The organism is Allosphingosinicella sp. (assembly GCF_046295735.1).
In the GTDB taxonomy this organism is placed as follows: Bacteria; Pseudomonadota; Alphaproteobacteria; order Sphingomonadales; family Sphingomonadaceae; genus Allosphingosinicella.
This window is the reverse complement of the sequence record NZ_JBKBMQ010000004.1, coordinates 115,344-210,433: the sequence shown is the minus strand read 5'-3', so window position 1 is coordinate 210,433 and position 95,090 is coordinate 115,344. Positions and strand designations below refer to the sequence as shown.

The 95,090-nt window shown below is 70.3% G+C and carries 90 protein-coding genes and 1 pseudogene (1 of these 91 only partly in view); 39 read left to right on the top strand and 52 right to left on the bottom strand.

The features are described from left to right. Window positions 1-754 precede the first annotated feature (754 nt). From ACK4K7_RS05775 to ACK4K7_RS05755, 5 genes are all read right to left on the bottom strand, one after another. Window positions 755-1,009, bottom strand: coding sequence for a DUF2442 domain-containing protein (locus ACK4K7_RS05775; RefSeq protein WP_431864277.1), 255 nt, complete (start codon window positions 1,007-1,009; stop codon window positions 755-757). Next, window positions 993-1,235, bottom strand: coding sequence for a DUF4160 domain-containing protein (locus tag ACK4K7_RS05770; protein WP_431864276.1), 243 nt, complete (start codon window positions 1,233-1,235; stop codon window positions 993-995). The genes ACK4K7_RS05775 and ACK4K7_RS05770 overlap by 17 nt, the downstream gene beginning before the upstream one ends. Then, a complete protein-coding gene (locus ACK4K7_RS05765; RefSeq protein ID WP_431864275.1) occupies window positions 1,235-1,402 on the bottom strand; it encodes a KTSC domain-containing protein in 168 nt (55 codons plus the stop codon). The genes ACK4K7_RS05770 and ACK4K7_RS05765 overlap by 1 nt, the downstream gene beginning before the upstream one ends. 219 nt (window positions 1,403-1,621) lie before the next feature. Further along, entirely contained in the window at window positions 1,622-2,674 is a 1,053-nt protein-coding gene (locus tag ACK4K7_RS05760) for a ribonucleotide-diphosphate reductase subunit beta (RefSeq protein WP_431864274.1), read from the bottom strand. 193 nt (window positions 2,675-2,867) lie between these two features. Then, window positions 2,868-4,772 carry a ribonucleoside-diphosphate reductase subunit alpha gene (locus ACK4K7_RS05755; protein ID WP_431864273.1) on the bottom strand — a complete coding sequence of 635 codons (1,905 nt, stop codon included), beginning with the start codon at window positions 4,770-4,772 and terminating at the stop codon, window positions 2,868-2,870. A gap of 485 nt (window positions 4,773-5,257) precedes the next feature. Between ACK4K7_RS05755 and ACK4K7_RS05750 the strand changes: the two genes are divergently transcribed. From ACK4K7_RS05750 to ACK4K7_RS05720, 7 genes are all read left to right on the top strand, one after another. Then, complete coding sequence (locus ACK4K7_RS05750) at window positions 5,258-7,984, top strand: ATP-dependent DNA helicase (protein ID WP_431864272.1); 2,727 nt, start codon at window positions 5,258-5,260, stop codon at window positions 7,982-7,984. After that, window positions 7,981-8,523: a SixA phosphatase family protein gene (locus tag ACK4K7_RS05745; protein ID WP_431864271.1), complete on the top strand. Its 543-nt coding sequence runs from the start codon at window positions 7,981-7,983 to the stop codon at window positions 8,521-8,523. Before ACK4K7_RS05750 ends, ACK4K7_RS05745 begins: the two co-directional genes overlap by 4 nt. A 148-nt stretch (window positions 8,524-8,671) precedes the next feature. Beyond that, window positions 8,672-9,667 (top strand): adenosine kinase, encoded by a 996-nt coding sequence (locus tag ACK4K7_RS05740; protein ID WP_431864270.1) that lies wholly within the window; start codon window positions 8,672-8,674, stop codon window positions 9,665-9,667. Continuing rightward, a complete protein-coding gene (locus tag ACK4K7_RS05735) occupies window positions 9,664-10,233 on the top strand; it encodes a TIGR00730 family Rossman fold protein (protein WP_431864269.1) in 570 nt (189 codons plus the stop codon). Before ACK4K7_RS05740 ends, ACK4K7_RS05735 begins: the two co-directional genes overlap by 4 nt. Window positions 10,234-10,274: 41 nt before the next feature. Next, complete coding sequence (locus ACK4K7_RS05730; RefSeq protein WP_431864280.1) at window positions 10,275-11,540, top strand: NupC/NupG family nucleoside CNT transporter; 1,266 nt, start codon at window positions 10,275-10,277, stop codon at window positions 11,538-11,540. A gap of 53 nt (window positions 11,541-11,593) precedes the next feature. Then, window positions 11,594-12,544 carry an isopenicillin N synthase family dioxygenase gene (locus ACK4K7_RS05725; protein ID WP_431864268.1) on the top strand — a complete coding sequence of 317 codons (951 nt, stop codon included), beginning with the start codon at window positions 11,594-11,596 and terminating at the stop codon, window positions 12,542-12,544. A gap of 20 nt (window positions 12,545-12,564) precedes the next feature. Then, window positions 12,565-14,328, top strand: coding sequence for a bifunctional metallophosphatase/5'-nucleotidase (locus ACK4K7_RS05720; protein ID WP_431864267.1), 1,764 nt, complete (start codon window positions 12,565-12,567; stop codon window positions 14,326-14,328). Window positions 14,329-14,610: 282 nt separating this feature from the next. Here the strand turns inward: ACK4K7_RS05720 and ACK4K7_RS05715 are convergent, their stop codons facing one another. From ACK4K7_RS05715 to ACK4K7_RS05605, 23 genes are all read right to left on the bottom strand, one after another. Continuing rightward, window positions 14,611-16,092, bottom strand: coding sequence for an AMP nucleosidase (locus ACK4K7_RS05715; protein WP_431864266.1), 1,482 nt, complete (start codon window positions 16,090-16,092; stop codon window positions 14,611-14,613). Continuing rightward, window positions 16,079-16,549 carry a cytidine deaminase gene (locus ACK4K7_RS05710; protein WP_431864265.1) on the bottom strand — a complete coding sequence of 157 codons (471 nt, stop codon included), beginning with the start codon at window positions 16,547-16,549 and terminating at the stop codon, window positions 16,079-16,081. Before ACK4K7_RS05710 ends, ACK4K7_RS05715 begins: the two co-directional genes overlap by 14 nt. A 47-nt stretch (window positions 16,550-16,596) precedes the next feature. Beyond that, a complete protein-coding gene (locus ACK4K7_RS05705) occupies window positions 16,597-17,253 on the bottom strand; it encodes an NAD(P)H-binding protein (RefSeq protein ID WP_431864264.1) in 657 nt (218 codons plus the stop codon). Next, window positions 17,253-18,419 carry a deoxyguanosinetriphosphate triphosphohydrolase gene (locus ACK4K7_RS05700; RefSeq protein ID WP_431864263.1) on the bottom strand — a complete coding sequence of 389 codons (1,167 nt, stop codon included), beginning with the start codon at window positions 18,417-18,419 and terminating at the stop codon, window positions 17,253-17,255. Before ACK4K7_RS05700 ends, ACK4K7_RS05705 begins: the two co-directional genes overlap by 1 nt. Next, window positions 18,416-20,491 carry an SPOR domain-containing protein gene (locus ACK4K7_RS05695; RefSeq protein WP_431864262.1) on the bottom strand — a complete coding sequence of 692 codons (2,076 nt, stop codon included), beginning with the start codon at window positions 20,489-20,491 and terminating at the stop codon, window positions 18,416-18,418. The genes ACK4K7_RS05700 and ACK4K7_RS05695 overlap by 4 nt, the downstream gene beginning before the upstream one ends. A 235-nt stretch (window positions 20,492-20,726) precedes the next feature. Next, window positions 20,727-22,253, bottom strand: a complete 1,527-nt coding sequence (ftsZ, locus tag ACK4K7_RS05690; RefSeq protein WP_431864261.1) for a cell division protein FtsZ — start codon at window positions 22,251-22,253, stop codon at window positions 20,727-20,729. Between the two features lie 116 nt (window positions 22,254-22,369). Further along, window positions 22,370-23,632, bottom strand: coding sequence for a cell division protein FtsA (gene ftsA / locus ACK4K7_RS05685; protein WP_431864260.1), 1,263 nt, complete (start codon window positions 23,630-23,632; stop codon window positions 22,370-22,372). Window positions 23,633-23,640: 8 nt separating this feature from the next. Continuing rightward, window positions 23,641-24,594 carry a cell division protein FtsQ/DivIB gene (locus ACK4K7_RS05680; protein ID WP_431864259.1) on the bottom strand — a complete coding sequence of 318 codons (954 nt, stop codon included), beginning with the start codon at window positions 24,592-24,594 and terminating at the stop codon, window positions 23,641-23,643. Next, window positions 24,591-25,514, bottom strand: coding sequence for a D-alanine--D-alanine ligase (locus ACK4K7_RS05675; RefSeq protein WP_431864258.1), 924 nt, complete (start codon window positions 25,512-25,514; stop codon window positions 24,591-24,593). Before ACK4K7_RS05675 ends, ACK4K7_RS05680 begins: the two co-directional genes overlap by 4 nt. Before the next feature lie 145 nt (window positions 25,515-25,659). After that, the gene (gene murB / locus ACK4K7_RS05670) at window positions 25,660-26,526 is read right to left on the bottom strand and encodes a UDP-N-acetylmuramate dehydrogenase (protein ID WP_431864257.1); all 867 of its coding nucleotides are present in this window, start codon (window positions 26,524-26,526) and stop codon (window positions 25,660-25,662) included. Window positions 26,527-26,675: 149 nt separating this feature from the next. Further along, window positions 26,676-28,088, bottom strand: a complete 1,413-nt coding sequence (gene murC / locus ACK4K7_RS05665) for a UDP-N-acetylmuramate--L-alanine ligase (RefSeq protein WP_431864256.1) — start codon at window positions 28,086-28,088, stop codon at window positions 26,676-26,678. Then, on the bottom strand, window positions 28,085-29,233 hold the full coding sequence (gene murG, locus ACK4K7_RS05660) for an undecaprenyldiphospho-muramoylpentapeptide beta-N-acetylglucosaminyltransferase (protein WP_431864255.1): 1,149 nt from the start codon (window positions 29,231-29,233) through the stop codon (window positions 28,085-28,087). Before murG ends, murC begins: the two co-directional genes overlap by 4 nt. Then, window positions 29,230-30,420, bottom strand: coding sequence for an FtsW/RodA/SpoVE family cell cycle protein (locus tag ACK4K7_RS05655; protein WP_431864254.1), 1,191 nt, complete (start codon window positions 30,418-30,420; stop codon window positions 29,230-29,232). Before ACK4K7_RS05655 ends, murG begins: the two co-directional genes overlap by 4 nt. A gap of 10 nt (window positions 30,421-30,430) precedes the next feature. Beyond that, window positions 30,431-31,837: a UDP-N-acetylmuramoyl-L-alanine--D-glutamate ligase gene (gene murD, locus ACK4K7_RS05650; protein ID WP_431864253.1), complete on the bottom strand. Its 1,407-nt coding sequence runs from the start codon at window positions 31,835-31,837 to the stop codon at window positions 30,431-30,433. Continuing rightward, on the bottom strand, window positions 31,834-32,904 hold the full coding sequence (gene mraY / locus ACK4K7_RS05645) for a phospho-N-acetylmuramoyl-pentapeptide-transferase (RefSeq protein WP_431864252.1): 1,071 nt from the start codon (window positions 32,902-32,904) through the stop codon (window positions 31,834-31,836). Before mraY ends, murD begins: the two co-directional genes overlap by 4 nt. Beyond that, on the bottom strand, window positions 32,904-34,274 hold the full coding sequence (locus ACK4K7_RS05640) for a UDP-N-acetylmuramoyl-tripeptide--D-alanyl-D-alanine ligase (RefSeq protein WP_431864251.1): 1,371 nt from the start codon (window positions 34,272-34,274) through the stop codon (window positions 32,904-32,906). Before ACK4K7_RS05640 ends, mraY begins: the two co-directional genes overlap by 1 nt. A gap of 163 nt (window positions 34,275-34,437) precedes the next feature. Then, the gene (locus tag ACK4K7_RS05635) at window positions 34,438-35,856 is read right to left on the bottom strand and encodes a UDP-N-acetylmuramoyl-L-alanyl-D-glutamate--2,6-diaminopimelate ligase (RefSeq protein WP_431864250.1); all 1,419 of its coding nucleotides are present in this window, start codon (window positions 35,854-35,856) and stop codon (window positions 34,438-34,440) included. Continuing rightward, a complete protein-coding gene (locus ACK4K7_RS05630) occupies window positions 35,856-37,556 on the bottom strand; it encodes a peptidoglycan D,D-transpeptidase FtsI family protein (RefSeq protein ID WP_431864249.1) in 1,701 nt (566 codons plus the stop codon). Before ACK4K7_RS05630 ends, ACK4K7_RS05635 begins: the two co-directional genes overlap by 1 nt. Beyond that, entirely contained in the window at window positions 37,556-38,209 is a 654-nt protein-coding gene (locus ACK4K7_RS05625; RefSeq protein ID WP_431864248.1) for a hypothetical protein, read from the bottom strand. Before ACK4K7_RS05625 ends, ACK4K7_RS05630 begins: the two co-directional genes overlap by 1 nt. Continuing rightward, window positions 38,206-39,159, bottom strand: coding sequence for a 16S rRNA (cytosine(1402)-N(4))-methyltransferase RsmH (gene rsmH / locus ACK4K7_RS05620; protein ID WP_431864247.1), 954 nt, complete (start codon window positions 39,157-39,159; stop codon window positions 38,206-38,208). Before rsmH ends, ACK4K7_RS05625 begins: the two co-directional genes overlap by 4 nt. Beyond that, window positions 39,156-39,641: a division/cell wall cluster transcriptional repressor MraZ gene (locus tag ACK4K7_RS05615; RefSeq protein WP_431864246.1), complete on the bottom strand. Its 486-nt coding sequence runs from the start codon at window positions 39,639-39,641 to the stop codon at window positions 39,156-39,158. Before ACK4K7_RS05615 ends, rsmH begins: the two co-directional genes overlap by 4 nt. A gap of 265 nt (window positions 39,642-39,906) precedes the next feature. Beyond that, the gene (locus ACK4K7_RS05610; protein WP_431864245.1) at window positions 39,907-41,175 is read right to left on the bottom strand and encodes a Gldg family protein; all 1,269 of its coding nucleotides are present in this window, start codon (window positions 41,173-41,175) and stop codon (window positions 39,907-39,909) included. A 16-nt stretch (window positions 41,176-41,191) separates the two neighbouring features. Further along, window positions 41,192-41,464 carry a hypothetical protein gene (locus tag ACK4K7_RS05605; protein ID WP_431864244.1) on the bottom strand — a complete coding sequence of 91 codons (273 nt, stop codon included), beginning with the start codon at window positions 41,462-41,464 and terminating at the stop codon, window positions 41,192-41,194. Between the two features lie 155 nt (window positions 41,465-41,619). Here ACK4K7_RS05605 and ACK4K7_RS05600 point away from each other — a divergent pair, with 155 nt between their 5' ends. Continuing rightward, complete coding sequence (locus ACK4K7_RS05600) at window positions 41,620-42,009, top strand: hypothetical protein (protein WP_431864243.1); 390 nt, start codon at window positions 41,620-41,622, stop codon at window positions 42,007-42,009. A gap of 217 nt (window positions 42,010-42,226) precedes the next feature. On the opposite strand, the gene ACK4K7_RS05595 is transcribed toward ACK4K7_RS05600, so the two are convergent. Next, on the bottom strand, window positions 42,227-42,682 hold the full coding sequence (locus ACK4K7_RS05595; RefSeq protein ID WP_431864242.1) for a VOC family protein: 456 nt from the start codon (window positions 42,680-42,682) through the stop codon (window positions 42,227-42,229). 94 nt (window positions 42,683-42,776) lie between these two features. Here ACK4K7_RS05595 and purL point away from each other — a divergent pair, with 94 nt between their 5' ends. After that, entirely contained in the window at window positions 42,777-44,945 is a 2,169-nt protein-coding gene (gene purL / locus ACK4K7_RS05590) for a phosphoribosylformylglycinamidine synthase subunit PurL (protein WP_431864241.1), read from the top strand. Between the two features lie 176 nt (window positions 44,946-45,121). Here purL and ACK4K7_RS05585 read toward each other — a convergent pair whose 3' ends face one another. Then, window positions 45,122-45,760 carry a hypothetical protein gene (locus ACK4K7_RS05585; RefSeq protein ID WP_431864240.1) on the bottom strand — a complete coding sequence of 213 codons (639 nt, stop codon included), beginning with the start codon at window positions 45,758-45,760 and terminating at the stop codon, window positions 45,122-45,124. Between the two features lie 110 nt (window positions 45,761-45,870). On the opposite strand from ACK4K7_RS05585, the gene ispH reads away from it, so the two are divergent. Then, window positions 45,871-46,821: a 4-hydroxy-3-methylbut-2-enyl diphosphate reductase gene (gene ispH, locus ACK4K7_RS05580; RefSeq protein WP_431864239.1), complete on the top strand. Its 951-nt coding sequence runs from the start codon at window positions 45,871-45,873 to the stop codon at window positions 46,819-46,821. 2 nt (window positions 46,822-46,823) lie between these two features. Continuing rightward, complete coding sequence (gene rnhA / locus ACK4K7_RS05575; RefSeq protein ID WP_431864238.1) at window positions 46,824-47,273, top strand: ribonuclease HI; 450 nt, start codon at window positions 46,824-46,826, stop codon at window positions 47,271-47,273. Here rnhA and ACK4K7_RS05570 read toward each other — a convergent pair. Both ACK4K7_RS05570 and ACK4K7_RS05565 read right to left on the bottom strand, forming a co-directional pair. Beyond that, entirely contained in the window at window positions 47,246-48,364 is a 1,119-nt protein-coding gene (locus ACK4K7_RS05570) for an NAD(P)/FAD-dependent oxidoreductase (RefSeq protein WP_431864237.1), read from the bottom strand. The two genes, rnhA and ACK4K7_RS05570, sit on opposite strands and share 28 nt — an antisense overlap. Next, the gene (locus ACK4K7_RS05565; RefSeq protein WP_431864236.1) at window positions 48,361-49,290 is read right to left on the bottom strand and encodes an alpha/beta hydrolase; all 930 of its coding nucleotides are present in this window, start codon (window positions 49,288-49,290) and stop codon (window positions 48,361-48,363) included. The genes ACK4K7_RS05570 and ACK4K7_RS05565 overlap by 4 nt, the downstream gene beginning before the upstream one ends. 55 nt (window positions 49,291-49,345) lie before the next feature. Here ACK4K7_RS05565 and ACK4K7_RS05560 point away from each other — a divergent pair, with 55 nt between their 5' ends. Genes ACK4K7_RS05560 through ACK4K7_RS05525 form a run of 8 tightly spaced genes read left to right on the top strand, consistent with a single transcriptional unit; the run spans window position 49,346 to window position 56,856 of the window. After that, window positions 49,346-49,816 carry an A24 family peptidase gene (locus ACK4K7_RS05560; RefSeq protein WP_431864235.1) on the top strand — a complete coding sequence of 157 codons (471 nt, stop codon included), beginning with the start codon at window positions 49,346-49,348 and terminating at the stop codon, window positions 49,814-49,816. Between the two features lie 48 nt (window positions 49,817-49,864). Beyond that, entirely contained in the window at window positions 49,865-50,947 is a 1,083-nt protein-coding gene (gene cpaB, locus ACK4K7_RS05555) for a Flp pilus assembly protein CpaB (RefSeq protein WP_431864234.1), read from the top strand. Window position 50,948: 1 nt separating this feature from the next. Next, a complete protein-coding gene (locus ACK4K7_RS05550; RefSeq protein ID WP_431864233.1) occupies window positions 50,949-52,493 on the top strand; it encodes a type II and III secretion system protein family protein in 1,545 nt (514 codons plus the stop codon). A 32-nt stretch (window positions 52,494-52,525) separates the two neighbouring features. After that, window positions 52,526-53,182, top strand: a complete 657-nt coding sequence (locus tag ACK4K7_RS05545; RefSeq protein WP_431864232.1) for a CpaD family pilus assembly protein — start codon at window positions 52,526-52,528, stop codon at window positions 53,180-53,182. Then, a complete protein-coding gene (locus ACK4K7_RS05540; RefSeq protein WP_431864231.1) occupies window positions 53,182-54,474 on the top strand; it encodes a pilus assembly protein CpaE in 1,293 nt (430 codons plus the stop codon). The genes ACK4K7_RS05545 and ACK4K7_RS05540 overlap by 1 nt, the downstream gene beginning before the upstream one ends. A gap of 54 nt (window positions 54,475-54,528) precedes the next feature. Continuing rightward, a complete protein-coding gene (locus ACK4K7_RS05535; RefSeq protein WP_431864230.1) occupies window positions 54,529-55,500 on the top strand; it encodes a type II secretion system F family protein in 972 nt (323 codons plus the stop codon). 18 nt (window positions 55,501-55,518) lie between these two features. After that, window positions 55,519-56,514, top strand: coding sequence for a type II secretion system F family protein (locus tag ACK4K7_RS05530; RefSeq protein ID WP_431864229.1), 996 nt, complete (start codon window positions 55,519-55,521; stop codon window positions 56,512-56,514). Window positions 56,515-56,574: 60 nt separating this feature from the next. Further along, on the top strand, window positions 56,575-56,856 hold the full coding sequence (locus ACK4K7_RS05525; protein ID WP_431864228.1) for a hypothetical protein: 282 nt from the start codon (window positions 56,575-56,577) through the stop codon (window positions 56,854-56,856). Between the two features lie 192 nt (window positions 56,857-57,048). Here ACK4K7_RS05525 and ppdK read toward each other — a convergent pair whose 3' ends face one another. The 3 genes from ppdK to ACK4K7_RS05510 all read right to left on the bottom strand — a co-directional run bounded on the left by ppdK (window position 57,049) and on the right by ACK4K7_RS05510 (window position 63,434). After that, window positions 57,049-59,715, bottom strand: coding sequence for a pyruvate, phosphate dikinase (gene ppdK / locus ACK4K7_RS05520; protein ID WP_431864227.1), 2,667 nt, complete (start codon window positions 59,713-59,715; stop codon window positions 57,049-57,051). 98 nt (window positions 59,716-59,813) lie between these two features. Continuing rightward, window positions 59,814-62,342, bottom strand: coding sequence for a glycine--tRNA ligase subunit beta (locus ACK4K7_RS05515; protein WP_431864226.1), 2,529 nt, complete (start codon window positions 62,340-62,342; stop codon window positions 59,814-59,816). A gap of 228 nt (window positions 62,343-62,570) precedes the next feature. Further along, window positions 62,571-63,434 (bottom strand): glycine--tRNA ligase subunit alpha, encoded by an 864-nt coding sequence (locus ACK4K7_RS05510; RefSeq protein WP_431864225.1) that lies wholly within the window; start codon window positions 63,432-63,434, stop codon window positions 62,571-62,573. 98 nt (window positions 63,435-63,532) lie between these two features. Here ACK4K7_RS05510 and ACK4K7_RS05505 point away from each other — a divergent pair, with 98 nt between their 5' ends. The 3 genes from ACK4K7_RS05505 to pth all read left to right on the top strand — a co-directional run bounded on the left by ACK4K7_RS05505 (window position 63,533) and on the right by pth (window position 66,069). Further along, on the top strand, window positions 63,533-64,456 hold the full coding sequence (locus tag ACK4K7_RS05505; protein WP_431864224.1) for a TraB/GumN family protein: 924 nt from the start codon (window positions 63,533-63,535) through the stop codon (window positions 64,454-64,456). A 245-nt stretch (window positions 64,457-64,701) separates the two neighbouring features. Further along, window positions 64,702-65,385, top strand: a complete 684-nt coding sequence (locus ACK4K7_RS05500; protein ID WP_431864223.1) for a 50S ribosomal protein L25/general stress protein Ctc — start codon at window positions 64,702-64,704, stop codon at window positions 65,383-65,385. Window positions 65,386-65,499: 114 nt separating this feature from the next. Continuing rightward, window positions 65,500-66,069, top strand: coding sequence for an aminoacyl-tRNA hydrolase (gene pth, locus ACK4K7_RS05495; RefSeq protein WP_431864279.1), 570 nt, complete (start codon window positions 65,500-65,502; stop codon window positions 66,067-66,069). Between the two features lie 3 nt (window positions 66,070-66,072). On the opposite strand, the gene ACK4K7_RS05490 is transcribed toward pth, so the two are convergent. Continuing rightward, window positions 66,073-66,351, bottom strand: a complete 279-nt coding sequence (locus ACK4K7_RS05490; protein ID WP_431864222.1) for a hypothetical protein — start codon at window positions 66,349-66,351, stop codon at window positions 66,073-66,075. Between the two features lie 89 nt (window positions 66,352-66,440). Between ACK4K7_RS05490 and ACK4K7_RS05485 the strand changes: the two genes are divergently transcribed. Both ACK4K7_RS05485 and ACK4K7_RS05480 read left to right on the top strand, forming a co-directional pair. Beyond that, complete coding sequence (locus ACK4K7_RS05485; protein WP_431864221.1) at window positions 66,441-67,043, top strand: TIGR02466 family protein; 603 nt, start codon at window positions 66,441-66,443, stop codon at window positions 67,041-67,043. A 25-nt stretch (window positions 67,044-67,068) separates the two neighbouring features. Next, window positions 67,069-68,070 carry an SDR family oxidoreductase gene (locus ACK4K7_RS05480; protein ID WP_431864220.1) on the top strand — a complete coding sequence of 334 codons (1,002 nt, stop codon included), beginning with the start codon at window positions 67,069-67,071 and terminating at the stop codon, window positions 68,068-68,070. 7 nt (window positions 68,071-68,077) lie between these two features. Here ACK4K7_RS05480 and ACK4K7_RS05475 read toward each other — a convergent pair whose 3' ends face one another. Next, a complete protein-coding gene (locus ACK4K7_RS05475) occupies window positions 68,078-68,230 on the bottom strand; it encodes a hypothetical protein (protein WP_431864219.1) in 153 nt (50 codons plus the stop codon). 336 nt (window positions 68,231-68,566) lie between these two features. Between ACK4K7_RS05475 and ACK4K7_RS05470 the strand changes: the two genes are divergently transcribed. The 5 genes from ACK4K7_RS05470 (at window position 68,567) to ACK4K7_RS05450 (ending at window position 74,820) form a co-directional block, all read left to right on the top strand. Next, the gene (locus ACK4K7_RS05470; protein WP_431864218.1) at window positions 68,567-69,355 is read left to right on the top strand and encodes an alpha/beta fold hydrolase; all 789 of its coding nucleotides are present in this window, start codon (window positions 68,567-68,569) and stop codon (window positions 69,353-69,355) included. Between the two features lies 1 nt (window position 69,356). Continuing rightward, on the top strand, window positions 69,357-71,054 hold the full coding sequence (locus tag ACK4K7_RS05465; RefSeq protein ID WP_431864217.1) for an ATP-binding protein: 1,698 nt from the start codon (window positions 69,357-69,359) through the stop codon (window positions 71,052-71,054). Between the two features lie 190 nt (window positions 71,055-71,244). Continuing rightward, window positions 71,245-72,345: a redox-regulated ATPase YchF gene (gene ychF / locus ACK4K7_RS05460; protein ID WP_431864216.1), complete on the top strand. Its 1,101-nt coding sequence runs from the start codon at window positions 71,245-71,247 to the stop codon at window positions 72,343-72,345. A gap of 83 nt (window positions 72,346-72,428) precedes the next feature. Then, window positions 72,429-73,976: an alkaline phosphatase D family protein gene (locus ACK4K7_RS05455; protein ID WP_431864215.1), complete on the top strand. Its 1,548-nt coding sequence runs from the start codon at window positions 72,429-72,431 to the stop codon at window positions 73,974-73,976. A gap of 397 nt (window positions 73,977-74,373) precedes the next feature. Beyond that, window positions 74,374-74,820, top strand: coding sequence for a MaoC family dehydratase (locus ACK4K7_RS05450; RefSeq protein ID WP_431864214.1), 447 nt, complete (start codon window positions 74,374-74,376; stop codon window positions 74,818-74,820). 49 nt (window positions 74,821-74,869) lie between these two features. On the opposite strand, the gene ACK4K7_RS05445 is transcribed toward ACK4K7_RS05450, so the two are convergent. From ACK4K7_RS05445 to trpD, 5 genes are all read right to left on the bottom strand, one after another. Further along, window positions 74,870-75,235: a hypothetical protein gene (locus ACK4K7_RS05445; protein ID WP_431864213.1), complete on the bottom strand. Its 366-nt coding sequence runs from the start codon at window positions 75,233-75,235 to the stop codon at window positions 74,870-74,872. A gap of 144 nt (window positions 75,236-75,379) precedes the next feature. After that, entirely contained in the window at window positions 75,380-76,174 is a 795-nt protein-coding gene (gene trpA / locus ACK4K7_RS05440; protein ID WP_431864212.1) for a tryptophan synthase subunit alpha, read from the bottom strand. Next, entirely contained in the window at window positions 76,171-77,352 is a 1,182-nt protein-coding gene (gene trpB, locus ACK4K7_RS05435; RefSeq protein WP_431864211.1) for a tryptophan synthase subunit beta, read from the bottom strand. Before trpB ends, trpA begins: the two co-directional genes overlap by 4 nt. Then, on the bottom strand, window positions 77,346-78,758 hold the full coding sequence (gene trpCF / locus ACK4K7_RS05430) for a bifunctional indole-3-glycerol-phosphate synthase TrpC/phosphoribosylanthranilate isomerase TrpF (RefSeq protein WP_431864210.1): 1,413 nt from the start codon (window positions 78,756-78,758) through the stop codon (window positions 77,346-77,348). The genes trpB and trpCF overlap by 7 nt, the downstream gene beginning before the upstream one ends. Then, window positions 78,751-79,815, bottom strand: coding sequence for an anthranilate phosphoribosyltransferase (gene trpD, locus ACK4K7_RS05425; protein ID WP_431864209.1), 1,065 nt, complete (start codon window positions 79,813-79,815; stop codon window positions 78,751-78,753). The genes trpCF and trpD overlap by 8 nt, the downstream gene beginning before the upstream one ends. Before the next feature lie 454 nt (window positions 79,816-80,269). On the opposite strand from trpD, the gene ACK4K7_RS05420 reads away from it, so the two are divergent. Next, complete coding sequence (locus ACK4K7_RS05420) at window positions 80,270-80,848, top strand: alpha-ketoglutarate-dependent dioxygenase AlkB (RefSeq protein WP_431864208.1); 579 nt, start codon at window positions 80,270-80,272, stop codon at window positions 80,846-80,848. Here the strand turns inward: ACK4K7_RS05420 and ACK4K7_RS05415 are convergent. Further along, window positions 80,839-81,555, bottom strand: coding sequence for a cell wall hydrolase (locus ACK4K7_RS05415; RefSeq protein ID WP_431864207.1), 717 nt, complete (start codon window positions 81,553-81,555; stop codon window positions 80,839-80,841). The two genes, ACK4K7_RS05420 and ACK4K7_RS05415, sit on opposite strands and share 10 nt — an antisense overlap. A 248-nt stretch (window positions 81,556-81,803) precedes the next feature. Beyond that, complete coding sequence (locus ACK4K7_RS05410) at window positions 81,804-82,331, bottom strand: hypothetical protein (protein ID WP_431864206.1); 528 nt, start codon at window positions 82,329-82,331, stop codon at window positions 81,804-81,806. 52 nt (window positions 82,332-82,383) lie between these two features. Here ACK4K7_RS05410 and ACK4K7_RS05405 point away from each other — a divergent pair, with 52 nt between their 5' ends. Beyond that, on the top strand, window positions 82,384-82,794 hold the full coding sequence (locus tag ACK4K7_RS05405; RefSeq protein ID WP_431864205.1) for an EVE domain-containing protein: 411 nt from the start codon (window positions 82,384-82,386) through the stop codon (window positions 82,792-82,794). Between the two features lie 52 nt (window positions 82,795-82,846). Then, window positions 82,847-83,443, top strand: a complete 597-nt coding sequence (locus ACK4K7_RS05400; RefSeq protein WP_431864204.1) for an SOS response-associated peptidase — start codon at window positions 82,847-82,849, stop codon at window positions 83,441-83,443. A gap of 24 nt (window positions 83,444-83,467) precedes the next feature. Here ACK4K7_RS05400 and ACK4K7_RS05395 read toward each other — a convergent pair whose 3' ends face one another. The 3 genes from ACK4K7_RS05395 to ACK4K7_RS05385 all read right to left on the bottom strand — a co-directional run bounded on the left by ACK4K7_RS05395 (window position 83,468) and on the right by ACK4K7_RS05385 (window position 86,062). Beyond that, window positions 83,468-84,247 carry a class I SAM-dependent methyltransferase gene (locus tag ACK4K7_RS05395; protein WP_431864203.1) on the bottom strand — a complete coding sequence of 260 codons (780 nt, stop codon included), beginning with the start codon at window positions 84,245-84,247 and terminating at the stop codon, window positions 83,468-83,470. A 94-nt stretch (window positions 84,248-84,341) separates the two neighbouring features. Then, complete coding sequence (locus ACK4K7_RS05390) at window positions 84,342-85,082, bottom strand: Crp/Fnr family transcriptional regulator (RefSeq protein WP_431864202.1); 741 nt, start codon at window positions 85,080-85,082, stop codon at window positions 84,342-84,344. 494 nt (window positions 85,083-85,576) lie between these two features. Beyond that, entirely contained in the window at window positions 85,577-86,062 is a 486-nt protein-coding gene (locus ACK4K7_RS05385) for a hypothetical protein (RefSeq protein ID WP_431864201.1), read from the bottom strand. Window positions 86,063-86,183: 121 nt separating this feature from the next. Between ACK4K7_RS05385 and ACK4K7_RS05380 the strand changes: the two genes are divergently transcribed. From ACK4K7_RS05380 to ACK4K7_RS05370, 3 genes are all read left to right on the top strand, one after another. Continuing rightward, entirely contained in the window at window positions 86,184-86,411 is a 228-nt protein-coding gene (locus ACK4K7_RS05380) for a helix-turn-helix domain-containing protein (RefSeq protein WP_431864200.1), read from the top strand. 1,045 nt (window positions 86,412-87,456) lie between these two features. Beyond that, entirely contained in the window at window positions 87,457-87,711 is a 255-nt protein-coding gene (locus tag ACK4K7_RS05375; RefSeq protein WP_431864199.1) for a type II toxin-antitoxin system Phd/YefM family antitoxin, read from the top strand. Next, window positions 87,708-88,091: a type II toxin-antitoxin system VapC family toxin gene (locus ACK4K7_RS05370; RefSeq protein WP_431864198.1), complete on the top strand. Its 384-nt coding sequence runs from the start codon at window positions 87,708-87,710 to the stop codon at window positions 88,089-88,091. The genes ACK4K7_RS05375 and ACK4K7_RS05370 overlap by 4 nt, the downstream gene beginning before the upstream one ends. 307 nt (window positions 88,092-88,398) lie before the next feature. Here the strand turns inward: ACK4K7_RS05370 and typA are convergent, their stop codons facing one another. Continuing rightward, window positions 88,399-90,231 carry a translational GTPase TypA gene (typA, locus tag ACK4K7_RS05365; protein ID WP_431864197.1) on the bottom strand — a complete coding sequence of 611 codons (1,833 nt, stop codon included), beginning with the start codon at window positions 90,229-90,231 and terminating at the stop codon, window positions 88,399-88,401. A 124-nt stretch (window positions 90,232-90,355) separates the two neighbouring features. Here typA and dmeF point away from each other — a divergent pair, with 124 nt between their 5' ends. The 3 genes from dmeF to aat all read left to right on the top strand — a co-directional run bounded on the left by dmeF (window position 90,356) and on the right by aat (window position 92,506). Continuing rightward, window positions 90,356-91,306 carry a CDF family Co(II)/Ni(II) efflux transporter DmeF gene (gene dmeF, locus ACK4K7_RS05360; RefSeq protein WP_431864196.1) on the top strand — a complete coding sequence of 317 codons (951 nt, stop codon included), beginning with the start codon at window positions 90,356-90,358 and terminating at the stop codon, window positions 91,304-91,306. Between the two features lie 68 nt (window positions 91,307-91,374). Then, the gene (gene arsC, locus ACK4K7_RS05355) at window positions 91,375-91,722 is read left to right on the top strand and encodes an arsenate reductase (glutaredoxin) (protein WP_431864195.1); all 348 of its coding nucleotides are present in this window, start codon (window positions 91,375-91,377) and stop codon (window positions 91,720-91,722) included. Window positions 91,723-91,771: 49 nt separating this feature from the next. Beyond that, window positions 91,772-92,506, top strand: a complete 735-nt coding sequence (gene aat / locus ACK4K7_RS05350) for a leucyl/phenylalanyl-tRNA--protein transferase (RefSeq protein ID WP_431864194.1) — start codon at window positions 91,772-91,774, stop codon at window positions 92,504-92,506. 35 nt (window positions 92,507-92,541) lie between these two features. Here the strand turns inward: aat and ACK4K7_RS05345 are convergent. The 3 genes and pseudogenes from ACK4K7_RS05345 to ACK4K7_RS05335 all read right to left on the bottom strand — a co-directional run. Then, window positions 92,542-92,712, bottom strand: a pseudogene (locus tag ACK4K7_RS05345) (DUF2155 domain-containing protein); the annotation flags it as partial. 237 nt (window positions 92,713-92,949) lie between these two features. After that, window positions 92,950-93,330: an NADH:ubiquinone oxidoreductase subunit NDUFA12 gene (locus ACK4K7_RS05340; protein WP_431864193.1), complete on the bottom strand. Its 381-nt coding sequence runs from the start codon at window positions 93,328-93,330 to the stop codon at window positions 92,950-92,952. Window positions 93,331-93,428: 98 nt separating this feature from the next. After that, a complete protein-coding gene (locus ACK4K7_RS05335; RefSeq protein ID WP_431864192.1) occupies window positions 93,429-94,223 on the bottom strand; it encodes a MauE/DoxX family redox-associated membrane protein in 795 nt (264 codons plus the stop codon). 48 nt (window positions 94,224-94,271) lie between these two features. On the opposite strand from ACK4K7_RS05335, the gene ACK4K7_RS05330 reads away from it, so the two are divergent. Beyond that, window positions 94,272-94,757: a MerR family transcriptional regulator gene (locus ACK4K7_RS05330; RefSeq protein WP_431864191.1), complete on the top strand. Its 486-nt coding sequence runs from the start codon at window positions 94,272-94,274 to the stop codon at window positions 94,755-94,757. A gap of 103 nt (window positions 94,758-94,860) precedes the next feature. On the opposite strand, the gene ypfJ is transcribed toward ACK4K7_RS05330, so the two are convergent. Next, a protein-coding gene (ypfJ, locus tag ACK4K7_RS05325; RefSeq protein ID WP_431864190.1) for a KPN_02809 family neutral zinc metallopeptidase crosses the window boundary here: on the bottom strand, window positions 94,861-95,090 show its 3' end. Its footprint extends 688 nt past the window's final position; 230 of the gene's 918 nt are visible here — the last part of the coding sequence; its start codon lies beyond the right edge, outside the window; the stop codon is at window positions 94,861-94,863.

Here is a 95,090-nt window from a genome sequence, read left to right as displayed (position 1 = left end):
ACAAACTCAAGAACTGGCGGCGCATTGCCACCCGCTACGACAAGACGCGAGAGTCATATCTGGGCTTCGTCACCATCGCCTCCGTCAAACTCTGGCTACCCTTTGTCCACGAGGCCTAGCGATCGAACTCGAGGGCTTAAGTCTGACGCTGCAAGCAGGGCATGTTCCATCTTTAGAAAGTGTTCAATGGTCATTTCCCGAGCTTGGATATGTGTGCTTCCGCTTAGGTAGCCGCCTGAAAATCGCTCCAAGCCCAAGCGGTTTAAAAACTCGCGCCAGTGAGTAGAAGACAGCGCTCGGGTCCGACCGTGCCGCGCGCGCCAAGACAGGAAAATCTCGCGGAGTCGGCTGTCTGGCCGTTGATCGCCTTGTGCTAGTTGCTCAACGAAGTAGGCTCCTTCGACGAACTTTCGGGAGGATACAAACGCCTCCAGTAGCTCAAGCAAGAGTCGAGACTCACTATATGAGAGAGGGACATCTCCTTGCCTGAAATTCGCACGTCTCGAGGCGGACTCCCCGACCACCACTCTCGCCAGCAGTCTAAGTAATTCTTGATCTGCTTTCGAAAGGCGAACCTCGGGTGGGAATATGGCCATTCACATGCTCGTTACCTATTTCGCCGCCACGCCCGCTTGGCTGAACATCTCGTCGCTCGCGAAGCCTTTGGCATCGATCGCCGCTTTGGCGACAATTCCTCCGGTCGGCTGCTTCGCCCTCGCATGGCTGCGCTGTCTCAGGCCTCGGTCCAATTCAATCACGCCGCCTTCGTCCGCGCCCGCGTCTGGTCCCCTCTCCCGGCGAGGAGGCCGGCGATCGAGATGTCCTCGTCCAGCTCTTCCCAGTGGAGGCCGGCGCGGCTGAGTTCGACGGCTTCGCGCTGGGCGGGGGTGCCGTGGAGGAGGCGGGGGAACCAGGCGAGGGGAACGCCGAGCGTGCGGCCGTCTTCCAGCTCCACCCAGAAGCTGTACTCGTCGAAGCGGACCGAAACCGGTTCAGGCGAAATGGTCATTCCAGACCCTCTCTATTTCCTCACGATGCTGCTCCACCACGCGGGCGAGCTCACTTTGCTCGCGAGAGGAGAAGCCGCGATTATAGGCGACGGTCACCTCCGGATACAGCCAGAACTTGGCATTGTCCCTGCCCTTGCGGACGTGGATGTGCACCGGCTCGCACGGATCACCCTCGTCCGAGTAGAAGTGGAAGCGATAGCCGTTCCAGCGGAAAACGACGGGCATCAGCCGTAACGGTCCCGGATGTTGTCGTTGAAGTACCTGCCCCTGGAGCCGGCCGCGAGCAGCCCGGCATAGATGTGGGCAGGTACGCCGTAATAGGTGTACCGGCCGGTGCCGTTGAACCAGATGTCCAGTCGGGCCGAACCGGCGTCATATTCGATGCGATGCATTGCGGAAGAACCGACGCTGGGCATCTACCCGGACCTCCCCCACCCCAACCCCTCCCCTGAAGGGGAGGGCTTTTCTAGATTATTCGGCGGCAACCCCCGCCCGCGTGAACATGTCGCCCTCGCCTTCCGGCGCGTCGTTGGCCACCTTCGCCTTCTGCCTGCGGTCGGCTGCGTCGTCCCCCGGACGACTACGCTGTCCCAGACTTCGTTCCAGGTCCCTCATTCGGCCGCCACGCCAGCCTGCGTGAACATGTCCCCCTCGCCCTCGCCTTCCGGCGTGTCGTTGGCCACCTTCGCCTTTTGCCTGCGGTCGAAATTGTCCCACACCTCGTTCCAATTGCCCTTGGTCGCGGCCTTGGAATATTCGGTCGCGCGGGTTTCGAAGAAGTTGGCGTGCTCGACGCCGTTGAGGAGCGGGGCGAGCCAGGGGAGCGGGTGTTCGTCGATCATGTAGATCGGCTGGAAACCGAGCTGGCCCAGGCGCCAGTCGGCGATGTAGCGGATATACTTCTTGATCTCCTTGGGCGTCATGCCGGGGACCGGGCCCATTTCGAAGGCGAGATCGATGAAGGCGTCCTCGAGCCGGACGGTCTTCTGGCAGACGTCCATGATCTCCTCGCGCACCGCCTTCGTCATGCAGTCGCGTTCCTTCACGAAGGCGTGGAACAGGCGGATGATGCCTTCGCAATGCAGGCTCTCGTCGCGCACCGACCAGCTGACGATCTGGCCCATGCCCTTCATCTTGTTGAAGCGCGGGAAGTTCATCAGCATGGCGAAGCTGGCGAAGAGCTGCAGCCCCTCGGTGAAGCCGCCGAACATGGCGAGCGTCTTGGCGATGTCCTCGTCCGTGTCGACGCCGAAGGTGGCGAGATAATCGTGCTTGTCCTTCATCTCCTTATACTGGAGGAAGGCGCTGTACTCGCTCTCGGGCATGCCGATCGTGTCGAGCAGGTGGCTGTAGGCGGCGATGTGGACCGTCTCCATGTTGGAGAAGGCGGTCAGCATCATCTTGATCTCGGTCGGCTTGAACACGCGGCCATATTTGTCGTGGTAGCAATCCTGCACCTCGACGTCGGCCTGGGTGAAGAAGCGGAAGATCTGCGTCAGCAGCGAGCGCTCGTGGTCGGTCAGCTTCTGCGCCCAGTCGCGGCAATCCTCGCCGAGGGGCACTTCCTCGGGCATCCAGTGGATCTGCTGCTGGCGCTTCCAATATTCGAACGCCCAGGGATATTCGAACGGCTTGTACTGCTTGCGGGCTTCGAGAAGGGGCATCAGATTAACTCCAAACCGGAGGTTTGTCCGACCCTCCCTCTCCCCTTGCGGGAGAGGGCAGGGGGAGAGGGGGCAGCGAACGGAGCGGCTCGACGCCGCTGCGGCCGCTCGGCTGAAGGAGGGAGTCTCCTGGCCGGCAGACGCCGGCCGCCCCTCTCTCCAACCTCTCTCCCGCAAGGGGAGAGAGGCTCAATTACTGGCACGCCAGGCATTCGTCGTAATCCGTCGTCGCCGCCAGCTCGATCTGCTTCAGGTCCGGCGTGTTGTCGGCTTCCACGCCGCCGGCGAAGCCGGCGCGCTGGACGGACTTGGAGCGCAGATAATAGAGACTCTTGATGCCGAGCTCCCAGGCGCGGAAGTGGAGCATCAAGAGGTCCCATTTGTCGACGTCGGCCGGGATGAACAGATTGAGCGACTGGGCCTGGTCGATATAGGGCGTGCGGTCGGCGGCGAGCTCGAGCAGCCAGCGCTGGTCGATCTCGAAGCTGGTCTTGAACGTGTCCTTTTCCTCGCTCGTGAGGAAATCGAGATGCTGGACCGAGCCGCCTTTCTCCAGGATCGAATTCCATACCGCGTCCGAATTCTTCGACTTGGCGACGAGCAGCTTTTCGAGATGCGGGTTGCGGATCGAGAAGGAGCCGGACAGCGTCTTGTGGGTGTAGACGTTGGCCGGAATGGGCTCGATGCAGGCGGAGGTGCCGCCGGCGATGATCGAGATGCTGGCGGTCGGCGCGATCGCCATCTTGCAGGAGAAGCGCTCCATCACGCCCTGATCGGCGGCGTCCGGGCAGGGGCCGCGCTCCTTGGCGAGCATCATCGAGGCCTGGTCGACCTGGGCGCGGATGTGGCGGAAGATCTTGAGGTTCCAGCTCTTCGCCATCGCCCCTTCGAAGGCGAGGCCGCGCGCCTGCAGGAAGGAGTGGAAGCCCATGACGCCGAGGCCCACCGAACGCTCGCGCATCGCGCTGTACTTGGCGCGGGCCATCTCGTCCGGCGCGCGGTCGATATAGTCGGTGAGGACGTTGTCGAGGAAGCGCATCACGTCCTCGATGAACATCTTGTCGCCGTTCCATTCGTCCCAGGTCTCGAGATTGAGGCTGGAGAGGCAGCAGACGGCGGTGCGGTCCTGGCCGTGCTGGTCGCGGCCGGTGGGCAGCGTGATTTCCGAGCACAGGTTGGACGTGGTGACCTTGAGGCCGACGTCGCGCTGATGCTTGGGCATCGCCTCGTTCACATGGTCGATGAAGATGATGTAGGGCTCGCCGGTCGCGAGCCGGGTCTCGACCAGCTTCTGGAACAGGGCGCGGGCGTCGACCTTGGCGCGCTCCGACCCGTCCTTGGGGCTGCGCAGCGTCCATTCGCCGCCCTCGCGCACGCATTCCATGAAGGCATCGGTGACGAGCACGCCGTGATGGAGGTTCAAGGCCTTGCGGTTGAAGTCGCCCGAAGGCTTGCGGATCTCGAGGAACTCCTCGATCTCCGGGTGCGAGATGTCGAGATAGCAGGCGGCCGAGCCGCGGCGGAGCGAGCCCTGGCTGATCGCCAGCGTCAGCGAGTCCATGACGCGCACGAACGGGATGATGCCGCTGGTCTTGCCGTTGAGGCCGACCGGCTCGCCGATGCCGCGGACATTGCCCCAATAGGTGCCGATGCCGCCGCCGCGCGCGGCCAGCCACACATTCTCGTTCCAGGTGTTGACGATGCCGTCGAGGCTGTCCGACACCGAGTTGAGGTAGCAGCTGATCGGAAGGCCGCGGCCGGTGCCGCCGTTCGACAGGACCGGCGTCGCCGGCATGAACCACAGCTTGGAGATATAGTCGTAGAGCCGCTGGGCGTGGGCGGCGTCGTCGGCATAGGCCGAGGCGACTCGCACGAACAGGTCCTGATAGCTCTCGCCCGGCAGCAGATAGCGGTCGCGCAGCGTGTCCTTGCCGAATTCGGTGAGCAGCGAATCGCGGCCGTGGTCGACCTCTAGCGTGTAAGCGAGCGGCTTCACCGACTTCGAGTCGGCGTCCGCGCGAGCGGGCTTCGCCTTGGGCGCGTCGGTGAGGGTGGTCACGTCGCCGGCTCCCACTTCGCTGCTGCCTGAGAGGTCCATCTCATATCCCCTGTTCTATGTTCGTTCCAGTGGGCCAATAGCCCATCCTAGGGCATAAGCCAGGGGAGCGGGGCGCTTATTTGGGCTTGTCCCCGATATCCACAGGACAGCAGCGGCCACTCCGCGATCATATGGTGATCGCGGCTGGCGCCTACAAGCTCTAGCGTCACCCCCTTGGCAGCGCCACTATCCATTGTGCCCGAACCGAGTCCGGATGCAAGACCGTAAATCTTCCGTTCATCGATTTTCGGCGGTGCGACGAGTGGTGAAGAGGGGTGGAAGAAGGGTCCCTCGCCGTGCCCTTTCCTTCCCCCCCTCCCCTCCCTGCACGCAGGGAGGGGCCGGGGGTGGGTGCGTCTCCGGAGAAGCCCCGCGGGCGGAGACCCACCCACCCCTAACCCCCCTTCCAGGGAGGGGAACATCCCGGCGCATCCAGATCCCCTTCGGCCGTTGCCGGTTCGTTCCGGTTGGGGCTAGAAGGCGCCATGCGTCCGCCGCCGCCTTTTCCCGCGCTTCACGCCACCCATGGCGGGATCTGGATCGCGCATGGCGACGGGCGGGTGGAGAGCCTGGGCCGGGGCGCGGCGATCGCGCGGGCGGCCGAAACGCCGATGATCATGCTGAACGCGCCGCTCGTCGGCCAGCGACTCGGCTATCCGGACCTGTCGGGGCTCGATCTGCTGGAGCTGTTCGCCTTCGTCCATCCCGCCCGCTTCGCGGTGCCGACGCCCAAGGGGCTGGCGCAGGCGCTGGGCCTCGCCGCGCCGGCGGGCGACGCGGAAGCCGCGCCGTTCCTGCGCGAAGCCGCGGCGGCCCTGCTGGCGACGCTGGAGGAGGACTGGCCGGAACGCGAGGGCGCCTGGGCGTCGGCGCAGGCGCTGTGGCGGCTGCGCTGGCCGTGGGGCGCGACCGTCGGCGAGCGGCTGCGGCGGCCGGAGCGGGACGAACGCTGGCTGTTCTCGCGCCTGCCGGAATGGGAGGAGAGCGGCGGCCGCCCCCCGCCCCGCCCGCTGCGGATCGGCGAGGCGGAGACGGCCGAGCGGCTGGCGCGGCTGGTCGGCGGCGACGCCGAGCTTCGCCAGGGGCAGCGCGATTATGCCCGCGCCGCCGCCGCCGCCTTCGCCCCGCGCAAGGCCGAGGGGCGGCCGAACCTGCTGCTCGCCGAGGCCGGGACCGGGATCGGCAAGACGCTCGGTTATCTCGCCCCCGCCTCGCTGTGGGCGGAGAAAGCGGGCGGGGCCGTCTGGGTGTCCACCTATACCAAGGCGCTGCAGCGCCAGCTCGACCGCGAGGGCATGCGGCTGTTCCCCGACGCGGCCGAGCGCAAGGCCAAGGTGGTCGTGCGCAAGGGCCGGGAAAACTATCTCTGCCTGCTGAACCTGGAAGACGCGCTGCAGGGCGGCTTCGCCGGGCGGGCCGCGATCCTGGCGCAGCTGGTCGCCCGCTGGGCCGCTTATACCAGGGACGGCGACATGGTGGGCGGCGACCTGCCGGGCTGGCTCACCACCCTGTTCCGCCGGGCGGGATCGACCGCGCTCACCGACCGGCGCGGCGAGTGCGTCTATGCCGGCTGCCCGCACTACCGCAAATGCTTCATCGAGCGGTCGACGCGGGCGAGCCAGGAGGCCGACATCGTCATCGCCAACCATGCGCTGGTGATGGTGAACGCCGCCCGCGCCCGCGACGGCGGCCAGCCGCCGGGGCGGATCGTGTTCGACGAGGGCCATCATCTGTTCGACGCGGCCGATTCGACCTTCGCCGCGGCGCTGACCGGCCAGGAGGCGATCGAGCTGCGCCGCTGGCTGATCGGCCCGGAAGGCAAGTCGCGTGGGCGCCGCCGCGGCCTCGCCGCGCGGCTGAGCGACGTCGCCTCCTATGACGAGGCGGGCGCGCTGGCGCTCGACATGGCGGTGCAGGCGGCGCACGCGCTGCCCGGCGACGGCTGGCTGGGCCGGATCGCCGAGGGCCTGCCGTTCGGCCCCGTCGAGAAGCTGCTCGCGGCGGTGCGGGGCACCGTCTACGCCCGCGCCGACGCGCAGGATGCCGGCTACGGCCTCGAGACCGAGCTCGCCGAGCCCGACGGCGCGCTGGTCGACGCCGCCGCGCCGGCGGTGGAGGCGCTGGAGCTGCTCGCCAAGCCGCTGGTCGCGCTCGGCCGCCGGCTCGAGGCGGTGATGGAAGACGCGCCCGACTGGCTCGACGCCCAGGCGCGGGCGCGGATCGAGGGCGCGATCGGCGGCCTCGGCTGGCGCGTGCAGACGCTCCAGTCCTGGACCGCGCTCGCGGCGCGGATCGGCGGCCCGGCCGATCCCGACTTCGTCGACTGGCTGGCGGTGGAGCGGGTCGACGGGCGCGAATATGATATCGGCCTCCACCGCCGCTGGCTGGACCCCACCCGCCCGCTCGCCGAGACGGTGCTGAAGCCGGCGCACGGCGTCGTCGTCACCTCCGCCACTTTGCGCGGGGCCGAGGACTGGGCGGGGGCGGAAGCGCGCACCGGCGCCGCCCATCTCGATGCGCCGGCGCTCCATTTCAGCGCCGACAGCCCGTTCGATTATGCGCGGCGCAGCGAGGTGCTGATCGTCACCGACGTGAAGCGCGGCGACACGGCGCAGCTCGCCGGCGCCTATTCGCGGCTGATCGAGGCGGCCGGCGGCGGCACGCTGGGCCTGTTCACCGCCATCCAGCGGCTGAAGGCGGTCCATGCCCGCATCGCCGACCGGCTCGCCCGCGCCGGCCTTCCGCTCTACGCCCAGCATGTCGATCCGATCGACACCGGCACCCTGGTCGACATCTTCCGCGACAATCCGCGCGCCTCGCTGCTCGGCACCGACGCGCTGCGCGACGGCGTCGACGTGCCCGGCCATTCGCTGCGGCTGGTGGTGATGGAAGGCGTGCCCTGGCCGCGGCCGACCGTGCTCCACGCCGCGCGGCGGGCGGCGCAGGGCGGATCGGCCTATGACGACCGGGTGGTGCGGGCGCGGCTCGCTCAGGCGTTCGGGCGCCTGATCCGCCGCGCGTCCGACCGGGGCATGTTCGTCTTGCTGTCGGCCGCGACGCCGACCCGCCTGCTCGCCGCCTTCCCGCCCGGCGTGCGGGTGTCGCGGGTTCCGCTCGCCGAAGCGACGGCGCGGGTGCGCGAGCGGCTTTCAAGCGCCGACGCTTTCGGGCATGGCGCGCTGGAGGCGCCGGCGATGCAGGACGGGCTATGAAGATTCTGACGCTCTTGAGGCACGCGAAATCGGGCTGGGACGACCCGGTGGAGCGGGACTTCGACCGGCCGCTGAACGGCCGCGGCCGCCGCGCGGCGCGGACGGTGGGCGCGAAGATGCGGGCGCTGGGCCTGCGCTTCGACCAGGTGGTGGCCTCGCCCGCGGTGCGGGTGGTGGAGACGCTGGCGGACCTGTCCGAAGGCTATGGCGCGCCGATCCGGCCGTATTACGACGAACGCGCCTATCTCGCCTCCGCCGCCACGCTGATCGACATCATCCACGAGGCGGACGAGACCGCCGAGCGGCTGCTGATCGTCGGCCACAATCCGGGGCTGGAGACGCTCGCCCTGCTGCTCTCGCGCGAGGGCGGCGAGGCGCGGGCCGAGATCGCCGTCAAATATCCGACCGCCGCGCTGGTCGAGATCGGCCTGCCGGTCGACAGCTGGCGCGACGTCACCGAAGGCACCGGCACCATCGCCCGCCTCCTCCGCCCTCGCGACCTCGACCCCGAACTGGGCCCCGACGAGGACAGTTTCTAGGCCCCCCGGTAGTGCGAGCGCCGCAAGGCGCGCGGCAATCCACGCCTCGGAACCTGCCCCGACCGCCCCAAGGGAACGCCCCGCTTGCGCGGCGGGCGGGCGGCAGCTACCAGCGGCGCGAACTCCCGGAAAAGAAACGAAGCTTCGCGTGACCGACACCCGCCTGGACGTGCTTGCAATCGGCGATGCGGTCGTCGACGTGATCGCGACCGCCGACGACGACTTCCTGGCCGAGGAAGGCCTGCCCAAGGGCTCAATGCGCCTCATCGACGCGACGGAGGCCACGCGCCTCTACGCCCGGATGAACCAGGCGCGCGAGACGAGCGGCGGATCGGCGGCCAACACGATGGCGGGGCTCGCCGCGCTCGGCGGCCGCGCCGGATTCGTCGGCCAGGTCGCCGCCGACCAGCTGGGCGAGATCTTCGCCCACGACATCCGCGCGCTGGGCGTCGAATTCCGGACGCCGCCGTCCGATCCCGAAATCCCCACCGGTCGCTGCCTCATCCTCGTGACGCCCGACGCGCAGCGGACGATGAACACCTTCGCCGGCGCCGCCCACACCTTGTCCGAAGCCGCGCTGGACCCGAAGCAGATCGAGGATGCGGCGATCCTCTATCTCGAAGCCTATCTGTGGCGCCCGGCCGGCCCGCGCGCGGCGATGAAGAAGGCGATCGAGATCGCCCACCGCGCCGGCCGCAAGGTCGCGCTCACCATGTCCGACATCGCCTGCATCGCCAGCAGCCGCGACAGCTTCCTGGAGCTGATCGGCGGCGGCGGCGTCGACATGCTGTTCGCCAACGAGAATGAAGTGAAGGCGCTGACCGGCCGGGACGATTTCGACGCGGCGGTGGCCGATGCCTCCGCCCAGGTGCCGTTGCTGGTCGTCACCTGCGGCGAGCGCGGCGCGATCGCGATCGAACGCGGGCGCCGGGTGGCGGTCTCCGCCGAGCGGGTCGGCCCGGTGGTCGACACGACCGGCGCCGGCGACCTGTTCGCCGCCGGCTTCCTGCGCGGCCATGCCGAAGGCCGGCCGCTCGAGCAGAGCCTGCGCATCGGCGCCGTCGCGGCGGCCGAGATCATTTCCCATTTCGGCGCCCGGCCCGAGGCCGACCTGAAGGCGCTGGTCGCGGAGCATCTGCAATGAAGCGTCTCGCCGTCTATTGCGGCTCCAGCATGGGCGCCGATCCCGCCTTCGCCGACACCGCCCGCGCGCTCGGCGGCGAGATGGCGCGCCGCGGCATCGGCCTCGTCTATGGCGGCGGCCGGCTCGGCCTGATGGGCGTGGTCGCCGACGCGGTGCTGGAAGCGGGCGGCGAGGCGCACGGCGTCATCCCGCAGGCGCTCACCGACCTCGAGGTCGCGCATCGCGGCCTCACCGAGCTGCACGTCGTCACCACCATGCACGAGCGCAAGGCGAAGATGACGGAGCTGACCGACGCCTTCGTCGCCCTGCCGGGCGGCATCGGCACGCTGGACGAGCTGTTCGAGGCCTGGACCTGGAACGCGCTCGGCTATCATGCCAAGCCCTTCTGCCTGCTCAACGTCCACGGCTTCTGGGACCGGATGATCGGCTTCCTCGACGACGTGACGGGATCGGGCTTCATGTCGCCCGCGCGGCGCGGCCAGCTGCTGGTCGCCGACGGGATCGACGCGGCCATCGACATGCTGGACGCCGCCGCCCAAGCGGGCGAAAGAAAGATGGTCTGGTAAGCGGGAGTTTTGGGGTGGGGAGTGATTTCACGAGAATAGCGATGGGGGTGGGCGGCATCCTCCTCATCCTCGCTCTGGCCGTCCTGCTGTCGGCCAACCGGCGGGCGATTCGCCTGCGCATCGTCGCCGCCGCCTTCGCGCTGCAGGCCGGCATCGCCGTCCTGGTCCTCTACACCCCCTGGGGCATAAGGGCGATCGAGGGGCTCGCCTTCGGCGTGTCGAACCTCCTGTCCTACGCCAATCGCGGCACCGAATTCCTGTTCGGCCCGGCCGAGACCAATCCGCTGGCCAACACCTTCGCCATCGCCGCTTTGCCGGTGATCGTCTTCTTCGCGTCGCTGGTCGCGATCCTTTACTACCTCGGCGTCATGCAGCGGGTGGTGCGCTGGGTCGGCGGCGCGATCGCCTGGGTGACGGGGATCAGCCGGGTCGAATCGCTCGCCTCGGCCGCCAACATCTTCGTCGGCCAGAGCGAATCGCCGCTGGTCGTCCGCCCCTATCTCGCCGCGCTCCCGCCCTCGCAGCTCTTCACCATCATGTGCGTCGGCATGGCCGGCGTCGCCGGCACCATCCTCGCCGCTTATGCCGCCTTGCTCGGCTCCGAGGCGCTTCCCTATCTGCTCGCCGCCGCCTTCATGTCGGCGCCCGGCGGCATCCTGATGGCGAAGATCATCATGCCGGACGAGCCGACCGCGCTCGGCACCGGCGAGCTGCCGCTCGACGTGCCCCCGGCCGAGCCGGACGAACGGGTCGACGTCGCCGAGACCTTCGAGGAAGGCGAGCAGCCCGCCAACGTCATCATGGCCGCCGCCCAGGGCGCGCAGACCGGCGTCAAGCTCGCCGTCGCGGTCGGCGCGATGGTGCTCGCCTTCGTGGCGCTGGTCGCCCTGCTCAACGGCCTGCTCGGCGGCCTCGGCGGCTGGTTCGGGATCGAGGATCTGAGCTTCCAGCGCCTGGTCGGCTACGTCTTTCAGCCGATCATGTTCCTGATCGGCATTCCCTGGCACGAAGCCGGGATCGCCGGCGGCCTGTTCGGCACCAAGATGGTGCTGAACGAATTCGTCGCCTTCATCGACTTGGGCGCGATGGCGCCCGGCACGCTCAGCCCGCGCAGCGTCGCCATCGTCACCTTCGCTTTGTGCGGCTTCGCCAATTTCAGCTCGATCGCGATCCAGATGGCGGTGACCGGCGGCCTCGCGCCCAACCAGCGGCCGGTGATCGCCCGGCTCGGCATCAAGGCGCTGATCGCCGGCAGCCTCGCCAATCTGATGAGCGCGGCGCTGGCGGGGCTGCTGATCCCGGCCTGATCGGTTATATCCCTTAGTTCCCGGCCGCGGCCGGCGCGAGTAGAGGCAGTTTCATGAGCAGCATCGATACCCAGGCGCGGACCGTCGCCTCCGTCTCCCTCACCGAATCGGACAGGGACCCCGAAGGCTTCGCGCGCGAGATCGGCGGATCGTTCGAACGCTACGGCTTCGCCATCGTCGCCGATCACGGCATCCCGTCCGACCTCATCCGCCGCGCGGAGGAGAAAGCGAAGGCCTTCTTCGCCCTGCCCGAGGAGGTGAAGCGCCGCTACCATATCGCCGGCGGCGGCGGGGCGCGCGGCTACACGCCGTTCGGGATCGAGACCGCCAAGGGCGCGACCGCCTACGACCTGAAGGAATTCTGGCATGTCGGGCGCGAGCTTCCCGAAGGCCACCCCTTCGCCGAGGTGATGGCGGCCAACGTCTGGCCGGAGGAAGTGGAAAGCTTCCGCGCGACCTTCCTCGAACTGTTCGCCGCCTTCGACACGGCCGGCGCCCGCATCCTGGAGGCGATCGCCCGCCATCTCGGCCTCGCGCCCGATTACTTCGTCGATACGGTGCGCGACGGCAATTCGGTGCTGCGCCTCCTCCATTACCCGCCGACCGACGGCAACGGCCCCAACGTGCGCGCCGGCGCGCATGAGGACATCAACACCATCACCCTGCTGCTCGGCGCCGAGGAAGCCGGCCTGCAGCTGCTCGACCGCGACGGCAACTGGCTGCCGGTCACGCCGAAGGAGGGCGAGCTCGCCGTCAATATCGGCGACATGCTGCAGCGGCTCACCAACAACGTGCTGCGCTCCACCACCCACCGGGTGGTGAACCCGCCGCCCGAACGGCGCGGCCATTCGCGCTATTCGATGCCCTTCTTCCTCCATTTCCGGCCGGATTTCCTGATCGAGACGCTGCCGCAATGCATGGAGGGGCGGCCGAACCTCTATCCGGAGCCGATCACGTCGCACGATTATCTGCTGGAGCGGCTGCGCGAGATCAAGCTGGCCTGATCGGACAGGGGGGAACAGGCATGAACCGGACGTCACTCGCCGCGCTGGCGGCCCTCGCGGCGCTCGGCGCCTGCGCCGCGCCGCGGGCCGACCGCCCCGCTCTCGCCGCCGCCGCCGTGGCGCCGGTCGAGGTCAAGATCATCGCCTTCAACGATTTCCACGGCAATTTGCCGGTGCCGCGCCAGGCAATCCCGGCCCGCCTGCCCGACGGCGGCGAGGTGCGGGTCCCCGCCGGCGGCGCGGCCTATTTCGCCTCCGCCGTCGCGGCCCTGAAGGCCGAGAATCCCAACCATGTCGTGGTGTCGGCGGGCGACATGATCAGCGCCTCGCCCTTCGTGTCGGCCCTGTTCCTCGACGAGCCGACCATCCATGCGATGAACGCGATCGGCATCGATTTCAACGCGCTCGGCAATCACGAATTCGACCGCGGCCGGGCCGAGATCCTGCGCATGCAGAATGGCGGCTGCGAGGTGCACACCAGCCGCACCCCTTGCGCGGTCGAACCCTATGAGGGCGCCCGCTTCGGCTTCCTCGCCGCCAACACCCTCACCGAGGACGGCACCACCCTCTTCCCCGCCTGGGGCATGCGCAGCTTCGGCAGCGGCGCCGGCGAGGTGAAGGTCGCCTTCGTCGGCATGACGCTGAAGGAGACGCCGACCGTCGTGAGCCCGTCGGGGGTGGCCGGTCTCACCTTCGCCGACGAGGCGGACACGGTGAACGCGCTCGTCCCCCGCCTCAAGGCCGAGGGCGCCGACGCGATCGTCGTCCTCATCCACCAGGGCCTCGTCACCAGCGCGCCCTATGTTGACAAGAGCTGCGCCGTCGAAGGCGACCTGAAGCCGATCCTCGACCGGCTCGACCCCGCCGTCGACCTCGTCGTCTCCGGCCACACCCACAACGCTTATGTGTGCGATTATGCGAAGGTCGATCCGGCCCGCGCCTTCCTGGTCACCAGCGCCGGCCAATATGGCACGATGCTGACCGACATCACGTTGTCGATCGATCCGGTCGCCGGCCGCGTCGTCTCGCGCCGCGCCGACAACCGCATCGTCCAGAATGACGGCTACCCCACCTCCGCCGGCGAGGTCGCGCCGCAGCCCGCCTTCGCCCGCTTCGCCGCCGATCCGCAAGTCGCGGCGATCGTCGACCGCTATGCCGAGGCGGCGCGGGAGAGCGAGCGCAAGGTGGTCGGCCGGCTCACCGCCCCCGCCCCGCGCGACCGCGACGCGAACGGCGAGATGGTGCTCGGCATGCTGATCGCCGACGCGCAGCTTCACGCCGCCCGCGAAAGCGGCGCCGAGATCGCCTTCATGAACGCGGGCGGCGTGCGCGCCGAGATCGCCCCCGCCGACGGCCAGGTCACCTTCGGCCATCTGTTCGCCGCCCAGCCGTTCGGCAACGGCCTGGTGGTGAAGGGCTTCACCGGCCGCCAGATTCGCGCGATCCTGGAACAGCAGTTCGCGAGCGGCCTGAACAGCGTCGAGCAGCCCAACGTGCTGCTCGTCTCCGAAGGCTTCAGCTACGGCTACGACCTGTCCCGGCCGGAGGGCCAGCGCATCCTCGACCCGCGGCTCGGCGGCCGCCCGCTCGAGGACGACCGCGTCTACCGGGTGGCGATCAGCAGCTTCCTCGCCAGCGGCGGCGACAATTTCACCCTGTTCCGCGAAGGCCCCGAACAGGGCACCGGCCTCCAGGACCTCGAAGCCCTCGAAGCCTATTTCCGCGCCCGAAACCCCCTGACGCCCCCCACCCCCGGCCGCGTCCGCAACCTCACCCCCCGCTGACGCCCTGCTCCCAAAGCCCTCTCCCCCCGGGAGAGGGTTGGGTGAGGGTCACCCGCCGGTCGCGAAAAGAGCGGGGCGTTTCCGCATACGCCGGAACTCTCACCCCAACCCTCTCCCACAGGGAGAGGGAGTTCGAGGCGGCGCGGGCCAAAAGCCCTCTCCCCCGGGAGAGGGTTGGGTGAGGGTCACCGCCGGTGGCGAACAGGGCGGGGCATCTCCGCTGAAGCCGTCGCCCTCACCCCAACCCTCTCCCATGGGGAGAGGGGGCTACGAGGGAGCACCTCAGCGGAACGGGGGTTCGTCGAAGCTTCGGAGCTTGCGGGAGTGGAGCTTGGCTTCCTGTTCCTTCAGGATCCGCAGCGTTTCGATGCCGATGCGCAGGTGCTGGCTGATCGCGCGTTCGTAGAAGGCGTTGGCTTGCCCCGGCAGCTTGATCTCGCCGTGGAGCGGCTTGTCCGAGACGCAGAGCAGGGTGCCGTAGGGGACGCGGAAGCGGTAGCCCTGGGCGGCGACGGTCGCCGATTCCATGTCGATCGCGACCGCGCGGGACTGGTTGAAGCGCAGCGCCGACAAGGTGTAGCGCAGCTCCCAGTTGCGGTCGTCGGTGGTGACCACCGTGCCGGTGCGCAGCCGCCCCTTCAGCGCCGCCGGCGCCTCGCCCGTCACCTGCGCCGCCGCGTCGAACAGGGCCTGCTGGATCTCGGCGATCGGCGGGATCGGCACTTCGGTCGGCAGCACGTCGTCCAGCACATGGTCGTCGCGCAGATAGGCGTGGGCGAGGACATAGTCGCCGATCGTCTGGCTGGGACGCAGGCCGCCGCAATGGCCGATCATCAGCCAGGCCTCCGGCCGCATCACCGCGAGATGGTCGCAGATCGTCTTCGCGTTGGACGGGCCGACGCCGATATTGACGAGGCTGATCCCCTCCCCGTTCGGCGCGATCAGATGATAGGCCGGCATCTGGTGGCGCCGCCAGCGCCCTTCGGCGATGCGGCTTTCGGCATTGTCGAGATCGGCGACGGTGAAGGTCTCGCCCGGGACCGACAGCGCCTCATAGGGGCTGTCCGGCCGCTTCAGCTCGCCCAAAGCCCAGCGGACGAATTCGTCGACATAGCGGACATAGTTGGTGAACAGCAGGTAGCGCTGGGTGTGCTCGACCGGGGTGCCGGTATAGTGGCGCAGCCGGGCGAGGCTGAAATCGACCCGCGGCCCGTCGAACAGCGACAGCGGGCGGGCGCCGCCGGCATGCTGGCGCCAGGCGCCGTCGGCGATCTCGTCGCCGATATGGGCAAGCTGGGTCATGGGAAACCAGCGGCCGAGCTCCGCCGCGCGGACCTCGTCGAGCCGCAGGTCGTCGGTGCCGTCGAGCACGTAGGGATAGGGGATTTCGCTCGCCGAGCGGGCGACGGTCACCTCCACCCGATAGTCGCGCAGCAGGAAGCCGAGCTGTTCGGTGAGATATTTGCGGAACAGGCGGGGCCGGGCGATGCTGGTCGCATAGTCGCCCGCATCGTTCAGCCGGCCGAAGGCGCGGGCCGGGAAATAAGGCGCCTGATCGGGGCGGTAGGAGACGCGCAGCTCCGGATAGGCGAACAGGCCCGCCGCCCGGTCCGCCGCGGTCGGGGTGGTGCCGGAGCGCAGATAGTCGGCGAGCGCCTTCCTCAGCGCGGCCACCGATCCGTCGTAGATGGCGCAGAGCGCGTCGATGATCTCGGGGATCTGGTCCTCGCGGGTCGCGACCGTCGGTTGATCAGCCATCGGCATCCTTCAGATTGGCGGGGCCGAAGCCCGCGGGAAGCAGTTCGGAGATGCGCCGCCGCTCGACCGCGCGGCCGTCGCCGCTGGCGGAGACGATCTCGATGTCGGCGCCGGCGACATGGGCGGCCTCGAGCAGCGCCTGGCGGCAGCCGCCGCAGGGCGTCACCACCATCTCGCCGGCCAGCTCCCCGTCGGGGCCGAGCCGGCCGCCGGCCACCGCCACCCGCGCCACCCGGCCGAGCCCGAAGGCCTGCGCCGCCGCGCTCAGCGCCGATTGCTCGGCGCAGACGCCCAGCCGGTAGCAGGCATTTTCCATATTGGCGCCGACCGCCACCGTGCCGTCCGCCGCCTCGACCGCGCAGCCGACCGAGAAGCCGGAATAAGGCGCATAGGCGCCGCGCGCCGCCGCGCGCGCCCGCGCCACCAGCGGGTCGGTGCCTGTCTCGCTCGTCTCGTCCATCATCGTCACCCGTCCTGTCGGGCTTCCGGCTAGCCGTTCCTGCCGCCGGATCAAGCGCTTTCGCTCAGCCGCGCGATGCCGGCATTTTCGTGGACGAAGCGGCCGGGCGCCTCCTCCCGCAGCGTCGCGGCGACGGCGGCGGCGACCCGGGCCGCGTCGATCGACGCGTAGCGGGCGAGGCGGCCGCGCAGCAGCCGGTCGGTGAGCGGGCTCGCCAGGATGCCGATCCGCTCCATCGGCCGCCGCTCCGGGCCGCGTTCGCCGCGCAGCAGGCCGGGGCGGAAGATGTCGAGCCGGTCGAAGCCGAGCCCCGCCAGCTCCACCTCCACCTCCCCTTTCAGCCGCAGGTAGAAATTGCGCGCGCCCGGATCGGCGCCGACCGAGGAGACGGCGGCCATGCGCCGCGCGCCGCCGGCGCGGGCGGCGCGGGCGAAGGCGAGCACCATGTCGTGGTCGACGGCGCGGAAGGCGGCCCGCGACCCCGCCTTGCGCATCGTGGTGCCGAGGCAGGAGATCGCGGCATCGGCCGCGAGCGCCTGCGCGATCTCCGGCCAGCGGCCCGGATCGGCGACATGTTCGACCAGACCGCTGCCGGCGCGGCCGGCGGGGCGGCGGAGCAGCGCATGGACCTCGTGCCCCGCCGCGCGCAGGCGGTCGACGAGCAGGCCGCCGACCAGCCCGGTGGCGCCGATCAGCGCCACCCGCATCAGAAAGCCTCCGGCAGCGTCACCTGCCCGACCAGCGCGCGATAGAGCTTCACCGCATAGCGGTCCGTCATGCCGGCGATGAAATCGCCGATCGCGCGGCAGGTCGCGACGTCGTCGCCGCCCTCGGGCCGCCACTCGGCGGGCAGCAGCGACGGATCGGCGCGATAGGCGGCGAACAGGCCGGCGAGCACCGCTTGCGCCTCGCGCCGCACCGCGCGCACCGGTTCGGCTTCGTACATGCGGGCGTAGAGGAACCGCTTCAGCGCCCGTTCCTCCGCCGCCATCTCCTCCGAAAAGCCGGCGAGCTGGCGCCCGGCGGCGCGGACGTCGTCGATCGTCTCCACGCCCGCTTCCGCCACCCGGCGGCGGGTCTCGTCCAGCACGTCGTTCACCATCCGCCCGATCTGGTCGCGGATCAGCTCCGGCATCAGCCGGTCGGGCGCGACGTCGGGAAAGCGCGCCCGCACCGCCCCCCAGCCGCGCGCCACCAGCGGCACCTCCAGCAGCTCGTCCAGCGCGAACAGGCCGGCGCGCAGGCCGTCGTCCACGTCGTGATTGTCGTATGCGATGTCGTCGGCGATCGCCGCGACCTGCGCCTCGAGGCTGGCATGGGTGCGAAGGTCGAGCGGGAATTCGGCGTCCGCCTCGGCCAGCGCCCAGGGCAGGTCGCCGGCGACCGGCCCGTTATGCTTGGCCAGCCCCTCCAGCGTTTCCCAGCTGAGATTGAGGCCGGGATGGCGCGGATAGGGGCTTTCGAGCCGGGTGAGCAGGCGCAGCGTGTGGGCGTTGTGATCGAAGCCCCCCGCCCCGGCCATCGCCTCCTGCAGCGCGTCCTCGCCGGCATGGCCGAACGGCGGATGGCCGATATCGTGGGCGAGGCACAAAGCCTCGGTCAGATCCTCGTTGAGGCCGAGCGCCCGCGCCATGGTGCGGCCGATCTGCGCGACTTCCAGGCTGTGGGTCAGGCGGACGCGAAAATGGTCGCCGTCGGGCGCGACGAACACCTGCGTCTTGTGGCGCAGCCGCCGGAACGGGATCGAATGGATGATGCGGTCGCGGTCGCGCTGGAAGGCGTCGCGGGGCCCGCGCAGTCCGCCGCCGGAACCGCCGTGCAGCCGGCCCCGGGAGTGCGAAGGGTCGGCGGCATGGCTGGCTTTCATCGTCACCGGTTGGGCAGTCGCTCGATTTCCTGCCCCTCGGGGCTCGTCCAGCTAAAGGCGGAAATGTCGGCGCGCGCAAGCTGGTTCACGAATTCCTGCGCGGCGCGGGCGGTGTCGAACGGACCGACCAGCAGCCGGTTGGTGGCGCGCAGCGGAGTCGTATAGGCGGTGCGGTTGCCGAGCAGGGCCGGCGCCTGTTCCTTCAGCCGGTTCCATTCGCGCGGCAGCGTCGCCTTGTTGGCGCCGCCGGCGACCTGCACCCAGTGGCGTTCCGGATGGGCGGGGCGCGCCGGTTCGCGCCGCTGGGCGGCGGCGGCGGGGCGCTGGGCGGCCGGCGCGTTGCGGGCGGCGGCGGGCGCTTCGGCGGTGCGCTGCGCGGTCGCGGGAGCGCGGGCGGGCACCTCGGCCTGGCGCTGCGGCGCCGGCGCGGGGCTTGGCGAAGGGGTCGGCGCGGGCGTGGGCCGCGCGGGTTGCGGCGCCGGCTGGGCGGCGGGCCGGGCCGGTTCGTTTGCGGGGAGCGAGCTCACCAGAGCGGCGACGTCTTCGAAGCCCGGCCGCTCCTCGCGCCGCGGCGGCGCGGCCTGGACCGGCCCCGGCGCGCTGGCCGGCGGCAGCGCGACAGGCTGCACGGCGGCGGTCTGCACCGGCGCGGGCTGCGGCTGGGCTTGCGGCTGAACCGGCGCCGGTTGCGGCTGGGGCTGAGGTTGAGCCTGCGGCGGCTGGGGCTGGGGCGCGGTCGCCTGGAGCTGGAAACCCGGCGCCTGCGGCGCGGCCTCGACCTGGCGCTGGCCGGGGAGCTGCGGCAACGGCTGCGGCTGGCGCTGGGCGAAGGCGGTGTGGACCGGCGGCTGCTGGGCGGGCTGCGGCTGGGGCTGCGGCGCCTGCGAGACCTGCACCGGAGCGGGCTGCGGTTGCGGCGCCTGCGCGACCTGGACCGGCGCCTGCTGCACGGGCTGCGGCTGAGGCTGCGGGGTCTGGGCGACCTGGACCGGCGGCTGCGGCTGGGGCGCGGGCGGGGCCGCTTGCGCCTGCGCCTGCGCCTGGCGACCGCGCTGGGCACGCGGTTCGGCCTCGGCATAAGCGGCGGGGCGACGCGGGCTGCGGGTTGAGGCGATCTCGGCGGCGCGGGTGGCGCGGCGCTGGGCGCGCTCGGCCGAGGCGGACTGGACCGGCTGGGGCTGCGCCTGCGGCTGGGCGGCGGCGCGCGGATCGGGCGCGGAGACCCCGGCCATGGCGAGCGCGCCCGGATAGGGGCTGGTGTCCACCGCCGCCGTGCGCAGCGGCTGGCCGTCGGACGGGAAGTGGCCGAAATGGACCGCCATCGCCTTTTGCTGCGGACTGAGCACCGCGAGCCTGGCGAGGAACGGCGCCATCGCCTGCACCTGCTGCGCCGGCATCGTCGCCTGCGCGGCCTGGCTGGCGCCCGCCGCGTCGCCGGTCAGCGCCAGGATGAAGGCGCGGGTCCGCCAAGCGGTGCGGTCGTGGCGGCGCAGATCGGCGTCGATCAGGTTCATCGCCGCGTTGCGCTCGCCGCTGATCGCCAGCGACAGAGCGAGGCGGTGGCGCGTCTCCGGATCGTCGCCCCGGCGCAGCACCATCGCATAATCCTGCTGCGCCCGGCGCGGATCGCCGACCATGTCGAGCGCGAGGCCGCGGTCCTTGGCGATCTCCACTTCCGGCGCGCCGTAGCTCACCGCCTCGGCGAACAGGCGCAGCGCGTGCTGGGGCTGCTCCATATGGACGAGCGCGGCGGCCATGCCGGCCTTCACCCGCGGGTGGCGCGGCGCGATCTCCTCGGCCCGGCCGAAGAAGGTGAGCGCCGCCTGCGGATCGCCGAGCGTCAGCGCGGCCTGGCCGGCGCCGACCAGAGCCTGGAGGCTGCGCGGATTGTCGGCGAGATCGGAGAGATGGCGGCGGAGCTCGGCCCCGGCCGTATTGTGCGCGGGCAGCGGCTGGACCACCGCGCCCGGCGGAAAATTGGCCTGCTGCGCCAGTGCGCCGGCACCCGGCACCGCCAGCATCGTTCCCGCCGCCAGAAGCGCGATCGCCCGGCGATATCCCCACCCTCGGTAAACCATGCGCGGGTTAGAGCGCGCGGCGCCTGAACCGGCAATGGCCAAGCCCTTGTTTCTGCGGCGGTTCGGTGCGGGGAGGCGGTGAGTTGGTGCGCACCAATCCTCCCCGGAACGGGGAGGGGGACCATGCGCAGCATGGTGGAGGGGGCCCGGAGACCCGCACAGCGAATCTCTCGCCCCCCCTCCACCGCACTTCGTGCGGTCCCCCTCCCCGCCTGGCGGGGGAGGAGTTGGGCCGTTACTGGTTGTTCTGGCGGTTGAGGAAGCGCGGGATGTCGAGCGGGTCGCGGGCGCCGCCGGCGCGGCGGGCGGCCGGGGCCTCCGGCTCCTCTTCGACCTGCGCCTTGGCGGCGCCGCGGGCGATGTTGGACATCCTCTCGAACAGGGTGCCGCCCTCGCGCGCGATCTTCGGCTGCGGCGCGGGCGCCGCCTCCTCGCGCGACAGCCAGGCGCGGGTGCCCTTGGGCGCTTCCGGCTCGCCGCGCACGGCTTCGTCGGTGAAGGTGACGGGCTCGTCGCCGCCGTCGACCATGTTGCCGGAGCCGAGCAGCAGCTCGTCGCCCTCGTCCGCGCCGGTTTCGGCCGCGGCCGGCTGGTCGAGCGTCAGCTCGTCCGTGTCGGGCGCGGGCGTCTCGGCCGGCTCGGGCGCCGCCTCGGCGACCGGCTCGGGCGGGGTCAGGGTGATCTTCGCGGCGGCGGCCGGAGCTTCGGCGGCCTTGGGCGCCTCGGCCTTGCGGGCCGGGGTTGCGCCCGGGAAGGCGAACACCTTGGCCGGCTGCGGCGGCGTCTGGCCGGCCGCTTCGGCGTCGATGCCGGTGGCGACCACGGACACCCGGATCTTGCCTTCCAGATCGTCGTTGAAGGCCGAGCCCCAGATGATGTTGGCGTCCGGATCGACCAGCTCGCGGATATGGTTGGCGGCTTCGTCCACTTCCATCAGGCGCATGTCCTCGCCGCCGGTGATGGAGATGATGACGCCCTTGGCACCCTGCATCGACACGCCGTCGAGCAGAGGATTGGCGATCGCCTGCTCCGCCGCCTCGATCGCGCGGTTGTCGCCGGTCGCCTCGCCGGTGCCCATCATCGCCTTGCCCATCTCGCCCATCACGGAGCGGACATCGGCGAAGTCGAGGTTGATGAGGCCGGGCATGACCATCAGGTCGGTGATGCCGCGCACGCCCTGCTGCAGCACCTCGTCCGCCATCTGGAAGGCTTCGCGGAAGGTGGTGTTGGGATTGGCGATCCGGAACAGATTCTGGTTCGGGATGACGATCAACGTGTCGACATGCTGCTGGAGCTCGGCGATGCCGGCTTCGGCCGAACGGCCGCGGCGCGCGCCTTCGAAGCTGAACGGCTTGGTGACGACGCCGACGGTGAGGATGCCCTTGTCGCGCGCCGCCTTGGCGATGACCGGGGCCGCGCCGGTGCCGGTGCCGCCGCCCATGCCGGCGGCGATGAAGCACATATGGGCGCCTTCCAGCGCGCGCTCGATCTCGGCGATCGCCTCTTCGGCGGCCGCCTTGCCGATTTCGGGGCGCGAGCCGGCGCCGAGGCCCTGGGTGATCTTGAGGCCGAGCTGGATCCGCTGGTCCGCGGCGCTCGCGTTCAGCGCCTGCGCGTCCGTATTGGCGACGATGAAGTCGACGCCCTGAACATCGGAATTGATCATGTTGGCGATGGCGTTGCCGCCCGCCCCGCCCACGCCGATCACGCTGATCCGGGGACGAAGCTCGTCAACGTCCGGACGGATGAAATCGATGCTCATGGCTCTTTCCCCTGTGCTCTGCGCGGACACAATGCGCTTCCTAAGCCCTTTTGCACCATGCGATTCTCGGGTGCGAGCAAAAAGTTAACGCAGGCGCAAAATTCCCGAAAATCCTGTTAGTAACTGCTTCTGAAAACCGAGATCAGACGCTGGAGCACGTTGCCGCTGTTCCCTTTCGGGCCACTTTGCTGCGGTGCGATCGCTTGCCTCAGGTCCAGCTCGTCCGAAGCGGCGAACAAAGCGAGGCCGGCGAGGGTCGTGAAGGCGGGTCCGCTATGCGCGTCCGGCAGGCCCGGCAGGTTCGGCCGGCCGACCCGCACCGCTCGCCCGAGCACGCCCTGCGCGTAATCGGCCATGCCCTTCAGCTCCGATCCGCCGCCGGTCAGCACCACCTGCCGCCCGAACGGGCCGGCGAAGCCCAGTTCCTTCAGCGCCTTGGCGATCTCGCCGGTGAGATGTTCCAACCGCTGGCGGATGACGGCGACCAGCTGCGCGCGGGTGATGCGCGCGGTCTCGATCCCTTCCTGCTGGCCGGCGATCGGCGCGATCTCGATCATCTCGTGATTGTCGCGCGGGCTGGTCATCGCCGATCCGTAGAAGCATTTCATCCGCTCCGCCTCCATCCGCCGGGTGCCGAAGGCGGAGGCGATGTCGTCGGTGATGTCGATGCCGCCGATCGGCAGCGACTTGAGGCCGACCAGCATGCCGCCGGCGAAGACCGAGACGTTGGTCACCCCGGCGCCGAGCTCGACCAGGGCGACGCCGAGCTCGCGCTCCTCGTCCGACAGACAGGCCTTGCCAGCCGCCACCGGCGAGGCGACGATCGCCTCGACGCCCAAATGGGCGGAGCGCACGCACAGATCGAGGTTGCGGACCGGCGCCGGCTCGGCCGCGACGACGTGGATGTCGACCGCCAGCCGCGAGGCGTGGAGCCCGAGCGGCTTCTTCACCCCCTGCAGCCCGTCGAGCGTGTAGAGCGCGGGCAGCGCGTGGAGGATCATCTTGCCCTTGTCGGGATCGATGGAATCCCGGCCGTGGGCGAGCAGCTCGTCGATGTCGCGCTTCTCGATGCGGCGGCCGCCGATCTCCACCTCGACGCTCGCCACCGTGCTGTCGAGGCCGCCCGCCGAAAAGCCGACGAAGGCGCGCTCGACATTGGTGCCCGCGATCCGTTCCGCCTGCTCCACCGCCTCACGGATCGCGATCTCGCTCTTTTCCATGTCGGCGACGAAGCCGCGCTTCACGCCGCGGCTCTCGCGCTGGCCGGTGCCGAGGATCCGGAGCTCGCCGTCCTCGGTCGGCTCGGCGATCAGCGCGCTGACCTTCGACGAGCCGATGTCCAGCGCGGTGACGAGCTTCCTGACCGGAGGTGTCGGCATCTCGGCTCCTAGATGGTTTCGGTAAGGTCTTCCGCCGGCACGGCGGCGGCGGGAGCGGCGGGCTGCGGCGGCGCTTCGGGGGCGAGCGCGGGGACGCTGCCGCCGGGCTCGCGCGAGACGCGGACGATGAACTTGCCGGGCACGCGCATGTCGAAGCGGACGAGGCCGCGGCCGAGCAGCTGCGCCTGCTGGTCCATCCGCGCGAAGCGGACCAGCGCGCGCTGCGCCTCGTCGTCCCCTTCCGGCAGCGACAGCAGCTCGCCCGAATGAAAGCGCAGGTCCCACCTGCGCCCGCCGATCCACGTCGCGCCGGCGAGCAGCGGCCGCAGCTGCGGCGTGCCTTCGAGCAACGTCTCGAGCGCGCCCGCCTGGCCGTTGGCGCCGGGGCCGATGATCAGCGGCAGGTCCTGCGGCAGCGCGTCGAGCCGCACCTGTTCCAGCACCACGCCGTGCCGGTCGATGAGGTGCAGGCGCTGGGCATGCTGCCACACGGCGGCGGGCTCGCGCTCAACGATGTCGATCACCAACGTGTCGGGCAGGCGGCGGTAGACGCGGGCGTCCTCGACCCAGCCGAACTGCAGCAGCCGCTGGCGCACCTCCTCCAGATTGACGAGCGGCATCGCCATCGAATCCTGGTCGAGCGCCACCGAATAGACCGGCAGCTTCTCCATCCGCTCCAGCCCCTTGATCTCGACCCTCTTCACCTCGAAGCCGGCGTCGCCGATCCGCTCGCCGGTCCAGGCGCCGACCATCTGCGGCAGCTGCAGCGCCGAGGCGGTCGCCGCCGCGGCGGCGATCCCCATGCCGAGGAAGATCCAGACGAGGCCGCGGCGCAGCGTCTCGGGCGCGATGCCGATCTGTTCGGCAAGGCTGGGCTTGCGCGCCTTGCGCGATCCGCGCCGCCCGGAATTCACCGTCGGCCGGGAACGGGTCTGCGTTCCCTTCGCGATCCTGGCACTCATAAGGCCGCCTCCACGATCCGCTCCACCAACCCGGCATAGTCGATGCCGCGATATTTCGCCTGTTCGGGGACGAGGCTGAGCGGCGTCATCCCCGGCTGGGTGTTCACTTCCAGCAGATAGAGCCCCTCGACCCCGGCCTCATCGTCCCAGCGGAAATCGGCGCGCGAGCAGCCCTTGCAGCCGAGCAGCCGGTGCGCCTCGAGCGCCATCCGCATCGCTTCGGCCGCGATCTCCTCCGGCACCTCGGCCGGGCAGATGTGGAGCGTCAGGCCGTCCGTATATTTGGCGTCGTAATCGTAGAATCCGCGGCTCGTCTGGAGTTCGGTGACGGCGAGCGCCTCCTCGCCCAGCACCGCGACGGTGAGTTCCCGGCCCTTGATGAAGGGCTCGGCGAGCAGGCGGCTGAAATGGCGCCACGGGCCTTCGGTGTCGCGGCCGATCGGATCGCCGTGATTGCCGCCTTCGGTGACGATGGCGACGCCGACCGACGAGCCTTCGTTCACCGGCTTCAGCACATAGGGTCGCGGCAGCGGATCGCCCTCGAACACGGACTCGCTGGCGACGATCCTGCCCTTGGGCATGCGGATGCCGGCCGGGACGAGCACCATCTTGGTGAGTTCCTTGTCGATCGCGACGACCGAGGTTTCGAGGCCGCTATGGGTATATTTCAGGCCCATCAGGTCCATCAGGCCCTGCACCGTCCCGTCCTCGCCGGGCGTGCCGTGGAGCGCGTTGAAGACGACGTCCGGCTTCGCCTCGGCCAGCCGCTCGGCGACGTCGCGTCCCATGTCGATGCGGGTGACGCGGTGGCCCCGGCTCTCGAGCGCCTTCGCCACGTCCCTGCCCGAGGTCAGCGACACCTCCCGCTCAGCCGACCAGCCGCCCATCAGCACGGCGATGTGGAGGGGGGAGAGGGTCATGGACGCTCCTCCCCGGAACGGAGAGGGGGACCGCCGGAACGGCGGTGGAGGGGGGCGAGCGCAGCGAACATGGAGGCGCGGGCCCCCTCCACCAGCCTGCGGCTGGTCCCCCTCCCCGTACCGGGGAGGATTTTTTCGGCGCCGATCACCCCTTCACCCCCACTCTCTGTATCTCCCATTCCAGCTCGACCCCCGAATGTTCTCGCACGCGGCGGCGGACTTCCTCGCCCAGCGCCTCGATGTCGGCGGACGAAGCATTGCCGAGGTTCAGCAGGAAATTACAGTGCTTTTCAGAGACCTGCGCGCCGCCCAGCGTCAATCCGCGGCAGCCGGCCGCGTCGATCAGGCGCCAGGCCTTGTCGCCGGGCGGGTTCTTGAAGGTGGAGCCGCCGGTTCGGGTGCGGGTGGGCTGGGTCGCCTCGCGGGCGGCGGCGATCCGCTCCATCTCCGCGGCGATGTCGGACGGCGCGCCGGGATGGCCCTGGAACAAGGCCTCGACGACGATCGCGCCCTCGGGCAGCTCGGAATGGCGGTAGGTGTAACCGAAGCGTTCGGCCGGCCAGGTCTCGACAGTGCCGTCGCGCAGGACGAGCGTCGCCTCGACCAGCACGTCCGCCGTCTCGCGGCCATAGGCGCCCGCGTTCATCCGCGCGGCGCCGCCCACGGTTCCCGGAATGCCGGACAGGAAGGACAGGCCGTCGATGCCGGCGTCGCGAGCGGCCGAGGAGACCTTGATCCCGGCCGCGCCGCCGCCGGCGCGGACCCGGTGGCCGGGCTCGACCCGCACATCGGCCATCGCCTTGGGAAGCCGCACGACCACGCCCGGCACGCCGCCGTCGCGGACGATGAGGTTGGAGCCGAGCCCGACCGCCATCACCGGCACGGCGGGATCGAGGCCGGCGAGGAAGGCGGCGAGGCTTTCCACGCTATCGGGCCGCGCCAGCCACTCGGCCGGCCCGCCGGTCTTGAACCAGATGAAGGCGGCGAGCGAACCGTTGGGTTGAATATCCATATCCTCCCCATGCAACGCATGGGGAGGGGGACCGCCCGAAGGGCGGTGGAGGGGTTTTGGCGCGGCTTCGGGCATTACCCCTCCACCATGCTTCGCATGGTCCCCCTCCCCGAGCGAGCTCGGGGAGGAATTGAGGTGGCGCGGACCGTTCACCGCGCGAGCCTCGCCTTGCGGATGCCGTCGGCGAGCGCGGCGGCCCATTTGGTGATGTCGCCGGCGCCGAGGCAGATCACCATGTCGCCGCGGGCGGCGATGTCGCGCAGCTGGCGGCAGGCGTCGTCGACGTCCTCCACCGCCTTCACCGCGCGGTGGCCGCGATCCTTCAGCCCGGCCACGAGGGCATGATGGTCGGCATCCTCGATCGGCTCCTCGCCGGCGCTGTAGACCGGGGCGACATAGACGATGTCGGCGTCGTTGAAAGCGCCCTGGAACTCCTCCATCAGATCGCGGAGGCGCGTGTAGCGGTGCGGCTGGACGACCGCGATCACGCGGCCGCGCGCGCCTTCCCGGGCGGCGGCGAGCACGGCTTTGATCTCGACCGGATGGTGGCCGTAATCGTCGATGATGGTGACGCCTTCGACCTCGCCGACCTTGGTGAAGCGGCGCTTCACCCCGCCGAACTTCTCGAAGCCGCGGGCGATCACCTCGTCCGAAATGCCGAGCTCGGCCGCGACGCCGATCGCGGCGAGGGCGTTCTGGACGTTGTGGCGGCCGGGCATCGGCAGCTCGACCCCGCGCACGGTGCGGACGGCGCCGTGGCGGTCGCGCAGCGTCACGTCGAAGCGGTTGCCGCCCGGGACGGGCGTCACATTCTCGCCCCGCACGTCGGCCTGCGCCGCGAAGCCGTAGGTCACCACCCGCCGGTCGCGCAGGCGCGGGATGATCGACTGCACCTCGGCATGGTCGACGCAGAGCAAGGCCGCGCCGTAGAAAGGCACATTCTCGACGAATTCAACGAAGGCGTCCTTCACCTTGTCGAACGAACCGTAATGATCGAGATGTTCGGGATCGATGTTGGTGACGACCGCGATCGTCCCGTCGAGCCGCAGGAAGCTGCCGTCGCTTTCGTCGGCTTCCACCACCATCCAGTCGGACGAGCCGAGCCGGGCGTTGGAGCCATAGGCGTTGATGATGCCGCCGTTGATGACGGTGGGATCGATGCCGCCGGCGTCGAGCAGAGCGGCGACCATCGAGGTGGTGGTGGTCTTGCCGTGCGTCCCCGCCACCGCGACGGTGGACTTCAGCCGCATCAGCTCCGCCAGCATCTCGGCGCGGCGGACGACCGGGATGCGCCGTTCATAGGCGCACTGCACTTCCGGATTGTCCTTGCGGATCGCGGTCGAGGTCACGACCACCGCCGCGTCGCCGAGATTGTCCGCCTTGTGGCCGATCATCACCGGGATGCCGAGCCCGCGCAGGCCTTCGACGACGTAACCTTCCGAGACGTCGGAACCCTGCACCTTGTAGCCGAGGATGTGCATCACCTCGGCGATGCCGGACATGCCGATGCCGCCGATGCCGATGAAATGGATGGTGCCGATATCGGTGCCGACCGCCTTCATGCGTAGGCGCTCCCGGTTGCCGGTTCCCGCGCCGCCGCCTCGGCCGCGCCGGCACCGGCGCCGACCCGTTCGACGAGATCGGCGAGGTCGCGCGCGGCATCGGGGCGGCCGACCGCCTTGGCGCGCGCCCCCGCATTGGCGAGGGCGTCCGGTTCCAGCGCCAGCTTCTGCATCTGCTTGGCGAGCTCGACCGGCGCGAAGCGGCTCTGCGGGATCATGCGCGCGCCGCCCGCCTTCGCCATTTCGCGGGCGTTGAAGGTCTGATGGTCGTCGGTGGCGCTGGGCAGCGGCACCAGGATGGCCGGCCGGCCGGCGGCGGTCAGCTCCGCGATGGTGGAGGCGCCGGCGCGGGCGATGACGAGATGCGACCAGGCGAGCCGTTCGGGAAGGTCGGGCATATAGGTGGCGAGATCGGCCGGGATGCCGAGCTCGGCATAGCGCGCGCGCACCCGTTCGATATCCTCGGTCCGGCATTGCTGCGTCACCTGGAGCCGGCGGCGGAAATGTTCGGGGAGGAGGGCGAGGCCTTCCGGCACCACTTCGGACAGGATGGCGGCGCCCTGGCTGCCGCCGGTCACCAGCAGCCGGAACACGCCTTCGCCGCTGAGATCGGGATAAGGCTGGTCGCGCAGCGCCAGCACCTCGTCGCGCACCGGATTGCCGACCAGCCGCACCTTGGCGCGGGCCTTGGCCGGCAGCCGCTGCACCGTCTCATAGGCGGTGGCGATCGCGTCGACCCGCCCGGCCATCAGCCGGTTGACGCGGCCGAGCACCGCATTCTGCTCGTGAAGCAAGGTGGGAATGCGGGCCGAGCGCGCCGCCATCAATGCGGGGAGCGCCGGATAGCCGCCGAACCCGATCACCGCGGCCGGCTTGAACGTCTCGTAGAGCCGGCCCGCCATCGCGCGGCCGGTGAGGATGTTGCGGACCGCCCGGGCCCAGCCGATCGGGCCGCCGCCCAGCCGCCCGGCCGGCAGGATGTGGACCTGCGCCTTGTCGAACAGGCCGGGGATGCGGGCGCCGCGATCGTCGGTGACGAGCGCCACCCGGTGCCCGCGCGCGATCAGCTCCTCGGCCAGGGCATGGGCGGGGATCATGTGCCCCCCGGTCCCGCCCGCCGCCAGCACATAGTGGCTGGACATCATCTTCCGCTCCATTTCACCACATAGGGAGAGCGGTGCAGATAGGGATTTCGCCGGGTGAAGGCGAGCAGCAATCCCATGCCGATCGCGAGCGCGATCATCGAGCTGCCGCCATAGGAGATGAAGGGCAGGGTCATGCCCTTCGACGGCGCCAGCTGGACGTTCACGGCCATGTTGATCAGCGCCTGCAGCCCGAACTGGGTGACGAGGCCGGCGGTGGCGAGGACGGTGAACAGATCCTCCTCGTGAAGCAGGCGGATCATCACCCGGGCGACGATCGTCATGTAGAGGATCGCGATGGCGAGGCAGGCGATGATGCCGAATTCCTCGCCGATCACCGAGAAGATATAGTCGGTATGCGGTTCGGGCAGGTGGAACTTGCGGGTGCCCGCGCCCGGCCCGGCGCCGAACAGGCCGCCGGCGGTGAGGGTGCGCAGCGCGCTGTCGGTCTGATAGGTGTCGCCGGCGGCGAACAGGAAGCCGTCGATGCGCGAGGTCGCGACCGGGTAGAAGAGATAGGCGAGCACGATGCCGGCGAGCCCCGCCAGCGCGAGCACGCCCAGGAAGCGCAGCGACACGCCCGACAAGGTGAGCAGCATCACCCAGGCGGCGGCGAAGATGATCGTCTCGCCGAAATTGGGCTGCTTCATCAGCAGCAGGGCGATGAGCGCGGTGATGATGCCGGTGAGCGGCACCACCGGCAGCGTCGGGTCCTTGGCGCGCAGCGACAGGATCCAGGCCATCGACACGATGTAGAGCGGCTTCAGGAATTCGGACGGCTGGAACTGCGAGATGCCGACCCCGATCCAGCGGCGGGCGCCGTTCACCTCCACGCCGAAGAAGGGGACGATGAACAAAAGGCCGGTGAAGAAGACCGCGCCGGCGAGGCACAGCCGGCGGGTCTGCACCTTGGGCAGCATCGACACCGCCACCATCACCGGGATCGCCACCATGATCCACACCAGCTGGCGGTAGAAATAATAAAGCGGGGAATAGGAAAAGGTCTCGCCCGAATAGCGCGAGCCCGCCGCCGGCGAGGCTGCCGCCACGGCGATGAGGCCGATCGAGATCAGCACCGCCACCAGCAGCAGCAGCACCCGGTCGATCTCCCAGAACCAGCGGCCGACGGCGCTGCGGTCCGAACGGCCGAGCCGCGCCGATCCATTCTTCGCCGGCTGAAACATGTTCATCGCCCCACCCTCATCCCAAGGACTCGACCGCCGCGCGGAACGCCGCGCCGCGCGCTTCATAATCGCGGAACTGGTCGAACGAGGCGCAGGCGGGCGAGAGCAGCACCGTCTCCCCCGCCTCGGCCGCGCCGGCCGCGCGGCGCACCGCCGCGTCCAGCGTCCCGCATTCCTCCACCCCGCCGACGCGGCCGCGCAGCAGCCGCGCGAACATCGGCCCCGCCTCGCCGATCGTATAAGCGGCGCGCACCCGATCGAAATAAGGCGCGCAGGCGTCGAGATCGTCCGATTTGGCGAGGCCGCCCAGGATCCAGCGCACCGCCGGAAAGGCGGCGAGCGCGGGCGCGGTCGAGGTCGGGTTGGTCGCCTTGCTGTCGTTCACGAACAGGACGCCGCCGCGCTCCGCCACCCGCTCCATGCGGTGCGGAAGGCCGGGATAGGTGGCGAGGCCGCGGGCGATCGCCGCGTCGTCGACGCCGAGCTCGCGCGCCGCCGCCACCGCCGCCGCGACGTTCTGCGCGTTGTGCGGCCCCTGCAGCGCCGGCCATTGCGACTGGTCCTTCACCTGGGCGGAGGAGACGAGGATGCGCCGCCCCTCGACCTGCCCGGCGATGGCGCGGGTGTAATCGTCCTCGGTCGCGATCACCGCCGCATGGCCGGGCGACTGCATCGCGAACAGCCTCGCCTTGGCCGCGGCATAATCCTCCATCCCGTCATAGCGGTCGAGATGGTCGGGCGAGAGGTTGAGCAGCACCGACACGTCGCAGTCGAGCGTGCGGGTGAGGTCGATCTGGAAGGAGGAGAGTTCCAGCACATAGACGCCGCCTTCCGGCAGCGGGTCCTGCGCCAGGATGGGAAGGCCGATATTGCCGCCGAGCGCCGCCGGAACGCCCGCCGTTTTGAGAATGTGGTGGATGAGGGCGGTGGTGGTCGATTTGCCGTTGGTGCCGGTGATGCCCACCACCTTGTGGGGCGGCAGCTCGGCCCGCGCCTCGGCGAACAGCTCGATGTCGCCGATCACCGGCACGCCCGCCTCCCGGCCGCGCGCCGCGATCGGGTGGCGGTTGAGCGGCACGCCCGGCGAGACGACGATGCCGGCGAAGCCCCGCAGCGCCGTGACGAGCGGATCGGCGATCCGCAGCCTGTCCTCCCCGCGAGCGAAGCTCGTGGGGAGGGGGACCGCACGAAGTGCGGTGGAGGGGCTTTCGGCGCTGCTTGCCCCTCCACCAGCCTTCGGCTGGTCCCCCTCCCCATCGCTGCGCGACAGGGAGGATTTCAGGGCCTCGCGTGCCGCCTCATTTTCATCCCACGCCATGACCCTCGCGCCGCCGGCGAGCAGGGCCGCGACCGTTGCGCGTCCGGAACGAGCAAGGCCGAATACGGCATAGTCCCTGTCCGCGAAGGCGCGTGCCGCGATCACCGCAGCTTCAGCGTCGACAGGCCCGCCAGAGCGAGCGCGAAGCTGATGATCCAGAAGCGGATGACGACCGTGGCCTCGGGCCATCCCTTCTGTTCGAAATGGTGGTGGAGCGGCGCCATGCGGAAGACCCGGCGGCCGGTCCGCTTGTAGAAGAAGACCTGGATGATCACCGACAAGGCCTCGAGCACGAACAGGCCGCCGATGATGGCGAGCACGATTTCATGCTGGGTCGCGACCGCGATCGCGCCGAGCGCCCCGCCGAGCGCGAGGCTGCCGGTGTCGCCCATGAAGACCGCCGCCGGCGGGGCGTTGAACCAGAGGAAGGCAAGGCAGGCGCCGACGATCGCCATGCACAGGACGGTGAGGTCGCCGGTGCCCGGCACGTGCGGAATGCCGAGATAGGAAGCGAACACCGCGTTGCCGACCAGATAGGTGATAAGGAGGAAGGCCATGGCGGCGATGATCACGGGCATGGTGGCGAGCCCGTCGAGCCCGTCGGTGAGATTGACCGCATTGCCCGCGCCGACGATCACGAAGGCGCCGAACAGGATGTAGAACCAGCCCAGATCGACCAGCGGCTCGCGCAGGAAGGGAACGTAGAGGCCGGTGCCCGCGCCCTGCAGGATGATCCAGCAGCCGATCCCCGCCACCAGGAATTCGGCGAGCAGCCGGGTGCGGCCGGACACGCCCTTGTGGCTGCGCTTCTTCACCTTGTCGTAATCGTCGAGGAAGCCGATCAGGCCGAAGCCGATGGTGATGAACAGGCAGGCCCACAGATAGCGGTTGGAGAAATCCATCCACAGCAGCATCGCGATCGACACGGAGGTGAGGATCATGAGGCCGCCCATCGTCGGCGTGCCGCGCTTGGCGAGGTGGGAGACCGGGCCGTCGGCTCGGATCGGCTGGCCCTTGCCCTGCCGCACCCGCAGCCAGCCGATGAACTTGGGTCCGATCAGCAGGCCGATGACGAGCGCGGTGGCGGTCGCGCCGCCGGCGCGGAAGGTGATGTAGCGGAAGAGGTTGAGAAGCCCGGGAAATCCCAGCTGCTCGGCGATCAATAGAAACATCAGCTTTTCCCGCTCGCCAGCGCCTCGACGAGGGCGGCAAGTCCGACCGAATTCGATCCCTTGACGAGGATGCGATCGCCTGGCCCGATCGCCGCCCGCGCGGCCGCGATCGCCGCGTCCGCATCCGGCACATGCGCCATTTCCACTTGCGGGCCAAGGGCTTTTGCAAGCGCCGCCATCTCTTGGCCGACGAGGATGGCAAGATCGACACAGGCGTCCGCCACCGGCCGCGCCAGCGCGGCATGATAATCGTCGCTTTCGGCGCCGAGCTCCTTCATCGCGCCGAGCACCGCGATCCGGCGCCCCGGCGCCTCGTCCGCGCCAAAGGCGGCGAGAGTCGCGGCCATCGAGGCGGGATTGGCGTTGTAGCTTTCGTCGATCAGCACCGCTTCGCCGCCGGCGACCTGGATGACGTGACGCTCGCCCCGGCCCTTGATGCCGCCGAGTTCGGCGAGGGCCAGGCCGGCGAGCGCGAGATCGCCCCCCACCGCCTGCACCGCGCTCAGCACGGCGAGCGAATTGGCGACCCAATGGGCGCCCGGCTGCGACACGGTATAGGTGAGCTGCGCCTCGCCCGGCAGCGCGGCCGTCACCAGCGATCCGCCGCCCGGCGCCCGCACCACGTCGCGCGCCCGGATGTCGGCGCCGTCGTCGAGGCCGAAGCTCAGGATCCGCGCCGCATAGGGCTCGGCCGCCGCGCGCAGCCGGCCGCAATAGGGGCTGTCGAACGGAACGAAGGCGGTGCCGCCCTCCTCCAGCCCCTGGAAGATCTCGCCCTTGGCGTCGGCGATCGCCTCCACCGTGTCGAAGAATTCCTTGTGGGCCGGTGCGATGGTGGTGACGATCGCGACATGGGGGCGCACCAGCCGGGTGAGCGCCGCCAGCTCGCCGGCATGGTTCATGCCCATTTCGAGGACGGCGAAGCGCGCGTCGCGCGGCATGCGGGCGAGCGAGAGCGGCACGCCGGTATGGTTGTTGTAGCTCTTGACCGAACGGTGGGCGCGGCCGGGCGCCGCCCGCTCCAGCGCCGCGTGGAGCGCCTCCTTGGTGCCGGTCTTGCCGGCCGATCCGGTGACGCCGACGATCCGCGCCGCGCTGCGCGCGCGGGCGGCGCGGGCGAGGTCGTTCAAGGCGGCGGCGGTGTCGGCGACCAGGACATGGGGGCCTTCGACCGGCTCCGACACGATCGCCCCGGCGGCGCCCGCGGCGAAGGCCTGGCCGACGAAGCGGTGCCCGTCGGCGCTTTCGCCCTTCATCGCGACGAACAGGTCGCCCGGCCCGATCTCGCGCGAATCGAAGGCGACGCCGGTGGCTTCAAAGCGGGCGCTGGCGGTGCCGGAGACGGCGGCGGCGATTTCGTTGGAGGTCAAGAGAGTCGTTTTGGTTCCTCCCTTTCGCAGAAGGGGGGGGGGAGGGGGACCATGAGAAGCAGGGGGGGGGGGCGACCGGCGCCGTCGGCCCCTCCACCGCACTTCGTGCGGTCCCCCTCCCCAGCTGCCGCGCAGCCAGGGAGGATGAGGCTCTGCAACCGGTTCACGCCGCGCACTCCCTTGCCACGGAGACGTCGTCGAAGGGGAGGACGGCGTCGCCGACGATCTGGCCCTGTTCGTGGCCCTTGCCGGCGAGGAGGACGATGTCGTCCGGCCCGGCTTCGGCGATGGCGGCGGCGATGGCGTCGCGGCGGCCGGCGACCTCGCGCGCGCCGGGCGCGCCGTCGAGGATGGCGCGGCGGATGGCGGCGGGGTCCTCGCTCCGGGGATTGTCGTCGGTGACGATGACGAGATCGGCGAGCCGGGCGGCGGTGGCGCCCATTTCGGCGCGCTTGCCGACGTCGCGGTCGCCGCCCGCGCCGAACAGGATGATGAGCCGGCCGCGCGCATGCGGCCGGAGCGCGGCGATCGCCGCCTCGATCGCGTCGGCGGTATGGGCATAATCGACATAGACGGGCGCGCCGGCGCGGCTGATCACCGCCCGCTCCAGCCGCCCGCGCACCGGCTGCACCCGGGCGAGATGGTCGAGCGTCTGCTTAAGCTCGCCGCCGGTCGCGAGGACGAGGCCGGCCGCGGTCAGCGCGTTCGCCGCCTGATAGGCGCCGATCAGCGGCAGCTTGACCGTGTGCCGCGCGCCTTCCGCCTCGATCACCAGCGTCTGGCCGAGCTGGGTGGGCTCGCGCGAGACGAGGCGAAGCGCCTCGCCGCGCGAACCCACCGTCAGCCGCCGGAGCCCCCGCTCCTCGACCCGCCTGATCACTTCGTCCGATTTGGGATCGTCGGTCCACACCACCGCGGCGCCGTCCGGCGCCACCACTTCGGAGAACAGCCGCATCTTGGCCTCGAAATAGGCCTCCATCGTGCCGTGATAATCGAGATGGTCGCGGGTGAAGTTGGTGAAGGCGGCGGCGCGCACCGGCAGGCCTTCGGTGCGATATTGCGACAGGCCGTGGCTCGACGCCTCGAACGCGGCATGGGTGATGCCCATCCGCTCCAGCCCCGCCATGTTGGACAGGAAAGTGACGATGTCGGGCGTGGTGAGGCCGGTCGTCACCTGGTCGTCGGCGGTGGTGACGCCGAGCGTGCCGATCGAGGCGGACGGGTGGCCCGCCATCCGCCACAGCTGGCGGCACAGCTCCACGTTCGACGTCTTGCCGTTGGTGCCGGTGACGGCGATCACCGTGTCCGGGAAAGGTGCGAAGAATTTGGCGGCGAGCGCAGCGAATTCGCGCCGCGGCTCTTCCGCCGCCACATGGGCCGCGCCTTCGACCCTGGCGTTCGGGCGGGCGACGACCGCGACCGCGCCGGCGGCGACGGCGTCGGCGATGAAGTCCTCGCCGTTGAAGCGCGTGCCGGGGAAGGCGCCGAACACCGTGCCGGGCGCGACCTTGCGATGGTCGATCGCGAAGCCGGTGACCGGCGAATCGTCCCCGGCGGCCCCGATCAGCGCCGAGAGCCGCATCAGCGCCCCGGCGTGGGCTGGACGCCGATCAGCGGGAGCAGGCCCGAGACGTCGATGTCGCGGCGCGCGTCCGGAATGACGCCGAGCAGCGGCCCGGCCCGGGAGACGACGCGATGGACGACCGGGGCGGAGACCCAGCCGGCGGTGGTGTAGCCGAACGTGTCGGCGGTGGCTTTGGGAGCATCGAGCATGACGATCACCACATAGCGAGGATCGTCCATGGGGAAAGCCGCCGCGAAGGTGGAAACGTTCACCTTGCGCGAATATCCGCCGCCGGTGGTGATCTTTTCCGCGGTGCCGGTCTTGCCGCCGACCCGGAAGCCCGGCGCGTCGCCGCGCTTGCCGCTGCCGTGGAGGGCGACGAGGCGCAGCATCTGGCGCAGCTTGTAGCTGGTTTCCGGCGAATAGACCTGGCGCCCTTCCGGCGGCGGTCCGTCGCGCTTCAGCAGGGTGGCCGGGCGCCACACCCCGCCGTTCACCAGCGCGGCATAGGCGCTGGCGAGCTGCAGCGGCGTGATGGCGACGCCGTGGCCGTAGGAGCTGGTGAGCAGGGTCGCCCGGCTCCATTCGCGCGGCCACAGCGGCCGGCTGCGCTCGGCGAGCTCCAGCGGCGGCGCGGTGTCGAAGCCGAGCGCGCGGAACGAGGCCTGGAGCCGCTCCAGCCCCAGCTCGTCGGCGATGCGGGCGGTGGCGATGTTGGAGGAATGGACCAGCGTCTCGGCGACGTTCAGCGGCCGGTTCTTGCCCTTGTAGTCGGAGATGCGGAAACGGCCGATCGGCAGGCCGGAGCTGGCGTCGTAGCGCTGGCTGAGCGAGCGGATCGTGCCGGCGTCGAGCGCGGCGGCGACGGTCAGCGGCTTGAAGGTCGATCCGAGCTCGTAGACGCCCATGGTCGCGCGATTATATTGCGCGTCCGGATCTGAGCGGCCGGCGGCGTTGGGGTTGAAGGTCGGGAAGGAGGCGAGCGCCATCAGCTCGCCGGTGCGCACGTCGAGCACGATGCCGGTGCCGCCTTCGGCCGAATGCTTGTCGACCTGGGCGCCGAGTTCGGCCTCCATCACCGCCTGGACGCGGCTGTCGATCGACAGCGCCACCGGCCGGCCGCGGCCTTCGGGCGAGGTCAGCCGGTCCTCCAGCGCCCGCTCCATGCCGGCGACCCCGGCGCCGTCGAAATCGGTCCAGCCGAGCACGTGGCCGGCAAGCTGCGTCTGCGGGTAGAGCCGCTCCGGCTCGCGCGCGAAGACGATCGCCGGCTCGCCGAGCGCGTTCACCGCCGCCACCAGCTCGGGCATCGCGCGGCGGGACAGATAGACGAAGTTCACGTCGCGGGTGAGCAGCGCGCGCCAGTCGCGCGGGCTGCGCTCCGGCATCAGCTCGGCCAGCTTCATCGCCAGCTCGTTGGGATTGCCGAGCAGGCGGCGCGGATGCACCGCGATCGACCAGGCCTCGATCGTGCGGGCGAGGGTGACGCCGTTGCGGTCGACGATGTCGGCGCGCGGCGGGACCAGAGGGTTGCCGATCTGGGCGGCGCCGGAACGGTCGGTGAAGACCTGCAGATAGAGGAGCCGGCCGACGATCAGCGTGGTGACGCCGAGGAACAGCAGCATCATCAGCATCAGCCGATGATAAGTGAGCGCCAGCCCGTCCGGCCGATCGGCCGCGGGACCCGCGCGCGGCGGCTGGACCGCGACCGTGGCCATCAGTTGCCCTGGCTCCCCTGCCGCTCGGCGCGGGCGGCGGCGCCGATCTCGCGGATCAGGCTGTCGTCGAGCAGCGAGGCGGGCTTGGCGTCGGCGGCGGGCGTGCGGGGCGCGGGCGCGGCGGCGGGCAGCGGCTCCGGCGCGCGTTCGGTGACGACCAGAGCGGCGCGCTGCACCACCGGGCGGCGGGCGCGCTCGGCGGCGCGTTCCGCCTCGGCGGCATCGGCGGCGGCGGCATAGTCGATCACCGCGCGGCGCGGCGCCGTGGACGGCGGCGCGGCGGGCGCGGACACGGCGGCCGGCGGCGCCGGAACGGCGGCGGACGCCATCCGCACCTGCTGCTGATCGGCGATGGTCGGCTGGCGCACGTCGAAGCGGGCGAGCGTCACTTCGCTGTCGAGGAACTGACCGGACGTGGGCGCCGACAGCGCCAGCACCTCGGCGTTCCAGCGTTCGAGCTGGCTGAGCCGGCCGCGGGTGCCGAGCTCGGTCTGGAGCGTGCGGATGTCCTGCTGCGCGCGCAGAATCCTGTGCTCGATATTGGCGAGCTCGGCCCGTTCGGAGGCGACCTGGAGCGAGGTCATGTAGCAGCCGAGCGCCGCCACGGCGACGGCGGCGACCCAGCCGACGGGCTTGAAACCGGGGGCGCTCATGCGGTGGCTCCTTGCCATGCGGGTGCGGTTGTGCGGCGCGCGACGCGCAACGTCGCCGAACGCGCGCGGGGATTGGCGGCCAGCTCCGCCTCGCCCGCGCGCACGGGCTTGGCGACCGCTTCGAAACTCGGGCTCGGGCCCGCCGCCGCTTGGGCAGGACGGTGACGGGACCCGGCCGGAACCGAACCGCTGCGTTCCCGAAGGAAGCGCTTCACGATCCGGTCCTCGAGGCTGTGGAAGGTGACGACGGCAAGGCGGCCACCGGGACGCAATACATGTTCGGCGGCCGCCAGCCCGCCCTCGAGCTCGGACAATTCTTCATTCAAATGGATGCGGATCGCCTGGAAGGTGCGGGTCGCCGGGTCCTTCTTCATGCCCGGCTTGTGACCCACCGCCTTGCGGACGATCTCGGCGAGCTGGCCGGTCCGCTCGACCGGCCGCGCGGCGACGATCGCGCGGGCGATGCGGCGCGACTTGGGCTCCTCGCCATAATGGTAGAGAATGTCGGCGATCTCGGCCTCGTCCGCCTCGTTGAGAAAATCGGCGGCGGTGCGGCCGTCCTTGCCCATCCGCATGTCGAGCGGGCCGTCGGCCTGGAAGGAGAAGCCGCGTTCGGGCTGGTCGAGCTGCATCGAGGAGACGCCGATGTCGAGCGTGACGCCGTCCACCTCCTCGACGCCGCGGTCGGCAAGCGCCTGACGCATCCGGGAAAAACGTTCCGGAACAAGCGTCAGGCGCCCCCCGCAAGCAGCGGCCAGCTTCGCTCCGGCTTCGATCGCCTGGGGATCGCGATCGAAGGCGAAGACCTGGTCCGCCCCTTTTTCCAATATGGCCTTGCTGTAGCCGCCGGCGCCGAACGTGCCGTCGACATGGACTTCGCCCGGCTTGGGATCGAGGCCGGCCACGACCTCTTCGAGCAGGACCGGGATGTGGGGCTGGGCGGCGGTCACGGCTGCAGCCCCTTTTCCTCGAGCCGGTAGGCGGCGAGCTCGCGCAGCCCCTCGTCGGCGCTCTTGAGCGCCAGATAGGGATTCCAGATTTCGAACGTGCCGCCGGTGCCGACGAACAAGGCGAGATCCTCGATCTGGCCCTTGCGGCGCATCATCGGGGGCAGGATGATGCGGCCGGACGTGTCGTAGGGGACGTCCTCGGTGATGCCGAAGGTGCGGCGGGCGCGGGCGAAATGTTCGGCCGTGTCGCCGCCGCGGCTTTCCTCGAGCAGGCGGCGGCGTTCGTTCTCGGCGTGGAGGATGCGGGCGTAGCCGCGGTCGTAGGCGGTGAGGCAGGGATCGACCTCGTGCGCGCCGATGACGACGGCCTTGGCGTCGGACCGGCGCTCGACAACCCCCCGGATGAACGCCGGAACCGACAGACGCCCCTTGGCATCCACCGCATTCAGCGCACTCCCGTTGAAGAGGTGCTCCAGCTCCACTTCAGATCCGTCCCCTGTACACGGACCTCCCCCGTTCGCGGGCGCGCCATCGTCGCGTCCCACGTCGCCGCTGCCGGCCCAACAGGAAATGCCCCTTAACTACAGGCCAGTGGATAACAGGATGGGGATGGGGATGGAAGGGGTTTTCATGCCGTAGATGGGGATTTCATGCCATAAAGCGGGGATCAGATGACAATTCGCGGTTTGTTCCACAAGATGTCCACAAGATGTTCCGGGTGGACATGGCTGTGGATAAATATGTTGGTCAGCCGCGGCGGCGGCGGAGCCGACCGAGTCCGAGTCCCGCCAGCAGCGCGAACGCGGCGGGAGCGAGGCCGGCGGCGATGGCGGCGCCTCGGGAGGCTTCGGGCCGCAGCCACTGGACCTCCGCCGGGGAAGTCGAGCGCACGACGCCGGCGAGCCGGTCGAGCCATTCGACCAGGATCAGCGGATTGTCGGCGGCGCGTTCGTTGCGGCCCGCGCCCGCGGGGCCGACCCACAGCCGGTCGTCGAGGAGATCGGCGTCGGCGACCAGCAGCGCCTCCCCCGCCCCAGGCCGGCAGCGGGCGAGCCATGGCCGGCCGGCGACCGCGCAGGCGCCGCCCTCCGCCCGGAACGCGCCGGGCGCGGCGAGGCCGATCCGGCGGACCGCGCCGCCGCTCGCGAAATGATCGACCACCAGCCGCGCCCGCTCCGGCGAGTCGAGCGCGAGGCCCCAATGGCCGAGCAGCCCGCCGAGCAGCCCCACCGGCGGCGGGCGGCGGACGTCGCCGAGCGGAAGCTCGCTCGGCCAGACAAGCGCCGGATCGGTGAGGATCAGCGCCCTTCCCCCGCCGCGCACCCAGGCGTCGAGCGCGACCAGCTCCTCCGGGGCCAGGGCCCGCGGCTGGGCGAGCAGCAGCAGCCGCGCCTCCGCCAGCGCCTCCGCGCCGAGGGAGTCGAGCAAGCGGATGTCGAACGCGCGATCGAGCTGGCGGTAGGTCTCGGTCGGACGGCTGTCCGGCCCGAACGCCCCCGCTTCTCCCCAGACGAGCGGCAAAGCCGTCATCAGGTGCAAGACGGGCCGCGGCGCCTCCGCCGAGGCAGGCAGCGCCGGCCCGCGCCCAAGCGCGATCGCTTCGTGGATGCGCAGCAGGCCGAACGGGAGGACGAACAGCAGCACGATCGCGGCCGCCGCCACGCTCTGGCCCCTTCGGCCCCAGCGCTCCCTTCCCATGCCGATCACGGGATCGACGATGGCGGCGAGCAGCAGACCGGCGAGCAGTCCCTGCCCCGCCCCCGCGAACGGCCGGTCGGCGCCCAGCGCGGCGAGGAAGGCGGCGTGGGACGCCGCGGCGGCGAGCAGGGCGAGCGGGTAGAAGAGGGTCCGCGCCCGCCAGTCCCAGCGGGCGATCAGCAGCGCCGCCGCCAGGATCAGCCAGGGCCGGAAGGCGAGGAACAGCAGGTTTTCCGTCCTCCCCCATTCGAAGAAGCGGCCGACGAGAAGCGTGACCGCCAGCTCCGCCGCCGCGAAGGCGCCGGCGCCGGCGATCACGGCGGGAAGACGGATGCTAACGGTCGGCTCCGGCGGGCGGCGGCGGCTGGGTGGCGGCGGTGTTGGCGTCGGTGCCGCCCGGCGCCACGCCCAGTTCGGCCAGCGGATCGCGCGGCGTGCCGTCCTTGCGGCGGTCGGCCGCGGTCTCCGCCTGGCCCGGCAGCCGCTGCCGCTCGATGAGGTTGGGGGTGATCGGTTCCTCTTCGGTCGGATCGGTGAAGATCGCCGCCAGCAGCACCAGCACGAAGACGAACGCCAGCCCGGTCAATCCGATGCGAACGCGTTGCATGGCGCCAAATCTACTCCCGCCCCTGCCCTGATCGAAACGGGCTCGAACCTAACCCAGCGGCGGCGGCTTGTCGAACCCCGGAAAAACACCGGGTGTTTCAAAAGGTTAACAAGGGGCTTGACGAAGTGCGAACGGTTCGCAAAACCGTCGCTGCTATGCACAAACCCCCTCGCTTTCTCGCCGCCGCGGCTCTCGCGGCTTCCTTCGCTCTTGCCGCCTGCAGCTCCGAGCCCGAGACGATCGTCGCCAACCGCTACGATCCCCAGGCTGACGAGCTGCAGAACGCCGCCCCGGTCGAGCTGCCGCCGGCGATCCAGGCGAGCCGCACCTATCGCTGCCGCGACAATGCGCTCGTCTATGCCGATTTCTACACCAACGACACGGTCCACGTCCGCATCAACGAGCGCAGCGCCGAAGGCGTCCGGCTGACCGCCGAGGGCGGCAACCCGCCTTATACCGGCGAGGGCTGGTCGGTCAGCGCCAATGCGGATCAGATCACGCTGACGGCGCCGGGCCGCGGCACCCAGACCTGCCGCACCGGCTGAACCGCCTTTCTTCGAGTCACATAGCGTCCATCCGGCCGGCCCGATCCCCTCGGGCCGGCCTTTTTCTTGGGACCATCTTCCCCTTGAAGGGGAGATGGCAGCCCGCAGGGCTGACGGAGGAGGGCCAGCGTCTGAAGATTTTCTCGGGCGCTGAAACCCCTCCATCAGCCTTCGGCTGGTCCCCCTCCCCTTGAAGGGGAGGAATTTTGGGCCGTCCTCAGCCGGTGAATTCCGCCATGCGCTTGCGGAGTTCCGCCTCGTCCACGTCCTCGACATGGGTGGCGATGGTCCAGCGGTGGCCGAACGGATCGAGGAGCGTGCCGGAGCGGTCGCCGTAGAACTGGTCCTGGACCGGCCGCTCGGCGGTGGCCCCGGCCTTCACCGCGCGGTCGAAGGCGGCGTCGCTGTCCTCGACATAGATCATCAGGCTGGACGTCGGCCCGCCGCGCGCCTTGGGGCCGAGCATGCCATGGTCCGGCCATTCGTCGGAGAGCATGATCACGCTGTCGCCGATCCGGATCTCGGCATGGCCGATCTTGTCGCCCATCGGCATGGTGAGCAGCGTCTCGGCGCCGAACGCGGCGCAATACCAGCGAATCGCCTCCTCCGCCCGGTCGACGATCAGATAGGGGGTAACGCTGTGATATCCTTCGGGGATCGCTTTGGCAGCCATCGCAGCCTCCTCGTGCATGAGAACAAAGCGTGATCATCCATACGCCTTCCGGCGCCTTTCGACAAACCCGAATTGCTTCGCTAGGAGCGCCGCCATGTCCGAATCCCAGATCACCCCCGAAATCGTCGCCGAGCACGGCCTGTCGCCCGAGGAATATGAGCATGTGCTCCACGCCCTGGGGCGCGAGCCGAACCTGACCGAACTCGGCATCTTCTCGGTCATGTGGTCGGAGCATTGCTCCTACAAGAGCTCGCGCGTGCACCTGAAAAAGCTGCCGACCACGGGGCCGCAAGTGATCCAGGGGCCGGGCGAGAATGCCGGCGTGATCGACATCGGCGACGGTCAGGCGGCGATCTTCAAGATGGAGAGCCACAACCACCCTTCTTACATCGAACCTTATCAGGGCGCGGCGACCGGGGTGGGCGGCATCTTGCGCGACGTCTTCACGATGGGCGCGCGGCCGGTGGCGAATTTAAACGCCCTGCGCTTCGGCCGGCCGGACCATCCCAAGATGCGGCATCTGATCGCCGGCGTGGTCAGCGGCATCGGCGGCTACGGCAATTGCGTGGGCGTGCCGACGGTGGGCGGTGAGGTCAATTTCCACCCGGCCTATGACGGCAACATCCTGGTCAACGCGATGACGGTCGGCATCGCCGAGCAGGACAAGATCTTCTATTCGGCCGCCGCCGGCATCGGCAATCCGGTGGTCTATGTCGGCTCGAAGACCGGCCGCGACGGCATTCACGGGGCGACGATGGCGAGCGCCGACTTCAGCGAGGATTCGGAAGAGAAGCGCCCCACCGTGCAGGTCGGCGACCCGTTCACCGAGAAGCTGCTGATCGAGGCCTGCCTCGAGCTGATGGCCTCCGACGCGATCGTCGCCATCCAGGACATGGGCGCGGCCGGCCTCACCTCCTCCTCTGTCGAGATGGCGTCCAAGGGCGGCGTCGGCATCGAGCTGGTCATGGACGACGTGCCCCAGCGCGAGGAAGGCATGACGCCTTACGAGATGATGCTGTCGGAATCGCAGGAGCGGATGCTGATGGTGCTGAAGCCCGGCCGCGAGGCCGAGGCCGAGGCGATCTTCCGCAAATGGGAGCTCGATTTCGCCGTGATCGGCCGGGTGACCGACACCGGCCGTCTGGTGCTGAAATGGAAGGGCGACACCGTCGCCGACATTCCCTTGGGTCCGCTCGCCGACGAGGCGCCCTGCTACGAACGGCCCTGGGTGCCGACGCCGAAGCGCGAGCCGCTGACCGACGCGCCGGAGAGCGCGGACCTCGCCGCCGATCTCGTCGAGCTGATGGGCACGCCCGATCTCGCCAGCCGCCGCTGGATCTGGGAGCAGTACGACTACAAGGTCGGCGCCGACACGATCCAGCCGCCGGGTGGCGACGCGGCGGTGGTGCGCGTCCACGGCACGAGGAAGGCGCTGGCGGTCGCGACCGACGTGACGCCGCGCTACTGCTTCGCCGACCCGGTCGAGGGGGGCAAACAGGCGATCGCCGAAAATTACCGCAACCTCACCGCGGTGGGCGCGAAGCCGCTCGCCGCCACCGACTGCATGAACTTCGCCAACCCGCAGCGGCCCGAGATCATGGGGCAGTTCGTCGGCTGCATCGAGGGCATGGCCGAGGCCTGCCGCGCCCTCGACATGCCGATCGTGTCGGGCAACGTCTCGCTCTACAACGAGAGCAAGGCGACTGGCGGCGGCAGCGCGATCCTGCCAACGCCCGCGATCGGCGGGGTCGGCCTGATCGACGATTACGAAGAGACCGCCACCGTCGCCTTCAAGGCGGAAGGCGAGGCGATCTACCTTATCGGCGAACCCGGGCCCGGTCATCTCGGCCAGTCGCTGTGGCTGCGCGAACTGCACGGCCGCGAGGACGGCCCGCCGCCGCCGGTCGACCTCGACGCCGAGCGCAGCGCCGGCGATCTGGTGCGCGGCCTGATCCGCGACGGCAAGGTGACGGCGGTGCACGACATTTCCGACGGCGGCCTGCTGGTCGCCGTGGCCGAAATGGCGCTGTCGGGCGGCATCGGCGCGGAGCTGGACGGGGACTGGACCGCCGCCTCCGCCTTCGGCGAGGACCAGGGCCGCTACCTCGTCACCGCCACGGGCGATCTCGACGGCGGCGCCGTCCCGGTCCGCCGCATCGGCACCACCGGCGGCGACGCGGTCCGGGTGAACGGCGGCGAAGCCCCGCTCGCCCGGCTGCGCGAGGCCCATGAGGCCTTCTTCCCGCAGCTGATGGGCAGCTGAGGCAAGCTCGTCTTGGCTTGAGCCGGGTCCGTCATTGCGAGCGGAGCGAAGCAATCCAAGCGGCTTCGGAGGCCACGGATTGCTTCGTCGCTTCGCTCCTCGCAATGACGAACCTGTCCAAGGCGACCGTACCCACCCCCGGCCCCTCCCTGCGTGCAGGGAGGGGAGGATTTCGATCAGCGGGTGGCGTTGTAGCGCAGCTGTTCCTCGGTGAGGTTGAAGCCGACCAGCAGTTCGAAGGTCGCGCGCTGGACGGCGGCGCGGACGGTCGGGTCGGCGAGCGGATCGATCGCGGCGTCGGGATCGCCCGGGCGGCGCTGGCGGGTGATCTGGCGGCGCACGTCCTCCGGCAGGGTCGCGGCCGAGCGCAGCACCTGCGCGGTCGCGGCGCCCCGGGCGGTGGCGCTGTGCGATCCGTCGGCGAAGTTGAGCGCGACGCGGCTCACCCGCTTCGATACGACGTTGGTGCCGCCATGCACGACGGTGGCGAAATAGGGCACCACCACCTCGCGCGCGCCGGTCGCGTCGCGGCGCTGCGCCTGGACCTCGAAGGTCGCGTTGGAGACGATATATTCGCCGCTTTCGTCGCAGGTGCTGCGCACGTTGGTGATCGTCGCGACCACGTCGATCGCCGCCGCGTCGCGGCTGGCGGGCGGGTTGAACAAGGTGAGGTCGCCGGTGCCGGCGGGAATCGCCACCGGCGGACAGGCCGAATAGGAGGCGATGATGCCGGTCGGGAGGATGTCGCCTTCGCGCGCGCAGCCGGCGAGGACCAGGGGAATGAGGACGGCGAGCGCCGCTTTGGGCTTGAACACGGAAAATTATCCTCGAACTAAGGGGCACGCATCTGCCACCCCCCTATGACAGGCGGCGGATCATAGGAAGCGGGTTCCTGAGTGGCAAGCAATCGAGTAGAGGCGCAGCGATGGCGACGACGAAGCCCCCCCTCACCCTGCTGATCGCGGCGCCGCGCGGGTTTTGCGCGGGCGTCGATCGCGCGATCCGCATCGTCGAGCTCGCGCTCGAACGCTATGGCGCGCCGGTTTATGTGCGCCACGAAATCGTGCACAACAAATATGTGGTGGACGGGCTGAAGGCGCGCGGCGCGGTGTTCGTGCCGGAGCTCGACCAGGTGCCGGACGGCGTGCCGGTGGTCTTTTCCGCTCATGGCGTGCCGAAGGCCGTGCCCGCCAAGGCGGCGGCGCGCGGGCTCAACTATCTCGACGCCACCTGCCCGCTCGTCTCCAAGGTCCACCGCCAGGCGGAGCGGCTGATCGAGCAGGGCCGGCACATCCTGTTCATCGGCCATGCCGGCCATCCCGAGGTGATCGGCACGTTCGGCCAGGTGCCCGAAGGCCGCATGACCCTGATCGAGACCGCCGAGGATGCCGAAACCGTGGCGCCGGCCGATCCGGACACGCTCGCCTTCCTGACCCAGACCACCTTGTCGGTGGACGACACGGCCGAGATCATCGCGGTGCTGAAGCGCCGCTTCCCCACCATCCGCGCGCCCAAGAGCGAGGACATCTGCTACGCCACCTCCAACCGCCAGGCGGCGGTGAAGGACATTGCCGGGCGCTGCGACGCGGTGCTGGTGATCGGCGCGCCCAACAGCTCCAATTCGGTCCGCCTCGTCGAAGTGGCGCGGCGCGAAGGCGCGCGGTCGATGCTGGTCGGGCGCGGCGCGGACGTGGATTTCGACTGGCTGGAGGGGGTCCGCACGCTCGGCATCACCGCCGGCGCGTCGGCGCCCGAAGTGCTGGTGCGCGAGGTGGTGGCGCGAATCGCGGAGCGGTTCGACGTCCATGAGGAGCCGGTCGAGGGCGTCGAGGAGCGGATGGTGTTCAAGCTGCCCGCCGGGCTCGAAGCCGCCTGATCTTGACCGAAGTCGACATCTTCACCGACGGTGCCTGCAAGGGCAATCCGGGACCCGGCGGCTGGGGCGCGGTGGTGCGTTCCGGATCGGCCGAGAAGGAGCTGTCGGGCGGCGAGCCCGCCACCACCAACAACCGCATGGAGCTGATGGCCGCGATCGCGGCGCTCAACGCTCTGAAGCGCCCCTGCGCGGTGCGGCTCTATACCGACAGCGTCTATGTGCGCGACGGCATCACCAAATGGATCCACGGCTGGCGCCGCAACGGCTGGAAGACCGCCGACAGGAAGCCCGTGAAGAATGCCGAGCTGTGGCAGGCGCTGGTCGAGGCGGCCGCGCCGCACAGGGTGGAATGGCACTGGGTGAAGGGCCATGCCGGCCACCCGGAGAACGAACGCGCCGACCGGCTCGCCTGCGCCGCGGCCGATCAGTTCCGGAAGCGCCCCGCCGAATAGGGTCCCGGGTCGATCCCGGCGACCAGCGGATCGGGCGTCCGGCCGAGCAGGAGCGCGGCGGCGAGGCGGGCCGCGGCGGGCGCGGTCTGGATGCCGAAGCCGCCCTGCCCCGCGAACCAGAAGAAACCCGGAGCGTCCGGCGCGAAGCCGTAGACGGGAAGGCGGTCGGGCGCGAAGCTGCGCAGGCCCGCCCAGCTGTGCTCGACCCGCTCCACCTTCCAGTCGACCGCCCGCTCCATCCGGTCGATCGCGACGGCGATGTCGATCTCCTCCGCGGCGCTGTCGCACGGGTCGCAGGCCGTTTCGTCGTGCGGGCTGAGCCACAGCCGCCCGCCCGCCTCCGGCTTGAAGTAGAAGCGGCCGAGCGCGTCGATGACGAGCGGCATTCCGGCGGGCGCCGGGGGCGCGACCAGCAGCTGGACGATGGTGCGGCGATAGGGCTGGACGCCGATCGGCGCCGCGCCCGCCAGCCGCGCCACCTCGTCCGCCCAGGCGCCCGCGGCGTCGACCAGCACCGCCGCCTCGAAGGTCCCGGCCGCCGTTTCGAGCCGCCAGCCCGCGCCCGTCCGATCGGCCGCGAGCAGCCGGGCGTCGGTCACCAGTTCGGCCCCGAGCCGCCTGGCGCGGCGCAGATAGGCGGCGTGGAGCCCGGCCACGTCGATGTCGGCGCAGCTCGGCTCCTCCAGCCCCCGGTCCCAGCCGGGACGGAGGCCCGGGACGACCGCCTCGATCCCGGCGCGGTCCAGCCGGCGGAGCGGCACCCCACTGCCTTCGAATTCCCGCCGCAGCGCGTCGAGCGCCCCCTCCCCGTCCGCGTCGGCCAGGTGGACGGCGCCGCGCGGGCTGAGAAAGGGCTCGTCGGCGAAATCGGCGGGCGGGGCGGCGAGGAAGCGGCCGGACGCCGTGGTGAGCGGCTGGACGAGCGGCCCGCCATAGCATTCCGACCAGAAGGCGGCCGAGCGGCCGGTCGAATGATAGCCCGGCCGGTTCTCCGCCTCGATCAGCAGCACCGAGCCATGGGCCGCCACTTCGGCGGCGAGGCTGGCGCCCGCCATGCCCGCGCCGACGATCGCGACGTCCGCGCGCCTCACCCGGCATGCTCCGCGAGGAAGCGGTCGATCTCCGCCAGCGCCTCCAGCCGGACCGGATCCGATTCGCGCAGGATCTCGTGGGCGGCGCGGTCGAACATCTTGAGCCGGGCGCCGGGGATGGCGGCCGCGGCCGACCGGATCGCCGAGGGGCTCACCAGCCGGTCCGCCTCGGTGCCCACCAGCAGCACCGGCACCTTCACCTGCCTGAGCTTGTCCGGCGTCAGCGCGGCGCAGGAGCGATAGGCGGCGTTCAGCCAGCCCCAGCTCGGCGCGCCGAGATTGTAGCCGGGCTCGCGCTCCCACCACCACAGCTCGTCGGCATAGCGGCCAGGGCAGGAGGTGAGGATCGAGTGGCGCTGCGAGCCGACCGGCGGCGGCGTCTCCCCCTGCTGCCAGACCGGCCGCCGCGCCCAGCCGAAGCCGGCCGCGGCCGCCGCCAGCCACCAGGCGCCCATCGTCGGCAGCGGCGCGCTGTTGATCATCAGCATCGGCGCGACCAGCACCGCCGCGTCGAGCGCCGGCCGCCGCTCGGCGAGCAGGCGCAGCAGCACATGTCCGCCCATCGAATGGGCGACGACGACATTCGGCCCCTCGGTCTCCGCCCGCCATTCGGCGATCAGCGCCTCGAGATCGTCGACGAGCCGCGTCAGATCGTCGAGATGGCCGCCGGCGATGTCGCCGCGCGAGGCGCCCTGGCCGCGCCAGTCGAAGCTGGTGACGTCCCAACCCGCGCCGCGCCAATGGGCCTTGGCCTCCAGATATTTCTCGATGAAATCGCCGCGGCCGCCCGCGAACAGCAGGCTTCCGCGCCGCGCCGTCCCGGGCTTGCGCGGCCAGTCGATCCGCCGGTGGCGCCAGCCGTCCGGCGCCGTCCAGACGGTCAGCCGCGCGTCCCGCGGCAGCCTTCGGCGATCGTTCGCGTCCATATCCATCGGCGCCGGTTACGTTTTTGAAAGCAGAGCCGTCTAGAGGCTGTTGCTTATGAACTGGGGACTTGCCGAAATATTGCTGGCGCTGCTCGCGTCGCTGCTGCTGCTGGCGGCGGTGCTGGACCTGCGTTCGCGCACCATTCCCAATCCGCTCAACCTCGCCATCGCCTTGCTCGCCGTGCCCTTCTGGTGGGCGACGGGGCTTTCGCTCTGGCCCGACGCGGCGCTGCAGCTCGCGCTCGGCGCGGGCGTGTTCATGTTGTTCGCCCTGGCCTTCCGGATCGGCTGGATGGGCGGCGGCGACGTCAAGATGCTGGCGGCGATCGCGCTGTGGCTCCCGCCGCAGGCGCTGATGGTGCTGCTGCTGGTGATGTCGCTGGCGGGCGGCGCGCTCACGGTGGCGATGATGATCCGGAAGCGGATCGCGCGCGCCGAGGGCGCGGTGCAGGTCCCTTACGGAGTCGCCATCGCCTTCGGCGGGCTGTGGCTGATTGGCGAACGGATTCTTAACCAATTTGGCTGAAGGATAGGACCCTGAAATCCCGGGTCCGGGCAGGAGGCGACTGGCGTCATGGATGTGAAGAAAATCTTGCTGCTGATCGGCGCGCTGCTGGTCGCGGGGGTGACCGCGGTCACTGCCAAGAACATGTTCAGCGGCGCTTCGGCTCCGCAGGCGCAGGCCGGCCCCGTCGTCCCGATGGGTCCCGAAGTGCTGGTGGCGACCCGTTCGCTGCCGGTCGGCACGATCATCGACGCCGAGGCGATCCGCTTCCAGCCCTGGCCGGACAGCCTGATCCAGTCGGCTTATTATCTGAAAGGCGGCGAAGGCGGCGAGAGCGGCGGTGTGAACCCGGCCGATCTCATCGGCACCGTCGTGCGGACCGAGATCACCGCCGGCCAGCCAGTGACGCAGGGCGCGCTGATCCGCCCGGGCGAACGCGGCTTCCTTGCCGCCGCCTTGGGGCCGGGCATGCGCGCCATCACCGTTCCGGTGAACGCGACCAGCGGGGTCGCGGGCTTCGTCTTCCCGGGCGACCGCGTCGACATCGTCATGACGCATGAAGTGAGCGGCGGCGGCGAAGGCGGTTCGCTGAAGGTTTCCGAAACGATCCTGCGCAACGTCCGCGTGCTCGCCACCGACCAGCGCATCAATTCGCGCGACGAGAACGGCAACCAGGTGGTCAACACCAACTCCACGGTGACGCTGGAGGCGACGCCCCGCATCGCCGAGAAGATCGCGGTCGCGCAGACGATCGGTTCGCTGTCGCTGTCGCTGCGCTCGCTGGCCGACAATTCGGCCGAGCTCGAGCGGGCGATCGCCGCGGGCGAGATCGAAGTGCCCGAAAACGCCGATCCCCGCGCCGAACGCCGCATGCTGCTGGCGATCGCCAACCGGCCGGTGGACAGCAATACGACTTATACCGTGGGGGCAGACGTGTCGCGTTTCCAGCGCGCCACCGTCCCGGCGAAGGCCGCAAGCAACAACGACAACAACAATGATCCAATGCGGCAGATGGGTGCAATGATCGGCGCGCTCGCCGACCGTGCCTCGGGACGCGAACCCGCTCCGGCCGCCGCTGCGCAGCCGACCGGGCCGGTCGTCCGGGTCGCGCGTGGCAACAGCGTGACCGTCGTTCCGGTGGGAGCCAAATAAGATGAGCAAGTTCATGAAGTTTGGACGCGCGACGCTCGGCACCGCCGTGGCGGCCGCCCTGGCGGCGGGCTTCGCAGCCCCCGCCACGGGACCCGCGGTGGCGCAGCCGGCGGGCGCGGTCGCCCCGACCAACGACGTCACCCTGTCGGTCGGCACCGGACGGCTCGTCCGGCTCGACGGCACGATGACCGACCTGTTCGTCGCCAACGACGGGGTCGCCGACGTCCAGGTGCGCTCGTCGAACCAGATCTACATCTTCGGCAAGGGCGCCGGCCAGACCAGCGTCTACGCGACCAACCGCGCCGGCCAGGTCATCTACTCGGCCAACGTCCGCGTCGGCACCAATCTCGACTCGGTCGACCAGCTGCTGCAGCTGGCCATGCCGGACGCCGAGATCCGCGCGACGCCGATGAACGGCCTCGTCCTCCTCACCGGCACGGTGGCGACGCCCGCCGACGTCGAGGAGGCCCAGCATCTCGTCCAGGCCTTCGTCGGCGACGGCACGCAGGTGATCAGCCGGCTGCGCACCGCGACTCCGCTCCAGGTGACGCTGCAGGTCAGAATCGCCGAGGTCAGCCGGTCGCTGATGCGCGACATCGGCGTCAATCTCGACACCCTGGACCCGACCGGCGGAAGCACCGGCTTCTTTTTCGGCCGCGGCCGCGACATGGGCGAGTTCACTCCGGGGGGGGGCTACACGTTCAACCGTCCGACCGGCGTCTCGAACCTCGGCCTCCAGCTCAACAATCTGTTCGGCCTCAATGTCGCCGGCGCGCTCGACCTCAACGAGAATAGCGGCCTCGTCACGGTCCTCGCCGAACCGACGCTGACGGCGCTTTCGGGCGAGACGGCGAGCTTCCTCGCCGGCGGCGAATTTCCGATCCCGACCGCGCAGGGCATCAGCGGCACCTCGATCGAGTTCAAGCAGTTCGGCGTCAGCCTCGCCTTCACGCCAATCGTGCTGGAAGGCGGCCGCATCTCGATGCGGGTCCGGCCGGAAGTGTCGGAGCTCTCGTCCGAGGGCGCGATCACGCTGAACGGCTTCCGCGTCCCCTCGCTCACCACGCGCCGCGCCGAGACGACGGTGGAGCTCGGCTCCGGCCAGAGCTTCATGATCGCCGGCCTGCTGCGCAACGGCGGCAACAACACGGTGGAGCGCACCCCGATCCTCGGCAACCTGCCGATCCTGGGCGCGCTGTTCCGTTCGAACAGCTTCCGCCGCAACGAGACCGAACTGGTGATCGTGGTGACGCCGTATTTGGTGCGCCCGGTCAATGCCGGCCAGATCGCGCTTCCGACCGACGGCTTCCGCCCGGCGGGCGACGCTCAGCGGGTGCTGCTCGACCAGGAGCATAACAGCCGCAGCGGCGAGCAGCGTCCGCGCCCGGTGATGGCGCCGCCGCGCACCGTCGCCCCGGGCATGGGCCAGGCGCAGGTCCCGGCCGCCCCCGAAGCGCCGCAGCGCCAGGCCCAGCGCCCCGCCGCCGCGCTTCCGCCGCCGCAGCCCGCGCCGTCCAGCTCGGCCGCGCCCGGGTTCAACTTCTGATGTCCCCCCGTCCCGCCAAGGAGCGCTCCACCATGAACCGGACCCGGTCCGCCGCCGCCCTCCTCGTCCTCGGCCTCGCCGCCGCGGGCTGTGCCGGGGGGGATTATGCGCCCAATGTCAACCACACGCTTTATTCGGTGAACCAGCCGGTCGTCGAACGCACCGATTACGTGCTCGACGTCTCGACCTCCGCCGGCGGCCTGTCCGCCGGTGAGCAGGGCCGGCTCGGCGCCTGGTTCGACTCGCTGCAGCTCGGCTATGGCGACCGCGTCTCGGTCGATCAGCCGCGCGGCTTCGAGGATGCGCGCGGCCGCCGCGATGTCGCCTCGGTGGCGGCGAGCTACGGCCTGCTCCTTGCGGAAGGCGCGCCGGTAACGGCCGGCGCGGTCCAGCCCGGATCGCTGCGCGTGATCGTCAGCCGGACCACCGCCAGCGTCCCCGGCTGCCCCAATTGGGACTATGCGAACGAGCCGGGCGCGCCGATCGCGACCTCGCCCAATTACGGCTGCGCGAGCAACAGCAACCTCGCCGCGATGGTGGCCGATCCCAACGACCTGGTGCTCGGCCAGACCGGTTCGCTGAGCGGCACCGGCGACACCGCGACCAAGGCGATCCGCACCCACCGCAACGCCGTCCCGTCCGGCACGCGCGGGCTCCAGGATGTCAACACCCAGCAAGGTGGCAGATAATGAACGCGCCCTTCCACGCTTCACGTCCGGCTTCGCTTCGCGACCCGTTCACCGCCTTCGTCTGCGACGAGGAGACGGCCGAGATGCTGCGGCCGATCGCGGTCGAGCACGGCTGGGCGCCGGAAAAGGTCAACAAGGGCGGGCTGCGCAACGCGGTCCAGACCCTGTCCGTTTCGGCCAGCCCGATGATCCTGTTCGTCGACCTGTCCGAATCCGGCGATCCGCTGAACGACATCAACGCGCTCGCCGAGGTGTGCGAGCCGGGGACGGTGGTGATCGCCGCCGGCCAGGTGAACGACGTGCGGCTCTACCGCGACCTCGTCGCCAGCGGCATCCAGGACTATCTGCTGAAGCCCTTCTCCCCCGACCAGCTGCGCGACGCCTTCGCGCACGCCCAGCTGACCGTTTCCGGTCCGCGCGCGGCGGAGACGGCGAGCGACAAGCCCAACGTCATGACCGCGGTGGTCGGCGTGCGCGGCGGCGTCGGCGCCTCCACCATCGCGACCTCGCTTGCCTGGCTGATGGGCGACAAGGGCGGGCGCAGCACCGCGCTGCTCGATCTCGACATCCATTTCGGCACCGGCGCGCTGGCGCTGGACCTCGAGCCCGGCCGCGGCCTCACCGACGCGATCGAGAATCCCAGCCGCATCGACGGCCTGTTCATCGAGCGCGCGATGGTGCGCGCCAGCGACAAGCTGTCGGTGCTGTCGGCCGAGGCGCCGATCAACCAGGTGATGCTGTCGGACGGCTCCGCCTTCTTCCAGTTGGAGGAGGAGATCCGCCACGCCTTCGAAGGCACGGTGATCGATCTGCCGCGGCCGATGCTGATCCAGTATCCGCACCTCTTGAACGAGATCCACGTGATCGTGCTGGTGGTCGAATTCACCCTCGCCGCCACGCGCGACGCGATCCGCATCCTCAGCTGGCTGAAGGCCAACGCGCCGCAGGCGCGCATCCTGGTGGTCGCCAACCGCGCCCCCGGGGCCGGCTTGCAGGAAGTGAGCCGCAAGGATTTCGAGCAGTCGATCGAGCGCAAGGTGGACGTGATCGTGCCCTACGATCCCAAATCCGCCGCCCAGGCCGCCAAGCTCGGCCAGCCGCTCGCCAAGGCCGCCAAGTCGGCGAAGCTCAGCCAGCCGCTGGTCCAGCTGCTGACCCTGACCCTCACCAGCGCCGATCCGGAAGCCGAGCCCGAGGCCAATGCCAAGGGCGCGTCGCTGCTCGGCAAGCTCGGCAGCTTCACCGCCTTGATGGCGAAGAAGCCGAAGCCGGCGCGCCCGCAGGCCGCCTGAACGTGACGCCGGCGCGCCTGTGCCGGCCGAGGACCTGAAGTCGGAGGGACGAGGATGGAGACGATGATCATGGCGGCCGGTGCGATGGGCACCCTGCTGCTCATCTTCGTCGCCTTCGCCGGCCCCTCCGTGGGCAAGGCCCAGTCCCGGCGGCTCGAAAGCCTGCGCGAGCGCCACAGCAAGTCGACCGAGGTCGCGGCGCAGGCGCAGCTGAAGCGCATCCTCGCCAACCGCCGCAAGCAGTCGCGGGTGGACGGCGTCGCGCAGAGCATCATTCCCAACCCCGCCTTGCTGCGCGCGCGGATCGAGCAGACCGGCTATTCCTGGACGCTCGCCCAATATCTGCTGGGCTGCGCGGGCCTCGGCCTCGCCGTCGCCTTCCTGCTGCTGATGCAGGGCGCGCCCTTCCTGCTGACCCTGTTCGCGGGCATGATCGCGGGTCTCGGCATTCCGCACTTCATCGTCGGCAAGCTGATCCAGCGCCGCGTCAACCAGTTCACCTCTAAATTCCCGGACGCGATCGAGCTGATGGTGCGCGGCCTGCGCTCGGGCCTGCCCATCTCGGAGACGTTGGGCGTCGTCGCGGACGAGGTGCCGGGGCCGATCTCGGTCGAGTTCCGCAACGTCGTCGACAAGATGAAGATCGGCCGCACGATGGAGGCGGCGCTTCAGGAATGCGCCGACCGGCTCGGCACGCCCGAAGTTCAGTTCTTCGTCATCACGCTCGGCATCCAGCGCGAGACCGGCGGCAACCTCGCCGAGACGCTGTCGAACCTCGCCGACGTGCTGAGGAAGCGCGCCGCGATGAAGCTCAAGATCCGCGCGATGTCGTCCGAATCCAAGGCTTCGGCCTGGATCGTCGGCTCGCTGCCCTTCATCGTGTTCGCGCTGATCTCCTTCATCAACCCTGCCTATATGGGCGGCTTCTTCGTCGACGACCGGCTGATCGTCGCCGGGCTGGGCGGCCTCGTGTGGATGGGCATCGGCGTCTACGTCATGGCCAAGATGGTCAATTTCGAGATCTGATCCGGAGCGCGCGCGACCATGGTACCCCCCTCTTCCGGACCGACCATCCTCGGCGTCGACGTCATCATGGTGGCGACGGCGCTGTCGGCGGTCGCGACCTTCGCCGTGCTGGTCGCCATCTATGCCGCCACCACGGTGCGCGACCCGATGGCGAAGCGCGTCAAGGCGCTCAACGAGCGGCGCGAGCAGCTGAAGGCCGGCATCATCGCCTCCACCTCCAAGCGCCGCCCGCGCATCACCAACAAGAACGAAGTGGCGGACCGGGTCCGCATGCTGCTCTCCAGCCTCAAGATGCTGCAGGACGAGCAGGTCGAGAAGGCGCAGCTGAAGCTGATGCAGGCCGGCATCCGTTCCAAGGACCTCGCCTTCGTCGTCATCTTCGCGCGCTTCGTGATGCCGCTGGTCGTCGGCGTGGTCGTGATCACCGGCGTCTATCTGCTCGACTGGTTCCCGGAGTGGGGCGCGTTCAAGAAATATGCGCTGGTCGCCGGTTCGCTGCTCGGCGCGTACAAGGCGCCCGACATCTTCCTCAAGAACAAGATCACCAAGCGCTCGGCCGCGATCCGCAAGGGCCTGCCCGACGCGCTCGACCTGCTGGTCATCTGTGCGGAAGCCGGCCTGACGGTCGACGCCGCCTTCAGCCGCGTCGCGCGCGAGCTCGGCAAGGCCTATCCCGAGCTCGGCGACGAATTCGCGCTCGCCTCGATCGAACTCGGCTTCCTCACCGAGCGCCGCCAGGCGTTCGAGAATCTCGCCACCCGCATCGACCTCGACTCGATCCGCGGCGTGGTGACGACCATGATCCAGACCGAGAAATACGGCACCCCGCTCGCCAGCGCGCTGCGCGTCCTGTCCGCCGAATTCCGCAACCAGCGGATGATGAAGGCGGAGGAGAAGGCCGCCCGCCTGCCGGCGATCATGACGGTGCCGCTCATCCTGTTCATCCTGCCGGTGCTGTTCATCGTCATCCTCGGCCCCGCCGCCTGCTCGATCTCCGACTCGCTGATCAAGTAGCGGGAACCGGCGCGCCGCTCGCCGATTGTTACGGGTGAGCAAGCAAAGGAGCCCGATGCGATGGCTGCCTATACGATCAACGACTGGCTGATCTTCCTCCTGGTCTTCGTGCTGGGGCTGATCGTCGGCATGTTCCTGCTGGCGGGCTCCAAATGGAAGCGCCGCTACCGCGAGGAGGTGAAGCACCGCGAGGCGGCGGAGAAGGAACGCGACGAGCGCATCCGCGAACTCGAGGCGGAGAATGAGAGTCTGCGCCGCGACCTGCGCGAGATGCAGTCGCTGCGCGGCGCCGCCGACCGCGCCCCCGCCCGCCATCCGGATCACGACCGGGGCCCGATCTAGGGTCCGCGGGGGAAGGCCCGAAACGCTCACACCGTTCGGCCTGAGCTTGTCGGAGCCTGTCCTGAGCGGCCGCCGCAGGCGGGCGGCCGAAGGGGCCGCCCCTTCCCTTCTTCATATCCCGACGATGAGAAAGAGCGGCCTTCGACAGGCTCAGGCCGAACGATGTGGGGGGAGATATCGGCCCCCTCCTCCCTACCTCCGCGCGTTGAGGGCGGCCTGGGCGGCGGCGAGGCGGGCGATGGGGACACGGTAGGGGCTGGCGGAGACGTAATCGAGGCCGGTCGCCTCGCAGAAGGCGATCGAGGCCGGGTCGCCGCCATGTTCGCCGCAGATGCCGAGCTTCAGGTCCGGCCGGGCGGCGCGGCCGCGCTCGGCGGCGATCGCGACCAGCTCGCCCACGCCCTCCACGTCGAGCGTCACGAACGGGTCGCGCTCGTAAATGCCCTTTTCGACATATTGGGTGAGGAAGCGGCCGGCATCGTCGCGGCTGACGCCCAACGTCGTCTGGGTGAGGTCGTTGGTGCCGAAGCTGAAGAATTCCGCCTCCTCGGCGATCGCCCCGGCGCGCAGGGCCGCGCGCGGCAGCTCGATCATCGTGCCGACCAGATAGTCGATCCGCCGCCCCTGCTCGGCGAACACCGCCTCGGCAGCGCGGTCGATGAGGGCGCGGATGATCGCGAATTCGGCGCTGGCGGTGACCAGCGGCACCATCACCTCGGGCAGCGGCGCCTCCCCCGTCTCGCCGGCGACGCGCACCGCCGCCTCGAAGATGGCGCGGGCCTGCATCTCGTAGATTTCGGGATAGGTGATGCCGAGCCGGCAGCCGCGATGGCCGAGCATCGGGTTGAATTCGTGCAGCTCGGCCGCGCGGCGGCGCAGCGTGTCGGCGGTGGTGCCGGCGGCATAGGCCACCTCCTCAAACTCGTCGTCGCTGTGCGGCAGGAATTCGTGGAGCGGCGGATCGAGCAGGCGGACCGTGACCGGCAGGCCGGCCATGATCCGGAAAATCTCCTCGAAGTCGCTGCGCTGCTCGGGCAGCAGCGCCTCCAGCGCGCCGCGCCGCCCGGCCTCGTCCTCGGCCAGGATCATGCGGCGCACGTTGACGATGCGGCTCGACTCGAAGAACATGTGCTCGGTACGGCACAGGCCGATGCCCTCGGCGCCGAATTCGCGGGCGGTGCGGCAGTCGAGCGGGGTTTCGGCATTGGTGCGCACCCGCATGCGGCGGCTGCGGTCGGCCCATTCCATCAGCGTCCCGAAATCGCCGACCAGTTCCGGCTGCACGGTCGGCACGGCGCCCAGCATCACCTCGCCGGTCGAGCCGTCGATGGTGAGCGTGTCGCCTTCGCGGATCTCGTGCCCGCCGACCCGCATCGTCTTGGTCTTATAGTCGATCGACAACGATCCGGCGCCGGACACGCAGGGGCGGCCCATGCCGCGCGCGACGACGGCGGCGTGGCTGGTCATCCCGCCGCGGGCGGTGAGGATGCCCTGCGCCGCATGCATGCCGCCGATATCCTCGGGGCTGGTCTCGATCCGGACCAGGATCACCTTCTCGCCGAGCGCGGCGTAGCGCTCCGCCGTTTCGGCGTCGAACACCGCCGCGCCGCCGGCCGCGCCGGGCGAGGCGGGCAGGCCCTTGGCGACGACGTTGCGCGGCGCGTCCGGATCGAGCGTCGGGTGGAGCAACTGGTCGAGCGCGGAGGGCTGGACGCGCAGCACCGCCTCTTCCTCCGTGATCAGCCCCTCGCGCGCCATGTCGACCGCGATCTTGAGCGCGGCCTTGGCGGTGCGCTTGCCCGAGCGGGTCTGCAGCATCCACAAGGTGCCGCGCTCCACCGTGAACTCGATGTCCTGCATGTCGCGATAATGGCGCTCCAGCAGGTCGAACACGCGGGCGAGCTCGCCATAGACGTCGGGCAGCGCCTCTTCCATCGAGGGCTGGCGGGCCCCCGCTTTCTCGCGCGCGGCGCGGGTCAGATATTGCGGCGTGCGGATGCCGGCGACGACGTCCTCGCCCTGGGCGTTGATCAGATATTCGCCGTAATAAGCATGTTCGCCGGTCGCGGGATCGCGGGTGAAGGCGACGCCGGTGGCGGACGTGTCGCCCATATTGCCGAACACCATCGCCTGGACGTTGACGGCGGTGCCCCAGTCGCCGGGAATGTCGTTGAGGCGCCGATAGACCTTCGCCCGTTCCGACTGCCAGGAGCCGAACACCGCGCCGATCGCGCCCCACAGCTGTTCGCCGACGTCCTGCGGGAAGGGGCGGCCCCACAGCTCGTCCACCAGCTGCTTGTACTGGCCGGCGAGGCGGCGCCAGTCCCCGGCCTCGAGCTCGGTGTCGAGATGGACGCCCTTGTCCTCCTTCGCCATGGCGAGCGCGTCCTCGAACCGGCCATGGTCGAGGCCGAGCACCACGTCCGCATACATCTGGATGAAGCGGCGGTAGCTGTCCCAGGCGAAGCGCGCGTCGCCCGAGGCGGCGGCGAGCCCCTCCACCGTCGCATCGTTGAGGCCGAGATTGAGGACCGTGTCCATCATCCCCGGCATCGACACCCGCGCGCCCGAGCGGACCGAGACGAGCAGCGGATCGGCGGCATCGCCGAAGCTCTTGCCGGTCGCGCGCGCGATATGGGCGATGCCGTCCGCGACCTCGGCCCGCAGGCTCTCGGGGAAGCTCTCCCCTTCCTCGTAATAGCGGGCGCACATCGCGGTCGAGATGGTGAAGCCGGGCGGGACCGGCAGGCCGATCGCCGCCATTTCGGCGAGGTTCGCGCCCTTGCCGCCGAGCAGGTTCTTGTCGCCGCGCGGCCCTTCGGACACGCCGCCGCCGAAGCGGTAGACATAGTGGCTCATCGTGTCGTCACATCCCGCAAAGGTTAGGAAGGTTCGGCGAGTGGGAAGAATTCCGTCGATCAATCGCGCCGTTTCGATCGACCGAGCCGATCAGCGGCCTAGCCTTCGATCCGCGAGAAATCGGCGACGCGGTGGACGGCGTCGCGCATGCGGGCGAGCAGATCGAGGCGGGCGGCGCGCTTGCGTTCGTCGGGATCATTGACCGTCACCTTGTCGAAGAAAGCGTCCACCGGCGCGCGCAACGACGCGAGCGCGGACATGGCGCCTTCGAAATCCTCCGCCTCCACCGCGGCCCGCGCGCGGGGCTCGGCCGAGTCGAGCGCCGCGATCAGCGCAGATTCCTCGGGAAGGGGCGTGTAGGAAAGTGTTTTCTGGGCTTTCCCCTCTCCCCTTGCGGGAGAGGGAGAGGCCGCGCCAGCGGCCGAGGGTGAGGGGACGGCCCCTGCCCTGCCCTCACCCTGGCTCGCTCCGCTCGCCTGTCCCTCTCCCGTAAAGGGAGAGGGGTGGTTCTCCTTCTTCAAGATATTCGCCGCGCGCTTGTAGCCGGCGAGCAGGTCCTTGCCGTCCGGCGTCTCGACGAAGGCCTGGAGCGCCTTCACCCGGGCGAGCAGGCGCACGAGATCGTCCTCCCCGCCGAGCGCGAACACCGCGTCGATCAGGTCGTGGCGGACGCCGGCCTCGCGCTGCTGGACCTTGAGGCGGTCGGCGAAGAAGGCCGCCAGTTCGTCCCACCAATCCGTTCGGGCTGAGCCTGTCGAAGCCCGCCCCTGCTCTTCTGCTCCAGAGAAGGAGCGGCCTTCGACAAGCTCAGGCCGAACGGTGTCGAGGGGGAAGCGGAGGTCGTTCTCGAGAATGAGGGCGATCGCCCCGAGCGCGGAGCGGCGGAGCGCAAACGGATCGCGCGAGCCGGTCGGCTGCTGGCCGATCGCGAAGAAGGCCGCGAGGCTGTCCAGCTTGTCCGCCAAACTCACCGCCACCGTGACCGGGGCGGTCGGGACCTCGTCGCCCTGGCCGACCGGCTTGTAATGGTCGCGGATGGCGTCGGCGACGCGGGGGTCCTCGCCCTGGGCGCGGGCGAGATAGCCGCCGATCACGCCCTGCAGCTCCGGAAACTCGCCGACCATGCCGGTGACGAGATCCGCCTTGGCGAGCCGCGCGGCGCGGTAGGCGAGGTCGGCCAACGTCGTCCGGTCGTCCGCCCCCGTCATCCCGGCGGAGGCCGGGATCCCGTCGCGACTGGCGCCGGCGTCTTCTTGTCCCGGGACCCCGGCCTTCGCCGGGGTGACGGGGGAGGCCGGGGAGTCGGGGGAGCCCGCACCGGACTGCCCCCTCTCCCTGCCGCCGCTTCGCGCCGGCTGTCCCTCTCCCCCTGAAGGGGGCGAGGGCGTGGCGCCGACCACGCCTTCCTCCACCAGCCATCTGGCCAGTCTCGCGACGCGGTCGACCTTGTCGGCGACGGTGCCGAGCTTTTCGTGGAAGACGATCTGGGAGAGCTTCCCGGCCTGATCCTCGAGCGGGACCTTGAGGTCCTGTTCCCAGAAGAATTTGGCGTCGCTGAGGCGCGCGGCGAGGACCTTCTCGTTGCCCGCGACGATCGCCGCGCCGCCGTCGGCGGCCTCGATATTGGCGGTGCAGACGAAGGCGGGGGCCAATCCTCCCCGGGACGGGGAGGGGGACCGGCCGAAGGCTGGTGGAGGGGGTTCGGAGACCCGCGCCGTGCCAAGTGGAGCCCCCCCTCCACCATGCTGCGCATGGTCCCCCTCCCCGTCCCGGGGAGGATGCGTGACCGCGAAATATTTCTGGTTGGTGCGCATGGTGAGCTGGATCACCTCGGGCGGCACGTCCAGGAAGGCGGGGTCGAAGCGGCCGAGCAGGGGCACCGGCCATTCGGTGAGGCCGGCATTCTCGTCGAGCAGGCCCGGGTCCTTGACCAGCGCCAGGCCGGCCGCGGCGGCGGCGCTCGCGGCGCCTTCGGCGATGATCCGGCGGCGCTCTGCGGGATCGAGGATCACGTGGCAGGCGCGCAATTTCTCCACATAATCGGACGCGCCGCCGAGCGTCACGGGCCCCGGATGGTGGAAGCGGTGGCCGAGCGTGACCGCGCCGGAGCGCACGCCGCCGATCTCCAGATCGACGATCTCCTCGCCCAGCATCGCGACGATGCCCTGCAGCGGGCGGACCCAGCGCAGGCTTTCGGTCGACAGCGAGGCCGCGCCCCAGCGCATCGACTTGGGCCAGGGAAAGGCGCGGACGATGGCGGGCACCGCCTCGGCGAGCAGGTCGCGGGTGGCGCGGCCGGGCTTTTCGAGCACGGCGAACCAGATGCCGTCGCGTTCGGTGAGCTGGTCTTGCGTCAGGCCGGTCTTGCGCAGGAAACCCTCCAGCGCCTGCGGCGGGGCGGAGGTGCGCGGGCCCTTCAGCTCCTCGCGCACCGGCTCGGTCGCGAGCGGCAGGCCGCGGGCGATGAGGGCGAGGCGGCGCGGCGTGGCGTAGCTTTCGATCGCCCGCGCGGCGAGGCCGGCGGCGCTCAGCTGGTCCGCGAACAGGCGCGCGAGATCCGCCGCCGCCTTGCCCTGCATGCGCGCGGGGATTTCCTCGGAGAGGAGTTCGACGAGGAAGTCGGTCATCGGCGGGCGCTCGTCGTCCCGGCGTAGGCCGGGAGCTGGGGTCGGGGTGTCGCGGCGGGGCTTGGGGAGATCCCGGCCTTCGCCGGGATGACGGGGGTGGGGAGGGTCATCGGTGGGTGCTCGTCGTCCCGGCGGAGGCCGGGACCTCGTGTCGGAACGTCACGGCGGGGCTCGGGGAGATCCCGGCCTTCGCCGGAATGACGGGGGTGGGGAGGATCAACATGCCCGTCATTCCGTCCATCCGTTCTTTTCCATCCAAGCCTGGCAGGCGCCTTTGGCGAGGTCGCGGACGCGGCCGATATAGGCCTGGCGCTCGGCGACCGAGATCACGCCGCGGGCCTGGAGCGTGTTGAAGATGTGGCTGGCCTTGATCGCCTGATCGTAGGCGGGAAGCGGGAGCCCCGCCTCGATGCAGCGGCGGTTCTCGTCCGCGGCGTCGCGGAAGCGGCGCAGCAGGCTGTCGGTGTCCGCCACTTCGAAATTGTAGGCGCTGAACTGGCGCTCATTCTCCAGGAACACGTCGCCATAGGTGACGCCTTCATCGTTGAAGGCGAGATCGTAGACGCTGTCGACGCCCTGGATGTACATGGCGAGCCGCTCCAGCCCGTAGGTGAGCTCGCCCGACACGGGCTTGCAGTCATAGCCGCCGACCTGCTGGAAATAGGTGAACTGGGTGACTTCCATGCCGTCGCACCAGACCTCCCAGCCGAGACCCCAGGCGCCGAGCGTCGGGCTTTCCCAATCGTCCTCGACGAAGCGGATGTCGTGGCGGGTGAAATCGATGCCGATCGCGGAGAGGGAGCCGAGATAGAGCGACTGAAGGTCGGGCGGGCTCGGCTTCAGGATCACCTGATATTGGTAATAATGCTGCAGCCGGTTGGGATTTTCGCCGTAGCGGCCGTCGGTCGGGCGGCGCGAGGGCTGGACATAGGCCGCCTTCCACGGATCGGGGCCGAGCGCGCGCAAGGTGGTGGCCGGATGGAAGGTCCCCGCCCCCATTTCGAGATCGTAGGGCTGCAGGATGACGCAGCCCTGCGCGCTCCAATAATCGTGGAGCGTCAGGATCAGTTTCTGGAAGGAAAGCGCCGCCAATGGTCCGCCTGTTCGTGGCTGTCGGGTGATTGCCGCGCTTTGGCGCATGGTGCAGGGAGGGTCAAGGAGCGCCCCCGGGGCGCGATCGGGAGTTTGACATGGCGATGAAGGGTTTGAAGGCGCTGGCGGCGCGGTGGCTGGCGCTGACCGCGGCGGCGCTGCTGGCGGGCTGCGCGACGGCGGAGCGGCCGGCGGCGCCTGCGGCGGCGGCGCAGGGCGGCGCGCCGGCGATGTGGAAGGTCGCCGACGCGGACACGACCATCTATCTGTTCGGGACGATCCACGCTCTGCCCGAGGGCGTGAACTGGCGGACGCCGGCGTTCGAGCAGGCCTTCGCGGCGGCGGACGAGCTGGTGATCGAGGTGAAGCTGGGCGAGGATCCGGCAGAAGCGAGCCGGGCGATGATGCGGATGGGGATGGCGCCGGGGCTGCCGCCGCTCATCGAGCGGGTACCGGAAGCGGACCGGCCGGCGCTGCGCGCGATGATCGCGGCGAGCGGGCTGCCGGCGCCGCTGCTCGACGGGATGAAGAGCTGGGCGGCGGGGCTGACGCTGGCCGCGGCCGCCTTCCACCAGATGGGCATCGCGACCGGCCACGGCGTCGAGCAGGGTCTCTATGCCTCCGCCGCCGGGGCCCGCAAGCCGGTCATCGGCCTCGAGACGGCGGAGCAGCAGTTCGGATTCTTCGACGGGCTGTCGGAAGAGGCGCAGCGCGTGTTCCTGGCCGGAATGGCCGCCGACCGCGGCGACCTCCAGGCGCAGTTCCAGGCGATGCTGGACGCGTGGCTGAGCGGCGACACCGACGCGATCGCCCGCACCTTCGACAGCGAGTTCGACGCCCATCCCGAGCTGCACGAGGCGCTGCTCGCCCGCCGCAACGCCGCCTGGGCCGATTGGGTGAAGGCGCGGCTGGCGCGGCCGGGCACGTCCTTCGTCGCGGTCGGCGCGGGGCATCTGGCGGGGCGGGATTCGCTGCAGGACATGCTCGCCGCCCGCGGCGTGGCGGTGGAGCGGGTGCAGTAGGTAGATCCTCCCCGGAACGGGGAGGGGGACCGGCCGAAGGCTGGTGGAGGGGGTTCCGGGACCCGCGCCGTGCCAGGTGGAGATCCCCCTCCACCATGCTTCGCATGGTCCCCCTCCCCGTCCCGGGGAGGAAAGGGTGCCGCTTGCTTCGTCCCCCGCCTTCCGCTAAGGCGCGCGCTTCCCCGGCCATGGTCATCCCTGGAGGCGTGGGCGGGGCGTACACCATCCGTATTGGAGACATGCATATGAGCGAACAGCTTACGCTGTCGGCCGAGACGCGCGATCGGGCTGGCAAGGGAGCCTCCCGCGCACTGCGCAAGCAGGGCCGCGTCCCCGCCGTCGTTTACGGCAACAATCAGGAACCGCTCTCGATTCACGTCGAGGAGAAGGTGCTGATGAAGATGCTGCACACCGGCCACTTCATGAATTCGGTCGTGATGATCGACGTCGATGGCGGCCAGAACCGCACCCTGCCCAAGGACGTGCAGTTCCACCCGGTCACCGACCGCCCGATGCATGTCGACTTCCTGCGCATCGCCGAGCATTCCACCGTCACGGTGGCGGTGCCGATCCGCTTCAGCGGCGAAGAGAAGAGCCGCGGCCTGAAGCGCGGCGGCGTGCTGAACGCCGTCCGCCACGAGCTGGAGCTCGTCTGCGACGCGGCGAGCATCCCGGACGAGGTCGAGATCAGCCTGGCCGGCCTCGACATCGGCGATTCGCTCCACATTTCGGCGGTGACCCTGCCGGAGGGCACCAGCCCGGCGATCACCGACCGCGACTTCACCATCGCCACCATCGTGCCCTCTTCGGGCATGAAGGCCGCGACCGAGGACGGCGAGACGCCGCCGGCGGACGAGGTGCCGGCGACGGCGCAGTCCGGCGAGGACGATCCGGCGACCACGCCGGCCACCATCGTCACGGACGAATAAGGCTTGGCACTTTTCGGGGGCTGGCTCTTCTCGCTGTTCGGCGTCAAGCCGGCGGCGGTGCCGGGCCAGCCCCACGACGCGCCCGAGGCCGGCGACTGGGGAGACTTCTCGCCCGTGCAGATCTGGGTCGGCCTCGGCAATCCGGGCACGCAATATGCGATGCACCGGCACAATGTCGGCTTCATGGCGGTGGACGCCATCGCCGAGACCCACGGCTTCGAGCCGCCGAAAAAGGCGTTCCACGGCTGGGCGCAGCAGGGCCGGATCGGATCGGACCGCATCCTGCTGCTGAAGCCCGCGACCTTCATGAACGACAGCGGCCGCGCCGTCCGCGCCGCGATGGACTTCTTCAAGAAGGAGGTGGGCGACGTCACCGTCTTCCACGACGAGCTCGACCTCGCGCCGTTCAAGGTGAAGGTGAAGACCGGCGGCGGCACCGCCGGCCATAACGGCCTGCGCTCCACCGAGGCGCATGTCGGCAATCCGTTCCGCCGGGTGCGGATCGGCATCGGCCATCCGGGGCACAAGGACAAGGTGACCCGCCACGTGCTCGGCAATTACGCGAAGGCGGAGATGGACGATCTCGCCGCCATGCTGGGCGCGATCGCGGCCGAGGCGGAATGGCTGGCGAAGGGCGACGACGCCCGCTTCATGAACGAGCTGGCGCTGCGCCTCGCCGATTGAGGCTTACTGGCAGATCGGCCAGTTGGGCCGCGGCTCCCGCTGCGCGTCGCGCCAGGCGGCGAGCGCGATCACCTCGCAATCGCCGTGACGGCGCCGCGCCGCGGCGGGCGGCCGGTCGCGGAACAGCGACATGGGACGCAGCGGCTCGGGCCTGGGCAGCAATTGCGCGATCACCCGCTCCTGCTCGCGCAGCAGGCGGCGGTAGCGCCGCAGCCGCATGCCCGCAAAGGTCGCGATGAATCCCGCGACCAGCCATCCCGCGATCAAAAGCCACTGTTCCATGATCCATGAACCGCGCCGGAGGGCTGGGGTTCCGCCGACTTTTCGGCAAGGTCTCGCGCGGGGCGGGCGGCTGGGTTAGGGGGGAGCGGATGAAGGTTCGTTCGCTGTTCGCCACACGGTTCTACGAAGCGCAGGTCGGGCCGCCGCGGCTGATCGGGGAGCTGGAACGCTCCTGCCGCGCCTTGGCCGAGGAGGATCGGGCGGGGCGGCGCTGGTCGAAGGCGCACGGCTATCGCGGCTACACCTCCTATGCCTCGCTGGACGATCTGCCGGCGCGCGATCCGGGCTTCGCCGAGCTGGCGCGCATCCTGAACCGGCACGCCGCCGATTTCGCCGAGGCCTGCGCCTTCGACCTGGGCGGGCGGCGGCCGAAGCTCGACAGCCTGTGGGTCAACGTCCTGAAGCCGGGCGGCGCCCATTCGGGCCACATCCACCCGCACAGCATCCTTTCGGGCACGCTCTACGTCGCGGTGCCGCCGGGCGCCGGCGCGCTGAAGCTGGAGGATCCGCGGCTGGCGATGATGATGGCCGCCCCGCCCCGCCGCGACGACGCGCCCGAGGAGCTGCGCGCCTTCGTCTATGCCGAGCCGGCGCCGGGCACCCTGTTCCTGTGGGAAAGCTGGCTGCGCCACGAAGTCGTGCCGGGCACCGGCCGCGGCGAGCGGATCAGCATCAGCTTCAACTATCGCTGACGAACGAAGAGCAAGGAGAGAGACGATGACCGACCTCAGCCGCAGGCAGATCCTGACGGGCGGCGCGGCCGCCGCCATCACCGTCGCCGCGGCGCCCGCCGCCGCCGCCGCCGTCCAGGCGGACGAGGGCGCGGGCGCGCCGGACCTTCGCGGCAAGACCATTCTCGTCACCGGCACCTCGTCCGGCTTCGGCCGGATCGGGTCGCTGCTCTACGCCCGGGCGGGCGCGCGGGTAATCGCCACCATGCGCGGGCTGCCGCGGCCCGAGGCGGAGGAACTGCGCGAGGCGGCGCGGGCCGAGCGGCTGGACCTCCACGTCGTCGAGATCGACGTGCTGGACGACGCGTCGGTGGCGCGCGGCGTCGCGGAAGCCGAGCGGATCGCCGGCGGCGGCATCGACGTGCTGGTCAACAATGCGGGCATCGGCCTGTCCGGGCCGGTCGAGCTGCAGGACATGGAGGCGACGAAGCTCGTCTTCGACACCAACGTCTACGGCTATCACCGCATGGCGCGGGCGGTGCTCCCGGGCATGCGCGCGAAGGGGCCGGGCGGCGTCATCTTCAACGTCTCCTCCCAGCTCGGCCGGGTGATCGCGCCCAATATCGGCCATTACAGTGCCACCAAATTCGCGGTCGAGGCGATGAGCGAGCAGATGGCCTACGAGCTGGCGCCGCGCGGCATCGAAGTGGTGATCATCCAGCCCGGCGGCTATCCGACCCGCATCTGGGAAAGCGGCGCCCGCCGCACGGCGGCGCTGATGGAGCGGGTGGAGGAGGCGCGCAAGGCGGGCTATCCCGAGCTGATGCAGGGCGCGGTGCGGTCGGGCGGCGGCTCCACCGACCCCGCCGACGTGCCGCGCGCCATCGCCGAGATCATCGCCATGCCCGCCGGCCGCCGCCCGCTGCGCCGCGCCGTCCATCCGGGCGCCCGGCCGCAGGAGCCGATCAACGAGGTCTCCGCCCGCGTCCAGCGCGAGATGCTGGGCCGCGGCCCGTTCGCGCCCTGGGCGGAAGCGGTGCTCGGCTGAGGCGCCGTCAGACGAGGACGATGAAGGCGGCCGTGGCGACGATCAGGGCGACGACCGCAAGGACGAAGCGGAAATCGAAGGCGAAGTAGAAGTTGCGGAGATCGCGTCGGCGGGTGCGGGTAAGCTTTTCCCGCCAGAAGCGGTAGACGAAATCAGGCATGTGGCGGAACAACACCAGTAAAGAACACTAAGCCCTGAGTGTAAACCAGAGCCTCCTCGCGGCTCAAGATGCGGAAAACCGCAAGTGCCGCGGGGAGCATGGCGTCGATATCCGCGTTGGTGGGGCAGCCCTCCTCTCCCTGCACGCTGGGAGGGGGCGGGTGCGTTTTCGGAGGTGCTCCGCCGGTGGAGGCCGACCCACCCCCGGCCCCTCCCTGTTTCCAGGGGGGGAGTCGGAGGGGCGCTCTCGCTCCTGGCCATCCTCTCCGCGCCTCGGCTGTTGTGGCGAGCGGGCACACATCTTAACGGGGGGCATCGCGGCCGGAAGGAGGATCGAATGGACCCGCTCGTCAGGAACAATGTGCAGGTTTCCGGCCGCGGCGATCCGGCGATCCTGTTCGCCCACGGCTATGGCTGCGACCAGAATATGTGGCGCCACGTCGCGCCCGCCTTCGAGGAGACGCACAAGGTCGTGCTGTTCGACCATGTCGGCGCCGGCCGGTCCGACGCTTCCGCCTGGGACCCGGACAAATATGGCAGCCTGGCCGGCTATGCCGGGGACGTGGTGGAGATCGGCCGCGCGCTCGGCCTCGAGGGCGCGACGTTCGTCGGCCATTCGGTAAGCGCGATGATCGGCATCCTCGCCGCCAAGCAGGCGCCGGGTATGTTCGACCGGCTGGTGCTGGTCGGCCCCTCCCCCTGCTACATCAACGACGGCGACTATGTCGGCGGCTTCGGACGCGCGGACATCGAGGAGCTGCTGCAGTTCATGGACGCCAATTTCCTGGGCTGGTCGAGCATGCTGACGCCGCAGATCATGGGCAATGGCGACCGGCCGGAACTGGCGGAGGAGCTGAACAACAGCTTCTGCCGCACCGATCCGGAAATCGCCAAGCATTTCGCGCGGGTGACCTTCCTGTCCGACAACCGCGCGGACCTGGAGGACGTGCCGGCCAAGGCGCTGATCCTGCAATGTTCGGAGGACGTGATCGCGCCCGAAGCGGTCGGCCGCTACATGCACCGGCGCTTGCCCGGCAGCGACTTCGTGCAGATGAAGGCGACCGGCCATTGCCCCAATCTCAGCGCGCCCGAGGAGACGGTGGCGGCGATCAAGGCCTGGCTCTGACATGCCCGGACGGGCGCCCGGACCCGGTCACGCGCCGCCGCGGGGCGAGGCGGAGACGCTGTGGGACGAGGCGCCGTGCGGCTATGTCGCGGCCGGCCCCGACGGGACGATCCTGCGCGCCAACCGCACCTTCGCCCGCCTGACCGGTTTCGCCCGGGAGGAGCTGGAGGGGCGGCGGTTTCAGACCCTGCTGACGGTCGCGGGGCAAATCTATCACGAGACCCATTTCGCGCCGCTGCTACGGATGCAGGGCGAGGTGCGCGAGATCGCCTTCGACATGGTAAAGGCCGACGGCTCGCGCCTGCCGACGCTGGTCAACGCGGTCCAGCGGCGCGAGGCGGACGGCGCGCCGGCGTCCAACCTCTTCACCATCTTCGACGCAAGCGAGCGGCGGCGCTACGAGCGCGAGCTGCTCGCCGCCCGCGACGCCGCCGCCGCCGCTGCGGCCGAGCTCCAGCGGCTCAATGGCGGGCTCGAGGCGCGGGTGGCGACCGAGGTGGAGGAGCGGCTGCGCGCCGAGGACGCGCTGCGCCAGGCGCAGAAGATGGAGGCGATCGGTCAGCTGACCGGCGGCGTCGCCCACGATTTCAACAATCTGCTGACCGTCATCATCGGCAATCTCGACAGCATGGCGCGGCTGCTGGACGGAATGGAGGAGACGAACGAGACGCGCCGCGTCCGGCGGCTGCGCGACATGGCGCATCTCGGCGCCGACCGGGCGGCGACCCTGACCTCGCGCCTGCTCGCTTTCTCGCGGCGCCAGCCGCTCGACCCCAAGCCGATCGACGCCAACCGGCTGATCGCGGGCCTTTCGGACATGCTCCACCGGACGCTGGGCGAGGAGGTCAAGCTGGAGACCGTGGCGGCGGCGGGCCTGTGGACCGCCCAGGCCGATCCCACCGAGCTCGAAAGCGCGATCGTGAACCTCGCCGTCAACGCCCGCGACGCGATGCTCGCCAGGGATCCGAACGGCGGCGGCCGGCTGACCATCGAGACCGGCAACGCCTCGCTCGACGACGCCTATGTCGACGGGCTGGTCGAGCCGATGCCGCCGGGGCAATATGTGATGGTGGCCGTCAGCGACACCGGCACCGGCATGGATGCGGCCACGCTGGAGCGGGTGTTCGAACCCTTTTTCACCACCAAGGAAGCCGGGCGCGGGACCGGCCTCGGCCTCAGCCAGGTCTATGGCTTCGTCCGGCAGTCGGGCGGCCATGTCCGCATCTATTCCGAGCCCGGCATCGGCACGACGGTGAAGCTCTACCTGCCCCGCCTCGCCCGGGCGGCGGCGGAGGCGGAAGCCACGCCGGCCGCCGCGCCGGTCGACGGCGGCGACGAGACCATCCTCGTCGTCGAGGATCATGACGAGCTGCGCGACTATTCGGCCGGCGTGCTGCGCGAGCTCGGCTACAAGGTGATCGAGGCGCGCGACGGGGCGGAGGCGATCGCCGTCCTCTCCGGCGGGAAACGGGTCGACCTTCTGTTCACCGACGTGGTGCTGCCCGGCGGCATGAACGGACGCGAGGTGGCCGACCGCGCGGCGCGGCTGCGCCCGGGCCTGAAGCTGCTGTTCACCACCGGCTATACCCGCAACGCCATCGTCCATAACGGCAAGCTCGACCCGGGCGTCGCGCTCATCACCAAGCCGTTCACCTTCGACCGGCTGGCGGCGAAGGTGCGGCAGGTGCTGGACGGGTGAGGCTGGCGCTTCGCGGCGGGAGCGGCTAGGGGGCGGCACACATCATCCTCCCCGTCGCCGAAGGCGATGGGGAGGGGGACCATGCGAAGCATGGTGGAGGGGCCGCGGCGCCATTGCCCCTCCACTGGCCTTCGGCCGGTCCCCCTCCCCACGGGCTGCGCCCGCAGGGAGGATCATCACCGGAGTCACCATGGGTTTTCGTTGCGGGATCGTCGGCTTGCCCAATGTCGGCAAGTCCACCCTTTTCAACGCGCTGACCGAGACGGCGGCGGCGCAGGCGGCCAATTATCCGTTCTGCACGATCGAGCCCAATGTCGGGCGGGTCGCGGTGCCCGATCCGCGGCTGAAGCGGATCGCGCAGGTGGCGAAATCGGCCAGCGTCATCGAGACGCAGCTCGAATTCGTCGACATCGCCGGCCTGGTGCGCGGCGCGTCGACCGGCGAGGGCTTGGGCAACCAGTTCCTCGGCAACATCCGCGAGGTGGACGCGATCGTCCATGTGCTGCGCTGCTTCGAGGGCGGGGACGTGACCCATGTCGAAGGCCGGGTCGATCCGATCGCCGACGCCGAGACGGTGGAGACCGAACTGATGCTGGCCGATCTCGAGAGCCTCGAGAAGCGCGTGCCCAACCTCGTCAAGAAGGCGCAGCAGGGCGACAAGGAGGCCAAGGTCCAGGCGAGCGTGCTCGGCCAGGCGCTGGAGCTGCTGCGCGCGTCGAATCCCGCGCGGCTGACCGAGCCGAAGGACGAGGAGGAACGCAAGGCGCTGGAGCGCGCGCAGCTGCTCACCGCCAAGCCGATCCTCTATGTCTGCAACGTCGACGAGGGCGACGCGGCGGGCGGCAACGCGCACAGCGCGCGCGTCTTCGCCAAGGCGGAGGCGGAAGGCGCCAAGGCGGTGATCATCTCGGCCGCGATCGAGGCGGAGATCGCGACCATGGAGCCGGCCGACCGCGCCGAATTCCTGTCCGATCTGGGGCTGGAGGAAACCGGCCTCGCCCGCATCATCCGCGCCGGCTATGCGCTGCTCGACCTCATCACCTTCTTCACCGCCGGGCCGAAGGAATCGCGCGCCTGGACGGTGGAGAAAGGCGCGCGCGCGCCGCAGGCGGCCGGGGCCATCCACTCCGACTTCGAACGCGGCTTCATCCGCGCCGAGACCATCGCCTATGACGATTATATCGCCTGCGGCGGCGAGGCGGGGGCGAAGGACGCCGGCAAGATGCGCGCCGAGGGCAAGGACTATGTCGTCCAGGACGGCGACGTGATGCTGTTCCGCTTCAACGTCTGAGGCGGAACGGCGCGGCGCGCCCGCTCCACCGCGACGGCGCGAATCGTCTTCGATTCGTCACGGGATCGCCCTAGAGCTTCGCCATGTTCTCCCGCCGCACCTTCATCGCCGCCGGCGCCGCGACGCTTGCCGCGCCCGCCATCCTCCGCGCCCAGACGATGTGGCGCAACTATCCGTTCAGCCTCGGCATCGCGAGCGGCGATCCGGCGCCCGACGGCTTCGTGATCTGGACCCGGCTCGCGCCCGATCCGATGGCGCATGACGGCGGCATGGGCATGGGGCCGATGCCGGTCCGCTGGGAAGTCGCGTCCGACGAGCGCTTCCAGAACGTGGTGGCGAGCGGCGAGGCGTCGGCGCGGCCCGAAATCGCCCATGCCGTCCATGTCGAGGTCGCCGGCCTGCAGCCCGACCGCACCTATTTCTACCGCTTCGAGGCGGGCGGCGAGCGCTCGCTGCGCGGGCGGGCGCGCACCCTCCCCGCCCCCGGCGCGTCGCCGGCGGCTTTGCGCTTCGGCGTCGCCGGCTGCCAGAATTACGAGGACGGCCATTACACCGCCTTCCGCCATCTGGCGGGCGAGGACCTCGCCTTCGTCTTCCATTATGGCGACTATATCTACGAATATCGCGGCGACCCGCTGCGGCCCGATTTCCGCGCCAACGAGCCGCGCGTCCCCGTCCGCCGGCACGAGGGGCAATTGCTCTTCTCGGTCGGCGACTATCGGCGGCGCTACGCCCAGTACAAGATGGACGCCGACCTGCAGCGCGCCCATGCCGCCCACAGCTTCTTCATGACCTTCGACGACCATGAGGTGGACAACAATTGGGTGAGCCTGATCGAGCAGCGCGGCGCCCCGCCCGAGCTGTTCCGCCTGCGCCGCGCCGCCGCCTTCCAGGCCTGGTACGAACATATGCCGGTGCGCCGCAGCGCGCTGCCGCAGCCGCACGGCATCCTCGCCCATCGCAGCGCCCGCTTCGGCACCCTCGCCGAGATCAACTTCCTCGACACCCGCCAGTACCGGACCAACCAGCCGTGCGACGACGGCTTCAAGCCGGTCTGCCCGGAGGTGCGCGCGGCCGAGGCGCAGGTGCTGGGCGCCGAGCAGGAGGCCTGGCTCGCCCGCAACCTCCAGCGGCGCGACACCCGCTGGAACTGCCTGGCGCAACAGGTGATGATGATGGCGCTCGACCGCCGCCGCAGCCCGGACGAGGCGCCCGAGCCGATCCTCAACATGGACACCTGGGCCGCCTATGAAGTGCCGCGCCAGCGCCTGTTCGCGCGGCTCGCCGGGCTCGACAATGTCGTGGTGCTGACCGGCGACGAGCATCAGAACTGGGCCGGCACGCTCCACGACGCGCGCGACCGGCCGGTGGCGGTGGAGTTCGTCGCGACCTCGATCTCGAGCGGCGGCGACGGCCGCGACCTGCGCCCCGGCAGCGACGTGATCCTCGCCAACAACCCGCAGCTCAAATTCGTCAACGACCAGCGCGGCTATCTGGTGTGCAACGTGACGCCGGACCTGTGGGCGACCGACTTCATGGTGATGGACCGGGTGACGGTGCCGGGCGGCCAGATTTCGAAGCGCACCACCCTCGCCGCGGAGCGCGGGCGGCCAGCTTTGGTGGCGGGGTGAAGCCCCCTCTCCCGGTGGGGAGAGGGTTGGGGTGAGGGGTTCGGGCGTGGGGGATTTTCCTCCGGCGCCGATACCCTCACCAACTTCGCCTAGGCTCCTTCGTCGCCAAGGCTTCGTATCCTCTCCCGGGGTGAGAGGGGGATTGGGGGCTCCACCCCATGTTCGATGGGATCACGGACGCCTGCCCCAGCGCCCCCTCTCCCAGGGGGAGAGGGTTGGGGTGAGGGGATCGGGCGTGGGGGATTTTCCTCCGGCGCCGATACCCTCACCAACTTCGCCTAGGCTCGGCTTCGCCTCGCCAAGGCTACGTATCCTCTCCCATGGGGAGAGGGGTGCTCGGCGCGGACGCTGGAAATTGCGTTTCGATCTGCTACCGTTCGGGGGAAAGGAGCGCGCGGTGCAATATTTCGAGGATCTGGAGATCGGCAAGGAGGTCGTGTTCGGCCGCTACGAGGTGACGCGGGAGGAGGTGATCGAGTTCGCCCGCAAATATGATCCGCAGCCCTTCCATTTGTCGGACGAGGCGGCGGCGAAAACGCATTTCGGGCGGCTGGCGGCGAGCGGCTGGCACACCTGCGCGATGACGATGGCGGTGATCGCGCGCCATGTGAACGACACCGAGCAGGCCGGTCTTGGCTCGCCGGGCGTCGACGAGCTGCGCTGGCTGAAGCCCGTTTATCCCGGCGACACGCTGACCGTCACCAGCCGGCTGGTCGAGAAGACGCCGTCGCGCAGCAAGCCGGAGATCGGCTCCTTCCGATCGCAGGTGACGGTCACCAACCAGGACGGGGTGGCGGTGATGACCTTCACCTCGATCGTGCTGATCCGGCGGCGGCCGGTTTAGGCCTCTGAACCTCCCCTCCTGCACGCAGGGAGGGGGATTCAGGAGCGCCTCAGCGCCGCCCGCGGCGGGGGTGGTGCCAGTTGCGGGGCGGGGGGCCGTCCCAGCCGCGCCAGCTGGGCGGGCGGTGGTTCCAGGCGCGCTGGTCGCGGAAATAGCGGCGGTGGCTCTGCCAATGGGCGCGGTGCTGCGGCGTCCAGCGGTGGCGGATGCCGCGCCGGTCGTAGACCCAGACGCCGGTGCCCGGATAATAGAAATTGTCGTACCAGCCATAATAAGGCCGGCTGTAGAGCGGGGCGGCGTAGCCGAAGCTGACGCTGGAATAGCCATAGCCGGGGCGGCCGTAATGGTCGGCACAGCCGGCGAGGCCCAGAGCGGCGGCGGCGGCGGCGATGGCGGCGAGGCGTGGTTTAAACATGGGGCAACTCTCCCGAACAAGGCCGGAAAGGCGCGCCGCTGGATGGAGCGAGCGGCCGCAAGCCGGCCGATAATGTGCCCCAACGCGGGACGCGCGGAACAAGTTCCTGATCCGGAACGATCTTCTGACCCGCTGCCGCGCCGGTCAGTCTCGGGTCGCGTCCTTCATGGCGGCGACGAAGCGGCGGAGCGGGGCGAGGTCGCCGCCGGAGCGGTGGACGAGATCGACGATCGCCGAGCCGGAGATGGCGCCCGCCGCGCCGCCGCCGAGCGCGGCCCGGACATGGTCGGGGCGCGAGATGCCGAAGCCGAACACCGGCGGCGGCGCGTCAGCGGCGGCGAGCGCGTCCAGCATCGCGCGATGATCGATCCGCACATCCTCGCCCGCGCCGGTGACGCCCGCCCGCGCGACGCAATAGGTATAGCCCTGCCCCAGCCGCGCGATGCGGCGCAGCGTCGCGGGCGGGGTGTTGGCGGCGGCGATCAGCACCGGCGCGACGCCGGCCACGCGGGCGGCGGCGGCATAGGGTTCGGCCTCGAAAGCGGGGACGTCGGCGACGAGCACGCTGTCCACCCCCGCCTTCGCCGCGGCGGCGTAGAAGGCCGCGCGCCCGCGCGCGACCACCAGATTGGCGTAGGTGAGGATGCCGACCGGCACCTGCGGATGGCGCGCGCGGAAATCGGCGAGCAGGCGGAAGCAGTCCGCCTGGCGGGTGCCGGCGCGAAGCGCCCGCTCCGCCGCCGCCTGGATGACCGGCCCGTCCGCGACCGGATCGGAAAAGGGGATGCCGACTTCCACCATGTCGGCCCCCGCCTCCGCCAGCGCGTCCAGCACGGCGGCGCTCGCGCGCGGATCGGGATCGCCGAGCATGACGAAGGCGCCGAACGCCCCCTCGCCGCGCGCCGCCAGCCGGGCGAACATCGCGTCGTAGCGGCTCATGGCGCGAAGCCCAGCAGGCGCTGCGCCTGTTCCATGTCCTTGTCGCCGCGGCCCGACAGGTTGACGACGAGCAGCGGCGCCTCCCCTTCCGGCGCGGCGTCGGCGAGCTTCAGCGCGTGCGCCAGCGCATGGGCGCTTTCGAACGCGCAGACGATCCCTTCGGAGCGGGCGAGAAGCGCGAAGGCGTCCAGCGCCTCCTGGTCGGTGCAGCCGACATATTCGGCGCGGCCGCTGTCCTTCAAATATGCATGTTCCGGCCCGACGGCGGGATAATCGAGCCCGGCCGAAACCGACCAAGTGTCGTCCACCTGCCCTTCGTCGTCCTGCAACAGATAGGTTTCGGCGCCGTGGAGGATGCCGGGCCGGCCGCGCAGCAAAGTGGCGCCATGTTCGCGGCCGTCGAGCCCCTTGCCGGCGGCTTCGACGCCGATCAGCCGCACGTCCGCATCCCCGACGAAGTCGAAGAACATGCCCATCGCGTTGGAACCGCCGCCCACGCAGGCGATCACCGCGTCCGGCAGCCGCCCCTCCTCCGCCAGCAGTTGTGCGCGCGCCTCCTTGCCGATCACCCGCTGGAATTCGCGCACCATCAGGGGAAAGGGGTGCGGGCCGGCGACGGTGCCGAGCAGATAATGGGTGTCGGCGAAGCTCGCCGTCCAGTCGCGCAGCGCCTCGTTCACCGCGTCCTTCAGCGTGCGGCCGCCGCTTTCGACCGGCACCACCTCTGCGCCCATCAGCCGCATGCGAAAGACGTTCAGCCTTTGCCGGGCGACGTCGTCGGCGCCCATATAGATGCGGGTGTCGAGCCCGAACAAAGCGCCGGCGAGCGCGGTGGCGACGCCGTGCTGGCCCGCGCCCGTCTCGGCGATGATGCGCCGCTTGCCCATCCGCCTGGCGAGCAGCGCCTGGGCGAGCACCTGGTTGGTCTTGTGCGCGCCGCCGTGGAGCAGGTCCTCGCGCTTCAGATAGAGCCGCGCCTTGCCGGCGGCGAGATTGCGGCAGCGGGTGAGCGGCGTCGGCCGCCCGGCATATTTGGCGAGCAACTCGGCGAGCTCCGCCTGGAAGCCTTCGTCCTCCTGAGCGGCGAGGAAGGCCGCTTCGAGCTCCTCCAGCGCCGGCATCAGGATTTCGGGGACGTAAGCGCCGCCATAGGCGCCGAAGCGGCCGCGCGTCAGCATGAGCGCGCGTCCCCCCGGCCGTCCGGACGAAGCGCTTCGAAGAAGGCGTGCATCCGGCCGGCGTCCTTGCGGCCGGGCGCCATCTCCACGCCCGAATTGACGTCGAGCGCATAGGCGCCGACCCGGGCCGCGGCGCGGGCGTTGGCGGCCTTCAGCCCGCCGGCGAGCAGGCCGGTGCGCAGCTCCGCCCGACCGCGCAGCCGCGACCAGTCGAAGGCGATGCCGGTGCCGCCGCTCGCGCCCTTCACCTCGGTGTCGAACAGGATGCGGTCGGCGCCCGGACGCGGCGCGGGAAGCTCCCGCCCGACCGCGCCCGCCGCCCAGATCTCGCACGCCTCCGGCAGGCGCCCGCGCAGATCGGCGATATAGGCCGCGTCCTCGGCGCCGTGGAGCTGCGCCGCGTCGAGCCGCAGCGCGCGGGCGGCGTCGGCGACCCGCGCCGCCTGTTCGTTGCGGAACACGCCGACCGCTGCGGCGCCGTTCGCCCGCGCCGCCTCCGCAACCGGCTCCGCCTGCCGCACCGTCACCGCGCGCGGGGTGCCGGGCACCAGGATCATGCCGGCAATGCCGGCGCCCATCGCCGCCGCCATCTCGGCATCGTGCGCGTCGGTGAGGCCGCAGACCTTGACCCGGCCGAAGGCGAGCCGCCGCGCCGCCCGCGCCGGCGCCGCCGCCCGCATCAGCGACGATCCGACCAGGAAGCCGTCGGCATGAGGCGCCAGCCGCTCCACGTCCGCCCGGTCCTCGATCCCGGATTCGGCGATCACCAGCCGGTCGGCCGGGACGAGGCCGGCCAGCCGCTCGGTGACCGAGAGGTCGACGTGCAGCGTGCGCAGGTCGCGATTGTTGATGCCGACGATGGCGGCGCCGAGCCGGACCGCGCGGTGCACCTCGTCCGCGTCGTGCGCCTCGACCAGCACGTCCATGCCGAGCCGGCGGGCCTCGCGGATCAAGGCGGCGGCCTCCGCGTCGTCCAGCACCGACAGCATGGCGAGCACCGCGTCGGCGCCGTGCAGCCGCGCCTCCGGCACCTGGCGCACGTCGACGATGAAGTCCTTGGCGAGGATCGGGCCGCCGAACCGGCGCCGCACCGCCGCGAGATCGGCGAAGGAGCCGCCGAAGAAAGGCGCGTCCGTCAGCACGCTCATCGCGTCGGCGGCGCCACGATAGGCGTGCGCCATCCGCTCGGGATCGGCGCCGGGGCGCAGCACGCCCTTGGAGGGCGAGGCGCGCTTCACCTCCATGATGAACCGGGCGCCGGGGCGGGCGAGCGCGGCGCGCAGGCTCCGCCGCGTCGGTTCGGCGCGGGCGCGCAGATCGGCGAGCGACGCGCCGCGCAGCCGCTCCGCCACGTCGGCGCGCTTGCGCGCGACGATGGCGCCGAGGACGCCGCCCGGATCACGCATGGGTCGCCTCCGCGAAGGCGGCGAGGATGCGATATGGCGCGCCGGAAGCGAGCGTGTCGGCGGCGAGGGCGACGCCTTCGGCGAAGTCCGAAGCGAGCCCCGCCGTCATCAGCAGGGCACCGGCATTGAGCGCCACCACCTTGCGGTCGGCGTCGGGTCCGCGGCCCTGGAGCAGCGCCTTCAGGCGGGCGGCATTCTCCTCCGGCCCGCCGCCCCGCACCGCGACGAGCGGCGCCCGTTCCAGCCCGGCATCCTCCGGCCGGATGACGAGCGGGGTCACCGCCTCGCCGTCGACCCGCGCCGCGACCGTCTCGCCGTGGAGCGCCACCTCGTCGAGGCCGGAGCCGTGGACGATCAGCGCCCGGCCGACGCCGAGCGCCGCCAGCGTGCGCGCGATCGGCTCCACCAGCCGCGCGTCGGCGACGCCGAGCAGCTGCACCGGCGGCTCGGCCGGGTTCACGCAGGGACCCAGCATGTTCATGATCGTGCGCACCTTGAGCGCGCGGCGCACCGGCCCGGCATGGCGCAGGCCGGGATGATAATCGGGCGCGAACAGGAAGCAGATGCCGGTCTCGTCCAGCGCGCGGCGGGAGGTGTCGGCCGGCACGTCGAGCCGGACGCCGAGCGCTTCCAATACGTCCGCCGATCCGCAGCGCGAGGTGACCGAACGGTTGCCGTGCTTGGCGACCGGAAGCCCCGCCGCCGCCGCGACGAAAGCGACCGCGGTCGAGACGTTGATCGTGCCCGATCCGTCGCCGCCGGTGCCGCAGCTGTCGGCGAACAGATAGTCCGGCCGGTCGAAGGGCGCGTCGGCGGCGCGCAGGGCGCGGGCGGCGCCGATCAGCTCGTCGGCCGTCTCGCCCTTCAGGCGCAGCGCGACCAGCATGGCGGCGATGGCGGGCTCGCCGAGGCGGCCGGCGACCAGCTGGCCGAACAGCGCCTCGGCCTCGGCCTGGCTCAGATCCTCGCCGCCATAGAGGCGGGCGAGCGCGGATTCGGCCAGCTCCTCGGGCCGGCTTTGCGGAAGGACGTCGATGGTGGCGTTGCTGCGATACATGGCGATGGTGACCTTGGCCTGATGAAACGAAAAAGCCCGCCGGGGCGCGGCGGGCTCGGGTCAGGTGGAAGAGGGAGACTAGAAGGTCGCCGTCACCATCGACGCAGGCGTGCCGCCGCGGAAGGGATGTTTCGCCACCAGAGCCAGGCCTGCATCGGGACGCGCGCGCCGGCGGGCGCCGAAAGGGCGCCGGTCAGGCCGGAAAGCTGCGCAGCCGCGTTCATGCCCCTAAGGCTGGGGATTAGCTGCGGAAACGTCAAGCTGGTTTTTTTGGATGGGTTGCGCGTGCCGCACTCCCCTCCCTGCACGCAGGGAGGGGCCGGGGGTGGGTGCGTCTCCGGATGCGCCCTGCCGGCGGAGACCGACCCACCCCTGGCCCCTCCCTGTTCCCAGGGAGGGGAACCGGGCGGACGCTCCGCTGCGACCGCTGTCGCTCGACGTGCGTTGATGCCGCATGGCCGCGAGACAGATCGACATGTTCGGAGCCGCGCCGGCCGGGCCGGACGGGCTGGTCTACCGGCCCGATTTCCTGGACGCGGCGGAGGAAGCGGCGCTGGCCGCGCGGATGGCGGCGCTGCCGTTCCGGCCGTTCGAATTCCACGGATTTGTCGGCAAGCGGCGCACCATCTCGTTCGGCTGGCACTACCGCTTCGACGGGCGCGGGCTGGAGGAAGCGGCGCCGATGCCGGACTGGCTGGAGCCGGTGCGGACCCGCGCCGCCGCCGTCGCCGGCCTTCCGGCGGACGCGCTCGTCCATGCCTTGCTGATCGAATATGGCGAGGGGGCCGGGATCGGCTGGCACCGCGACCGGCCGGTGTTCGGCGACGTGATCGGCATCTCGCTGGGCGCCGCCGCGCCGCTGCGCTTCCGGCGGCTGGAGGACGGGCGGTGGCGCCGCTTCACGATCGAGGCGGCGCCGCGCTCGCTCTATCTGCTGCGCGGGCCGGCGCGGGAGAGCTGGGAGCACAGCATCCCGCCCGTCGCCGCGCCGCGCCGATCGATCACCTTCCGGACGCTGAGGGATCAGGTGTAGAAGATGTGGAGGCCGATCTTGGTCTCGCGGGTGAGACGCTTGCCCCAGCCCGGCGCGACATAATCGGCATGGTACCAGAGCACTTCGGTGGGCAGCAGGGTGGCGCGCTTCTCTTCCGCGAGGCGGGCGATCGCCACCGACTTCTTCCAGGCGGCCGAGGCGCGGTTCGCCTTGGGGAAGACGCCGGTGCGCGGATTGATGAAGGAGAACTGCCAGGGCTGGACCACCACTTCGCAGATCGTGTTCGGATATTTCTTGGACGCGACGCGGTTCAGCACCACTTCGGCGACCGCGAGCTGGCCGGGGAGCGGCTCGCCGCGCGCTTCGAAATAGACGGCGTTGGCGAGGCATTCCTGCTCGGCATTGTCGACCGCCACGCGGGAGTAGGCCGAAACCTGCTCCTCGAGGCTGCGCGGACGCGGCACGGCGGCGTCGGCCAGCGCCACCATCCGTTCGGTGAAGCTCGCCAGCGCATGGCCGCCGATCGCATCGAGCCGGCCGGCGTCGAACTTGCCCGCGTCGACCTTGCCGGCATCGATGCCGTTGAGGCCGAAGCCTTCGTCCTGGAACCCCGCCGTCGCATGGGCGGTGTAACGGACGGCGGGGGCGAAATCGCCCTGCCAGGCGAAAGACGGGCCCCCGAACAACAGGGAGGCGGCGCCGAACACGGCCGCGGCAATGCCGGCGGCGCGAACCGAACGGATCATGCAATCTCTTTTTCGTTACTGCGGTGGCCGATCCCCCGGACGCGAGAAGCGCGTCGCCGATCAGGCCCCCCCGACTTGCCGGTCGCCGAGCCCCCTTCGGCTCACGGCGACCCCCCGCTCTTGCGTTGGGTGCTGAGGGGCCGATGACCGATCCCGCCCCGATCCGCAACCGGATCACTTATCCACAGGCGGTGAGCGGCCGGACTCCTGCGACGAGTTGAGGAACTGTTGCGAAAAACGCCCGGAACTCAGTTGGTTGGCATTTGTTCCGCGGCGGCGGGACGATTGATCCCGGAGACGAGCCGAACGAAGGCGCTGGACACCCAGCCCGATTCGCACGGACCTTCGTAATCGCGCCGCGCGGTGACGGGGGCGGAAACGCCGCAGGCCGGGCTTGCCGTGCCGCCTTCGGCATAGACGATGCCGAGCCAGCGCTGGTCGTGGCTGCGCGAGCAGATGAAGAATTCGGCGTCCGGCGACAGACGCGAGCGTTCCTGCGCCTCGTCATAAGGCGCGGCGCGGACCGGCAGCGTCTCGCCGGCGGACAGGTTGCGGGTGCGGCCGTGGGTGTTGCAGGCGGCGAAGCTCGGCCCCAGCTCGCCGATCCGCACCGGCACCTCGGTCTCGCCGAGCACCGACCGGCTCTCCTGCGGCCGCTCGTAGCGGGGCGTGGTCGAGCCCTGGGCGCCGCCGCCGTCCGGCGCGCTGGAATCGCCGCAGCCGGCGAGAAGCAGGGCGGCGGGCGCGAACGCCACGGCAACGGCTTTCCAATCCATGCCGACCGCCTTAACCGCTGAACCGGCGCTTTTGAACCCGCGGGAGGCGGAAATGGCCTATTGGCTGATGAAGTCCGAACCCGGCAGCTATGGCTGGGACGATCTGGTCCGCGACGGGACGACATGGTGGGACGGCGTGCGCAACAATGCCGCGCGCCTGCACCTCAGGGCCATGGCGGAGGGCGACGAGGCCCTGTTCTACCATAGCGGCGCCGACCGGGCCGCGGTCGGCATCGCGCGGATCACCGGCCCGGGCGCGCCGGACGGCCCGGACGGCGCATGGGTGAAGGTGCCCGTCGCGCCGCTCCGCCCCCTTCCCCGGCCGGTGACGCTCGCCGAGATGAAGGCCGAGCCCGCGCTCGCGGACATGGCCCTTCTCAAACAGTCCCGCCTGTCGGTCTCTCCCGTCCGCCCCGAGGAGTGGCGAGCCATCCTCGCCCTCGCCGGCCGACCGGGCACTTGATCGGCGGCGGCGGTTCCGCCAGCGTCGGGGCCGGGCAGGAGCGAACCCAGCGATGTGCAACCTCTATCGCCACCGCGGCAAGGACGAGCAGATGGCGCTGGTCGCCCGCGCCATGGCCGGCGTGCCGGAGCGCGAGGTGCCCGAGCTCGTCTATCCCAAATATGACGCCTTCGTGATCCGCCGCGAGGCGGGCGAGCGGGTGCTCGACTGCATGAGCTGGGGAATCATCGCGACCGTGAAGGGGAAGAGCGGCAAGCTTCTCCAGAAGCCGGTGACCAACGTGCGCAATCTCCAGAGCCCGTTCTGGCGGTCGACCATCGCGAAGCCGGAGCAGCGCTGCCTGGTCCCCTTCACCGCCTTCGCCGAGCCCAAGCCGGGCAAGGACGAGGCTGGCCGCCCCGCCCAGCACTGGTTCACCGTCCCGTCGGCGCCGATAAGCTGCTTCGCCGGCATCTGGCGCTGGAGCGAGGGCAAGCCCCGCTTCGCCTTCCTCACCTGCGAACCCAATCCGCTGGTCGCGCCGCTGCACGAAAAGGCGATGCCGGTGATCCTTGCGCCGGAGGATTACGACCGCTGGCTGATCGGCGAGGCCGAGGAGGTGTGCGCCCTCGCCCAGCCCTTCCCGAGCCAGCTGATGGCGGTCGGCTGAGGCGCGGGGCGTCCGGCCGCTGGCCTATCCGCTCTTCCCGACGAGCAGCCGCAGCGGGCCGTCGAAGAAGGGCTGGCGGCGCAGATGGCCCCATGTCGCGTCCCAGCGGCCGCTGGCGAGGTCGCGCGCCAGATGCGCCTCGAACCGCGCCACCGCCGCCGCCGGCACCAGGCTCCAGCTCGAACAGGCGAGCCGCGCCTCCGGATCGAGCAGCGCTTCGGGGCGGCCGTAATAGGCCTCGTTGAAGCCGTCGCGGCAGTCGAGCGGGACGGGCACCTCGCGCACCTCGTGCGGTCCCAGAGCGGCGGCGATGCGGGCGAGCGGCGGGAAGCGGCGCGCCTCGATCGCCCGCACTTCGGGGATATAGTCGTTCAGCCAATAATCCCGCATCAAGTCGGGGTCGCAGACCAGCAGCACGACCGGTCCGCGGGTCACGCGCCGCATCTCGGCCAGCCCCTTCTCCAGGTCGCGCCATTGATGGACGGTGACGATCGCCATCGCGGCGTCGAAGCGCGCGTCGGCGAAGGGCAGATCCTCCGCCACCGCGTCGATCGCGGCGGACAGATGCGCGGGACGCTGCGCCCGCATCGCCGCCGAGGGCTCCACCGCCGTCACCGCCCGGCCGGCGGGCTCGTAGGAGCCGGTTCCCGCCCCGACGTTGAGCACGGTCCGCGCTTCGCCCAGCGCCTCCTCGATCCGCGCCGCGATGAAGGGATCGGGCCGGCGGTAGCGCGCATAATTGCGGCCGATCTCGCCATAATCGACGTCGCCCGCGCTTCCGTCGCTGTGGCGCTCTCCGCTCACGGCCGGTTCCCCATGCCCGATGCCTAACGCCGTGAAGGTGGCGCAACCGCCGGCTCGCCGCAAGCGGCCCCGGCCGCTCTCCCCTTCCGGCCGGTCAGGCGGCTTCGGGGAGGTGGAGATAGTCGCTGGTGAAATCGCCCGCGTCGGCGAGCCGGTCCCAGTCGCGGATGAAGACCGAGCGCTTGGCGCGCCGGGTGAAGCCGTCGCGATCGAGCCCCTTCAGCGTGCGGTTCACATGGACCGCGGTGAGGCCGAGCGCGTCGGCGAGCTGTTCCTGCGTCATCGGCAGCTCATATTCGCAGATGCGCCCGAGCCCGGCCGCTTCCAGCCGCACGCCGAATTCGCACAGGAAATGCGCCATGCGGGTGCGCGCGTCGCGGCGGCCGACATTGGTCGTCCATTCGCGGTGGATCGAGCCGTCGACCAGCGTGTCGTACCACAAGGCCATCCCCACCGCCGGGCGGCCGAAGGCGATCTCGCGGATCGCCTCGCGCGGGATCTGCGCGATCCGCACGGGGCCGAGCGCCTGGATATTGTGATCGGCGGTGCGCAGCAGCGCGTTCTGCAGATCGATGAGGTCGCCGGCCATGTGGACGGCGAGGATCTGCCGCCCGCCGTCGCCGACCACCTTGTGCCGATAGGCGTAGCCGGAGACGAGCAGGCAGCAATGTTCCGCCCGGTCGCCCTCGCGCACGACATGGCTCGCCGGGCCGAGCGCGCGGACGATGTGCGGCAGCTCGAGCAAGGCGTGCCGGTCCTCGTCGGCGAGCGCCCCCCACAGGCTGAGCTTGCGCAGCATCGGCGCGAGCGGATGGGAATCGGGTGGGGACAGCATCGCACGCTCCTCATGAACATCGGCGGGAGCGCGGGGGTCTCACAGTCACTGAGAGGCCAAGACTACGGCTCAATGATGGCCCCGCCTTACCACAGATTGGGTCCGTCTCTCTTAACCTGGGATAAGATGGCGGCGGGTTCGGGCGGGGCGGCTGCCGCGAAAGGTCCCAATGTTCGCACTGGCCATGGGCGCCGGGCGGCGGGGCCGGACGGGGTTTCGCGCGGAGGCGCGGAGGCAAGGGGAGAGGCGCTTGAGGGGCATTAGGCAAGGCTCCCGAGTCGGGCGGATGCGGACGATCCTGCTCCGGGCGAGGGGCTGTAGGACAGGGGCAATGTTCCCGAGCGCGGCGACGCCGGCGTGAAGCGCCGCCGGAGCAGCGCGAAGAGAGAATATGCGCCGGCCAGCCTGCGCCCGAAGGGCGACAGGACTGACGTCACGAATTCAGTTCGTGACGGCCCTGCGTCCCGCCGCAGCCATGACCCGCCTTTCCCTCCTCATTCCGGTGCGCCCGCCGCGGACCAGCCGAGCTGCACGGAGACGAAATAATCTTCCATCGCATCGCGCCCTTTGTCGGTGAGCGACAGATGAGAGCCGCCGCCCGCGACCAGGTGCGGGTCGCGCTGGACGAGCCCCTCGCTCACGAGGCGGTCGATCCAGCGCAGCGCCGTGGTCGGCGGCACGCGCGCTTCGGCGGTGAGCCGCGCGACCCGCGCCGGCCGCTCTTCCAGCTGCGCGCGGAACAGTTCCAGCAGCAAGCTCCAGCCCGGATGGACGAGGTCCGTTCCGAAGGCGGTCGAGCGGGCGTGGCGGGCGGCAAGGAGCGCGCGCAGCTGCGTCGCCGTGATGGGGGGCAAGGCCTCCTCCTCCCGCCGCCGCGCTTCCTCATCGGCATAAGCGGCGAGCCGCGCCGAGGCCGACGCAAGCTCGCGGCTGAGGTCGTGGAGGAAGGACCGCTCGGTCGGGTTTCCGCCATTCGCCACCCAGCCTCGCTCCCCCCATCGGGCCGCCGCGCAACCCGCCCCGGACCGGCCGAACTGCACGAAAAGCGGGGATTCAGCTCGCCGCCCCACATATTATAGTTGATAAACTCTTTCGCGCCGGATGGCCATCTCTTTGCGCATGGACATGCGCAAGCTGGTCGGCCGCAACGCCGCGCGCCTTCGCAAGGAGGCCGGTCTGACGCAGGAACAGCTCGCCGAACGCTGCGGCCTCAGCCAACAATATCTGAGCAAGCTGGAGAAGGGGGAGCGCAACCCAACCGTGGTGACGCTCCACGAGATCGCGCAGGGGCTGGGGGTTAGCCATGTGGAGCTGGTGCGGGTGGAGTGATGGGGCGAGGAGCGCGAGAGATCCTTGGACACGAGGGGAGAGCGCAGCCAAGCGTGAGCGGAACCATTTCAGTCAAGCTTCAAATTCAATTCTGCCTAAGGCGTATACTTAATGGGGAGCAGCCGTTGGCAGGATGATCACGCAACGGGTTCCGGCCGGATTGCCTCTCCCCGAACCAACACCGACGGGGGTCCCGACCCCCGAACCAACACCGACGGGGGTCCCGACCCCCGAACCAACACCGACGGGGGTCCCGATCCCCGAACCAACACCGACGGGGGTCCCGACTTCTGAGCCAATACTGCCCTGGGTTCCAATCTCTGAACCCCCTATAGTCGAATTCCCCGGGGCGGAACGCTCGGTCCGAGCGGGGTTACTGACAGACGGAACTCGACCAGGGTTGGTGACTGGCGGCACCCGAGCAGTTCCTCCGGCTGTCATGCCACCAGCAGTTCCACCCGCGGCAGTACCACCAGCAGTTCCACCCGCTGCCACACCGCTAGCAGTTCCACCCGCCCCGGTTCCTGCGAGAGGGCCTCGCGCTTTCGACTCGTCAGCTGGATCTGCTCCCTGCGAGAATGAAGGAGGTTCGGTCCGGGGCCGCCCAACCGGTTCGCTTATATAAGGCGTGCCGATCGGGCTGCCACCTGAAGCGCTGCCAATCTCGCCTGAATTACCTGATCCTCGCTCCCACACCAATCCTGAGGAATTCACGGCCCGGACTTGCGCTCCACCACGTGTATCTGAGTCGTGCGGCAGAATGGTCACAAATTGTGGATTTGCTGGAGGACCTCCATCAACGAGGTCGGCAACCCGCCCAAGAAACCCAGTTACTGGCCTGTATCTTTCACGAAGATACGCTCGCTCCTCTTCATTAAGCTCGCCCCAGCAGTCGCCGGCGTCGAGGCGAACCCCCTCCCCGTTCCGGGAAGGAGTTTGGAAGGCTCCGCGCCGTAACGTGGCCTTTGGCTCCCGGGGCCTGACCTGATCCCACCTTGCGAAATGAGACGTTCGTGACTACATCATGTAGCCACAAGGAGGCAGTATGGCCGCCACGCATCGACAGATCGGGGTTCGGGAGCTTCGCGGGAAGCTGAGCGAGGTGCTGCGTCAGGCGGAGGCCGGCGCGGCGTTCGTGGTGGTGTCGCGGGGGCGGCCGATCGCGGAGCTAAAGGGCATCGCGCCCGCAGGGGCCGCCTTCCGTGAGCCGGGGGCGCTGGCCGGCAAGATCTGGATCGGCGAGGATTTCGACGCGCTTCCCGACGACATGCTCGACGCGATCGAGCAGGAGCCCGCTTGAAGCTGCTGCTCGACACCCACGCCTTGCTGTGGTGGCTGGCCGACGACGCGCGGCTCGGCCCGGCGGCGCGGCGGCACATCGGGGACGCCGGCAACCGGGTGCTCGTCAGCCACGTCTCGCTGTGGGAGACGGCGATCAAGATCGGCATCGGGAAGCTGCGGCTCGACATCGGAGCGGCGCTGGCGGCGATCCGTGAAAGGGGGCTGGAGGAACTCGGCCTCGAACCCGCGCATCTGACGACCCTCGCCGCGCTCGAACGGCATCACCGCGACCCTTTCGACCATATGCTGATCGCCCAGGCGATCGTCGAAGGGGCGACGTTGATGAGCGAGGATGCGCGGATGGGGGAGTATCCGGTGGCGGTCTTGCGCTGCGGCTGAGCGCCGGGCGGGCTTCGCGGCTTTGCGCCTTCGCGTGAACCAAGCCTTCCGCGCCTTCGGCGCGGCCCCTCCACCAGCCTGCGGCTGGTCCCCCTCCCCTCGTGATCGAGGGGAGGATTTTTGCAGCTCTGCGTCTCTGCGCCTCTGCGTGAACCCCCAAGCGCCACACGCCGTCACGAACTGAATTCGTGACGTCGGACGAGTTCGTGCGGCTTAAGGCCGCACGCCTCGCCGGCCGGCCTTCGCCGTCTCTCGCGCTGCTTCGGCGGCCTTTCAGGCCGGCGGCGCTGCGCTCGGCGGCTCCGGCTTACGCGGCTTCGCTCTTGCGGCTTTGCCTCTTCCGCTCGTGGGGGTCCAGCCACCGCTTGCGAATGCGAATGACCTTCGGCGTCACTTCGACCAGTTCGTCGTCCTGGATGTAGGCGATGGCCTGTTCCAGCGTCATGCGGCGGGGCGGGGTGAGGCGGATGCCTTCGTCCTTGCCGCTGGCGCGGAAGTTGGTGAGCTGCTTGGACTTCAGGGGATTGACCTCGAGGTCCTGGGGCTTGGCGTTCTCGCCGATCACCATGCCTTCGTAGAGCGCCTCGCCGGGCGAGATGAACAAGACGCCGCGCTCTTCCAGCGCATTGAGGGCATAGGCCACCGCCTCGCCTTTCTCCATCGAGATGAGGACGCCGTTCTGCCGGCCCTGGATCGGGCCCTTGTACGGCCCGTATTTCTCGAACAGGCGGTTCATGATGCCGGTGCCGCGCGTGTCGGACAGGAACTCGCCATGATAGCCGATGAGGCCGCGGCTCGGGGCGGAGAAGGTGAGGCGGGTCTTGCCGCCGCCCGAGGGGCGCATGTCGGTCATCTCCGCCTTGCGCTGCGCCATCTTCTCGACGACCGTGCCCGAATGCTCGTCGTCGACGTCGACGACCACCGTCTCATAGGGCTCCTCGCGGCCCGAGGGGCCGTCGCGGAACAGGACGCGCGGGCGGGAGATGGAGAGCTCGAAGCCCTCGCGGCGCATGGTCTCGATGAGCACGCCCAATTGGAGCTCGCCGCGGCCGGCCACTTCGAACGCGTCCTTGTCGGCGCTTTCGGTGATGCGGATGGCGACATTGCCTTCGGCCTCGCGCTCCAGCCGCTCGCGGATGACGCGGCTCTGCACCTTGTCGCCGTCGCGGCCGGCATAGGGGCTGTCGTTGACGGCGAAGCTCATCGCCAGCGTCGGCGGATCGATCGGGCGGGCGGGCAGCGGCTCGGTCACCGCCGGATCGGCGAGCGTGTTGGACACGGTCGCCTTGGTGAGGCCGGCGATGGCGACGATGTCGCCCGCCTGGGCGCTGTCCACCGGCACCCGCTCCAGCCCGCGGAAGGCGAACACCTTGGTGGCGCGGCCGGCCTCGACCGGCTTGCCGTCGACGTCGATCGCGTGGATCGGCATGTTGACGTCGAGCCGGCCGCTCTCGATCCGGCCGGTGAGGATGCGGCCGAGGAACGGATCGCGGTCGAGCAGGGTCGCCAGCATCCGGAACGGGCCGTCGGCGTCGAGGCCGGGCGCGGGCACATGATCGACGATCTTGCGGAACAGGGGCGTCAAATCGCCCGAGCGCACATCGTCCGTCTCGCCCGCATAGCCGGCGCGGCCGGAGGCGTAGAGGACGGGGAAATCGAGCTGCTCGTCATTGGCCTCGAGGCTGAGGAACAGCTCGAAACATTCGTCCAGCACTTCGGCGGGGCGCGCGTCGGGGCGGTCGATCTTGTTGACGACGACGATGGGGCGAAGGCCGAGGCCGAGCGCCTTGCCGGTCACGAACTTGGTCTGCGGCATCGGCCCTTCGGCCGCGTCGACCAGCAGAATGACGCCGTCGACCATGGACAGGATGCGCTCCACCTCGGCGCCGAAATCGGCGTGGCCGGGCGTGTCGACGATGTTGATGCGGGTCTTGTCCCCGTCCGGCGCTTCCCATTCGACCGAGGTGCATTTGGCGAGGATGGTGATCCCGCGCTCTTTTTCGAGGTCGTTCGAATCCATCGCCCGCTCCTCCACGCGCTGGTTGTCGCGGAAGGTGCCGGACTGGCGGAACAGCTGGTCGACAAGGGTCGTCTTGCCGTGATCGACGTGGGCGATGATCGCCACGTTGCGAAGGCTCATCTTCGTATAACTCTCGTGCGAGGGGATTTTGTTCCGCGGCGCTATAGCCGCGCTTGTGCGGTGCAACAAGGCACTTGGCCCTTTCGCGGCGGCGGCGGCTGGGGCAGACGGGGGTCCAGGGCCGATGAACCAGCACCAACAGCGCGCGTCCGACGCGCACGATCATGTCTATCTGAGCGGGCGCGAGGAGCATAGCGAGCGGCGCACCCTGCTCGTCATCCTGCTCACCGCCGCCACCATGGTCGCGGAAATCGGCGGCGGCCTGCTGTTCGGATCGATGGCGCTGCTCGCCGACGGCTGGCACATGGCGAGCCATGTCGCGGCGCTCAGCCTCGCTTTCTTCGCCTATCGCTTCGCCCGCCGCCACCGCACCAGCCGCCGCTACAGCTGGGGCACCGGCAAGGTCGGCCCGCTCGCCGGCTATACCAGCGCGATCGTGCTCGGCATCGTCGCGCTGCTGATGGCGGGCGAATCGGTGCACCGGCTCGCCCGGCCGGTGGAGATCGACTTCGCCCCGGCGATGCTGGTCGCGGTGCTGGGCCTGATCGTGAACCTCGTCAGCGCCTGGCTGCTGTCGGGGCGCGGGCACGATCACGGGCACGGCCATTCCCACGGGCACGCCCATGGCCACGCGCACGGCCACCACCATCATCACGACCACAATCTGCGCGCCGCTTATTATCATGTGCTGGCCGACGCGCTGACCTCGCTGCTGGCGATCTTCGCGCTGTCGGCGGGCCTCTATCTCGGAGCCGCCTGGCTCGATCCGGCGATGGGGCTCGTCGGCGCGGCGGTGATCCTGTGGTGGTCGGCGGGCCTGGCGCGCGGCGCCGCCCGGGTGCTGCTCGACGAGGAAGCGGACGCGTCGGCCGCCGACCGGATCCGCGCCCGGCTGGAGGAAGGCGGCGAGGCGCGGGTCGTCGACCTCCACCTCTGGCAGGTCGGTCCCGACCACCTCGCCTTGCTCGTCTCGCTCGCCGCCGCGCGCCCGCGCCACCCGGACGCCTACAAGGCGCGGCTCGCCGGGATCGAGCGCCTGTCGCACGTCACGATCGAGGTGGTGCCGGAGGCGTGAAGCCCCCTCCCCTTGCGCGCCCGGCCGCGCTATCGGGCCGCCGTAACCCCGAGGGAGGAGACCGTCCGGTGAAGGCCACCATCTACCACAATCCCAATTGCGGCACGTCGCGCAAGACGCTGGCGATCCTGGAGGAAGCGGGCGCCGAGATCGCGGTGATCGAATATCTCAAGACGCCGCCCGCCCGCGACGAGCTGAAGCGGCTCTATGCGAAAGCGGGCATCGGCGCGCGCGAGGGGCTGCGCGCGAAGGAGCCGCTGGCGCAGGAGCTCGGCCTCACCCGCGACGACGCCGGCGAGGAGGAGATTCTCGACGCGATGACGGCGCACCCGATCCTCATCAACCGGCCGCTGGTGGAGACCGACAAGGGCGTGCGCCTGTGCCGCCCGCAGGAGGTGGTGCGCGAAATCCTGTGACGCGGCGAAGGCGGTTGACCGCGCCCGCCCGGCTCTTCAATTCCGGGCCATGGCGCTGATCGATCCCGAGCTGCTGCTGCGCGCTTACGCCATCGGCGTCTTCCCGATGTCGGACAGCCGCGACGCGGGCGAGATCTACTGGGTGGAGCCGCGCCGCCGCGCCGTCCTTCCGATCGAAGGCTTCCGCCTGTCGCGCTCGCTGCGCAAGACGCTGCGCGCCGGCCGCTTCGACGTCACCCGCGACCGCGCCTTCGCCGAGGTGCTGCGGCTCTGCGCGGGCCGCGAGGAGACGTGGATCAACGGCATCATCGAGGACAGCTTCGTCCAGCTCCACCGGCTCGGCCACGCCCATTCGATCGAATGCTGGCGCGACGGGCGGCTGGCGGGCGGCCTCTACGGCGTCAGGCTCGGCGGCGCCTTCTTCGGCGAAAGCATGTTCTCACGCGAGGCGGACGCGTCGAAGGTGGCGCTCGCCTGGCTGGTGGCGCGGCTGAAGGTCGGCGGCTTCCGGCTGCTCGACTGCCAGTTCATGACCGAACATCTGCGCAGCCTGGGCGCGGTCGAAATCCCGCAGCGGGATTATCTTCAGTTGCTCTCGTCCGCGGTCGGCTCGGATTCGGCGGCGGGCGCGGGGCTGGCGGCCGGAGCGGGGGCCGGCGCCGGGCGCGGCGTGGCGGCGGAATTCGGCGCGCTCGACCGGTTGCTGGCCGGCGCCGCCGCCGGCGCCGACGATCCGGCGTCCTCGGGATGCGTCATCGCGCAGCTCTTGGGCCAGACGTCGTAGACCGGATGCTCGACGACGTTGAGCGACGGCGATTCCTTCCACAGCCACCCCGAAAAGACGCGCTCGAACTGGCCGCCGCCCGGGCCGCGCACGTCGACCTGGACGAAGGCGCCGGTCAGCCGCTGCACCTCCCAGGGCGCGCTCGTCTCGCAGGCGCGCAGCCTCACGATAAGGTCGCCGAGCCGGGTCGCCTGGCCGGGCCGCATCTCGATGTCGCGCGAAATGCCGTTGCGCTTGTTGAGGATGCCGAGCACCGCCACCCGCTCCGCCATCGGCGTGGTGCCGGGCGCGAGTTCGGCCACGTCCTGCGGCACGTCCACCGTTTCCGGCTCGGCCTCGGCGGCGGCCTCGTTGTCGGCGGCCTGCTCGGGCGCGCCCTGCGGCGTGCAGGCGGCGAGCACAAGCATGCCCGCCGCGGCGAGAGCGGATCCGGCCCTCATGCCTCAGTCGGGCGTCCAGGCTTCATAGTCGCCGCTCGCCGCCGCGCGCTGCCCGCCCCGCTCCAGCGCGCCGGGCGGACGGTAGGCGAGCGGCGTCCCGGTGAGGTTGGGTGTCGGATCGCGCAGGAATTTGGGCGGCGGCGGCAGCGCCTCGTCCGGCACGTCGTCGATCATCCGGTGGATCCAGGCGTACCAGTCGGGCGGGATCCGGCTGGCGTCGTTCGCGCCCTTGTAGATCACCCAGCGCCGCGCCCGGTCCTTCGACTGGTAATAGACGTTGCCCAGCGCGTCGCTGCCGACCTGCGTGCCGTGGCGGCGCGTATAGAGCGTCGTGCCGAGGCTCGCGCCTTCCCACCAGGTGAACAGATTCTTGAAGAAACCCATGGCGGCGAACTAGCCCCCGCACGTGTGCCGCGCAAGTGGGCTGGGAGGGCGCCGCCGCCAGCCCCCTCGCACGGGGCAGAGGCGGAGCCGGGCATCGCCTACATGGCGTGGCCGGAGCCGGGCGCCAGGCCGAACGCGCCCAGCGTCATCCACAGCGCCATCGCGATCATCATCAGATTTTCGGTCAGCGAGACGAAGCCCAGCGGCACGTTGCTCGATCCGCCGACGCAGGCGCATTTGAGCTCGCGCCGGTCGACATAGACCGCCTTGAACACGGAAACCGCGCCCACCGTGCCGATGAACAGCGCGACCGGAACCGACAGCCAGGTGAGCGCCCCCGCCACCATCAGGAGGCCCGCCAGACCCTCGGCGAAGGGATAGACATAGCCATAGGGCACCCACCGCCGCGCCAGCAGGTCGTAATTCAGGAACATGGTCGCGAAGGTTGCGACATTCTGGAGCTTGAGCAGCGCCAGCACCACCATCGAGAAGGCGACGAACCATTCGGCGGCGCGGACGGTGATCGCCTCCCCGGTCACGGCGTAGCTGGCCGCGGCCGCCATCATCGCGGTCATCGCGAACAGCGCGATCACCGGCCGGTAGCTGGTCGCCCCCGGATCGGCGACGCGCTTGCCCAGATGGCGCCGAAGATCGTCATGGCCGCCGATGCGCCGCCCGCCGATAAAGATTTGCGGCGTGGTGGCGACGCCATGCGCCGCCTTGAACGCCTCCGTCTCCTCGCGCGTCGCGAGCAGGTGATCGGAGACGTCGTATCCGGCCCGCTTCAGCAGGTGCTTCGCCTTCAGCCCATAAGGGCAGACGTGGTTCGGCATCGCCATCCGATAGAGGTCCGCGGTCATCGCCGCGCCCGCGGCCCCGCTCGATTCCGACATGTCGCGTCTCCTTGTGCAGTCGTCGGAAATCCATATAGGTTCCGTACCATGGTACGGAGTCAAGAGGTCCGGCCGCTCACCATCTCCCGGCTGGCCGAAGCCGGCGGCGTGGGTGTGGAGACGGTCCGCTTCTATCAACGCAGGGGATTGCTGGACGTGCCGCCGCGCGCCGGCGGGATCCGGCGCTACGGTGCGGAGGACGTGCGGCGCCTGCGCTTCATCCGGCAGGCGCAGGAGGCCGGCTTCCGCCTGAGCGAGATCGCGGAGCTGCTGGCGCTCGATTCCGGCACCGACCGCGCCCGCGCCCGCGCCCTGGCGGAAGGCCGCATCGCGGCGCTCGACCGCGAGATCGCCCGGCTCGAGCGCGCCCGCGCGTCGCTGGAAAGGCTGGCGCGTGCCTGCGGCGCCGACGCCGAGGGCCCCTGCCCGATCCTCGCCTCGTTCGATGCGCCCTTTTCCCATGGGGGAGGTATGGGCTCCAAGCCCCTCTCTCCCCGGGAGAGGATACGGAGCCTTGGCGACGAAGGAGCCTAGGCGAAGTTGGTGAGGGCGGCGGTGGTGGAGGGTGATCTCGAGCGCCCGATCCCCTCACCCCAACCCTCTCCCCTTGGGAGAGGGGGTTATGGGGGCGAGGGGGCTAGATCCGTGCGGAGAAGGTGTCGCAGGCGTCGGGGTTGGCGGCATCGAAGCCGCGGCGGAGCCATTCGCGGCGCTGGGCGGAGGTGCCGTGGGTGAAGCTTTCCGGCACGACGCGGCGGCCGGCGGCGCGCTGGAGCGTGTCGTCGCCGATCGCTTCGGCGGCGCGCAGCCCTTCCTCCAGGTCGCCGGGCTCCATCGCGCCGCGCTCCAGCGCCGCCCAGACGCCGG

Excerpts from the sequence above, each read along its gene's own strand:
- ACK4K7_RS05525 (WP_431864228.1), top strand. The coding sequence starts at position 56,575 with ATGGCTGCCTATACGATCAACGACTGGCTGATCTTCCTCCTGGTCTTC.
- ppdK (WP_431864227.1), bottom strand. The coding sequence starts at position 59,715 with ATGAGCCACTATGTCTACCGCTTCGGCGGCGGCGTGTCCGAAGGGCCG.
- ACK4K7_RS05500 (WP_431864223.1), top strand. The coding sequence starts at position 64,702 with ATGAGCGAACAGCTTACGCTGTCGGCCGAGACGCGCGATCGGGCTGGC.
- murB (WP_431864257.1), bottom strand. The coding sequence starts at position 26,526 with ATGGATATTCAACCCAACGGTTCGCTCGCCGCCTTCATCTGGTTCAAG.
- ACK4K7_RS05630 (WP_431864249.1), bottom strand. The coding sequence starts at position 37,556 with ATGGCCACGGTCGCGGTCCAGCCGCCGCGCGCGGGTCCCGCGGCCGAT.
- ACK4K7_RS05715 (WP_431864266.1), bottom strand. The coding sequence starts at position 16,092 with ATGCCGATGGCTGATCAACCGACGGTCGCGACCCGCGAGGACCAGATC.
- ACK4K7_RS05420 (WP_431864208.1), top strand. The coding sequence starts at position 80,270 with ATGGCCGCGAGACAGATCGACATGTTCGGAGCCGCGCCGGCCGGGCCG.
- ychF (WP_431864216.1), top strand. The coding sequence starts at position 71,245 with ATGGGTTTTCGTTGCGGGATCGTCGGCTTGCCCAATGTCGGCAAGTCC.
- ACK4K7_RS05760 (WP_431864274.1), bottom strand. The coding sequence starts at position 2,674 with ATGCCCCTTCTCGAAGCCCGCAAGCAGTACAAGCCGTTCGAATATCCC.
- trpCF (WP_431864210.1), bottom strand. The coding sequence starts at position 78,758 with ATGCGTGATCCGGGCGGCGTCCTCGGCGCCATCGTCGCGCGCAAGCGC.
- ACK4K7_RS05380 (WP_431864200.1), top strand. The coding sequence starts at position 86,184 with ATGGCCATCTCTTTGCGCATGGACATGCGCAAGCTGGTCGGCCGCAAC.
- purL (WP_431864241.1), top strand. The coding sequence starts at position 42,777 with ATGTCCGAATCCCAGATCACCCCCGAAATCGTCGCCGAGCACGGCCTG.
- ACK4K7_RS05330 (WP_431864191.1), top strand. The coding sequence starts at position 94,272 with ATGGTACGGAGTCAAGAGGTCCGGCCGCTCACCATCTCCCGGCTGGCC.
- ACK4K7_RS05730 (WP_431864280.1), top strand. The coding sequence starts at position 10,275 with ATGGGGGTGGGCGGCATCCTCCTCATCCTCGCTCTGGCCGTCCTGCTG.
- ACK4K7_RS05535 (WP_431864230.1), top strand. The coding sequence starts at position 54,529 with ATGGAGACGATGATCATGGCGGCCGGTGCGATGGGCACCCTGCTGCTC.
- ACK4K7_RS05675 (WP_431864258.1), bottom strand. The coding sequence starts at position 25,514 with ATGACCCTCTCCCCCCTCCACATCGCCGTGCTGATGGGCGGCTGGTCG.
- ACK4K7_RS05465 (WP_431864217.1), top strand. The coding sequence starts at position 69,357 with ATGCCCGGACGGGCGCCCGGACCCGGTCACGCGCCGCCGCGGGGCGAG.
- mraY (WP_431864252.1), bottom strand. The coding sequence starts at position 32,904 with ATGTTTCTATTGATCGCCGAGCAGCTGGGATTTCCCGGGCTTCTCAAC.
- ACK4K7_RS05545 (WP_431864232.1), top strand. The coding sequence starts at position 52,526 with ATGAACCGGACCCGGTCCGCCGCCGCCCTCCTCGTCCTCGGCCTCGCC.
- ACK4K7_RS05560 (WP_431864235.1), top strand. The coding sequence starts at position 49,346 with ATGAACTGGGGACTTGCCGAAATATTGCTGGCGCTGCTCGCGTCGCTG.
- ACK4K7_RS05705 (WP_431864264.1), bottom strand. The coding sequence starts at position 17,253 with ATGCGGGTGGCGCTGATCGGCGCCACCGGGCTGGTCGGCGGCCTGCTC.
- ftsA (WP_431864260.1), bottom strand. The coding sequence starts at position 23,632 with ATGCCGACACCTCCGGTCAGGAAGCTCGTCACCGCGCTGGACATCGGC.
- dmeF (WP_431864196.1), top strand. The coding sequence starts at position 90,356 with ATGAACCAGCACCAACAGCGCGCGTCCGACGCGCACGATCATGTCTAT.
- trpD (WP_431864209.1), bottom strand. The coding sequence starts at position 79,815 with ATGTATCGCAGCAACGCCACCATCGACGTCCTTCCGCAAAGCCGGCCC.
- ACK4K7_RS05415 (WP_431864207.1), bottom strand. The coding sequence starts at position 81,555 with ATGATCCGTTCGGTTCGCGCCGCCGGCATTGCCGCGGCCGTGTTCGGC.
- ACK4K7_RS05375 (WP_431864199.1), top strand. The coding sequence starts at position 87,457 with ATGGCCGCCACGCATCGACAGATCGGGGTTCGGGAGCTTCGCGGGAAG.
- ACK4K7_RS05340 (WP_431864193.1), bottom strand. The coding sequence starts at position 93,330 with ATGGGTTTCTTCAAGAATCTGTTCACCTGGTGGGAAGGCGCGAGCCTC.
- ACK4K7_RS05695 (WP_431864262.1), bottom strand. The coding sequence starts at position 20,491 with ATGGTTTACCGAGGGTGGGGATATCGCCGGGCGATCGCGCTTCTGGCG.
- ACK4K7_RS05625 (WP_431864248.1), bottom strand. The coding sequence starts at position 38,209 with ATGAGCGCCCCCGGTTTCAAGCCCGTCGGCTGGGTCGCCGCCGTCGCC.
- trpB (WP_431864211.1), bottom strand. The coding sequence starts at position 77,352 with ATGCTGACGCGCGGCCGCTTCGGCGCCTATGGCGGCGCTTACGTCCCC.
- murG (WP_431864255.1), bottom strand. The coding sequence starts at position 29,233 with ATGATGTCCAGCCACTATGTGCTGGCGGCGGGCGGGACCGGGGGGCAC.
- ACK4K7_RS05635 (WP_431864250.1), bottom strand. The coding sequence starts at position 35,856 with ATGCGGCTCTCGGCGCTGATCGGGGCCGCCGGGGACGATTCGCCGGTC.
- ACK4K7_RS05655 (WP_431864254.1), bottom strand. The coding sequence starts at position 30,420 with ATGAACATGTTTCAGCCGGCGAAGAATGGATCGGCGCGGCTCGGCCGT.
- murC (WP_431864256.1), bottom strand. The coding sequence starts at position 28,088 with ATGAAGGCGGTCGGCACCGATATCGGCACCATCCATTTCATCGGCATC.
- ACK4K7_RS05605 (WP_431864244.1), bottom strand. The coding sequence starts at position 41,464 with ATGCAACGCGTTCGCATCGGATTGACCGGGCTGGCGTTCGTCTTCGTG.
- ACK4K7_RS05600 (WP_431864243.1), top strand. The coding sequence starts at position 41,620 with ATGCACAAACCCCCTCGCTTTCTCGCCGCCGCGGCTCTCGCGGCTTCC.
- ACK4K7_RS05750 (WP_431864272.1), top strand. The coding sequence starts at position 5,258 with ATGCGTCCGCCGCCGCCTTTTCCCGCGCTTCACGCCACCCATGGCGGG.
- ACK4K7_RS05775 (WP_431864277.1), bottom strand. The coding sequence starts at position 1,009 with ATGACCATTTCGCCTGAACCGGTTTCGGTCCGCTTCGACGAGTACAGC.
- ACK4K7_RS05335 (WP_431864192.1), bottom strand. The coding sequence starts at position 94,223 with ATGTCGGAATCGAGCGGGGCCGCGGGCGCGGCGATGACCGCGGACCTC.
- ACK4K7_RS05445 (WP_431864213.1), bottom strand. The coding sequence starts at position 75,235 with ATGTTTAAACCACGCCTCGCCGCCATCGCCGCCGCCGCCGCCGCTCTG.
- ACK4K7_RS05720 (WP_431864267.1), top strand. The coding sequence starts at position 12,565 with ATGAACCGGACGTCACTCGCCGCGCTGGCGGCCCTCGCGGCGCTCGGC.
- ACK4K7_RS05540 (WP_431864231.1), top strand. The coding sequence starts at position 53,182 with ATGAACGCGCCCTTCCACGCTTCACGTCCGGCTTCGCTTCGCGACCCG.
- ACK4K7_RS05455 (WP_431864215.1), top strand. The coding sequence starts at position 72,429 with ATGTTCTCCCGCCGCACCTTCATCGCCGCCGGCGCCGCGACGCTTGCC.
- ftsZ (WP_431864261.1), bottom strand. The coding sequence starts at position 22,253 with ATGAGCATCGATTTCATCCGTCCGGACGTTGACGAGCTTCGTCCCCGG.
- ACK4K7_RS05595 (WP_431864242.1), bottom strand. The coding sequence starts at position 42,682 with ATGGCTGCCAAAGCGATCCCCGAAGGATATCACAGCGTTACCCCCTAT.
- typA (WP_431864197.1), bottom strand. The coding sequence starts at position 90,231 with ATGAGCCTTCGCAACGTGGCGATCATCGCCCACGTCGATCACGGCAAG.
- ACK4K7_RS05745 (WP_431864271.1), top strand. The coding sequence starts at position 7,981 with ATGAAGATTCTGACGCTCTTGAGGCACGCGAAATCGGGCTGGGACGAC.
- ACK4K7_RS05405 (WP_431864205.1), top strand. The coding sequence starts at position 82,384 with ATGGCCTATTGGCTGATGAAGTCCGAACCCGGCAGCTATGGCTGGGAC.
- ACK4K7_RS05475 (WP_431864219.1), bottom strand. The coding sequence starts at position 68,230 with ATGCCTGATTTCGTCTACCGCTTCTGGCGGGAAAAGCTTACCCGCACC.
- trpA (WP_431864212.1), bottom strand. The coding sequence starts at position 76,174 with ATGAGCCGCTACGACGCGATGTTCGCCCGGCTGGCGGCGCGCGGCGAG.
- ACK4K7_RS05735 (WP_431864269.1), top strand. The coding sequence starts at position 9,664 with ATGAAGCGTCTCGCCGTCTATTGCGGCTCCAGCATGGGCGCCGATCCC.
- ACK4K7_RS05770 (WP_431864276.1), bottom strand. The coding sequence starts at position 1,235 with ATGCCCGTCGTTTTCCGCTGGAACGGCTATCGCTTCCACTTCTACTCG.
- ACK4K7_RS05400 (WP_431864204.1), top strand. The coding sequence starts at position 82,847 with ATGTGCAACCTCTATCGCCACCGCGGCAAGGACGAGCAGATGGCGCTG.
- ACK4K7_RS05755 (WP_431864273.1), bottom strand. The coding sequence starts at position 4,772 with ATGGACCTCTCAGGCAGCAGCGAAGTGGGAGCCGGCGACGTGACCACC.
- ACK4K7_RS05390 (WP_431864202.1), bottom strand. The coding sequence starts at position 85,082 with ATGCTGTCCCCACCCGATTCCCATCCGCTCGCGCCGATGCTGCGCAAG.
- ACK4K7_RS05490 (WP_431864222.1), bottom strand. The coding sequence starts at position 66,351 with ATGGAACAGTGGCTTTTGATCGCGGGATGGCTGGTCGCGGGATTCATC.
- cpaB (WP_431864234.1), top strand. The coding sequence starts at position 49,865 with ATGGATGTGAAGAAAATCTTGCTGCTGATCGGCGCGCTGCTGGTCGCG.
- ACK4K7_RS05680 (WP_431864259.1), bottom strand. The coding sequence starts at position 24,594 with ATGAGTGCCAGGATCGCGAAGGGAACGCAGACCCGTTCCCGGCCGACG.
- ACK4K7_RS05550 (WP_431864233.1), top strand. The coding sequence starts at position 50,949 with ATGAGCAAGTTCATGAAGTTTGGACGCGCGACGCTCGGCACCGCCGTG.
- ACK4K7_RS05480 (WP_431864220.1), top strand. The coding sequence starts at position 67,069 with ATGACCGACCTCAGCCGCAGGCAGATCCTGACGGGCGGCGCGGCCGCC.
- ACK4K7_RS05565 (WP_431864236.1), bottom strand. The coding sequence starts at position 49,290 with ATGGACGCGAACGATCGCCGAAGGCTGCCGCGGGACGCGCGGCTGACC.
- ACK4K7_RS05485 (WP_431864221.1), top strand. The coding sequence starts at position 66,441 with ATGAAGGTTCGTTCGCTGTTCGCCACACGGTTCTACGAAGCGCAGGTC.
- ACK4K7_RS05410 (WP_431864206.1), bottom strand. The coding sequence starts at position 82,331 with ATGGATTGGAAAGCCGTTGCCGTGGCGTTCGCGCCCGCCGCCCTGCTT.
- ACK4K7_RS05505 (WP_431864224.1), top strand. The coding sequence starts at position 63,533 with ATGGCGATGAAGGGTTTGAAGGCGCTGGCGGCGCGGTGGCTGGCGCTG.
- ispH (WP_431864239.1), top strand. The coding sequence starts at position 45,871 with ATGGCGACGACGAAGCCCCCCCTCACCCTGCTGATCGCGGCGCCGCGC.
- ACK4K7_RS05470 (WP_431864218.1), top strand. The coding sequence starts at position 68,567 with ATGGACCCGCTCGTCAGGAACAATGTGCAGGTTTCCGGCCGCGGCGAT.
- ACK4K7_RS05765 (WP_431864275.1), bottom strand. The coding sequence starts at position 1,402 with ATGCATCGCATCGAATATGACGCCGGTTCGGCCCGACTGGACATCTGG.
- ACK4K7_RS05710 (WP_431864265.1), bottom strand. The coding sequence starts at position 16,549 with ATGATGGACGAGACGAGCGAGACAGGCACCGACCCGCTGGTGGCGCGG.
- ACK4K7_RS05515 (WP_431864226.1), bottom strand. The coding sequence starts at position 62,342 with ATGACCGACTTCCTCGTCGAACTCCTCTCCGAGGAAATCCCCGCGCGC.
- ACK4K7_RS05530 (WP_431864229.1), top strand. The coding sequence starts at position 55,519 with ATGGTACCCCCCTCTTCCGGACCGACCATCCTCGGCGTCGACGTCATC.
- ACK4K7_RS05725 (WP_431864268.1), top strand. The coding sequence starts at position 11,594 with ATGAGCAGCATCGATACCCAGGCGCGGACCGTCGCCTCCGTCTCCCTC.
- aat (WP_431864194.1), top strand. The coding sequence starts at position 91,772 with ATGGCGCTGATCGATCCCGAGCTGCTGCTGCGCGCTTACGCCATCGGC.